Annotated in this window: 102 protein-coding genes and 1 pseudogene (1 of these 103 cut by a window edge); 29 read left to right on the top strand and 74 right to left on the bottom strand. The window is 44.5% G+C overall.

The genetic code is table 11. From position 1 onward, the window contains the following. Window positions 1-779: the 5' portion of an extracellular solute-binding protein gene (locus MHB43_RS15770; RefSeq protein WP_076317898.1), read on the bottom strand. 577 nt of this gene lie to the left of the window's left edge; only the first 779 of its 1,356 coding nucleotides appear in the window; its start codon is at window positions 777-779; the stop codon falls past the left edge of the window. A gap of 274 nt (window positions 780-1,053) precedes the next feature. Between MHB43_RS15770 and MHB43_RS15765 the strand changes: the two genes are divergently transcribed. After that, window positions 1,054-1,821 (top strand): helix-turn-helix domain-containing protein, encoded by a 768-nt coding sequence (locus tag MHB43_RS15765; RefSeq protein WP_047842955.1) that lies wholly within the window; start codon window positions 1,054-1,056, stop codon window positions 1,819-1,821. Between the two features lie 124 nt (window positions 1,822-1,945). On the opposite strand, the gene MHB43_RS15760 is transcribed toward MHB43_RS15765, so the two are convergent. The 5 genes from MHB43_RS15760 to MHB43_RS15740 form a co-directional block, all read right to left on the bottom strand. Continuing rightward, a complete protein-coding gene (locus tag MHB43_RS15760; protein WP_221821087.1) occupies window positions 1,946-3,571 on the bottom strand; it encodes a response regulator in 1,626 nt (541 codons plus the stop codon). Continuing rightward, a complete protein-coding gene (locus MHB43_RS15755; RefSeq protein WP_397376260.1) occupies window positions 3,556-5,322 on the bottom strand; it encodes a sensor histidine kinase in 1,767 nt (588 codons plus the stop codon). Before MHB43_RS15755 ends, MHB43_RS15760 begins: the two co-directional genes overlap by 16 nt. A gap of 48 nt (window positions 5,323-5,370) precedes the next feature. Next, window positions 5,371-7,056 carry an extracellular solute-binding protein gene (locus MHB43_RS15750; protein ID WP_221821085.1) on the bottom strand — a complete coding sequence of 562 codons (1,686 nt, stop codon included), beginning with the start codon at window positions 7,054-7,056 and terminating at the stop codon, window positions 5,371-5,373. Window positions 7,057-7,181: 125 nt separating this feature from the next. Continuing rightward, on the bottom strand, window positions 7,182-8,732 hold the full coding sequence (locus tag MHB43_RS15745) for a glycoside hydrolase 43 family protein (RefSeq protein ID WP_221821083.1): 1,551 nt from the start codon (window positions 8,730-8,732) through the stop codon (window positions 7,182-7,184). Window positions 8,733-8,746: 14 nt separating this feature from the next. Then, window positions 8,747-10,258, bottom strand: a complete 1,512-nt coding sequence (locus MHB43_RS15740) for a glycoside hydrolase family 43 protein (RefSeq protein ID WP_405132315.1) — start codon at window positions 10,256-10,258, stop codon at window positions 8,747-8,749. A gap of 163 nt (window positions 10,259-10,421) precedes the next feature. On the opposite strand from MHB43_RS15740, the gene MHB43_RS15735 reads away from it, so the two are divergent. Continuing rightward, entirely contained in the window at window positions 10,422-11,291 is an 870-nt protein-coding gene (locus MHB43_RS15735) for an AraC family transcriptional regulator (protein ID WP_405132314.1), read from the top strand. Between the two features lie 116 nt (window positions 11,292-11,407). Here MHB43_RS15735 and MHB43_RS15730 read toward each other — a convergent pair whose 3' ends face one another. The 4 genes from MHB43_RS15730 to MHB43_RS15715 form a co-directional block, all read right to left on the bottom strand. Then, window positions 11,408-13,102, bottom strand: a complete 1,695-nt coding sequence (locus MHB43_RS15730; protein WP_405132313.1) for an ABC transporter substrate-binding protein — start codon at window positions 13,100-13,102, stop codon at window positions 11,408-11,410. Between the two features lie 274 nt (window positions 13,103-13,376). After that, entirely contained in the window at window positions 13,377-13,652 is a 276-nt protein-coding gene (locus MHB43_RS15725) for a barstar family protein (RefSeq protein ID WP_405132312.1), read from the bottom strand. A gap of 14 nt (window positions 13,653-13,666) precedes the next feature. After that, window positions 13,667-14,101, bottom strand: a complete 435-nt coding sequence (locus MHB43_RS15720) for a ribonuclease domain-containing protein (protein ID WP_101313754.1) — start codon at window positions 14,099-14,101, stop codon at window positions 13,667-13,669. A gap of 257 nt (window positions 14,102-14,358) precedes the next feature. Beyond that, window positions 14,359-15,120, bottom strand: coding sequence for an alpha/beta hydrolase (locus MHB43_RS15715; RefSeq protein WP_405132311.1), 762 nt, complete (start codon window positions 15,118-15,120; stop codon window positions 14,359-14,361). A 137-nt stretch (window positions 15,121-15,257) separates the two neighbouring features. On the opposite strand from MHB43_RS15715, the gene MHB43_RS15710 reads away from it, so the two are divergent. From MHB43_RS15710 to MHB43_RS15695, 4 genes are all read left to right on the top strand, one after another. Next, complete coding sequence (locus tag MHB43_RS15710) at window positions 15,258-15,869, top strand: TetR/AcrR family transcriptional regulator (protein ID WP_405132310.1); 612 nt, start codon at window positions 15,258-15,260, stop codon at window positions 15,867-15,869. Window positions 15,870-15,994: 125 nt separating this feature from the next. Then, window positions 15,995-16,795: a GNAT family N-acetyltransferase gene (locus MHB43_RS15705; RefSeq protein WP_405132309.1), complete on the top strand. Its 801-nt coding sequence runs from the start codon at window positions 15,995-15,997 to the stop codon at window positions 16,793-16,795. A 34-nt stretch (window positions 16,796-16,829) separates the two neighbouring features. Then, on the top strand, window positions 16,830-17,711 hold the full coding sequence (locus MHB43_RS15700; protein ID WP_405132308.1) for a helix-turn-helix domain-containing protein: 882 nt from the start codon (window positions 16,830-16,832) through the stop codon (window positions 17,709-17,711). 108 nt (window positions 17,712-17,819) lie between these two features. Beyond that, window positions 17,820-19,100, top strand: a complete 1,281-nt coding sequence (locus MHB43_RS15695; RefSeq protein WP_405132307.1) for a glycoside hydrolase family 27 protein — start codon at window positions 17,820-17,822, stop codon at window positions 19,098-19,100. An 86-nt stretch (window positions 19,101-19,186) separates the two neighbouring features. On the opposite strand, the gene MHB43_RS15690 is transcribed toward MHB43_RS15695, so the two are convergent. The 4 genes from MHB43_RS15690 to MHB43_RS15675 all read right to left on the bottom strand — a co-directional run bounded on the left by MHB43_RS15690 (window position 19,187) and on the right by MHB43_RS15675 (window position 24,283). Beyond that, window positions 19,187-19,543 carry a hypothetical protein gene (locus MHB43_RS15690; RefSeq protein ID WP_405132306.1) on the bottom strand — a complete coding sequence of 119 codons (357 nt, stop codon included), beginning with the start codon at window positions 19,541-19,543 and terminating at the stop codon, window positions 19,187-19,189. Between the two features lie 121 nt (window positions 19,544-19,664). Continuing rightward, the gene (locus tag MHB43_RS15685; RefSeq protein WP_405132305.1) at window positions 19,665-20,393 is read right to left on the bottom strand and encodes an amino acid ABC transporter ATP-binding protein; all 729 of its coding nucleotides are present in this window, start codon (window positions 20,391-20,393) and stop codon (window positions 19,665-19,667) included. Next, window positions 20,386-21,834, bottom strand: coding sequence for an amino acid ABC transporter substrate-binding protein/permease (locus MHB43_RS15680; protein ID WP_339185080.1), 1,449 nt, complete (start codon window positions 21,832-21,834; stop codon window positions 20,386-20,388). Before MHB43_RS15680 ends, MHB43_RS15685 begins: the two co-directional genes overlap by 8 nt. 343 nt (window positions 21,835-22,177) lie before the next feature. After that, window positions 22,178-24,283: a serine hydrolase domain-containing protein gene (locus tag MHB43_RS15675; RefSeq protein ID WP_405132304.1), complete on the bottom strand. Its 2,106-nt coding sequence runs from the start codon at window positions 24,281-24,283 to the stop codon at window positions 22,178-22,180. Between the two features lie 285 nt (window positions 24,284-24,568). On the opposite strand from MHB43_RS15675, the gene MHB43_RS15670 reads away from it, so the two are divergent. Together MHB43_RS15670 and MHB43_RS15665 are read left to right on the top strand one after the other, a co-directional pair. Further along, window positions 24,569-25,999, top strand: coding sequence for a PLP-dependent aminotransferase family protein (locus MHB43_RS15670; protein WP_405132303.1), 1,431 nt, complete (start codon window positions 24,569-24,571; stop codon window positions 25,997-25,999). 44 nt (window positions 26,000-26,043) lie between these two features. After that, the gene (locus tag MHB43_RS15665; RefSeq protein ID WP_405132302.1) at window positions 26,044-26,664 is read left to right on the top strand and encodes an NAD(P)-dependent oxidoreductase; all 621 of its coding nucleotides are present in this window, start codon (window positions 26,044-26,046) and stop codon (window positions 26,662-26,664) included. A gap of 138 nt (window positions 26,665-26,802) precedes the next feature. Here the strand turns inward: MHB43_RS15665 and glyA are convergent, their stop codons facing one another. The 10 genes from glyA to MHB43_RS15615 all read right to left on the bottom strand — a co-directional run bounded on the left by glyA (window position 26,803) and on the right by MHB43_RS15615 (window position 36,760). Further along, complete coding sequence (glyA, locus tag MHB43_RS15660; protein ID WP_405132301.1) at window positions 26,803-28,047, bottom strand: serine hydroxymethyltransferase; 1,245 nt, start codon at window positions 28,045-28,047, stop codon at window positions 26,803-26,805. Window positions 28,048-28,072: 25 nt separating this feature from the next. Continuing rightward, window positions 28,073-29,278: a benzoate/H(+) symporter BenE family transporter gene (locus MHB43_RS15655; RefSeq protein ID WP_221821053.1), complete on the bottom strand. Its 1,206-nt coding sequence runs from the start codon at window positions 29,276-29,278 to the stop codon at window positions 28,073-28,075. Between the two features lie 19 nt (window positions 29,279-29,297). Then, window positions 29,298-30,041, bottom strand: coding sequence for a YggS family pyridoxal phosphate-dependent enzyme (locus MHB43_RS15650; protein ID WP_221821051.1), 744 nt, complete (start codon window positions 30,039-30,041; stop codon window positions 29,298-29,300). Between the two features lie 318 nt (window positions 30,042-30,359). After that, a complete protein-coding gene (gene rbsB, locus MHB43_RS15645) occupies window positions 30,360-31,292 on the bottom strand; it encodes a ribose ABC transporter substrate-binding protein RbsB (protein ID WP_405132300.1) in 933 nt (310 codons plus the stop codon). A gap of 14 nt (window positions 31,293-31,306) precedes the next feature. Further along, entirely contained in the window at window positions 31,307-32,269 is a 963-nt protein-coding gene (locus MHB43_RS15640; RefSeq protein ID WP_370511443.1) for an ABC transporter permease subunit, read from the bottom strand. 10 nt (window positions 32,270-32,279) lie between these two features. After that, the gene (locus tag MHB43_RS15635) at window positions 32,280-33,761 is read right to left on the bottom strand and encodes a sugar ABC transporter ATP-binding protein (RefSeq protein WP_221821050.1); all 1,482 of its coding nucleotides are present in this window, start codon (window positions 33,759-33,761) and stop codon (window positions 32,280-32,282) included. A 14-nt stretch (window positions 33,762-33,775) separates the two neighbouring features. Further along, window positions 33,776-34,177, bottom strand: a complete 402-nt coding sequence (gene rbsD / locus MHB43_RS15630) for a D-ribose pyranase (RefSeq protein WP_221821049.1) — start codon at window positions 34,175-34,177, stop codon at window positions 33,776-33,778. Further along, entirely contained in the window at window positions 34,177-35,055 is an 879-nt protein-coding gene (gene rbsK, locus MHB43_RS15625; protein WP_339185067.1) for a ribokinase, read from the bottom strand. Before rbsK ends, rbsD begins: the two co-directional genes overlap by 1 nt. Further along, a complete protein-coding gene (locus MHB43_RS15620) occupies window positions 35,048-36,037 on the bottom strand; it encodes a LacI family DNA-binding transcriptional regulator (RefSeq protein WP_339185066.1) in 990 nt (329 codons plus the stop codon). The genes rbsK and MHB43_RS15620 overlap by 8 nt, the downstream gene beginning before the upstream one ends. Window positions 36,038-36,352: 315 nt before the next feature. Continuing rightward, entirely contained in the window at window positions 36,353-36,760 is a 408-nt protein-coding gene (locus MHB43_RS15615; RefSeq protein WP_405132299.1) for a cupin domain-containing protein, read from the bottom strand. A gap of 198 nt (window positions 36,761-36,958) precedes the next feature. Here MHB43_RS15615 and MHB43_RS15610 point away from each other — a divergent pair, with 198 nt between their 5' ends. Both MHB43_RS15610 and MHB43_RS15605 read left to right on the top strand, forming a co-directional pair. Beyond that, window positions 36,959-37,519: a TetR/AcrR family transcriptional regulator gene (locus MHB43_RS15610; RefSeq protein ID WP_405132435.1), complete on the top strand. Its 561-nt coding sequence runs from the start codon at window positions 36,959-36,961 to the stop codon at window positions 37,517-37,519. 160 nt (window positions 37,520-37,679) lie between these two features. Further along, window positions 37,680-38,648, top strand: coding sequence for a DMT family transporter (locus MHB43_RS15605; protein ID WP_405132298.1), 969 nt, complete (start codon window positions 37,680-37,682; stop codon window positions 38,646-38,648). Between the two features lie 102 nt (window positions 38,649-38,750). Here MHB43_RS15605 and MHB43_RS15600 read toward each other — a convergent pair whose 3' ends face one another. The 7 genes from MHB43_RS15600 to MHB43_RS15570 form a co-directional block, all read right to left on the bottom strand. Next, the gene (locus MHB43_RS15600; RefSeq protein WP_339308437.1) at window positions 38,751-39,893 is read right to left on the bottom strand and encodes a DUF4309 domain-containing protein; all 1,143 of its coding nucleotides are present in this window, start codon (window positions 39,891-39,893) and stop codon (window positions 38,751-38,753) included. A 292-nt stretch (window positions 39,894-40,185) separates the two neighbouring features. After that, window positions 40,186-41,319 (bottom strand): serine hydrolase domain-containing protein, encoded by a 1,134-nt coding sequence (locus MHB43_RS15595; RefSeq protein ID WP_405132297.1) that lies wholly within the window; start codon window positions 41,317-41,319, stop codon window positions 40,186-40,188. 216 nt (window positions 41,320-41,535) lie between these two features. Beyond that, window positions 41,536-41,730, bottom strand: coding sequence for a hypothetical protein (locus MHB43_RS15590; protein WP_405132296.1), 195 nt, complete (start codon window positions 41,728-41,730; stop codon window positions 41,536-41,538). 138 nt (window positions 41,731-41,868) lie between these two features. Continuing rightward, window positions 41,869-42,183, bottom strand: a complete 315-nt coding sequence (locus MHB43_RS15585; RefSeq protein WP_076212062.1) for a multidrug efflux SMR transporter — start codon at window positions 42,181-42,183, stop codon at window positions 41,869-41,871. Between the two features lie 2 nt (window positions 42,184-42,185). After that, window positions 42,186-42,527, bottom strand: a complete 342-nt coding sequence (locus tag MHB43_RS15580; protein WP_339185056.1) for a multidrug efflux SMR transporter — start codon at window positions 42,525-42,527, stop codon at window positions 42,186-42,188. Between the two features lie 249 nt (window positions 42,528-42,776). Continuing rightward, on the bottom strand, window positions 42,777-43,649 hold the full coding sequence (locus MHB43_RS15575; RefSeq protein ID WP_221819361.1) for a YitT family protein: 873 nt from the start codon (window positions 43,647-43,649) through the stop codon (window positions 42,777-42,779). 90 nt (window positions 43,650-43,739) lie between these two features. After that, window positions 43,740-44,096, bottom strand: coding sequence for a MerR family transcriptional regulator (locus tag MHB43_RS15570; protein ID WP_405132295.1), 357 nt, complete (start codon window positions 44,094-44,096; stop codon window positions 43,740-43,742). Window positions 44,097-44,207: 111 nt separating this feature from the next. Here MHB43_RS15570 and MHB43_RS15565 point away from each other — a divergent pair, with 111 nt between their 5' ends. Further along, window positions 44,208-44,981: an SDR family NAD(P)-dependent oxidoreductase gene (locus MHB43_RS15565; RefSeq protein WP_405132294.1), complete on the top strand. Its 774-nt coding sequence runs from the start codon at window positions 44,208-44,210 to the stop codon at window positions 44,979-44,981. Between the two features lie 173 nt (window positions 44,982-45,154). Here the strand turns inward: MHB43_RS15565 and nspC are convergent, their stop codons facing one another. The 4 genes from nspC to MHB43_RS15545 form a co-directional block, all read right to left on the bottom strand. Then, window positions 45,155-46,282 (bottom strand): carboxynorspermidine decarboxylase, encoded by a 1,128-nt coding sequence (gene nspC / locus MHB43_RS15560; protein ID WP_221819364.1) that lies wholly within the window; start codon window positions 46,280-46,282, stop codon window positions 45,155-45,157. A 1-nt stretch (window position 46,283) separates the two neighbouring features. After that, on the bottom strand, window positions 46,284-47,522 hold the full coding sequence (locus MHB43_RS15555) for a saccharopine dehydrogenase family protein (protein ID WP_211083176.1): 1,239 nt from the start codon (window positions 47,520-47,522) through the stop codon (window positions 46,284-46,286). Window positions 47,523-48,414: 892 nt separating this feature from the next. After that, window positions 48,415-49,674, bottom strand: a complete 1,260-nt coding sequence (locus MHB43_RS15550; RefSeq protein WP_221819365.1) for a cytochrome P450 — start codon at window positions 49,672-49,674, stop codon at window positions 48,415-48,417. 224 nt (window positions 49,675-49,898) lie between these two features. Then, window positions 49,899-50,783: a TetR/AcrR family transcriptional regulator gene (locus tag MHB43_RS15545; protein ID WP_221819366.1), complete on the bottom strand. Its 885-nt coding sequence runs from the start codon at window positions 50,781-50,783 to the stop codon at window positions 49,899-49,901. 232 nt (window positions 50,784-51,015) lie between these two features. Between MHB43_RS15545 and MHB43_RS15540 the strand changes: the two genes are divergently transcribed. Both MHB43_RS15540 and MHB43_RS15535 read left to right on the top strand, forming a co-directional pair. Continuing rightward, window positions 51,016-51,663: a TetR/AcrR family transcriptional regulator gene (locus MHB43_RS15540; RefSeq protein ID WP_237175422.1), complete on the top strand. Its 648-nt coding sequence runs from the start codon at window positions 51,016-51,018 to the stop codon at window positions 51,661-51,663. 19 nt (window positions 51,664-51,682) lie between these two features. Beyond that, a complete protein-coding gene (locus tag MHB43_RS15535; protein ID WP_405132293.1) occupies window positions 51,683-54,007 on the top strand; it encodes an MMPL family transporter in 2,325 nt (774 codons plus the stop codon). Window positions 54,008-54,118: 111 nt separating this feature from the next. Here MHB43_RS15535 and MHB43_RS15530 read toward each other — a convergent pair. Both MHB43_RS15530 and MHB43_RS15525 read right to left on the bottom strand, forming a co-directional pair. After that, window positions 54,119-54,798 (bottom strand): annotated as a pseudogene (locus MHB43_RS15530) (gamma-glutamyl-gamma-aminobutyrate hydrolase family protein). A gap of 289 nt (window positions 54,799-55,087) precedes the next feature. Continuing rightward, a complete protein-coding gene (locus MHB43_RS15525; RefSeq protein ID WP_405132292.1) occupies window positions 55,088-56,287 on the bottom strand; it encodes an MFS transporter in 1,200 nt (399 codons plus the stop codon). A 245-nt stretch (window positions 56,288-56,532) separates the two neighbouring features. On the opposite strand from MHB43_RS15525, the gene MHB43_RS15520 reads away from it, so the two are divergent. Beyond that, a complete protein-coding gene (locus tag MHB43_RS15520; RefSeq protein ID WP_339185036.1) occupies window positions 56,533-57,405 on the top strand; it encodes an AraC family transcriptional regulator in 873 nt (290 codons plus the stop codon). 91 nt (window positions 57,406-57,496) lie between these two features. Here the strand turns inward: MHB43_RS15520 and MHB43_RS15515 are convergent, their stop codons facing one another. The 3 genes from MHB43_RS15515 to MHB43_RS15505 form a co-directional block, all read right to left on the bottom strand. Further along, a complete protein-coding gene (locus MHB43_RS15515) occupies window positions 57,497-59,482 on the bottom strand; it encodes a methyl-accepting chemotaxis protein (RefSeq protein WP_339185034.1) in 1,986 nt (661 codons plus the stop codon). A 243-nt stretch (window positions 59,483-59,725) separates the two neighbouring features. Then, on the bottom strand, window positions 59,726-61,252 hold the full coding sequence (locus MHB43_RS15510; protein WP_339185032.1) for a response regulator: 1,527 nt from the start codon (window positions 61,250-61,252) through the stop codon (window positions 59,726-59,728). A gap of 16 nt (window positions 61,253-61,268) precedes the next feature. Then, window positions 61,269-63,032 (bottom strand): histidine kinase, encoded by a 1,764-nt coding sequence (locus tag MHB43_RS15505; RefSeq protein ID WP_339185030.1) that lies wholly within the window; start codon window positions 63,030-63,032, stop codon window positions 61,269-61,271. Between the two features lie 207 nt (window positions 63,033-63,239). On the opposite strand from MHB43_RS15505, the gene MHB43_RS15500 reads away from it, so the two are divergent. The 3 genes from MHB43_RS15500 (at window position 63,240) to MHB43_RS15490 (ending at window position 66,326) form a co-directional block, all read left to right on the top strand. Continuing rightward, on the top strand, window positions 63,240-64,553 hold the full coding sequence (locus MHB43_RS15500) for an ABC transporter substrate-binding protein (RefSeq protein WP_405132291.1): 1,314 nt from the start codon (window positions 63,240-63,242) through the stop codon (window positions 64,551-64,553). Window positions 64,554-64,621: 68 nt separating this feature from the next. After that, entirely contained in the window at window positions 64,622-65,494 is an 873-nt protein-coding gene (locus MHB43_RS15495; protein WP_036616033.1) for a carbohydrate ABC transporter permease, read from the top strand. Between the two features lies 1 nt (window position 65,495). Continuing rightward, a complete protein-coding gene (locus tag MHB43_RS15490) occupies window positions 65,496-66,326 on the top strand; it encodes a carbohydrate ABC transporter permease (protein WP_405132290.1) in 831 nt (276 codons plus the stop codon). 117 nt (window positions 66,327-66,443) lie between these two features. Here MHB43_RS15490 and MHB43_RS15485 read toward each other — a convergent pair whose 3' ends face one another. Then, on the bottom strand, window positions 66,444-67,148 hold the full coding sequence (locus MHB43_RS15485) for an SDR family oxidoreductase (protein ID WP_221819376.1): 705 nt from the start codon (window positions 67,146-67,148) through the stop codon (window positions 66,444-66,446). A 231-nt stretch (window positions 67,149-67,379) separates the two neighbouring features. Continuing rightward, window positions 67,380-69,794, bottom strand: a complete 2,415-nt coding sequence (helD, locus tag MHB43_RS15480) for an RNA polymerase recycling motor HelD (RefSeq protein ID WP_405132289.1) — start codon at window positions 69,792-69,794, stop codon at window positions 67,380-67,382. 365 nt (window positions 69,795-70,159) lie between these two features. On the opposite strand from helD, the gene MHB43_RS15475 reads away from it, so the two are divergent. From MHB43_RS15475 to MHB43_RS15465, 3 genes are all read left to right on the top strand, one after another. Next, complete coding sequence (locus MHB43_RS15475; protein ID WP_017688544.1) at window positions 70,160-70,477, top strand: helix-turn-helix domain-containing protein; 318 nt, start codon at window positions 70,160-70,162, stop codon at window positions 70,475-70,477. A 146-nt stretch (window positions 70,478-70,623) separates the two neighbouring features. Then, window positions 70,624-71,505: an SDR family oxidoreductase gene (locus tag MHB43_RS15470; protein WP_221819378.1), complete on the top strand. Its 882-nt coding sequence runs from the start codon at window positions 70,624-70,626 to the stop codon at window positions 71,503-71,505. Between the two features lie 209 nt (window positions 71,506-71,714). Next, window positions 71,715-72,695, top strand: coding sequence for an aldo/keto reductase (locus MHB43_RS15465; protein ID WP_221819379.1), 981 nt, complete (start codon window positions 71,715-71,717; stop codon window positions 72,693-72,695). A gap of 75 nt (window positions 72,696-72,770) precedes the next feature. On the opposite strand, the gene MHB43_RS15460 is transcribed toward MHB43_RS15465, so the two are convergent. The 3 genes from MHB43_RS15460 to MHB43_RS15450 all read right to left on the bottom strand — a co-directional run bounded on the left by MHB43_RS15460 (window position 72,771) and on the right by MHB43_RS15450 (window position 75,030). Beyond that, window positions 72,771-73,142 carry an iron chaperone gene (locus MHB43_RS15460; RefSeq protein ID WP_017688547.1) on the bottom strand — a complete coding sequence of 124 codons (372 nt, stop codon included), beginning with the start codon at window positions 73,140-73,142 and terminating at the stop codon, window positions 72,771-72,773. Between the two features lie 180 nt (window positions 73,143-73,322). Further along, entirely contained in the window at window positions 73,323-73,796 is a 474-nt protein-coding gene (locus MHB43_RS15455; RefSeq protein WP_339185017.1) for an HIT family protein, read from the bottom strand. Window positions 73,797-73,989: 193 nt separating this feature from the next. Next, a complete protein-coding gene (locus MHB43_RS15450) occupies window positions 73,990-75,030 on the bottom strand; it encodes an NAD(P)-dependent alcohol dehydrogenase (RefSeq protein ID WP_339185015.1) in 1,041 nt (346 codons plus the stop codon). Window positions 75,031-75,222: 192 nt separating this feature from the next. Between MHB43_RS15450 and MHB43_RS15445 the strand changes: the two genes are divergently transcribed. Then, window positions 75,223-75,636 carry a MerR family transcriptional regulator gene (locus tag MHB43_RS15445; protein ID WP_237175438.1) on the top strand — a complete coding sequence of 138 codons (414 nt, stop codon included), beginning with the start codon at window positions 75,223-75,225 and terminating at the stop codon, window positions 75,634-75,636. A gap of 99 nt (window positions 75,637-75,735) precedes the next feature. On the opposite strand, the gene MHB43_RS15440 is transcribed toward MHB43_RS15445, so the two are convergent. Next, window positions 75,736-76,314, bottom strand: a complete 579-nt coding sequence (locus MHB43_RS15440; protein WP_237175439.1) for a TetR/AcrR family transcriptional regulator — start codon at window positions 76,312-76,314, stop codon at window positions 75,736-75,738. 289 nt (window positions 76,315-76,603) lie between these two features. Between MHB43_RS15440 and MHB43_RS15435 the strand changes: the two genes are divergently transcribed. Then, a complete protein-coding gene (locus MHB43_RS15435; RefSeq protein ID WP_405132288.1) occupies window positions 76,604-77,527 on the top strand; it encodes an AraC family transcriptional regulator N-terminal domain-containing protein in 924 nt (307 codons plus the stop codon). A 140-nt stretch (window positions 77,528-77,667) separates the two neighbouring features. Here MHB43_RS15435 and MHB43_RS15430 read toward each other — a convergent pair whose 3' ends face one another. The 5 genes from MHB43_RS15430 to MHB43_RS15410 all read right to left on the bottom strand — a co-directional run bounded on the left by MHB43_RS15430 (window position 77,668) and on the right by MHB43_RS15410 (window position 81,632). Then, window positions 77,668-78,690 (bottom strand): NADH:flavin oxidoreductase/NADH oxidase, encoded by a 1,023-nt coding sequence (locus MHB43_RS15430; RefSeq protein ID WP_405132287.1) that lies wholly within the window; start codon window positions 78,688-78,690, stop codon window positions 77,668-77,670. 121 nt (window positions 78,691-78,811) lie between these two features. Next, window positions 78,812-79,156: a rhodanese-like domain-containing protein gene (locus tag MHB43_RS15425; protein WP_145317423.1), complete on the bottom strand. Its 345-nt coding sequence runs from the start codon at window positions 79,154-79,156 to the stop codon at window positions 78,812-78,814. Window positions 79,157-79,206: 50 nt separating this feature from the next. Continuing rightward, window positions 79,207-79,851: an SDR family oxidoreductase gene (locus MHB43_RS15420; RefSeq protein ID WP_221819388.1), complete on the bottom strand. Its 645-nt coding sequence runs from the start codon at window positions 79,849-79,851 to the stop codon at window positions 79,207-79,209. Window positions 79,852-79,988: 137 nt separating this feature from the next. Further along, window positions 79,989-80,414, bottom strand: a complete 426-nt coding sequence (locus MHB43_RS15415; RefSeq protein ID WP_145317429.1) for a MarR family winged helix-turn-helix transcriptional regulator — start codon at window positions 80,412-80,414, stop codon at window positions 79,989-79,991. Between the two features lie 189 nt (window positions 80,415-80,603). After that, complete coding sequence (locus tag MHB43_RS15410) at window positions 80,604-81,632, bottom strand: ABC transporter substrate-binding protein (RefSeq protein WP_405132286.1); 1,029 nt, start codon at window positions 81,630-81,632, stop codon at window positions 80,604-80,606. Between the two features lie 206 nt (window positions 81,633-81,838). Here MHB43_RS15410 and MHB43_RS15405 point away from each other — a divergent pair, with 206 nt between their 5' ends. After that, complete coding sequence (locus tag MHB43_RS15405; RefSeq protein WP_405132285.1) at window positions 81,839-82,651, top strand: undecaprenyl-diphosphate phosphatase; 813 nt, start codon at window positions 81,839-81,841, stop codon at window positions 82,649-82,651. Window positions 82,652-82,737: 86 nt separating this feature from the next. On the opposite strand, the gene MHB43_RS15400 is transcribed toward MHB43_RS15405, so the two are convergent. From MHB43_RS15400 to MHB43_RS15390, 3 genes are all read right to left on the bottom strand, one after another. Then, complete coding sequence (locus tag MHB43_RS15400; RefSeq protein WP_405132284.1) at window positions 82,738-83,232, bottom strand: MFS transporter; 495 nt, start codon at window positions 83,230-83,232, stop codon at window positions 82,738-82,740. Beyond that, window positions 83,136-83,699 carry an MFS transporter gene (locus MHB43_RS15395; protein WP_405132283.1) on the bottom strand — a complete coding sequence of 188 codons (564 nt, stop codon included), beginning with the start codon at window positions 83,697-83,699 and terminating at the stop codon, window positions 83,136-83,138. The genes MHB43_RS15400 and MHB43_RS15395 overlap by 97 nt, the downstream gene beginning before the upstream one ends. A 360-nt stretch (window positions 83,700-84,059) precedes the next feature. Then, window positions 84,060-84,917, bottom strand: a complete 858-nt coding sequence (locus MHB43_RS15390) for an arginase family protein (protein ID WP_405132282.1) — start codon at window positions 84,915-84,917, stop codon at window positions 84,060-84,062. Between the two features lie 105 nt (window positions 84,918-85,022). Between MHB43_RS15390 and MHB43_RS15385 the strand changes: the two genes are divergently transcribed. After that, the gene (locus MHB43_RS15385) at window positions 85,023-85,388 is read left to right on the top strand and encodes a winged helix-turn-helix transcriptional regulator (RefSeq protein ID WP_405132434.1); all 366 of its coding nucleotides are present in this window, start codon (window positions 85,023-85,025) and stop codon (window positions 85,386-85,388) included. Window positions 85,389-85,531: 143 nt separating this feature from the next. Here the strand turns inward: MHB43_RS15385 and MHB43_RS15380 are convergent, their stop codons facing one another. Continuing rightward, window positions 85,532-86,002: a GNAT family N-acetyltransferase gene (locus MHB43_RS15380; RefSeq protein ID WP_339184994.1), complete on the bottom strand. Its 471-nt coding sequence runs from the start codon at window positions 86,000-86,002 to the stop codon at window positions 85,532-85,534. Window positions 86,003-86,207: 205 nt separating this feature from the next. Here MHB43_RS15380 and MHB43_RS15375 point away from each other — a divergent pair, with 205 nt between their 5' ends. Next, window positions 86,208-86,873, top strand: a complete 666-nt coding sequence (locus tag MHB43_RS15375) for an MBL fold metallo-hydrolase (protein WP_339184992.1) — start codon at window positions 86,208-86,210, stop codon at window positions 86,871-86,873. Window positions 86,874-86,946: 73 nt separating this feature from the next. Here the strand turns inward: MHB43_RS15375 and MHB43_RS15370 are convergent, their stop codons facing one another. Continuing rightward, a complete protein-coding gene (locus MHB43_RS15370; RefSeq protein WP_339184989.1) occupies window positions 86,947-87,570 on the bottom strand; it encodes a hypothetical protein in 624 nt (207 codons plus the stop codon). A gap of 224 nt (window positions 87,571-87,794) precedes the next feature. Between MHB43_RS15370 and metE the strand changes: the two genes are divergently transcribed. Beyond that, entirely contained in the window at window positions 87,795-90,089 is a 2,295-nt protein-coding gene (gene metE, locus MHB43_RS15365; RefSeq protein WP_405132281.1) for a 5-methyltetrahydropteroyltriglutamate--homocysteine S-methyltransferase, read from the top strand. A gap of 176 nt (window positions 90,090-90,265) precedes the next feature. Here metE and MHB43_RS15360 read toward each other — a convergent pair whose 3' ends face one another. From MHB43_RS15360 to MHB43_RS15335, 6 genes are all read right to left on the bottom strand, one after another. Then, entirely contained in the window at window positions 90,266-90,817 is a 552-nt protein-coding gene (locus tag MHB43_RS15360) for a TlpA family protein disulfide reductase (protein WP_405132280.1), read from the bottom strand. A gap of 2 nt (window positions 90,818-90,819) precedes the next feature. After that, window positions 90,820-91,533 carry an ABC transporter ATP-binding protein gene (locus tag MHB43_RS15355; protein ID WP_405132279.1) on the bottom strand — a complete coding sequence of 238 codons (714 nt, stop codon included), beginning with the start codon at window positions 91,531-91,533 and terminating at the stop codon, window positions 90,820-90,822. Then, window positions 91,526-92,347 (bottom strand): ABC transporter permease, encoded by an 822-nt coding sequence (locus MHB43_RS15350; protein WP_405132433.1) that lies wholly within the window; start codon window positions 92,345-92,347, stop codon window positions 91,526-91,528. Before MHB43_RS15350 ends, MHB43_RS15355 begins: the two co-directional genes overlap by 8 nt. 28 nt (window positions 92,348-92,375) lie before the next feature. Continuing rightward, window positions 92,376-92,957: a nitrous oxide reductase accessory protein NosL gene (locus MHB43_RS15345; protein WP_405132278.1), complete on the bottom strand. Its 582-nt coding sequence runs from the start codon at window positions 92,955-92,957 to the stop codon at window positions 92,376-92,378. After that, window positions 92,954-94,342 carry a nitrous oxide reductase family maturation protein NosD gene (locus MHB43_RS15340; protein ID WP_405132277.1) on the bottom strand — a complete coding sequence of 463 codons (1,389 nt, stop codon included), beginning with the start codon at window positions 94,340-94,342 and terminating at the stop codon, window positions 92,954-92,956. Before MHB43_RS15340 ends, MHB43_RS15345 begins: the two co-directional genes overlap by 4 nt. A 328-nt stretch (window positions 94,343-94,670) precedes the next feature. Then, window positions 94,671-95,270: a TetR/AcrR family transcriptional regulator gene (locus MHB43_RS15335; protein WP_221819399.1), complete on the bottom strand. Its 600-nt coding sequence runs from the start codon at window positions 95,268-95,270 to the stop codon at window positions 94,671-94,673. 139 nt (window positions 95,271-95,409) lie between these two features. On the opposite strand from MHB43_RS15335, the gene MHB43_RS15330 reads away from it, so the two are divergent. Both MHB43_RS15330 and MHB43_RS15325 read left to right on the top strand, forming a co-directional pair. Further along, window positions 95,410-96,291: an ABC transporter ATP-binding protein gene (locus MHB43_RS15330; RefSeq protein ID WP_405132276.1), complete on the top strand. Its 882-nt coding sequence runs from the start codon at window positions 95,410-95,412 to the stop codon at window positions 96,289-96,291. Window position 96,292: 1 nt separating this feature from the next. Beyond that, a complete protein-coding gene (locus MHB43_RS15325; protein ID WP_405132275.1) occupies window positions 96,293-97,090 on the top strand; it encodes a hypothetical protein in 798 nt (265 codons plus the stop codon). 121 nt (window positions 97,091-97,211) lie between these two features. Here the strand turns inward: MHB43_RS15325 and bshB2 are convergent, their stop codons facing one another. Both bshB2 and MHB43_RS15315 read right to left on the bottom strand, forming a co-directional pair. After that, window positions 97,212-97,886, bottom strand: a complete 675-nt coding sequence (gene bshB2 / locus MHB43_RS15320) for a bacillithiol biosynthesis deacetylase BshB2 (protein ID WP_405132274.1) — start codon at window positions 97,884-97,886, stop codon at window positions 97,212-97,214. A gap of 23 nt (window positions 97,887-97,909) precedes the next feature. Continuing rightward, complete coding sequence (locus tag MHB43_RS15315; protein WP_405132273.1) at window positions 97,910-98,254, bottom strand: YojF family protein; 345 nt, start codon at window positions 98,252-98,254, stop codon at window positions 97,910-97,912. 267 nt (window positions 98,255-98,521) lie between these two features. Here MHB43_RS15315 and MHB43_RS15310 point away from each other — a divergent pair, with 267 nt between their 5' ends. Then, window positions 98,522-99,295: a DUF817 domain-containing protein gene (locus tag MHB43_RS15310; RefSeq protein ID WP_405132272.1), complete on the top strand. Its 774-nt coding sequence runs from the start codon at window positions 98,522-98,524 to the stop codon at window positions 99,293-99,295. Window positions 99,296-99,427: 132 nt separating this feature from the next. Here the strand turns inward: MHB43_RS15310 and MHB43_RS15305 are convergent, their stop codons facing one another. From MHB43_RS15305 to MHB43_RS15260, 10 genes are all read right to left on the bottom strand, one after another. After that, window positions 99,428-101,965, bottom strand: coding sequence for a glycosyl hydrolase family 95 catalytic domain-containing protein (locus MHB43_RS15305; protein WP_405132271.1), 2,538 nt, complete (start codon window positions 101,963-101,965; stop codon window positions 99,428-99,430). Further along, window positions 101,962-103,107, bottom strand: coding sequence for a glycoside hydrolase family 105 protein (locus tag MHB43_RS15300; RefSeq protein WP_405132270.1), 1,146 nt, complete (start codon window positions 103,105-103,107; stop codon window positions 101,962-101,964). The genes MHB43_RS15305 and MHB43_RS15300 overlap by 4 nt, the downstream gene beginning before the upstream one ends. Before the next feature lie 67 nt (window positions 103,108-103,174). Next, complete coding sequence (locus MHB43_RS15295) at window positions 103,175-105,232, bottom strand: glycoside hydrolase family 65 (protein WP_405132269.1); 2,058 nt, start codon at window positions 105,230-105,232, stop codon at window positions 103,175-103,177. A gap of 44 nt (window positions 105,233-105,276) precedes the next feature. After that, window positions 105,277-107,571 (bottom strand): AraC family transcriptional regulator, encoded by a 2,295-nt coding sequence (locus tag MHB43_RS15290; protein ID WP_405132268.1) that lies wholly within the window; start codon window positions 107,569-107,571, stop codon window positions 105,277-105,279. Between the two features lie 87 nt (window positions 107,572-107,658). Next, the gene (locus MHB43_RS15285; RefSeq protein ID WP_405132267.1) at window positions 107,659-109,890 is read right to left on the bottom strand and encodes a glycoside hydrolase family 105 protein; all 2,232 of its coding nucleotides are present in this window, start codon (window positions 109,888-109,890) and stop codon (window positions 107,659-107,661) included. 1 nt (window position 109,891) lies between these two features. Continuing rightward, window positions 109,892-111,220 carry a Gfo/Idh/MocA family protein gene (locus tag MHB43_RS15280; RefSeq protein ID WP_405132266.1) on the bottom strand — a complete coding sequence of 443 codons (1,329 nt, stop codon included), beginning with the start codon at window positions 111,218-111,220 and terminating at the stop codon, window positions 109,892-109,894. After that, window positions 111,217-112,755 carry an extracellular solute-binding protein gene (locus MHB43_RS15275; protein ID WP_405132265.1) on the bottom strand — a complete coding sequence of 513 codons (1,539 nt, stop codon included), beginning with the start codon at window positions 112,753-112,755 and terminating at the stop codon, window positions 111,217-111,219. The genes MHB43_RS15280 and MHB43_RS15275 overlap by 4 nt, the downstream gene beginning before the upstream one ends. A 23-nt stretch (window positions 112,756-112,778) precedes the next feature. Continuing rightward, the gene (locus MHB43_RS15270; protein ID WP_083679484.1) at window positions 112,779-113,648 is read right to left on the bottom strand and encodes a carbohydrate ABC transporter permease; all 870 of its coding nucleotides are present in this window, start codon (window positions 113,646-113,648) and stop codon (window positions 112,779-112,781) included. A 2-nt stretch (window positions 113,649-113,650) separates the two neighbouring features. After that, window positions 113,651-114,610 carry an ABC transporter permease subunit gene (locus tag MHB43_RS15265; RefSeq protein ID WP_221819409.1) on the bottom strand — a complete coding sequence of 320 codons (960 nt, stop codon included), beginning with the start codon at window positions 114,608-114,610 and terminating at the stop codon, window positions 113,651-113,653. 267 nt (window positions 114,611-114,877) lie between these two features. Continuing rightward, complete coding sequence (locus tag MHB43_RS15260) at window positions 114,878-115,321, bottom strand: hypothetical protein (RefSeq protein WP_405132264.1); 444 nt, start codon at window positions 115,319-115,321, stop codon at window positions 114,878-114,880. Between the last annotated feature and the right edge of the window lie 22 nt (window positions 115,322-115,343).

Below are 115,343 nucleotides of genomic sequence, written 5' to 3'. Positions count from 1 at the left end.
TCCTCTTTGGTCAGAGAAGCCTCGTTGGAATACAGAATTGGTTCCAGCAAGCCCGTTTGAGCGAGTCCCCAAGTGTCTAGCTTGCCATCATTGTTTCGATCCTTGTTCGCTTGCTTGGCAACACTGATGAACGTATCCCAGTTCCATTCATCGGCATCCACATACTCCTGAAGTGGCTTCAAGCCGAGCTCTTGCATGAGTGTGCGATTATAGAAAATTCCGTTGATAAACGAGGACTGGTCCTCGGTAAATCCGTAACCTTTGCCTTCATACTGCATGTATTCTTTGGTTGTTTTCTGATTAAATACCTTGTCGTTTTTAATATAATCATCCACCGGCCATAACAGATCCTGTTTGGTCAATGCCGGAATGGCATAGTTTTTGCCCAGTCTCACCAGATCGCCAAGCGGTTCACCGGCCATCAGGGAAGCAACTACTTTTTCCTGATATTCACCGAAATCGATGGAAACATATTCAATATTAAAGTTGTGTTTTTTCTTCAGCGCTTCGAGATTCTCAAGGCGTTGAATGTTGTCCGGGTTGTTCCCCTGTATTTCCATGTCCCACCAAGCTACAACCTTGATCGTTCTGCCACCCATGTCAAAGTCCATTTCTGGCGTGGAGTTTTCATTCTTTGGCTCGGTTTCCGCGGGTTTTTGTTCCTCCTGTGGTGTTGTCTTTTCCGGCTCGGGTTGAGCGGTAGGTGCAGAACTGCATGCAGCAATCACCAACAAGACCGCAAATACCAGGCTCAGTAGCATGAACTTGTGTTTTCTCATCGTCTTCCCCCCTGATTGTCGTTTGCTATCACAGTGTATCGTTCAAATGAAAGCGCAAACAACCTGCCGAAATACAGATGTTTACCCGGGCTGAATATAGATTTGCGTAATTTTGCACGAGCAAAGTGCATTATAGGTTTTAATTGGTAAAGAAATGCACTGTCTACAAAAATATGCACATTGTATGCGCTTTCTTTTATTACCATAATGAAATTAAGTCAAATTTCAGTTAATCTAGCGCATTACAATTCAGCAGAAGGTGAGGTATTGCTTCATGTATGATATTTTACTTGTGGATTTCAGCCGTCGTTTGTGCGGAGAGTTGCAACAGATGTTGCTACGGAGCAAAGCTCAATATACTATCGCAAATTGTGTGTTCTCATCGGCCGAGGCTTTGACCGCATTGTCAGAACGAGACTTTTCCCTTGTTATGGTACATACAGAGAGGTTTGATACCGCGGGGCTCTGGTTATGCAACGACATTCGAAAAAAAAGTCAGATACCTATCCTCCTGATGGGTGGAAGAGATCACTTCAGGTTCGTACGCAAAGCCCTGACGTATCAGGTAAATGATTATCTCCCGTATCCTGTTAGTCCTTCTTCTTTACTTAACAGTCTGCATGGACTTAGATCCCACCTTGAAACCGACCCGGCACACAAAACGTCGTCGTTCTTCAAAACACCCGTTCAAATGAACGGTAAACCCATGCACTCCAGTCATGTTATTCGTATCGTCAAGGCCTATGTACGGGATCATCTGAGTGATGAAATCACGCTGAAGAAGATCTCTGACATGCTTCATTTTAACTGTGCGTACCTTGGACAGAAGTTCAAGCTGGAAGAGAAGATGTCTTTCAATGATTATATGCTCCAGCAACGTATGGAAAAGGCCCAGCAGTTGTTGTCTTCCACGAATCTGCGCATATATGAGATTGCTATTGAGGTAGGTTATAAGGATATAGATTGGTTCTATAAAAAGTTCAAAGCGTATGCCGGATCGAGTCCCAATGCTTATAGAAGACAAAAAATCCACACGGCCTAAAGGTGGATTGCCCAATCGGTTTGTTTATCAGTTAGATAATAACCACAAAAAAACGCAGGAAGAAGAATACATTCTGCGTTTTTTTGTGGTTATTTGGGTTTGGTCAAATCCAGAGTATTCACCGTTAACGTACCAAAAGGGATTCCCGGTATTCTTGGGGAGTCATTCCCGTTATTTTCTTAAAAAGTCGGGTAAATGAATGGGCAGCCTCGTACCCCACTTGAAGTGCGACCTCACGTACCATAAGATTTGTGTTTTGAAGCAATTCTTTGGCTTTCCGTATTCGGCAGTCGTCAATGAACTCTGACACGTTTATTCCCATTTCCTGCTTAAAGAATCGCGACAGATAGGATGGATTAAAATGATGGAGTTCTGCCAGTCTCACCAGAGAGAGATCTTTCTCCAGGTTCTCCTTGACGTAACTGCATAAGGAATGAATGACAACGTTAGCGCGTTCCTGTTCATTTGATCTTTTGTAGCGGACTAATTCATCGGCAGCACGATATAGAAATTGTACTGCATCCTTCATGCATGTATACTCCCCTAAGTGCAGCAAGCTTCGTTGATCCGGGATCTTCTGTTGAAGACCCCAACGATTGATCGTTGAATGCAATAATAAGGCCAGATTGTAGTATGTCTCCATGGCACGTTCCATCGTAATATCCTGTTGCAGCAGTTCGCCTGCAAGCTCCTCAAATATATCGTAAAATGGCTGAATTCGTCCCGTTTCCAAATATCCTGACATAATCTCGATCCGGTTTGAGATCCGCATGGATTCTTTGGGTACATCAGATGAGAGATCATTACGATGATCCGTGAGTACCATGGATACACCATCCCCAATTTTCATCCACTGGAGTAATCTCAGACGTTCATATTGTTTGGTTAACTCGGACCAATCGCAGCTGCGACTACTTAATGAAAAAGCAATGGATACGCCGAGTGATACCATGCATGCTTCCTGTACCAGTTCCAGTGTACCTTCTAGAAATCGCACAAGTTTATCATTTGTCATCTCTTCCTCCTGCTTCGGCTGAAGCAGCCAGATCGTATCCCCATAATGGTCCGTTACACTTGCGCACACTGTACGCTCATTCATCAGAGAAGAGCCGATAATGCGCACAGATTCTTGAACTTGTGTGAGGTCCGAACCTTTTTCTGGCAGATTATTGAACCGACCCAGTATTAGATAAACAGGCGAGTTGATCTGTAATCTTATATCTCGTTTGGATAATTCGTCCTGCATATGCATAGTAGAATCTATAACCGCTGTACAGTCTTGAAGTAACTTCCGTAAATACTCTTTTTGCTGTATCAGTGCAAGCTGCGAATTAACTTTATGAGAATGTTCCAACAACTCAACCATGCTGTGACTTTGCCGGATCTCTTCCATCACATCTTCTACAACAGACATCACCTTGTCATAACCTTCCGTTTTGAGCAAATAACGCACATTAGCCATCTGAAAAGCTTGATATGCATAATCAAAATCGCTATGTCCTGTCAGAAAAATGACGCGACAATTCGGCCAACTGGCTTGAATCCGCTCTGTCAGTTCCAACCCACTCATACCCGGCATACGGATGTCCGTTAGAACAATGTCAATTCTCGAACGTTGCATCCAGGACAATGCTTCTGTTGCAGAGTAGGCCTTACATACATCAAGCTGTTCGGGTATATGTCTGGCGAACGTTTCATAGAGACTATCCGTAATAATCTCCTCGTCATCTACAATCAAAAGTCGATACATTCGTTTTCCCCCTCTTTCCACTGGATTCGAATTGTGACTTTTAACCCTTGCAGTTCACTTCTGGATAGAAAAAGCCCACTTCCTTCTCCATACGTCAGGACCAGACGTCGATGAATATTTATTAACGCGGTCATTTCGTCTGTACCTCCGTCCTTATGCAAGCGTTGTTGAAGAGTTTGAATGTGTTGCTCTTCCAGCTCATTTCCATTATCCTCTACGGTGATCTCGGCATATGCACCTTCCATATTAAACCCAATAATTAGAAGACCGGAGTCCGTATTCTTTTCAAGGCTGTGTTCGTAGGCATTCTCAATAATAGGTTGAATAATGAGTCTGGGAACTTTAATATGTTCCATCTCAGTAGGTAGTGACCCAAAATCAACTTTGATTCGTCTGGAGAATCGTAATTGTTGAATCTCTGTATAGATTCGTGAATGCTCAACTTCCACTTTCAACTTCACATGATCTGTTTCATTCCGGGTAATGAACCTGAAATACTCACCAAGCATGTTCGTAAATTGCTCTATACGTTCGGTTTCTCCTGTCCTTGCCAGTGAATTCAGAATAAAGAAGCTATTGTACAGAAAATGAGGATTAATCTGCGATTGAAGCTGTTTCAACTCGGCCCGCTGCATCATCAATGTTTTCTTAAAATCTCGATCGATAAGGGATTGAAGATTTTCAATCATTAGATTGAAACGGGTATAGAGGAAGCCGAATTCATCCTTTCGGTTATGCGCAATGGGGACATCAAGCATGCCTCCCTCCATTTTTTTGAATCTTTTCACCAACAACAGCAACGGGATATGAATCAACTTGTAACTTGAATAGAGATATGCCGTGATGGCAACAAATGATGTAATTGCAAACAGCCAAGCCCAATGATAGAACTTGCTAAGTGGCTTGGTAACAATTGCCTCGGGTAGATATGTAGCTACGGATAAGCCCAGGGAGTCCATATGCAACTGACTAACATGGTACATGGTGTCACCCACCTTCATCCGAAAGCCATCAAGTGTACCCTTTACACTGTGCTCACGGTAATTCGCGAGAATAACACTAGCTTGATGTTTATCTGTGATGGCATGCCCCGTTTTGTCCTCAATCAGAAAAGTTGAACTCTCCGGGTACAAATTAAGCCGTGTGAGTTCATTCTGAAAATGGTATGTATCCAGCTCCACCTGAATGACAAAAAGCGGGGGTTCTCCTCTCGTACCTGTCAGCCTGACGGCACTTAAGTTCAAGGCGTCCTCTTTCACCGTGAAACGTGTACCTTTTCCTTGCATGCCTGAACTGAAATATAGATATGAACTTTTATCGAAATCATCGATGCCTTGGATCGCGGATATACTCTTGCCAACAGAAGGGATATGTACATGAACGTTTTTGATATAAGCAGTGCTATTCTTGAATGAAGCGAGTCGTTCAGTCAGGTAATTTAATGTATCACGCCGCTCAACCTGATCCATCATGTCCCAGAGAATCGCCAGACGATTGAGTTTTCGATCCTCAACGATATCAAACTGCTGTAATTCCATCCATTCTATCTCTCTGTTCAATTCCACCACATATTGGTTCAACCGTCTTTCCGTTGACAACGATATCTCCTGGCTTGCATTGTCATAACTCCAATGATACAGATACACGCCAAGAAGAATAAGGGGAAGCACAAATACCAGATAGGTGATTATTAATCGCGCAAATATACTGTTAAACCATGATTTAGCAGGGATCTTGATCAATGCATTCACCTCCAATGCCAAAGGCTGAGTGGGTTCCTTGTATGAATAAAGTGAACATTAGTGCTCCTTTGGCTTGCTGGTGCGAAACCACGCGTTAACCTCCGATGTGATCTGATCTCCCCCCAGCTTGCGCCAGTTCTCAACGAATTGATCAAACTCATCTATCGACCTGCCTAGAATAATGTTCATATAGGCTTCAAGCTGAAGATCCCGAAGAATAATTTGTCGATCAACCATTGTGTCCGTAATTCCACCCGTGAATTGATCATAGAGAAGTTGGCCGTTCTTCTCGTAAGAATCTGCAATGCTAAAAGCACCCGAAGGCCCATAGGTTTGTTTCCAGCCCCAGCCGCTCTCTACATCTTCCAATTCATAGGCCACAATGCGTTTGTGAATGGCGAGAGCTTCATTCTGCAGAGCCGAGAAGTCTCCTGTACTTCTGGCATCCCGAATTTGTTTGTATGCATCTATATTTTTATTACCGGGAAAAGGAGTTACCGGTGAAAGCATCCACACAGCACGGGAGTCGTCATTATAGTATGTTTCATACTGTGCCTGATCCCCCCAGTTGATGTCCAGATGCAGATTCATGAGCTTTACAACAACTTCCGGATTAGAGAATCCCTTTTTTACAGCAAAGTATTGCCCAGTGTTGGAACGTAGCGGTACGAACAGGCTCCGGTCCGACTTGGCAACAATCGGATATGCCTGCCATTCTACATCTATATCTGTATCTGTATCACGGGTGCTCTGAAGCATAAAGGATGTCCACTGTTCGCCGTAAAGCATCCCTATTTTTCCATCTTGAACTAGACGAAACGCCTTGTTTCCACTTTTATAAGCGAAATCCGGATCAAGTTGGCCTTCACGATACAACGTTTGCAGTACTTTCAGAGCCTCCCGAACTTCAGGCTGTATACCTCCATAAGTGAGGTTTCCTTCTGCATCTTTAACCCATATATTAGGGTAGGCACCGTAGCCGGACATGAACCCTGCAGCTCCCATAACTGGATCCCATAGATGGTTCGTTAGCGCAAGTCCGTACGTATCATGCTCTCCGTTCCCGTCGGGGTCCCCCTCTGTAAACGCTTTCGAAACCTGAAGAAGCTCTTCCAGCGTTTCAGGCGGCCGTAGCCCCAGTTGCTCCAACCAGTCGGTTCTAATCCACAGGTACTGCGCTGTCTCAATGGAGGAAGATGATTCGGGAATAGCCATGAGTTTGCCATCAATGGTTGCCGCATCAAATGCGCCTCTTCCCTCCGCCTCCAATATACTCTTTGTAAGTGGGGAAGCATACTCTTGGTACACATGGGTTAAATCTTCGATCATTCCAGCGTTGCTCAGTTGTCTAAGTTGATATGGATTAACTTTCACTACATCTGGAAAACGTCCTGCAGCAAGGGATACACCCAACTTCTGATTGTATACATCCCCATTAGCAGTCCAGTCATAGTGAATTTGAATACCTAGCTCTTTTTCGTACAAACGAGTCCAGCGATTATCCAGTATCGTCTCACCAGGTAACTGACTAATCATGCGCTCAAGGTCATCTCCAGTTTCCCTGACAAAAGAGACCACGATGGGAGGAGAATACCTCTCAAACGTAGCGGGAAGTTGAATCTGCTGCCCATCTTGCTGCGGATGATGTTGTTTGGTATTACCTTCGGTATGACCTGCTGGTATGGATACAGCAAGGAACAGAATGAAGGTCCATCTTGTTATGTCCAGACATCTCTTATACATGACGACATGCCCCCAGTTCGGTTTGAACAACTCTCTTCTCTCTGTCAACTTTAATCCATATCATTGTACAACAACTTGTACTCATTGAATACGAAAAGCCGCCGTTGGGCGGCTTTTACGTATTTTCATTGTTTCTCATCAGGATTAATTACGCGATATTCGAAATTCGAAAAGTCAGCTGTTCCTCCAGCTATTTCAGTTGAATATACAAACAACCCCGTTCGGCAACCCATAAAATGATCCAGTTTATATATCATTTTGTGGACAATCCCTATATCTCTCCATTCAACCCCATCGAAATAGGCAAAAGAGCACTCATCCAGATTGTTCTCAAAATTTCCGAATGCTTTTAGTTTAACTACTGGATCTGATACCGGGATACGTTCATGTTCAGTGGCTGGCTTCTGGTCGATCAGATTGCCAAATATGGTGGAATCCTCACTATCTCTGGCATGCATGACCAAGTAAAACTTGCTATCCTGCTTCGTGAGAGCGATCATACCGTACGAACCGATCAAAAAGCACAACCCGGCATAATCCCCATCATTCAGACGACTGCCGTCAAGCGTAACTATTACTTCGCAAGCGGGCCCCATTGAACGCTGGGTTAGTGTGTTGACCGCAAACGTCAGATTTGGGCTGATCTGTCCCGTTCGAACACGATACACTCCCGGTTTCTCTGTAACGGACCAAAGTTCATGATTAGGTGTATGATTCCATTGCCAAAAATCACGGAGGCGGATGTTTCCATCTTCTTCGGGTTCATAATTGAAACTGTCGCTACCCACTAACGGGTTATAACGGTGCTCTGGTCTCGTGCTTGGGATATTAATCTGCTTCGGCGCTTTGCTTGCAAAGACCGGTATACCTTGATCAAAGTGTAGCGGAACCAAAACAGGAACCCGGCCAACAGCCCCATGATCCTGAAACAGCATTGCATACCAGTCTCCATCCGGCGTATCCACGATACCGCCCTGAGCAACACCTGAATTGAAATAATCCATATCGTCATTAAATACTTCTCCACCAGTGAAGACATCTTCCAGAGAGTCTGCCATATAAAACGCCTGTGTTCTCCGTCCGGAAGCTTTCGTGATATGAATCAGGAACACAATATATTTACCATTGATCTTGTAAAAATGTGCCCCTTCATAACCAAGGTGATGAGGCTGCTCGTCTTTTACAATCAAGCGATGCACTCCACCAGGTTTGGGCCCGGACAGATCAGAGCTTAATTCGGTCAGATAGATCTCGGTATTACCGTATACGAGATAGACTCGTTCATCATCGTCAAAAAATATGGAGCAATCATGATAAAACCCTTCCACGATCTGCTTCTTCCACACTCCCGAGATGGAGGTCGACGTATACAAGTATGTCTTACGGGTATCATTCGCAACAAAGATCACATAGAACATCCCTTGATGATAGCGGAGTGATGCAGCCCACATGCCTTTACTATAAACGTGATGACCATCCATCAGCCGTTGGGCAGGTGTATCGTCCAATGTGTCGTATACATATGTGGCTACTTCCCAATGGATCAGGTCATATGAGCGCAGGATGACACATCCCGGCATCATGTGCATGGTTGTACTGACCATATAATATGTGTCCTCTACACGAATAACGTCAAGATCCGGGTAATCGGCCCAAATAATCGGATTCGGATACATGCTTCATTTACACCTCATTTTTTTCTGTTAAACTTCCATTCTCTCAAAAGGATGATTGAGCTGTCTGTTGAACTTTTAAGCTTAATATACAAGTCTTGCACACCTTTCGCACCCGTAACATTAGTTGTTAGTTCCATCCATTGAAGAGATTCTGTCGCAGGCGGAACAATGATTTCACCAATTAACGGTCCGTCTGCACGTTCAAGTCGAAGTTCCAACGTACCTTCGGTTGCTTGATTCGCAATCGTTGCTGTGAAGGTTGTGAGTCCTTCACTTTCAAAGTCCACCTTCGATATAGCTATCCAGCTGTCATTTTGCAGTTTAGCGGAAATCGTATTCGAATCTGATGCAGACATCTCACCAGAGTCAGGATATTGCTCTGTTGATACTTCGCTACTCCATCCAATCGTCGATCCGCTTACCCGCCCATAGGGATCGAAGCATTTGATTTGATCTACGCCCTGATAATCTGCCTGTACCTTCTTGATCTTACCCGTGGCCTCATCATGCTCGACTCGATTCAGATGTGTTGAACGGTAACCTTCGGGGATATTCATGGCTTGGCATAATGTCTGGGCATGATAGGCAATGTACCACTGATCCGATAGTTGAAATATAGCATGGTGATTGTTGCCGCCAATATCAAAAAAGTGTCCTGGATTCTGGAGTAGCGTACCCTGATATGTCCATGGCCCCATTGGCTGAACACTGGTCATATATGCAATCTCACCAGGTGGTGGGCTGCCCTCTGGCCGATCACCCTCAATAAAATTGGAACAATACGTAAAGTAGTAACTATTATTATATTTATGTATCCCTGAATCTTCAAACATATAAGGCGCCTGAATAACCTTCGCTTTGCCAACAACGCTGATCATATCGTCTCCCAATCGCATAACTCTTGCCGTATCCGGTCTTTCTGCTTTCCCCTGGGGAATACCACCACCAAAATAAATGTAGGCCTGATGATCATCATCTACAATGACAGCCGGATCGAATAGCCAGGTTACTTCCTCCACTCCCGGAGTCTCTCTTGTAATAAGTGCTTTTCCTATAGGGTCTATCCACGGACCTACAGGTGTGGGTGCAGACAGTACACCTATTCCACTGGCATTGTTGGCGAAATAAAGAAAGAAACAGTCCTTGCCATCCAAGATTCGATGAGCAGCTGCCGGGGCCCAGGATTGCGAAGCCCATGTTGCTGCGCCTTGAGGTCCAGCAACTCTGATCTCCCCATGATCGGTCCAGTTGATTAAGTCATCCGAAGAAATGACCGTAATCCGGTTGATTGAACTGTAGCTGTTTTTCTGAGGAAGACCGTCCTTATCATATTCCAGCTTATCACTAGTCATATATAAGTAGACTCGATTGTTAAATACCAAAGCATAGGGATCGGCTCCGAATTTGTGGGCCACCAGAGGGTTACCGTTGGGACGAAGCTTTCCAATCTCCCCTGGAATACGCTCCAGATTGGCAGCTTGATCTTGCTTTTGCTCACCAGCTTGTGGTGTAGAATGATGATTCATCAAAAGAATCCCCCTATAATTGTTTTTAGTTATGCCTTTTTCCGAGAAAGCGTTTGCAATACAAAAGGTATCATGATAGGATGATTACATTTTAAGGTAAGCTGAGTACAATTTCATTGCGTTAACCGCTCTATTTATTGCGTGAAATGACGGGAGGTACTTCATGAGTGGATCCTCTGAGTGTTTTTATGATCCCATCCAGCCTGAGCTCTTATATCTACATAGCGTAACGACGTATAAGCTGGAAACGATCTATCATCGCCATAATGCATACGAGATCTACCTGTTTCTTCGTGGCAACGTTCACTTTTATGTAGATAATCGATGTTACCATGTACAGCCTGGTGATCTGCTTGTGATGTCACCCGAGGAGATGCACCGAGCCTTTATTCTGGATGAATCTGAGTATGAGCGAATTACAATCAATCTCAAAAAAACATATCTGTTTCAGCTTTCCACACCATCAACCAATCTATCGTCATGTTTTGATCATCGCCCCAAAGGAACAGGCAACATCGTACATTTAGACGACTATAACTTGAAGCAGATGCTGCAATGTACGAACGAACTGGAAGGATTGCTTGCTTCCGATGCTTATGGCACCGATATCAAAATAAATGCAGCCGTAGCCCAATTGTTGGTCATGATTAACGTCTGGTTTCATAACAATTCCTTTGTTCCCAATGACATTATGCCTGAACTGGTTCGTGAAACCATGGATTATATTGAAACACATCTAAATCAAGATATTACGCTTCGCAAACTTACCGAAGTGTTCTACATGAACAGTACTTATATCAGCCGCCAGTTCAAAAAGCATACTGGATTGACCATCCGTTCCTACATTTTGGGTCGTCGTATTGAACGGGCCAAATTTCACCTGTCTGAAGGAATGAGTATTACGGATGCATGCTTTCAATCGGGCTTTAGTGACTATGCCAATTTTATTCGCAGTTTCACCAAAATGGTCGGCATCTCCCCTGGTAGATATATCAAACAAAGACGTGATGCAATTGAAGCAATGCCAAGATAATGATGAGCTCATTCAATGTAAACTAAAAAACATCAAACCATCCAACATGGCTCGATGTTTTTTAGTTTTGGATATACTTCGGATCTGCAAACAATTTTATTGTAATTATACGCCAGTTAATTGATCTCTTTACCCGTCCACAATCGAACGCGATCTTTAATCCACTCCGTATACTGCTGTTCCATGGCTACTGCACCTGCATTGTCAAGTTCGGTAATCATATTGTCATATATGCCTTCAAAGGCACTCGGAGAGGAGGTAATCGCTTCGGCGATCCGTTTCTGAATAATATCCTGCGTTTTCTGATACACAACGTTATAATCCCCGCTATCCGAAGGAATCGGCATATTGTATGCAGCGCCCCACTCTTTCACCGGAAACTCCTCTTCGGAAGGGAACAAGTCCTTCCATGTGGTGATGCCATAACCTTTCAAAGCTTCTTTCTCCTCATCGGAATAACTTTGCTGAATCTGTTCAGGATAATTCGTTGTATAGTAGTTATCTGTTGAATCTTTGACACCATCCCCATAGTGAGCACCAAAAATGTAATACAAGCCTACTCCGGTTTCTTTGGTGAATGTGTTATTGTCTTTGTTTTTACGTTCCTGTACATCGGCCGGGATGGTGCGAACACCGTCTTCCACATTATATTGCTCGCCTTCAACGCCCCAGTTTCTCAATACTTGCCCTTCTTCAGAAGACATCCAATCCAAAAATTTGATGGCACGGACAGGATCTTCACAATCTACCGTTATACCAATGCCATAACCATCAAAGCCGATATTCTGGAAGTCTTTCCGCTGAAAACTGTCATCTAGCGTTACCGGATAGAATCCGTAGGTCATATCATCTTTTCCTGCACTTTTCAAAGCATTTTCCGCATCACTGAATCCCCAGCTTGGGTCGAGCAAGGATAACACGCGACCACTGGCGATTTTGGACTTATACTGGTCATCCTTCTGAACAAAACTGTCCTTGTCCAGCAATCCTTCATTGTACATCTTGTTCAACCACCGGAAATATTCCTTCTCCTCGGGACGTTTGTAATGCAGAACAGCTTCGTAGGTATCCGGATTGATGAAATATTCACCATCTCCAGGTCCTCCAGTAGACATGACAGCAGGATCAGTAACCGTGATCATTCGTCGCCATCCATCTGCACTAAGCGTCAGCGGAATTGTGGGTTGGCCATCATCTGTGGTCGGATGTTTCTCGTAATATTCACGTAGCACTTTTTCGAAATCGTTTAAGGTTTTGATCTCAGGATACCCGAGTTCCTTGACTACACGATGTTGAATGGCAGTACCATTCGTCGCATCAAAGCTGACCTGATCAATCGCACCATTCGTTGGAATCCAATAGATTGAAGGGTCGTCATTACTGTATTTCAACCGATTGAAGTGCTCACCGTAGATCTTTTTCAAGTTGGGGGCGTGTTCTTCGATCAGATCCGTCAGATCAATCATTGCCCCGGCATCAACGAGTCTGGTCAAGTTACCTTTGGGGAAAATCAAATCCGGATAATCGCCGCTGGCAGCCATCAGGGAAATGCGGTCGTTTCCGCCTCCGCTTGAAATATCGAATTCTGCATCGATGCTTACACCGGTTTCTTCCGTAATTTTTTTCCCTACAGCATCCTGCATTTTGTTCCAGTTGGGACTTGCATCTGCGCCGAAGAAGGTAAATGTGATTGGGCTGTTGGGGTCACTCGTATTTGATTCGGAATTCTCTGCAGCATTTCCGCAACCGGCGGAAACTAACATAACACTTGTTACGAGACATGCTCCTAGCACTTTTGATACGGCTCTCATTATTTTTTTGCCCCCTAAATGATGTTAGTTGTAATAACCAATCCAGACAATACGATGGTTCGCTTTGAAATAGTATACGCTTACATATTCAACCGTTAGTAAACGACTACAACCCTGCCTACCCTATTCCATGTTTAAAGTATAAGGAAGTCTAATCACCCCAACCTTGATTATTAAGCCATGAAAATAGCATGATATAGACATGTGTCTCAGTAAAAATGTGAAGACCAAAAAAGCGATAGTTGCCCATCGCCTCATAAAGCCAAACTACTTTTCAATAATATAATTCCAACGTAAATCCTTGGATTTCTGCTTCAACTTCCCGCAACAATTCCATGACTTGATCAGCGTACTCTCCAAGAATCTCTTTGCTTTTCTCGAACCCAATCCATTGAAAAGTAATCGGCATGCTTACAGCCCCAGTCAAGACATCCCATAGAGCGTCCAAATTGCCTCCATAGCTCTCGTCTAACTCCAGCTGGTTCTGCAAAATTTGATGAAACTCTTCCTTGCTGTGAAAGTCGTTTCCGTTAATCTGAATGATGCTCATATCATTTCCTCCATTTATTTTAACTGTTCAAATGACTTGTAATGATCTGTCGTCTGGTAGATTAGACCGTCATTGGAGTATAGAATTCGGTCGCTTCCGCGCCGTCCTCCAGAGTAATTTATATCGGCTTCGTACCAGATCCGGCCTTTTTTGTTGGGGAGTAATCCTTCCCGGTTCCTGAACACGTCGCCGCCGATGCTTTTGCCTGGAGCAACTTCTCGCAGGTTACCTTCGCTTGGTTCCCATCCCAGATCTCTGGCCTCTTTCTTGGTAATGTAATTTGGTGGGAGTTCATTGTGTTCCGAGATATAATTGGCAACCTCATCAAATCCCATATCCTCCGAAACTTGAGGTGATCCGAGATCACGCAAAGACTCTGACGTACAACCTGAGAACAATAATGCAGCGAGGATGATCACTAACGTGTAAGCAAATTTTCTGAAAAACATAATCTTTTCTCCTTTTGATGTTCTTGCTCTTGCTGTCTTCCGTTTTGGTGCTATTTCGATGACAATGCTTCTAATGTTAACGATTTGTGGTAATTAAAGCAATTCTGTAAGCCTATTATGGAGTTGAAATTCAATCAATTAAAGCTGTTGCCTTGCTCCATTGAAGCATTATTTTTATTCTACAACAAAAAAAGCCGCTAAAATAGCGACTTTAATCGTACGACGATCATTACCATTCAACACATTCATTTAATAGTTTAATTTAATGTACCCATCCAGTTCTCTAGGGCTACAACAACCTCTTCCAACTGCTTATCTTCCGTAATGGCAGGTTGATTATCTCCTTTTTGCATGCCGTATGAGCCAAATTGGCCGTGATTTCCACCCTCAATACTCACATATGTCGTGTCTTCCGGAAGATTTGCTTTGGAGTTCTCCCAGTCTTCCCAGTTAAGCACTCCGTCATCCGAACCTGTAATCTGTAAGATAGACAAGTCCGTATTCTTCACGCTCCCTCCTTCATCTGCATAAGAAGCCAAGAAAAAGACGCCTTCCAACTTCTCATTGTGCTCCGCAGCATACCGTGATGCAAATGACCCTCCCAACGAATGGCCACCAATTACAAACGCTTCGTCAGGATGTTCCTCGATAAAGGAATCAGCCTTGTTCTGACCGAAAATCGCCAAGTTTATTGGCATGTTCGCGATATATACGCGGTGACCCTGTTCTGCCATTTCTCTGGCAAGTGGAGAATAACTTTCAGGTTCAACCAGACCACCTGGATAAAAAATAATATTCGGTTTGGTTATCTCTGTACCCACGGGTTCAAATCGGTAACCGTCCTTAATCTTGGCGACAATAACCTGAGCATCACTTGTCATCGCCGTTTCAGCTCGCTCAGTCGGACTATACGTAACCGATTTGAGATATACGTAAACGCCGGCCACGATGATAACAATGGACAAGATGGTCCACATAATTATTTTCTTCCATTTGTTAGTACGTTGTGCTGTTTTCAACCTTAAAACCACCTTAGTATGAGGATAATGATATGTCTTTTTTAACTCTCATAATTATACTTACCGGTAAATATAATTACAAGATGATTTTGCTTACTATCGTTATTTGTCATAAAATATTCATGGAGGGAAGTTCAATGACAGAAAAATCACCCAAACGATTGCCTGGAAGACCCAAACATGGCAACGACGATATCTCAATTCAGCAAACCATTATTCAAACTGCTTCACAGTTATTCATGGAGTATGGCTACGAAACAGTCACGCTTCAGCAGATTGGCAAAACATGTAGTGTATCAAAACCAACCATTTATTATCATTTCACCAGCAAACCAGAGCTTTTTAAGGTTGCCTTTACAACGATGTTACACAATGTGAGCCGTTTAACCTCGCATATCCTTGATCAGGCCGAGAATCTGGAGTCGGGGCTTGTGCGATTGGCAGAGGCCAGACTGGGCAATCCACATGCGGAGATTGAAACCATGCTCAGAGAAGCTGAGCCTTTTCTTGAACCAGCTCAAATTCAGGATATACGCAACGCGGAGCATCAGATTCACGAAGTGTTAGCCTCCCATTTCCAACGGGCAATGGATAAAAACAGACTGCGAACGGACGATCCATTTTTCCTGGCAGAGACCTTCTCGACATTGATGTTAATGGGTAATCGGGAAGATAACCTGCATAAATATGGTTCCAACTTTTCGCTAGGCCAGAAGCTAGTAGATATTTTCATTCACGGAGCGCAGTAAAACTGAACTGATTATGTATTAGTGGTTAGTTTACATCTTTAATTGATCAATCGCTTTATGCATTCTGCTCGAGACGAGAAATTCTACCTTATATAAGCATGATAAGCGCAAAGGAAGGTGTAGTTTTGGAAATTCTAACATGGCAAGAGATTCACTTGATACTTCCTCTTCTCATAGAGATCAAGAATAAAGCTGTATTTGTGTATTCCGTACTTGAGCAAAAACAACAAGGAACTGTATACGTAAACAACAAGCACAACATAACTTCAGCCCTGATCACAAGCTGTGGTGGTTTTTACTGTCTACTGGGGACGGCTAGCAATCCAAAATTTAATGATGACGTCATTCGATTTTTAATAAACAAAAAGAATCATATAATAGATTTTTATGCACTGGCACTATTTTCGGAAGATTGGATCGATTTACTTGATAACTATGAATTACCGAACGCAAAGAAAATCAAACGCACATATTTTTCGTTCAATAAGATGAAGTTTACCGAGAGATACCAAGGAGATACTCTCACTTTAGGTAAACACTTTAAACTCGTAGAATTAAATCCATCCATCGCAACGAAGTACATTAAGGATTTTTACTCCTACTATTCAATTGTATGGGACTCTGTACCGCACTTTATTGCTAATGGTATTGCGCATTTTATTACTCGAGATAGTGAAATTGTTAGCGTCTGCTCTTCCCCATATGTAGGTGGTGGTTATGCGGAGATCGATATCATCACACTTGAGGAACATAAGATGCAGGGATTGGCTACAGCTGTCGGCGTTCGGTTCATTGAAGAGTGTATAAACAAAGGATTAGTACCGAACTGGTGCTGTCACGCCGATAACATTGAATCATTACATATGGCAAACAAGCTTTGTTTTGATAAGATCGAGGAGCAACCAATGTATTGGTATAATGCATAAATGTGCAAAATTCAGGGCAACAAGGAGAGCTGACATGAATATCCCTAGAGGAACCTATGGGTTTCGATTCGCGGAAGACAAGGAGCTCCAACTGTGTGTACTGTATGCGGCAGGATGTGATTCAATAACCGATCCTTCTTATCATTGGGACGGACTCGAACGTTCGGACGGGCCTCTCTTGTTATTCCAATATACAATCTCGGGTGAAGGTGTGTTTGAGTCGAATAATCGCATTCATCATGTTACCGCAGGACAAGCTTTTTTGGCCGAAATTCCAGGGCCACATCGCTATTACTACCATTCAGCATCAAAAGAACCTTGGGAGTTTCTGTTCCTGCTGTTCAGGCCCACTCTTATTCTGCCCCATTGGCGAAAATTTCTTCGGGAAGCTGGAGAAGTGCCCTATTTACCCGCTGATTGTACACCCGTTCGACTGTTGCGGATGATCGTGACAGATGCGGCAGCAGGCAGAATCACTGATCCTCTGATCGCATCATCCAGCGTATATCAGTTCATGACAGAGTTGACTCGATTACAGAAAACGACATTGCGCAACAGGGAGAATTGGTCTGAAAACATTCAAATAGCCGTTGAATACATAGAAAACAACTACTCCAAAATGATCAGTATCGATCACCTTGCGGAGCATGTTTCCCTTTCCAAATATCACTTTATACGTCGCTTTTCCTCCAGTACAGGTTTGACCCCAGGTGCTTATCTGACACGTGTACGTACAGAAAAAGCAATGGAACTGCTGCGCGGAACTACGCTTAGCATTGAAGTCATCGCCGAGCAAGTCGGGTATTCCAGCGGAAGTTATTTTATCAAAGCCTTTCGCAGCATAACCGGCGTTACGCCAGGTGAATTTCGTAGTGGCGGAGAAAGCCTTGTGTACCGTAAATTGTTCTTCGACTAACCGCAATATTTTGCTATTCCACACTCAACATTACTGTAGATATTAATAAAATCCTTTATTATGATGAATTGAGCGAGAGCAATAATTAATCCATAAAGGAGCATTCCCATGAATCATACGCTTGCAGCATCAACTCCACCGCTTGGCTGGAACAGCTGGGATTGTTACGGCGCGGCCGTTACAGAAGACGAAATTCGTGGCAACGCCGACTACATGGCAGAACACCTTAAAGACTTTGGCTGGAGCTATATTACGGTCGACATTCAATGGTACGAGCCTTTGGCCAATTCTTCGCAATATCGTCCGTTCGTTCCACTCATCATGGATGAATATTCGCGGCTTATGCCTGCCGAGAATCGGTTTCCCTCCGCTGCAGGTGGACAGGGATTTAAGCCATTAGCCGACTACGTTCATAGTCTTGGGCTGCAATTTGGCATTCACATCATGCGCGGTATTCCACGTCAAGCTGCACATGCCGCTACTCCGATCCTGGGCACAACCGCCACTGCGCGCGATATTGCTCATCCGAATTCCATCTGTCCGTGGAATACAGATATGTATGGTGTTGATAGCTCAAAAGAAGGCGCTCAGGCCTACTACGATTCCCTTTTTGAACTGTATGCACAATGGGGCGTTGACTTGGTGAAGGTCGACGATATTGCTGCTTCCAGGCTCTATGACACCCATCAGCCAGAGATCGCAATGATATCCAAAGCGATTGAGCGCTCCGGTCGGCCCATGGTACTAAGTCTCTCTCCTGGCCCTGCTCCGGTGGAATACTCAGAATTCTTGGCTGATCATGCCAACATGTGGCGTGTCACGGACGATTTCTGGGACCTGTGGCCGCTGTTATTGGATATGTTCGATCGCTGCCGGACGTGGCAGGGCGTTCCCCAAGCAGGCTGCTGGCCAGACTGTGATATGTTGCCTTTGGGTCATATCGGTATCCGTTCTGTAGATGGTGGTGGAGCAGATCGCTGGACTCGGTTCACACCTGACGAGCAGTTGTTGATGATGTCACTGTGGAGTATCTTCCGTTCCCCGCTCATTTTTGGGGGTGAACTGCGAGATAATGATGACTGGACACTATCCCTGTTGACCAATCGTGAGGTTCTGCGAATGCATCGCGAGAGTTACGGAGCCAGAGAAGCCTTACGCAAAGAAGATCTTATTGTGTGGACTGCCCAGCATGCAGATGGTTCTTCTTACGTCGCTGTCTTTAACATCGGTGAGGATGCTCTACCTGTGGATCTGTCCATTGATGAGGTTGGATTGTCCAGCATTACCGAAGGTACTGAATTGTGGAGCCAAGAAGCAGCTGAATTTACAGAGAATTCCTTAGTTACTACTGTACCTGCGCACGGTGTGCGTCTCTATCGGTTTTCCTAAGCTTGCAAAAAAAAAAGAGAGGTCTGTCGTTCATTAGACAGACCTCTCTCTCATTTCAAGTCGTTAAAATGCATTGCATAAGCATTTCAGTATGTATCCATGGCTTGAACGGCCAGATGAAATGCTTTAATTCTTCTTTCCAGAAGAGTCTTTTGCGGGCTACCTTCTTTGGACTTGGCATACATGTTCTCAAGGGATGGAAACAATCCAATCAAGACAAGGCTGGCTTCTGTTATATCTTCCTTGGTGTATTGATGAGGCTTCTGATTCCAGTGTTTTTCCAGAACTGCTAGGCCGATGTATAGAGCTTGGAGACGTCTCTGTAGCAATGTTGTGTTATTCCTTTTCTGAGTCATATTCACTAAGGCATTTTCCGATTTGCGGATGGTTGATTGAAAGGCTTTGATGGATTCCAGTTGATCTTCTTGTGACACATTTTCCATGGAGTACAGACCTCGCTTTCTAGGCTTAGTTTGATCGGGCTTTCTATTAAATCACCTCATAAATATAACAAAAAAAGCCGCTTGAATAGCGACTTTCAATGTGTTCATTCTCGATTCAGTTCTAGAGTACCTTCTCCAAAAAGCTGATCGTCCGTTCATTCTTCGGATTTCCAAATATCTCTTCAGGAGTGCCCTGCTCGACAATATAACCACCGTCCATGAAGATCACACGATCAGCTACTTCACGGGCAAAACCCATCTCATGGGTAACAATGATCATCGTCATACCCTCGCTCGCAAGATCTTTCATTACACCCAGAACTTCGCCTACCATCTCTGGGTCAAGCGCCGAAGTCGGTTCATCAAATAACATCACATCCGGGTTCATAGCAAGCGCACGAGCGATAGCAACCCGTTGTTTTTGCCCCCCCGAGAGTTGACTGGGAAAACTAGCCGCTTTATCAGACAACCCGACACGATCCAGAAGGCTAAGACCTGTTTTTCGAGCCTCTTCTGCGTTTAAAACCCCTAATTCTCTTGGTGCAAACATTATATTTTTCAATACGTTAAAATGAGGGAATAAGTTAAAATGTTGAAATACCATGCCAATATTTTCACGCGCTTTATTAATGTTGGTTTTAGGATCATTGAGATCCTGATTATCTACAATAACTCGACCAGCTGTGATATCTTCCAATTGGTTGATGCAGCGCAAGAATGTACTTTTTCCCGAACCGGAAGGCCCGATGACACAGACGACTTCTCCTTCGTTGACCGCCACATCAATTCCCTTGAGAACCTGATTTGTGCCGAAACTTTTCTTCAAACCTTCAATTTTTATTTTAGCCACGACGAACCTTCACCTCCAGATAATCAGCAATTTTGGTCAATGTGATGATGACAATCAGGTACATAACCGCAACCGTTAACCAAATGTCAAAAGAGGAGAACGTTCTTGCAATAACAATTTTACCCGATTGTGTCAACTCTACGAGACCAATAACGGACAAGATTGACGTATCCTTCAACGTGATAACCATCTGGTTAATGAAGGACGGAATCATAACCCGCACTGCCTGCGGAATAACAATCTTTATCATCGCTTTGCGATAAGGAAGACCCAATGAACGAGCAGCTTCCATCTGACCACGATCAATCGATTGAATCCCGCCTCGGATAATCTCGGTTACGTACGCCCCTGCATTCAGACTAAGTGTCAGAATAGCCGCCAGGAACAATGGCATCGTGAAGCCCATCGCCTGTGGAATCCCGAAATAGATAAAGAATGCCAGGACAATCAGCGGAATACCGCGGAAGATATCCACAAATACGGTGGCAACACCACGAAGGAATTTGTTCTGTCCCACCTTCATAAATCCGAAAATCAGACCGATGATAAACGCAAAGAAAAGGGACACAATCGTGTATAAAAGTGTGTTTCCCAGACCTTTAAAAAGTGCAGGAAGAGATTTCTGAATTAGCTCCCAGCGACCTTGATTAGCAACAGTCGGAGCGTTCTCACCCAGATATGTTTCGGTAATGCGTTTATACTCACCGTTAGCTTTGATATTGGTTAGACCTGTATTAAACATCTCCAGAAGCTCTTGGTTTTTCCCCTTGCTTACTGCAAAACCGTAAGGAGCGCCTTCTTCTTTGTCGGTAACAATTTTCAAACCGTTGTTCTGATTAACCCCATAGGCCAGTACAGGATAATCTTCAAAACAGGCTACGGAATTACCGGTTTTTACATCTTCATACATTTGGTATGACTCATCAAACGGAACGATCGTAAATCCATACTCTGAAGCGATGGACTCTGCAAAACTAAACCCTTCTGTTCCCGTTTTTACAGCGACCTTTTTACCACGAAGGTCTTCATAACTCTTAATTGTGTCATTGTTGGCACTAACACCCATAACGACACCTGATTCAAAATAAGTATCAGAAAAATCAAATTTTGCTTTTCTTTCATCCGTAATACTCATCCCTGCGATCACACCATCGACTTGATTCGCCTCAAGTGCCTGTACAGCCGCGTTAAATCCCAGGGATTTGATTTGATACTTGAAATTTTGATCTTTCGCGATGGCATCCAGCAAATCCATGTCGATACCAACAAAATCACCATTCTCATCTTCATATTCGAATGGAGCAAATGTGACATCAGTTCCGATAACATAGGTTTTACCGGAATCGGATGCTGCGGCGGCGTTCCCCACCCATCCTGATAGACCGCTCACCAGGAGCAGCATCAGTGAAAGTATAAAAAATGAGATCTTCGTTGTTTTCATGTGTCCTCCCCGTCTCGGTGTTGTCCGAATAATCATTATTTTCTTTGGAATCGGTATTACGGTTATGCTTTTTGTCGATCTTCTGCCCATTTGATTGTTATTATTTACTGTATATTAACAATCAATGCTTTGCCTTTCCACTTGCAACATTTTCCTCCATCATTTTTTCCAACCAGTAAAAGCCTTCTTAATACTTACCCTCCAGGTAAGCTTTGCGAAACCCAATATTACATCGTGAATCTGAAAAAAGGTACTTTTACTTTAAAACGTATTATTTAAAATTTAAAACTCAAAAAAAGCCGCGTTATCCGCGACTTTCTGTTGTACAGTTTTTTATCATCTATTAATTTTCTTTGGTTGTCAATACAATCTCGAACTTCGAGCCAGCTTCACCCGCGAACACAATGGTTCCGTTCTCAGGCAATACAATTTCGTTTTGTCCACTGACCACTGTGTGATTCATGCCTACGCCCGCTTGGTCGTATACAGCAAATGCGCTGTTTGAAGACATCTTGACCGTCATTTCCTTACCTGCAGCTGATGCTGGAATCGAATACCATGTGGCATGACCATTCGCTTGAATGGTTGTCTTTGATTGTCTTCCCGTATAGATCGGTTTTATAATTTCTTGAGCAGCATAAACGTTCCCTCCAGCTGTAACGTATTCCACGCCATTTTCCTCATAGAAATTAAACTCCATCGTGTCACGGCCTGCTAATCCAGGAATTTGCAATTGGTTCACAGCTTGGTTAGCTCCAACGATTTTATTCGTGTAGACATAACCCGGTAGCTCATTAAAAGTATGAATGGGAATCATCGGCATCGCTGCGTTGTACAGTGTTGATGTGTATTTTTCATTAACCAACACGTAGGCTTTGCCTTCCCGTTTCTGCCATGCGGCCTTTACTTCTGTAGACAATTCATTGGTTTCAAGCTTTTCTGCTTTATATTCCGAGGAAGCAACTTGTCCAAGTCCAGGAACAGACTGATACGAGCGAGACCACAAATATGTGTTCCCGTTGACTTCCTGAACGAACTTCAGCTTTTCCGTAGCCGCATCATTAACAAATGATCCATCAGCGGTGTACGTATAGGTCTGATCAGAACTGTTAGGAGACGACAGATTAGATAGCGTTAATTGCCCGTCATCTTTTACGTCCAGCTTCATTAACATGTTTGCCCCACCCGCGTACATGCCTGTGTGCTGTGTAAGTTCCTTCGGCATGGTTGTTTTTACCGGTGCATCATGTGACTTCTCCGGTTTACGCTCTGGAATGATATTCTTCTCCTCAAGCGCACCAAGCAACAGCTCAGTTGCCAGCAATTGATCCGTTGAGCTATGACCACCCGAAGAGGTTACTGCAGCAGCCATATTATACTCCGGAAGTACAATCAAGGAGGAATGATAGGTTATTGTATTGCCGCCTTTGCTTACTGCCTGGATGCCGTAATCATTAAAAGGAAACAGGTTCACGCTGTCCCAGCCCAGGCCGTAACCAATAGAAGAATCGCCTTCTTCTGGCCACATGCCTCTCTTGTATTCTTCTTGCTCCATGGCCTCTACGGATTCCTCCGAAAGAACACCTTCAACCTCACCTGTAAAGATTTTCGAGAACTGAACCAGATCTTCAGCGGTGGAATAGATGCCTCCCGAGGCAATCATATTTGTAGTCTCTAACGGGAGTTGTTCCTCATGCGAAGGGGCGTATGTTGCTGCCATCTGGCTAAAGTCTACAATATCTTGCGGTGTTTTGGTATGCGCCATACCAAGAGGTTCGGTTATGTACCGGTGCATGAAAGTTGTGAAGCTCATGCCGCTGACCCGCTCAACCAGAATTTCAGCCAATGTAAAACCGTCATTACTATACACCGAGTATGCGCCAGGATCGGCCTTCAGATGTTGCGTCGCCAATTGTTCCAGTAACGTATCATGCGCATAGGTATCATTATCTCCAAACAGTATTGCACTGTTACTTGACGTTCCGAGAAGTCCGGATGAATGATTCAGTAGCATACGTGGTGTAATCTGTTGGTAACGCTTGTCTTTCATTTTAAAATCTGAAATATACTTCACGACAGGCTCGTCAAGATCGATCTTGCCTTGGTCCACTAGCTTCATTACGGCGGTTGTGAGCATCATCTTGCTGGTTGAACCTATGCCATACATGGTGTCTGAAGAAAGGGGAATATTGTTTTTCAGATCATTTTTGCCTGCCTGACCGGAGATCACAATCTCGCCCTCATCCATCAGTGCGTACTGCACACTTGTCGTAGCGTATGATTCAGTGAGTACCTTGGCCTTTGCGCTTACTGCCTTTTTAGTTAGATCATACGTAGGGTTACTACCGTTACTGGTAGTGGGTGTGGCCATCGCCGACATTGGGGACATCATTGCAAACACCAAGGTTATGGCGGCGATAGAAGTTCGTTTCTTTCGTGTCAATCTCATCTTCTCCTGTCTAGTCTATGGATTAGGAATCTCTGTGTTAGTACTCCCGTAGTGTAACCGAAGAAGATGAACTGTCTGTGGCTTGAATATGAATCGAGTATGAACCAAGCAGGATCAACCCAAATAGGTTGGACACACAGTAAAACTCGCTTTAGTCCAGCTTTGTTTTGTTTGCAAATTAAACTTTTGCTATAATGGTATATCAATCAATGGAGTGCCAATAACATGACTAAGTACATAAATAAATGCAATCCATAATTCAGCATGAGTAATGGAGTTGAAGCAATGCTAAAAGTTAATCGGAATGACCATCGCCCGATCTGGCAGCAACTTTTGGATCAAGCGATTCATAATATCACAACCGGGAAATGGCAACCAGGCGAATTGCTACTCCCCTCACGCGAACTTGCTCAATTAATTGGTGTTTCACGGTCAACCATACAGATTGTGTACGAGGAATTATTCAGTCGAGGGTATACGGTAACTTCCCGTCGGGCCGGGACAAGGGTTAGTGATTGGACATATGCACCTCGTTCATCAGAAGGCGTCACGATGCAAGGGCCTATTCCGCCCGAACTGCCTGCACTGAACGAATCGATTGGTCATCTGCATAGTTGGTTTGGCAATAGGGACAATCGCAAAATAGAAATTGATTTTAATCCCCACGAGCCTTATTTAGATGAAAGTTTTACAAAAGCCTGGAGGCAATCCTTTTTGCAAGCTTCCACTGAACCCAATCTGGATCTTTGGGCTTATGGCGATGCCAGAGGGTTACTGGCGGTAAGAGAACAGATTCAGCGTTATTTGTCACTTGAACGAGGCATTCATATCGATGTTGATCAAATCTTGTTAACCTCAGGTGCACAACATAGCATTGATTTAATTGCCCAGGCACTTTTAAGTGAGGGAGACAGAGTTTCCGTAGAAGATCCCGGCTTCCCTGCTGCTTGGATGGCGATGAAATACCGCCGGATGCAAGTCGATCCCGTTCCAGTCGATGAGTATGGATTATGTGTAGATCATATTCACCCACAGACGAAACTCGTATTTGTCACACCTTCTCATCAATGCGCAGTTGGCGTTATTATGTCGGAGCCTCGCAGGCAACAATTGATGCACTTGGCAGCTCATCATCGATATTGGATTGTTGAGGATGATTACGATAGCGAATTTAGGTACCGTGGAGATCCGCTTCCAACTATATTCAGTCAGCAACCTCAGAATACGCTTTATATGATGAGTTTTTCCAAAATGGTTGCACCTGGTATTCGTCTGTCGGCTATCATCGGCCCCAAAATAGCCATCGATCGCCTTACCCAAGTTCATGAATTAACCTATCGTCATCTGCCGATTATGGAACAATTAACGCTAACTCATTTTATTGAGCGTGGTCATTTTATGCGCCATATGAGAAGAGTTCGGAACATATATCGACGCAGACACGAAGTCATGACCAAAGCCATTGTTGCTTCTGGGCTAGGCTCACGATTTACATTAAGTGGTGTGGAAACGGGATTACATATGCTTCTAGAATCTGAAACGTCATTTGACGAAGAAGCGCTGACAAATGCTGCCCTTGATCAAGGTGTGCGTGTGTATCCGCTTAGTAGATATTGCTTGGAGAGTCATCGAAAAGGATGGATATTAGGTTTTGCAAAAGTGGATGAGGCGCAGATTGAGGAAGGCATACATCGGCTTGCAAAGATTGTATTATGATGGAGAACTACTCTCCAATCGGATTCGAAAGGATGTTTTTTGTAATGAAAATTTTAGTGTTAGGAGCTACCGGACGGGTTGGAAGTCATTTCGTCTCTAATGCCCTACGTTCCAATCATCATGTGACTGCACTGGTTAGAAGCCCGGAAAAGGTACAAATCAACGATGACAATTTCATTCTGCATCAAGGAAACGCTATAGTCAAAGAGGATATTCATCACGCCATACAGGGTGTAGATCTCGTTGTTAGTTCCTTAAGTACCGATGGAACGACTACATTATCGCAATCCATGGGACATATTGTTGAGGCTATGGCTCAGGAGCGTATCAAAAGAATCATTACCATTGGTACAGCAGGAATATTGGAAAGTCGAACGGATCCTGGCTTGCTTCGTTTTCAATCCCCTGAGTCCAAACGTAAGTCCACGCGAGCAGCTGAAGAGCATCTGGAAATGTACAACATTCTCAAAGCTTCAGAGTTAGAATGGACTATCGTGTGTCCTACCTACTTATTTGATGGAGAATCTCTCGGTAAGTACCGGGTTGAGCGCGACTATTTGCCTGACGGTGGAACCTCTATATCTGTAATCGATACTGCGGAGTTTACTTATCAGCAATTAATGTCTGATGAGTATGTACAGTCTCGTGTAGGTATAGCCTACTAGCGTGTGTCTTAAATCTCATTTACGGTATATCTCTTCTGTTCAAAAAAGTGAGTTTCAATATAATCATGGAAAATCAAAGAGCCTGCAATTGTTAGCCATCAGGAACAATTGCAGGCTCTATTTGTGTCTGCTGTTGAGCTATTTAAGCCCTTCATATAAAGGGAATTGCGAAGTAATTTCGCGGACACTACCTAATATTTGATTTTTTACATCCGAGTTCTTTGGATTTTTAAAAGCAAGCCCTATCAGCTGAGCGATTTCTTTCATTTCCTTGGCTCCCAGTCCTCTGGACGTCATAGCCGGCGTTCCAAAACGAATACCGCTCGTGATCAACGGGCTTGCTGTATCGTGAGGGATTGCATTTTTATTCGCGGTAATCCCTACTTCATCAAGTAAGATTTCGGCTTCTTTGCCTGTAAGGCCCATAGTTCGTAAGTCAACCAACACGATGTGATTATCTGTCCCACCCGATACAAGGGTGAGTCCTTCATTCATTAAAGTTTCTGCCAATACGTTGGCGTTACTCAGCACGCTCTCAATATATGTTGTGAAATCGGATTGCAATGCCTCACCTAATGCCACCGCCTTTCCTGCAATGACATGCATGAATGGACCGCCCTGAGTTCCTGGGAATACAGCTTTGTCTATCGCCTGTGCCCACGGCTCACGGCACAAGATAGCTCCTCCTCGTGGTCCTCGCAGAGTCTTGTGCGTGGTGGTTGAAACAAAATGGGCATGTGGTACCGGGTTAGGATGCAAACCTGACGCAACAATTCCTGCTATATGCGCCATATCTACAAAGAAAAGAGCTCCCACTTCGGCAGCAATCTGGGCAAATAATTCAAACTCAATGGTCCGCGGGTATGCACTTCCACCTGCAACAATCATGCGTGGACGATGCTTATAAGCAAGTTTACGTACTTCGTCAAAGTCAATGCGGCCCGTCTGTGCATCGACACCATATGAAACAAAATTGTAAAACCTACCTGAAAAATTAACAAGGCTTCCGTGTGTTAGATGACCTCCTTGGGATAAATTCATGCCAAGTATTGTGTCGCCAATCTTAACCGAGGCAAAATAAACAGCCATGTTGGCCTGAGAACCGGAGTGAGGCTGCACATTCGCATGTTCAGCTCCAAAAAGGGCTTTAAGGCGGCGATTTGCTATCTCCTCGACCGTATCAACATGCTCACACCCGCCGTAATATCTTCTGCCCGGATACCCCTCTGCATATTTATTGGTCAACACTGAACCGGTTGCTTCCATCACAGCTTGACTAACAAAATTCTCTGATGCAATCAGTTCTATCGTATCCCGCTGCCGTGCAAGCTCTTGCTGAACAGCCTTTCCTATTACTTTATCTTGCTTCTCCAAATGTTTCATGAACATCTTCCTCTCAATATTACGGTTATTTATTCGTTCCAATTTGTTTTTTGGGAAATTTACTATTCATCAGTAGATGTGCCATCATTCCTGCAAACAGTCCCCAAAATGCACCACCCACACCAAGCAAAGTCACATTCGCCGCTGTCGCCAAAAACGTAATCAATGCAGTTTCACGTCCCTTAGGGTCCGTTAATGCATTGGCAAGACTGCCACCGATGGTTCCAAGTAAGGCCAATCCCGCTAATGTTGCAATAAAGGTAGCAGGAAGAATCAAAAACAGAGCAGCCAATGTTACGCCAAAAATGCCGACAAAAATATAAAAAACACCACAAGCAATACCTGCAATATAACGTTTGGTTGAATCCTCATGTGCATCCTTTCCTGTACAAATCGCTGCTGTAATAGCTGCCACATTAAAAGCATGTGATCCGAATGGGGCTGCAAGAAGCGAACCCAAACCTGTTACAGCCAAAATAGGATTGGCACTTGTCTTGAATCCATCATTACGCAGAACAAGCATTCCGGGCATATACTGCCCTGTCAAGGTAATAATGAACAGCGGTAGCGCAACGCCAAGTAAAGCATTTAACGAAAATGCCGGAACAACAAATACAGGCGATGCGACAGCCAATTGGATCGTACTGAAGTCTGTTTTCCCCATACATATCAAATAAATCAAACCGATTGCCAATATGCCAACAATGGCGTAACGAGAAGTAAACCTTCTTAGCACGATATAGCCTGCAAACAGTACAATCACAAGCAAAGGATCTACCTTCGCCCCTCCAAAGGCCGAAATACCAAACTGTAGTAAAATACCAGCTAACAATCCGGAAGCGATGCCTGGGGGAATAAGTCGAACGAAACGTTCAAACATGCCTGACAAACCTAAAATAATAAATCCGACTGCTGAAATCATGTAAGCGCCAATTGCTTCTGGATAAGGGGTTACCGCTAATGCTGAAACGAGAAACGCCACACCCGGTGTAGACCAGGCTGTAATAATCGGTTCCTTATATCGATAACTGAGCCAAATTCCTGTTACTCCTACTCCAATCGAGATGGACCAAATCCAGGAAGCAGTCATTTCCGGGCTTAAACCAGCCACTTTTGCAGCTTGAAAAACAAGGATAAACGTACCCCCGTAATTAACAATTACGGATATTAAAGCGGCGATCACCGGCGATATCAAATCACGGCCACGTAACGAAGGGGATGCTGTCTTCATATTTAACACTACCTCTCACTTAATCATCGATGCGTGTGTTTTCATTCCAGTAATACTCGTCCGGTAAGTAGCGTTGACCAAATACACTTGTTCCTACACGTATCATTGTAGCTCCTTCTTCAATGGCGACTTGGAAGTCTCCAGACATACCCATCGATAAAATATCCATTTCTACGCGTGGAATAATTTTCTCTTTAATCTGCGTACGGATCTGATTTAACAATCGAAAACAATGTCGTGTTTCTTCGTTTGTCGCATTCAGTTTTCCAATCGTCATTAAACCTTTCACATTCAATGTCTCGAATTGAGACAACTGTTCTACAAGCTCAACGGCTGTTTCTGGAGAGGCACCAAATTTACTTTCTTCGTAGGACGTATTAATTTGCACAAGAATATCTAAGGTCTTATTCTCTTTGAGAAGCTGGTTATGTAACGCTTGACCCAGTTTCAGACGATCTACGGAATGGATGAGAGTAACATATTTAACAACGTCCTTTACTTTATTTGTTTGCAGATGTCCGATAAAATGCCATTCCACCTGCTTGCTTTGTTCCATGAGTGGGAATTTGTCTCGGAGTTCTTGAGCTTTGTTTTCTCCAAACAGGACCTCACCTGCTTGAATAGCTATTTGTAATTTCTCAAGCGGTACCGTTTTGGTCGCGAGCAACAACTTGATGTCCTCGATGTTGCGACCTGAAGCCTGGCAGGCCAATGCCATCTGCTGTCTTACAGTTTGAAGATTTTCTTCTACTATATGTTTCATGTCAGCCACCTTCTTTCTATTCCAAACGGGAATGAATAATTGAGATTAGCTCCTCCTTATGTATTGTGAAGACTGTGTGGAACGTCATGCTAGTATAGCAACGCATGGATTGGATATACATATCCAAAAATGCTCTTTTTGAGCAGTCCAAAACGACAAAGTGGACATTATTCAATTGGGGCACCTCTGTAATATGCTTTTCAATAATCTGATTGATGTGATGCCCACACGCTTCTTCCAAAATGAAAAAAGCCGCTAAATTAGCGGCTTGGTTTAGTTCTATGTTCATGTCCAAGAAGATACATGTTTTATGATGATTTACTCGTTCACATTTTCCTTGGTTACCAGCTTCAATTCAGCAGGAATCGATGACTCCACCTGCTTGCCACTTAATACATCCAGAGCTGCTTGCAGCGCCAGTTGGCCAATCAGTATAGGCTGCTGAGCGACTGTTGCCGTCAATTTCCCATCCTGAATGGATTTGATTGCATCATCATTGCCGTCGAATCCGATGACCGGAATGTCTTTACCTGAGCTTTGAATCGCTTCAATTACACCAAGTGCCATCTCATCATTATGGGCAAATACTGCCTGCACGTCAGGATTACCCTGAAGCAGATTCTCCATGACATTTAATCCTTTGGACCGATCGAAATCAGCAGATTGTTTGGAAACCACATCGAGTTGCTTGTCAGCCACTTCGTGGAAACCTTTACCCCGTTCTCTTGTTGCGGAAGCGCCAGGTACACCCTCAAGTTCAATGACTTTTGCTCCCTCACCAAGTTGTTCAACAAAGTATTCAGCTGCCATGCGTCCACCTTTAACGTTATCCGATGCCACTAGTGCCGCCACTTCGCCTTTATCGGCGGAGCGATCCAGCGTAATTACAGGAATGCCCACACTATTAGCGGATTGAACCGCTGTGGAGATCGCTGCAGAGTCCGCAGGGTTAATTAGCAGTGCACTAACGCCTTGCTGAATGAGATCATCCACATCATTGGTTTGTTTGGCCGAATCGTTCTGCGCATCCACCACGATGACCTGTATTCCCTGTTTTTTGGCTTCAGCCATGACCCCGTCCTTTAGTGATACAAAGAATGGATTGTTCAGTGTAGATATCGACAAACCTATTTTCTTCTGTCCGTTACTTTTGTTAGGGTTTGGTTTAGCCCATTCTGGTGGCTCCAGAGAGCAACCGGCCAGAACGATGATCATCAGCATACTTATGAGTGTTACAGTCCACTTTTTCATATTCGCTTCTCTCCTTATGCTGTTTTCTTGCGGTCCAGCAGGACGGCAATGGCAATAACGATACCTTTTACAACCATTTGATAAAATGAGTTTACTTCAAGCAAGTTCAATCCGTTATTCAACACGCCGATAATCAGAACACCGATCAGTGTACCAACGATACGTCCACGTCCTCCAGCCAGACTTGTACCACCCAATACAACTGCTGCGATTGCATCCAGCTCGTAGGATGTTCCTGCCGTTGGTTGCGCTGAATTCAAACGCGATGTCAGAATTGCACCTGCCAGAGCAGCGAGCATACCTGTCAGGGAGTAGATCATAATTTTCACGCGATTAACTTTGATACCCGAGATAATGGAAGCTTTCTCATTACCACCGATGGCGTACGTTTTGCGGCCAAAAGCCGTTTTATGCAAAACAATCCACAGAATCATGAAGGTAATCAGCATCGTGATTGCAGGTACTGGAATGCCCAGCAGGTAACCGCGGCCGAACAATTGGAACAACAAGTTATCCCCGAGTCCTGTAATTGGATTACCATTGGTGTACACCAACGTCAGTCCTCTGAATATCGTCATGGTAGCAAGTGTAGCGATAAACGGAGCCATTTTACCTTTGGTAATCATCAGTCCGTTCACCATACCCATGACACCACCGAGTGCTACACCAATAATGATGGACAAGATCGGATCCAGGCCGGACAACATCATGTTTGCTACAAAAGCACTGGATAAAGCCAGAATTGAGCCGACCGACAGATCAATTCCACCCGTCAGGATAACAAACGTCATACCGAAGGCAATCAGCGCATTAATCGAGACTTGACGCAATAAATTCAAGATATTAAGTGGTTCCAAGAAACTTGGATTCAACACCGAAACGATGAGAATAAGAATGATTAAGCCAAGTAGCGGTCCCAATTTTTGTATCACGTTTGAGAAACGGAATCCGCTTTTAGCCGTTTTGTTTTCCTGCATTGTTGTCATATCACTGTCCCCCTGTGGCCAATGTCATAATGTGTTCTTGTGTTGCTACTTCCCTTGCAACCTCGCCACTGATGTGTCCCTCATGCACAACCGCGATTCGGTCGCTCATGCCGAGCACTTCAGGCAACTCCGACGATACCATGATGATTGCAACGCCGCGGTCTGTCAGTTCATTCATCAATTCATAGATTTCGCGCTTCGCCCCGACATCCACTCCGCGGGTAGGTTCATCCAGGATAAGCACGCTTGGTCCGATACCAACCCATTTCGCGATAACCACCTTCTGCTGGTTACCCCCGGATAGATTCCTTGCCGCCGTCTCGGAGGATTGCGTTTTGATCTGTAGACGTTTGATCAGTGTATCTACGAATTCTTGTTCTTTTGAAGTTGAGATGAAACCTTTGCTTGAGAAACTGAACAGATTTGGCAACGCCATATTCTCGCGAATAGAGAAGTCTAATACCAACCCTTCATCCTTGCGGTCTTCTGTAATAAACCCGATTCCATGTTTCACTGCATCTGCCGGTTTACGAATGTTCGCTTTTTTGCCGCGGATGAAGATTTCACCGCTATCCAACGTATCCAAACCAAAGATGGTTCTCATGATCTCTGTTCGTCCAGAACCCATGAGTCCTGAGAAACCGAGTATTTCCCCCGCTCTCACCGTGAAGTTAATATTCTCGAATAGACCTTTGCTGCTTGCGTTCCTTACTTCGAGGACAACTTCACCATAAGAAGGATTCCGGACAGGATAACGCTCGGTAAGTTCACGACCTACCATTTTCCGCACCACTTCATCAAAGCTTGTCTGCGGAATAGCTTGCGTGTCCACCGTTCTTCCATCACGCATGATGGTAATCCGGTCACAGATCGTGAATATCTCCTCCATTCGGTGAGAAATATACACGATGGATACGCCTTCCTTCTTCAGCGAGCTTATTACACCAAACAGCTTCTGGATCTCGCGCTCCGTAAGTGCTGCTGTTGGCTCGTCCATAATGATGACCTTGGCATCTGTCATTAGCGCTTTGGCAATCTCAATCATCTGTTGCTGCCCGACAGAGCACTCTCCCGCAGGACGTTCCAGTGGTATGTCTACGGAAAGCTTGGTAAACTGTTCTTTGGCAAGCGCTTTCATTTGTCTTGTATTGAGCAATCCGAACGATGATGTCATCTCCTTACCAATAAAGAGATTATCCAGCACCGTCATTTCAGGCCACACATTCAGCTCCTGATGTATGAATGTGATACCCAGTTTCTCGGCTTCTTTTGGACTTCCAAAATAGTTTTCTTCTCCGTCGATCATGATGGTCCCTTGGTCTCTCTGATGGAGACCAATCAGAATATTCATCAGTGTGGATTTCCCGGCTCCATTCTCCCCCATCAGGGCATGAACTTCACCATCCTTTAGTTCAAAATCCACTCCGCTCAGCACCTGATTCGTTCCAAACGCTTTATGAATGTCTTGCATCTGAATGTGCATTACGCAACCTCCTTTTAACCGAAATGGACTCCCGATTGTAAAATGCAATTGGCATAGGGTGTGGCTTCACCTGTACGAATGACTGCTTTCACCTGCCGTGTTAATGCTTTGAATTGCTCGTGGCTGACCGAAGCATCGATTGCTTCTACCCCAAATTTCTCTGTGATGAATTGCATGGCTACAGGATTGCCTTCGCGAATCTCTTCAGCCACAATGACTTTCTCAATGATCATATCTTCAGTGATCGCTTCCACCACTTCGCGAAAACTTGGTGTTCCCAGTTTGAGGGCCAGGTCAATTTTGAGTACCCCGTCCGGTACCGGCAGACCTGCATCCGCAATCGCAATCATGTCCGTATGGCCCAGATCAGACAGAATCTTGGAAATGTGACTATTCAACATGCCATTTCTTTTCATTACAAGCTCTCCTCTACTTCATCACGGGTTGGCATGCCGCCCTGCGCTCCGAACTTGGTGACGGACAACGATGCAGCCCGATTGGCGAAGCGTATACTCTCTTGCAACGCTCTTCCTTCAGCTAAAGCAACTGCAAATGCGGCGTTGAACGTATCCCCTGCCCCAGTAGTATCGACAGCCTCAACTTTATAAGTTGGGACTAAAATTTCCTCAGTACCATCAAAGTAACGTACACCTTTACTGCCCTCCGTGATGAACAACTTGTTTGGATACTGACGTAATGCCTGTGCCGGACTCATGCCCTGAAACAAAATCTCGGCTTCATGCTCGTTCGGCGTGATATATGCGGCATTGTCGATCACTTCTTGCGGTAATGTTCTCGCCGGTGCTGGATTAAGCAGCAGCGGTGTTCCGAATTCTGCACACAATGTACTCACATGCACAACCGTTTCCTCCGGAATTTCCTGCTGGATTAGTACGATATCTGCATCGCGGATCACTTTAGCTGCTTCATCGACATATGCAGGAGTGACTTCCCGGTTCGCCGCTTCAACCACTACGATACTATTATCACCTTCTGCCAGAATGATATGAGCCGTTCCACTTTCTAAATGTGTAACCGGTTTCACATTTTGCGTATTTACAGCATTTGCTCTAAAGTTCTCTAAAATATCTTTGCCAAAAGCATCGTCGCCTACCCGGCCGATCATCGCAACCTCGGCACCCAGTCGTGCAGCAGCAACAGCCTGATTGGCTCCCTTACCGCCAGGGACCGTTTTGAAGCTGTCGCCAAGAACGGTTTCACCCGCCCCCGGCCGTCTTGACGAAGTAACAACCAGATCCATTGAACTGCTTCCTATTACACATATTTTAGCCATCTGATTTCACCTTTCTCGTAGTGCCCCGTTCGATGAAACTTACGGGTAACTGTATGTTTTTGTTCTCTATTGCAGCTTGTTCCACAAGCTGGATAAGTAATCCCGCCGCTTCTCTTCCCATCTCGTATGCTGGCTGATGGATGGTGGACAATGCCGGCGATAACAGCCTGCTCATCGGAATGTCATCGAAACCAATCACTTGTACGTCATCAGGAACCTTTCTTCCGATTCGTGATGCCTCATGCAGTACGGCCATGGCTGCGATGTCGTTGCTGGCAATGACCCCGTCTGTGTCCGCATACTTTCTGAATAATTCTTCAGCCCATACACCTGCCTCGTTAATTGAAAATGAGGTCGTCTGGATTACCTGGTAGTCTAACCCAGCATCACGGATGATTTCAATCGCCCCTTCAAAACGGTCTTGAGCGGGTCTGATCTGTGACGGTCCCTGCATAACTGTGATCCGGCGACTGCCGCGTTTGATGATCTCCCTTGCAGCTAGTCTTCCACCTTCCCTGCCATCCGCATACACGGATGGACGATCCAATGATGTTCTATCCAGAAACACAACGGGAATCTTCAGTTTTTCATATATTGAAGAATGAGGATAGTTCGTTGAAGAGATCACACCGACCACGTTGTTCTGGATAAACGTCTGGATGTAATCCTGCTCCTTCCGTTCATCCTCATCACTATTTCCGAATATCAGTCTGTAATCCTGTTCCTGCATCCGGTCCTCTACGCCGCGGGCCAATTGCGGAAAGTAAGGGTTGGCGATATCCGGCAACAACAGGCCAATCAGTTTGGACTTGCGCTTATATAATGAGCGGGCCACTTCATTCGGCGAAAAGTTAAGCGCCTTCACAGCATCTTCCACTTTCTTGCGTGTGTCCGCATGAACATAACCTCTATCGTTAATGACCCTGGATACGGTGGCAACAGATACGCCAGCCAGTTGAGCTACATCTTTAATTGTTGTCATAAGTTGCTCTCCTCTATGTGTAACCGGTTACAGACATTAAATTATCATATTCTTTTCTGTTTGACAAGCGTTTTCAATCTGGAAATTTCTCCAAGTATATATGAATGTGCAGTGGAATCCATCTATATCATGGTTTTCACCTGTAAGGGAGGTCGATACTTCATAGACGTAAAGAAGCCACCACTCGATTAAAACTCAGAGCGATGGCACCAAGATCAACATAAAGAATCAGCAATCTCGCTGAATTTAATTAGCCTTTAATTTAACAAAATTAGGGAGTAGCATTTCCTAATAAATCAATTCATAGTTTTTATTTTATAACTCCCCATAAACTTCATCTGTAACAGGTTCCAACCATTCCGGTGTACCTGCAGTGATTGCAATGTGTTCAAACCAACTATCTTTAGCGGCCCCATGCCAGTGTTTCACACCATCATGAGTCACAATAACATCGCCGGCTTTTAGTAATTGAGCAGGTTTTCCTTCTTCCTGATACCAACCTTCCCCACCAGTCACTAACAACAGCTGAAATCCACCGCGATGGATATGCCAGTTATTTCTGCATCCCGGTTCAAACGTTACATTCCCAACACCCACATTCACTTTGGGATCAACAACCAAGGATTGGAGATAACTTTGCCCTATGAAATATTGCGAAAATGCTTCGTTTTTTTCTCCTACCGGGAATATCACTCCATCTTTAACTTCCTCATGTTTAGCCATTTTATTTCCTCCAGTGTGATCTTATTGATTAATGCGTCCTGCCCCTATGTTCCTAAATGTGATTACACACATACGTGCGATATCGCACATTTGTGTATAATATAAAATAATTGCACAGCCTCTGCAAGGATCAAATGAACCCGATCTGTGCCTTATGGCGCACGGAGACAACATTTGTGCAATTACTCTCTGGAAAGAATGGTGATTACTATCGTTTCTATCACAGATCGAAGAATACTTAAGACTCAGGAAGCGATCAAATCCGCTTTTATCAAACTCATGAACGAGAAACCTTTTGATACCATTACAATGCAAGATATATCTGATCATGCAAATGTCGGCCGCAGAACGATATACCATCACTATTTGGACAAATTTGACTTGCTGGATAAATTAATCGAAGAGCATATCGATGAACTAAGAAGATTGTGCAAGGAAGCATCCGATCTGGATTTTATAGAAAGCAATGTGCTGTGGTTCGAATATTTTGAAGTTCACTATTCATTTTTCTCGGCTATGTTACTGAGCAAAGGAGCTCCTTTTTTCCGCAATCGCTTCCTGGCTCTCGTCATTGAAGAACTGGAAGATGAGGTGAATGTAATTGAGGGGAAAAATAAAGGACTAACAAAAGAAGTTATTCTCACGTTCTTTGGTACAGCAATCGTTGGTATCGTGGAATCCTATTTCACGAATGGATTATCCCGGCAACCTCACATTGTCGCAGAACAAGTTGGGATTTTATTAGAAAGGAATCTATAACATAGACTCCTCATGAACCGTTCCTTCTTTATAATCTTACCAATTGAAGAGCGGTTCATTAATTATCATTACAAACATTGGCGATATGTGATATGGTCAGGGAGGATATTAATAGATTCATACATACATATGTGCATGAAATGTGAGGAGAAGATCGAAAGTGATAGAGAGAAATACCGTTGAGAAACCGAGTAAATTTAGTGAGCCCATTTTTGTCATGCTCGTGGCAAGCCTGTGTTGCTTGTTATGGGGAAGTGCGTACCCATCCATCAAACTTGGATATATCGCATTTAACATTCTGCCTGAAGATATTGCTTCCAAGTATGTATTTGCAGGATATCGATTTACACTGGCGGGCTTGCTGCTCTTGCTCCTGTCTCGTATCGTTAGAAAACAGAAGCTCCAATTAACCAGGCCTCAGTGGACAGGTCTCATCATGTTAGGTATATTGCAAACCGGTTTGCAATATATGTTTTTCTACGTTGGCGTAGCCAATACGACGGGTGTCAAAGGCTCCATTATGAACGCAACGACGACCTTTTTCAGTGTTGTTTTGGCCCATTTCATCTATAAAAACGACAAATTAAGCAAAAACAAAATCGTTGGCTGCTTGCTCGGATTTGTTGGCGTAATCATCGTAAACTTCCATACGGATCTGCTAGCTTTTTCCTTTTCATTCACAGGTGAAGGGTTCGTGATTATAGCAGCACTTGTTTTTTCCGTTACAGCCCTCTATGCAAAACGTCTCACCGCTACGATCGATGTTCTGATCATAACAGGGGTCAGCCTGTTCGTTGGGGGACTGGTACTTACGCTGTTAGGTCTATCACTCGGCGGTCGGGTTACTCATTTCACCTTGGAATCCACCAGTAACTTGATCTACTTGGCCTTACTGTCATCCGTCGCATTTTGTCTATGGAATATGCTTCTCAAGTACAACAAGGTCGGAAGAGTGTCTGTTTATAACTTTCTAATTCCTGTGTTTGGAGCTTTATTATCAGCATTATTCCTGGGGGAAACGATTCTGGAACTGAAGAATCTGGCTGCATTGTTGTTTGTATCGGTCGGCATTTATTTGGTCAATCGTGTACGTTCTGTGCAAAGCTCTAATAACACTCCAATAAAATAGACTACCCGTCCACATCCATGGATAACAAAAAAAGCCGCTAATTAGCGGCTTTTTTTTGTAAGTTCATATACGATATTCTTTTGTTTCTTACTGTGTTATACCTTAATATATACTCGTAAAGTCAATCAAGTCCTCTTCTTCCTCATAGTTAAATACAATGGCGTGATTACCTAATTGGTATACCATCTCATAACCACCAACGACTTCATTGTAGTATTCTGAGGAAGGTTTCCCCATCCATATTTTCACATTCCATGGTGAAAGATTTTGCTTTTCATTGTACAAATCAAAAACGGCAATACGTGATTTGTTGGTAAGCTCGTGCATGTATGAATCAAATCCGACGCCGAATTTAGAATAATAATAGAACGCTCCCCATTCCTCGTTTGAACGAGAGGTTGGTTTCCCAAGTTTTTTCTGCGCATTTTGAAGCGTCATGCCAATCTTAACGTCCGTTCGACCTGGCAACACGCCCTTTAAAGCGGCTTCCTTCAGGCTTTTCAGGTAAGCGCGATCACCAACACCCGAGTTCGGCCAAGCTTTTGAACGGAGGTTACGCGTATCTTCCAACCGCAATTCCAATTTGTTCACATTCAGCTTAAACGTATCAACTCCATAGACAAATTGAAGGTTGTTGTAATTTTTGAACTGTACTCGGGCACCTGAAAGAGTACGGATTCCATCATCTCTGCTTGCAGAGTAGGAATCGTCGATTTTTTTCCCCTTATTATCGACATATGTTACACGGCGTAATTCCCCGGAACGAACAATATACGTTTTCACCTCATTAAAATTAGAAGTTCCCCAATCGGTGATCATCAGCATGTCTGGTGTACTGGCCTCTTTGCTCTTCACAACGAAGTTCCAGGTTTGGGGCAAAATAATCGTATTCAGATCCAGTTTTGCTGCCTGAACAGTTCCGTATGCTGCACCTTTTTTTAGCAAGGCTGCACGATACGTGCCTGAATAACTCTTGTCGCCTTTTTTATTGTTGGTCCAACCATTTTCTTCGGTCAGCGTGGTCTTCTGTTCATCATAAGCGAAAATATAAACGGTATAAGCCGTTTGCTTGGCATCACGAAGCGTAAATGAAAGCCGACTCATACTTTGGAGCTCTTTGGCTGAGATTTGCTCTCCTTTGGCAGCAGCATTGAGTGGTAGCATAAGCAATGCGCTCAGAACATAGCCGATTAAAGTCAGTAGGGCCAGAGAAGCCCATTTTGCGTTGTGTTTAGGGTGTATCATGATTGAATCTCCTTTGAGTAAAAAAATAAAAATCTAACAGTTCTTTTCTAATTTTAAGTCGTGTACAATCTCAACAATCAAACAGGTACTTGCTAGCGTGTAACCTTGATCAAACTATGTAATGAATATAGGTTCATGTTCAATAAGCATATCCTCCTACTAGTACTATTTTCCTAAGAATGATAACATACCGTTTCTAATAAAGAAATAACAATCTAATGAATAGATTTCGACTCATGTAACATAAAAAAGCCGCTATTTAGCGGCTCTTAAACTTCGAATACGATATCATTTACAGACAGGAGTAAACCACATTACGTAAGCGTCGTTGAACGTATGGTTCCTGACTATTCAGCAGGTGCTGTGCATACATAACTGTAAGCTCTGAATCCGGATCCATAATAGCCATACAACCAGCAGCGCCGCTCCATCCAAATTCGCCAATTGGACTCAGTGAGCCGCTTCCTGCTTTGGAGATATGTGTGCGAACACCCAGTCCATAGCCGTATCCATACATATGATCCCACGAATAATCAGCACGAGTCATCTCGTTCAGGTGATCCGTTCGCATCAGTTCTACTGAAGCTTGTGACAGAATGCGCACACCTTCGGGACTCGTACCATACCCAGTAAGCGCGTTCAGAAAACGTGCATAATCGCTAACGGTTGATAACAACCCTGCACCGCCGCTTTCCAGCTCCGTACCCACACGGAATCCATTACCATCCATACGTACAGCCTTTTCAAGCTCATCATTGTAAGCATACTGCGGAATCAGGCGCTTCTGCTGCTCATCGTTCAGATTGAATGCTGTATCGTTCATGCCAAGAGGTCCAGTAATTTCGTCCCGAAGATACGTACCAAATCGCTTGCCACTTACTACTTCCACCAAGGCTCCCAGCACATCATGACACATGCTGTAATTCCAGTGTGTCCCTGGTTCAAACAACAACGGTTCCTTGGCAAGCGCTCTCGCGAAATCACGTGTTGGCAATGTTCCATCGGTGCTTTTTACAGCTTCTTGAATGCTTGGACAACCAACGTCATACGAGAACCCGGCAGTCATGGTGAACAAATCACGTACTGTAATGGCTCTTGTCGCCTTTTCCAGTCGGATCTCCCCGTTCGGCATCGTTTTCTTTACCGTCATCTCAGCATACTCTGGCAGATAATCAGACAAGGGATCACTTAACAGCATCGCCCCTTTCTCCACCAGTTGCAGCCCTGCCACGCAGGTCATAATTTTGGTCATGGAATATAGATTGAAGATCGCTCCATCACCGATAGGTGTTTTCTCTTCCAGATTGGCGTATCCATTACGATAATGGAAAACGGTATCATTTCGATGCATCACCAGCACCTCTGCCCACGGTACACGCCAGGATGTAATGCGGTCGATAAATGAAGCAAGCGGTTTAAAATCCATTTTTTCCCGTCCTTCTATGTAAGATCGTTTATCATTTTGCGATGTGGTCCATATTCAATCCCACAATCGACATATTAATAATATACGACCTTTTCCAACGATTGACCACCACCTATATACTCTTCTATGTGCAATTACAATACATATTCTTTGTTTATCACACTGCTGCGCACGAATAAGCCGATCCAGGAAAGGATCGGCTTATGTTGTAACGTTTTAGGCTTCGCCGCGTTTGTTCTCAACCGATTTCATACGGTTTTGATCATCTGATACCCGGTCAACTCTGAACTCTTGACCAGCTTCAACCTCACCATGACCTGAAATATTCCGCGAAAAATTAGTGAACTGTCTTTTTTGTTCATCCAGTTCATGTTTTTGCTTCAAAAGCTCTTGCGGGTCCTGTTTTGTCACTATGCTAACCTCCCATACATACTTGAAGTCATGCAATTTAATTCGTACTACAGAAGTTTTCCATAAGAGAGCTGTACTTATGCATGAATATAGATGAGATGGATATGGTTCCGTTGTTAGTACAGCTAATTTATCCAGTTAAGAGACTAGTTTCAATCCCACAATACTGACGATGATCCCACTAACGATAGCCAATTTCTTAGCATTTTTGGGCTCTTTGAATACATACATTCCTAATAGTACACTGCCCGATGCCCCAATACCTGTCCAGATTCCATAACCAATGCTGATTGGTATCTCTCTCAAAGACAGGGAAAGAAAAATAAAACTTAATCCCAAAAACAGAGCGAACGTAAATGTATGTTTCAATTTGGTAAATCCATCTGAAAGTTTCAGAAATATTACACCGCCAACTTCAAATAAACCAGCCAAGATCAAGAAAAACCAACTCATATCTATACACCTGCCTTTTGTTTAGGTTCACTCGATACAAATTTCAGACCGATGATGCAACTGATTAATATCATGACCAGCACGATTTTAATTGCACTTACGGAGTCCCCCAAAAAAATCATTCCCACAATTGCGGTTCCAAATGAACCAAGACCGGTAAACACCGCATAAGCGGTTGATACAGGAAGTATTTTAGTGGATTTTGCAAAGAAGTAGAAGCTGCCAATCATTAAAATAACCGTGGGGATTACGATCTCGATTTTCGAAAAACCATCGGAGAATGACAAACCTAATGCCCAACCTATCTCTAAGATTCCTCCAAGAATAAGAAATAACCACGCCATAAAACATTCTCCTCTTCTGCATTCATGTTGTTGTTTTGTGATCAACACTTAATTTAAAATAATGATAGTTATTTGTATCATTTGATATAATAATAAACCATCTTTATTTCATTTGCAAATTTAAATATTCGTATTAAATTAACAAGGAAATCCGCCTTTTAAAACTCCAAGTTAAGCTGTGAACAAACAAAAAAGCCAACCAGAAGTTCCTGGTTGACTAACACGTTTAAGTTCATTTTGTTTTTCGTATCAATGAATATCTTTCTTTTTGAAATTGCCGCCTCTTACTTCAGCTACATCGTATACAACTACAAAGGCAGTTGGGTCAATTTCGTGAATGATATCTTTAATTTTACTCTCTTCCATCCGGTTAATAACACAAGTAATTTCCTTGAATTGCTCATTCGAGTAGCCACCGTAAGCCTCGGTATACGTTGCTCCACGGCCTAAGCGATCCCGAATGGTTTCAACCATAATCTCAGGTTGATTCGTAATAATTTTAAACGTTTTGGAGCCGCTCAAGCCCTCTTCAACAATATGTATTACTTTAGAAGCAATGAAATACGCAAGTCCTGACAAGATCGCGCCTTGCAGGCCAAACACGGTAGAAACGACAATAAAGACAAACATGTTGAGGAACAGAATGAGATCACTGGTTCCAAAAGGTACTTTTCGCGAAAGAAGTACTGCCAGCATATCTATGCCATCCAATGCCCCGCCATTACGTAATGCAAGTCCCATACCAAAACCAATGATAATCCCGCCGACAACGGTAACGAGCAAGGTATCACCTTCAATGATGGTTGGTACATGGTGCATCAGACTGGTGCTGATAGCGAGTGAAGCAATACCGATGATCGAATATAACGCAAAGCTTTTTCCGATTTGCTTGTACCCGAGCCACACAAATGGAATGTTAATAATCCCGATGAGCATCCCCAGTGGTAATCCGAACAACTGTGATCCTACGATACTCAGACCTGTGACACCACCATCTGAGACATTATTCGGGATCAATATGGCTTCGAGACCATATGCCGTTATAAATCCCCCAATGATAATCAATAATACTTTGGAGAGGATCTTTAACTTGTTTGACTTTTGTTTTCTGATTTGATGCATTGCATTTCCCCCTTGATGAACAACCGATAAAAAATAGTCTATAATAAAAATCACTGTTTTGGCAATAGAACGTCATTGATGTGTGTTACATCATTGTCCGATGAAAGTTCGATACGACGAAATTTTATGCTCAAGCATCTCATTTGCTGTGTTAAGTATGTGCATCTGTTTTTGAATCGACTCTTTATGCTCCTCCAGCAGCTTCAAACGATCCGCCGCCGTATGCTCCCCTTCCTGAAACAAGGACGCATACTTCTTAATGGTAGCAATGGGCATCTGAGTCTCTTTTAATTTAATTACAAATTGCAGCCATTTCAGGTGTGACTCGTTATATCGCCTGTCTCCACTCGCATCTCGGAGAGGGGTTACAATCTGTTCCTTCTCATAATAACGTAACGTATGTGCACTGATATGGAGTAATTCTGCCACTTCACCAATGGTATGCATGGTTAACCTCCCCTCCATTTTCCCGCTTGACTTAGAGTAAGCTCTAATCAGTATAATCAACTCGTGGTCATATCACAATAAAAAATGAAATCAGATCCAGGAGGAATTCCCATGAAATACACAGTGATTACCGGTGCAAGTTCGGGCATTGGATATGAAGCGGCTTTAGCTTTTGCAGCCCGTGGCAAAAATATGATCCTGGCAGCACGCAGAACCGATGAATTGGACAAATTAAAAGCAAAAGTAGCTGAAATCAATCCTGATCTGGATGTTGTCATTCGTACAGTGGATCTGTCCATTGCCGCTAATGTACATGAATTCTATGAAAGTCTTCAGCCTTATGCCATTGAGACGTGGATTAACAACGCAGGATTCGGGAATTTCGCATCCGTTGGCGAACAACATCTACCCAAGATTGAACAGATGCTTCATCTTAATATAGAAGCTCTTACGATTCTTTCTTCCCTGTATGTACGTGATTATGCAGATGTTGATGGCACACAGATCATTAATATCTCCTCTGGTGGTGGATATACGATTGTAGCCGATGCAGTAACCTACTGTGCGACCAAGTTCTATGTAAGTGCCTTTACGGAAGGACTTGCGCAAGAGTTGAAAGGCAAGAACGCAGCAATGCAAGCCAAAGTTCTCGCCCCGGCTGCAACGGAGACGGAATTTGCGAAACATTCCTTTAATGTAGATGAGTTTGAATATGAAGGCAGAGTTACCAAATTCCATACGGCGGAACAAATGGCTGGATTTTTGCTGGAGTTGTATGACAGTGAGAGTGTAGTCGGCATTGTGGATGGGTTGACGTATGACTTTGAACTAAGAGAACCGATCTTTCCGTATGCTGCGAGAGCAGCCTCAAAACCACAAAATTAACCCGAAAACTGAAGTCGAAGCTAAGTCGGCTCATTACCGGTAAACATTCACCTAACCTCACTGATAAACATCATTAAATCTAATCGTTAAACTTCAGTTAACGTTAAAAAGGGAACCTGTCTCCAGGTTCCCTATTTTCAATTCTATATTAATGCTTACTATATAATGAAGTATTATGCCAGCCTCATTTTGAAATCCTGATATCCGAATTCGCGAACAACTTCGCAATCGCCGTCTTTTCTTTTAACAGCAATCGCTGGAAGCGGCATGCCGTTGAACGTATTGGTTTTCACCATGGAGTAAATCGCCATGTCCTCGAATACCAGACGGTCGCCTTCTTGTAGAGGCTGATCGAATGAATAATCCCCAATTACGTCACCAGACAGACATGTTTGTCCACCAAGACGATACAGATGGGCTTTCTCGCCTACTTCTCCCGAACCGATCAGCGGCGGACGATATGGCATTTCCAGCACATCCGGCATATGGCACGTAGCTGAAGTATCCAGAATAGCGATGTCCATACCGTTTTTATGGAAGTCCAGCACAGAGGTCACCAGATAACCTGCGTTCAGCGCAACAGCTTCTCCAGGCTCCAGATATACTTCCAGGCCATAGTCGTTCTGCATACGCTTGATGCATGCTTCCAGTCTTGGAATATCATAATCTTCACGTGTGATATGGTGTCCACCACCGAAGTTGATCCATTCCATTTGCGGCAACCATTGTCCAAACTTCTCGACAACTGCGTTCAACGTAGTCTCCAGATCGTCGGAATTTTGCTGACACAGCGTGTGGAAGTGTAATCCGGAGACACCTTCCAACATGTTTGCATCGAAATCCTCAAGTTTCGCGCCAAAACGTGAACCCGGAGAACACGGATCGTAGATCTCGTGTCCTTCTTGGGTAGAGCATTCTGGATTGACGCGCAAGCCGACCTTACGGCCAGCCTGAAGCGCCTTATCCTTGAATTTTGCAAGCTGTGAAAAAGAATTGAAAATAATATGGTCGCAGATGGAGAGAATCTCGTCGATCTCTTCTGCACGGTATGCTGGAGCAAAGACATGATTCTCTTTGCCCATTTCCTCATGGCCCAAACGCGCTTCATACAAACCACTCGCCGTTGCACCGCTCAGGTATTCTCCAATCAGCGGATACATCGCAGTCATGGAGAATGCTTTTTGAGCAAGTACGATTTTGGCACCTGTACGCTGCATAACACCGTTCAGGATTTTCAGGTTTCTCTCGATTAGCGCCTCGTCAACAACAAAACATGGTGTCGGTAATTGCTCGAACCGCATTTTAACGAACAAGCTCCGATTCTTTAACTTCTTCTGGCAGCTCATCAACGAGTACCGGGTTGAAGTCTTCTACCCATGGGAGGCCCCATTTGTTCAACTCTTCCATGAATGGATCTGGGTTGAACTCTTCTACATTGTATACGCCTGGTTTGTTCCATTTGCCTGTCATGACCATTGCTGCACCAATCATAGCTGGAACGCCTGTTGTGTAAGAGATCGCTTGGGAACCCACTTCTTTGTAACACTCTTGGTGATCACAGATATTGTATACATAATATGTTTTGTCTTGACCGTCTTTTTTACCTTTGAAGATACAACCAATGTTTGTTTTACCTACAGTACGTGGTCCAAGGGATGCCGGATCAGGCAGTACTGCTTTCAGGAATTGCAGTGGAATAATTTGTTTACCTTCATATTCAATAGGCTCGATTGAAGTCATGCCTACATTTTCAAGAGCTTTCAAGTGAGTCAGGTAGCTTTGACCAAATGTCATGAAGAAACGGATACGTTTCAGACCTGGCATATTTTTTGCCAAAGATTCCAGTTCCTCATGGTACAACAGGTACATGTCTTTCTCGCCAACTTCTTTGAAGTCGTAGACACGTTTGATTTCCATTGGCTTCGTCTCGATCCATTCACCATTCTCCCAATATTTTCCGTTCGCAGATACTTCGCGAATGTTGATCTCAGGGTTGAAGTTGGTTGCAAACGGATAGCCATGGTCGCCGCCATTGCAGTCCAGAATATCGATGTATTCAATTTCGTCAAAGTAGTGCTTCAGGGCATAAGCGGAGAATACGCCAGTTACGCCTGGGTCAAATCCACTACCGAGCAATGCAGTGATGCCTGCTTGTTCAAAACGCTCTTTGTAATCCCATTGCCAGCTGTATTCAAACTTCGCTGTATCATGTGGCTCATAGTTAGCGGTGTCCATGTAATTTGTTTTAGTTGCAAGACAAGCATCCATAATAGTCAGATCTTGATACGGCAAAGCAAGGTTCATAACGATATCCGGTTTAACTTCGTTGATCAAAGCGATCAGTTCGTCAACATTGTCAGCATCAACTTGTGCTGTAGTAATTTTTGTTTTTCCGCCGTCCAGCTTGGCTTTGAGTTCATCACATTTGGATTTTGTACGACTCGCGATGCAGATTTCCTCAAAAACTTCGCTGTTTTGAACGCATTTGTGTACTGCCACGGAAGCAACGCCGCCGGCGCCGATGATTAGTGCTTTTCCCATTTTACATTCTCCTATCCCAATATGTATTTTTTTAAATTGGTTTAATACGATGACAACAAGACAACAAAAAAAGCAAGGTGAAAAATGCCCGCAATCGCGCATCATCACACTTGCTTATCGATATACATCATAAAAAAGACGTGAAGTCTCCATGACCAAAAAAGTTCACAAGAACTCCTTTGGCGGAAAGCTCCTTCATGTATATCAATATTGGATCAGAGTCTATATAGCAAATAATTCGCCTTTACCACTCTTATTGACCGTTTCACAAGTTGATGTGCAATTGCACTGGTTGTAAAGTAACCAACTTATAAAATTTGAGCTTTGAACTCAATCAATAAAGCAACGTAAGTTGCCAATCGGCGTTTGACCCGGCTGTCCGTATGGCCTTAACTTCCTGGTGAAGTGGTCAAAATTATCTGCTGGAAAGCTCTAATTCATATTGATAAATAAACTTCCCAAAATCACAGGTCTTACACTATCAGACGTTGAAAAAAAAATCAAGCAATAATTAAAAATTTTATTTTTTTGTCCGAACGAGGACCAAGATTAAAAATGATATCCTTCGAATACTTTCACGCCTTCTGCGCCCAGTAATTCCCCCACTATTTCAGGCTTTTGAGGACTTTTCTCAATTACTTCTTCATACGTGATCATAATGTTGCTGCCAGCAATTCCCGCTAATTGATCATGTGCCGCTTATGCATTAAAAATTCATCTTTATTCATAATGTGTACCTCAACAACAAAATTTATGTACTCAATTTTATGTTTTGCATTAAGCATGTTCACGCCATTGGAATGCTTCTTGTTCATCCCATTCTATCATCATTATAAATAAAGAGTATGACGACAATTCGTCATACTCAAGTGAGTCACATTTATATAAACGATTAGAATTTTACGGGCAACGATGCCAATCCCTGTGAAGACAAAGCGGAGTGCCATTGAATCTCTTCCTGAGGAACACGGAGCTGAAGATCGGGTAGCCGACGTAAAAGCGTAGTAAACGCTACGTCCCCTTCCACCCGAGCAAGTGGAGCGCCAAGACACATATGGATGCCGTGTCCAAAGGCCAAATGCCGTTTTATTTTGCGTTCAATATCCAATTCTTCCGGATCGGTGAACTGCTGCTCGTCCCTATTCGCTGATTTCAGAAGGGGAATCACAACATCTCCCTTTTGAATCAATTGTCCATCCAACTCCGTGTCCTGTGTTGCATAACGAGGACCTGAAGAAGTCGCGGGGCCGTTATATCGTAGCAACTCCTCCACTGCAGAAGGAACCAGATTCAGATCTTGTTTCAGTTGTTCCAGTTGTTCAGGATGTGTCAGAAGAAGATAAGAACCGGTTGCAATTAGATTGGAAGTTGTCTCATGTCCAGCAAATATTAATAACGTAATCATGGATATTAATTCATCTTCATTCAGTCGATCTCCCTCCTCCTCAATCGCAATCAATTGACTGATGAGGTCATCTGAAGGTTCTATTCGTTTGTTCGCCACAAGCTGTGAGGTGTACTCTGCGAATGATCGCAAGTGCTGCGCTACTGCAGGGTCTTGTTTACCAAAACCAAGACCTTTTGCAATGGCTTCAGACCATACATGGATCTGAGGTCGGTCTTCCTGAGGTATACCCAACATCTCGGAAATAACGTTGATTGGGAAAGGATAGGCATAGTCTTTGACAAGATCCATCTCTCCTTTTCCTTCGAATTGGTCAATCAACTCATCGGCAATTTCCTGGACGCGTGGACGCAGGCTTTCCATATATCTTGGAGTGAACGCTTTGGAAACCAGGCTACGGAGTCTACGATGATCCGGTTCATCAACAAAGAGCATCGACTTTCCGGTAAAAAAAGTCTGGGGTTCCGATGAACCAAGCTCGTCTGAGAGATTCTTTCGAATATCATTGCCACGATCAATAGCGTTCATATCTACCGTAAATCGAGAGTGATCTTTCAGCACTTCCATGGCAACGTCCATCCGAGTTACAATCCAGGTTTGCCCTGCTCCACCCATTGGATTAGGAATAGGGACAACGGAACCTTTGGCACGCATCTGTGCAAACATGGCAAATGGATCTTTACTATTTTCTTCGCTAAACAAATTAAATTCTACTTTTTCTGAGGTCTGGTTATTCGAATTATTCATATAAATCTTCCTTTCGAAGTGAAGTGCTTCAAATCTATGGAAATATATGTTCATTCCGATTATATACTACTCGTATATTTAATTTCAAATATCATAGTTTAAACAGTACAAAACAACTGTTATAACAACAATTTATTAATATACTAATAGTATATTAATAATAACTACAAACAAAAAAAAACAAAAAAGAGGTCGGCTATGAGCCAACCCCCATATTAATTACGTTACTTCACCAGTTCCAAGTACCACCAACAGGCTTCGGTCAGTCTATTGGCTTCAGATTGAAACGCACTGGATTTGTACTCTTTGTGAAACGCTTGAAGCACCACTTCGATAACAGGAATATTTAGATCCTCTTGATCCTGTAATAGCGCTAAAAGCCCCTTCGAAAGTTGCTTCAATGATGCAGATTCCCTGGATTTTTGAACACGGTTGTTGAACTCATCCAATTCGATCAATACATTATCAATGTCCAGACCCATATCATGGTTACGCTGATCGGCATTCAGGAAATAGAGAGACTGAAAGTCGAAAATATGTTCATTTCTCTGGTGCATTGTTCTCAGGATCACTTCAATGTACGTTAGTACTTTTGGAACCACTTCGCTCCATACCGGTTTTTGCGTATTTAGACTTCTTGATGTGTTGGCAATCTGATGTAATATGCCGTAGCACAATATTGCCCCTTCGTTGGCATATAGGCTAATGTCGTTCCCGTATACCTGAATCAAGCGTGTGGACAGCCATTTTAGGTGAAATGTAGCCAGTTTGGCTGAGTTGATCTCCCCGGAATAAAAACCCGTCCAATATAATTCCCATACTCGCTCTTTATTAGGCACAGACATAGGAATCGCAATCTGATCTACGAGCAAATCATAATCCGATGTATAGTGGTTTTGTTCAAGTTCTTTACGAATGAAAACATCCTCTTGCATACGCTGATCAATAATCGAATATAAACAGTCTTCTTTGGAACTGAAAAATTTGTAGAATGTGCCTTTGGATACACCTGATTGATCCAGGATCATCTGGATTGTTGTATTTGCATAGTTATGCTCTAAAAATAGTGCAAGTGCTGTTTCCAATAAACTTTGTTTACGACTACTCATGTCCCGTCATCGCCCCAAGTTTTTCTCTGATTTTAACATTCATTCCTCAGGAGTTGAAGTATTGATTCGCAGTATAGATGCGTTATAAAATTGCACAATGAGTAAATTTGCACAATGGGCAACTAATTGTTATGATAAATCTCACAAAGTGCATATTCAGTAAGTGTGCTCTTCTTAAAAAGTATTAAACCATATTCATTGATATTGGAGGTGAACGCATAAGCGGAGAATAATGATTAAACGAAACTTGCGACATTTGAAAAAAGAAGCGACTGAAAAAGCACTTGCTGGTGCTGCATTTGAACTGACTCTTGAACACGGACTCGATGGTTTTACGGTCGAAGATATCGTGCATCAGGTGGGTTGTTCACGTAGAACATTTGCAAACTATTTCACATGTAAAGAAGAAGCCGTAGCAAGAGGCGCCATATCCGTTCAGAATACAACCGAACTCGAAGAGTTACTTACCCAAATGCCCGACAATGCCTCTTTGCTTGACGTACTGTATAACCTGATCAAGATGCAGCTTACAACAGAACTCTTAGGAAGGCTTCATCAACTAGTATCACTATCTCAGACCTATCCCGTGTTAGAACCACATTATCTTGGAGCCATGCACCGGATGCAGACGCAGGCACAAGATACCTTATTAGACTTATCTAACGGGAAATATGACGAGATCTATACTTATCTTCTGATTAACGCACTATATGGATCGATACTGCCATTAATTGATGGAAGACTCAATGTGTTGCTGCCCGGACAAGTCATTACTGAAGATACCAAGCCCGGTGCTTTAACCTTCGATCAATTTTTGGAAATTACGTTTAATCATTTGCGGGCAGGATTCGAACATGCCAACCATCCACATTCATCATAGAGGAGTGTAAAATAGAGAAATGTCTACATTATTATACAGAGTGGGGAAAACCGCTTTTAGCAAACCTGCAACATTCATCATTGGCTGGGTTTTAATTCTGGGAATTGTCATTTCCATGATCAGCATCAATGGTATTCACATCAGTTCTGAAATGAAGATTGAAGGCACCGAGTCACAGAAGGTTCTGGATCAATTGGCAAAAGAACTGCCAGCCGCTTCCGGCGGCCAAGGAAGTGTTGTGTTCAAGGCACCGGACAACGAGCGTTTGGATACGCCTGAAAATATGGCTGCCATGATGAAAGGTGTTACTGAAGTTTACGGATTAGACAAAGTCATTAATCCTGCGGACTATGCAGCTGAAGCAGGCAATTCGGGTGCTGCCGCTGAGATGGCTCAGAATGCACAGTCTACCGATATGGCGCAATCTGCAATAACCACTCCTCCACCTTATGGACCTTTGATGGTGGATGGTGTTCCAGTGCCAGGCATGTTGATCTCTTCGGATGGAAACATTGCATTGTTCCAGTTCCAATTTACAGTTGAGCAATCTGCCATAACCCAAGATGTGTTTGATTCCGTTATTCAATCTGTTATGACGGTAGAGCAAGGAACCAACATTACGGTCTTGCCCGGCGAAACGCTCAAAACGGTATCCATTGGGGTCGGCTCGGCAGAGATTGTCGGATTGGTCATTGCTGTCATTGTATTGCTGATCACCCTTGGCTCCGTTGTTGCCGCAGGTCTGCCTCTGATCACTGCACTGCTCGGAGTTGCCATTGGGGTTGGTGGTGCGTTCTCCATCTCCAAATTCATCGAAATGCCTAGTGTCACTTCCGTCCTGGCTCTCATGGTTGGATTGGCAGTTGGAATCGATTACGCTCTCTTCATTGTTAATCGTCAACGTCGAATGATCATTGATCAAGGCTTGAGCGCAAAAGAAGCAACGGCCAGAGCCATTGGTACATCGGGCAGCGCAGTATTTTTTGCCGGATTAACCGTCATTATTGCACTGTGCGGTATGCTTGTCATCGGTCTCACATTCTTGTCTACGATGGCTTTGGTCGCAGCTGCCACCGTACTCATCAACGTATTCGTTGCTTTAACCCTGTTGCCGGCTTTACTCGGATTGGTAGGAGAACGCATCTGTTCCGCCAAAGCTCGTGAGAAAAGCGCGAAACATCCTAAAGCCACTAACCACGGAGTCGCGGACAGATGGGTGAAACTCGTTATCAAGAATCGTTGGGCTTCCATTATTGCCATCATCGTCATTCTTGGTTTTGCCGCGACGCCGATCACCAAAATGGAAATGGGTATCCCCGGAGCTTCCTCAGCGAATCTGGATACAACTGCAAGACAAAGTTATGATGCCATCTCCGAAGGCTTCGGAGAAGGATTCAATGGACCCCTTATTCTGGTCGCAGAGCCTAATCAGTCTTCCGCAAAAGTTACACCGGAACTCTTGGGCGGTCTGGTGATGGAACTCCAAGGTCAGAATAACGTTGCACAAGTCACACCGCTTGGTATGACAGAAGATTTGGCTATTTTCAGTCTCATTCCAAAAACAGGTCCTAACGATAATTTCACTAAAACACTGGTCACTGATCTGCGCGCGGCTGATTCCAGCATCGCACAGACCTATGATGTGAAACTTGGAGTTACGGGACTTACAGCTGTTAACATTGATATGTCAGCCAAACTGGCGCAGGTATTCCCTATTTATGTAGGCATCATCATCCTGCTCTCGCTGATTATCCTGTTGCTCGTATTCCGTTCAATCATCGTTCCTATCAAAGCAACGATTGGCTTCCTGCTTAGTATCCTCGCTACATTCGGGATCACGACTGCTGTATTCCAATGGGGCTGGCTGCATTCGCTCTTTGGTTTCGATACCGGCGGTCCGCTGCTTAGCTTTATGCCGATCATCGTGACAGGTATTCTGTATGGCCTTGCGATGGACTATCAGGTCTTCCTGGTCAGCTCCATGCGGGAATCCTATGTTCATGGTCATCGCGGAACTGAATCCGTTGTTCATGGGTACAATCAGGTAAGTCGCGTGGTTGTTGCCGCAGCAGTGATTATGGTCTCTGTATTTGCAGGATTTATCTTCACGGATGATGTCATGATCAAACAGATTGGTTTCACCTTGGCGGTAGGCATTCTGATTGATGCTTTCATCATCCGTATGGGCTTGGTCCCTGCCATCATGGCTATTTTCGGAGACAAAGCTTGGGCACTTCCAAAATGGCTGGATCGCATTCTGCCAAACCTGGATGTTGAAGGCGAGAAGCTGATTGCTTCCCTGAATGCTGAAGAGCATGCCAACACGAAGTCTGGATTAAAATAATCATTCCACAACAATCGTAATGGTAATACCATGATTACTATTACGACTACATTCACCAATACAAAGACCTCCTCTGTTTTTATAAATAGGAGGTCTTTTTTCTTTTTCATATTATGCGGTTATGTCTTCAATATGGGTACTATAGCGTGGGGATTTAGCAGCATTAACAAACGCCGCAAATAACTTCTGACTGTAGTCATCTACTTTGTAGCTGTACTCTGGATGCCACTGCACAGCCAAAACAAACGAGCGGTTCGGCATTACCGCGGATTCAACGAGTCCATCTTCAGCGACTGCCACAGCAGTTAACTTATCCGATAACATCTTGATTCCCTGAGGTGATAACTGTTCACTTTTATCGTATCTGTTTGCAAAATATCGTATAGGATATTATTTTCCTCAATATGTACATCATGTACAAGATTCGTATACGGCGGACTTTGCTTGTGATTAACGATCTTGTTCCCATGAAGTTGAAGGCTAGTCGGAATGTCTTGATATAACGTTCCACCCAACATAACGTTAAATAGTTGTAGTCCACGGCATATGCCAAAAGCAGGCTTATCAATCTCAATTACTTTTTGTAATAATATCGACTCCATCATATCGCGTTCAATACATAACTCTCCACAGGTAACCTCTGCAAGCTCATGATACAGCTCAGGATTGAGATCATGTCCCCCGGTGAACAGGAAACCATCGAACTGATTAGCCAGCGTTGCTATGATCTCGGTATCCGTTGTCAAAGGCAGCATAATTGGAATCCCACCTGCTCCTTCTATGGCGTTCATATATTCAGGAAGCATCCAGTAACTTTTTTTGTCCGTATCATACAAAGGCAGTACACCGATCATGGGCTTTTTCATGGCTTTACCTCCAAGCTTTTCATTCATTTTATCAGATCTCTTCATATATAAATTCACTGAATTATTGCATTATCCTACCTCTATTATCTGCAAACCCGTTTCATCCGGAATGCTGGAAAACTAAAAAAAACAAACAAAGCCGCATAACAGCGACTTTGTTTGTAGTTCCAATCCCATATATTCATTCATTCGTTTAGTTTAAACAGCATCTCATCTAAGCTGCTTTTACAGTGGTTACTTCGTCTGAATTCACTTGAATGGAACGCTGGCATATCAGGGTAATGACATAAGCCAGCAAGGCAAGCATCACAGCAACTGGAGGAACCCACTGGACACCACCCATATTAACAGCAATTCCTCCAACGCCGGAGCCTAACGCTATACCCACATTGGCCGCCACAGGCAGGAGTGTAGATGCAAATGCTTTGGACCCCGGTGAGATCGATCCTGACACATCAAACAAATATAACTGGGATGCCGCGCTCATGGAGGATGACAGACATCCAATCAGGAACAGAAACGCCAAGCCGAGCCACAGATTGGAAACGGCAAAACTCATGCCCAGGAAGAGGATCGCCTGGATGACGAAAAGCCGCTTTAGCTTGGGCAGGAAGTCACCCTTGGCTATTTTGGCACCAATCCAGTTACTCAGGATGCTGCAGGCCCCATAGATCAGGAGTACGGCACTAATCCATTTCACTGGCACACCCATAGTCTCACTGAGGAGTGGCGTAATGTACGTAAAAACGACGAAAATACAGCTGTTTCCCAGTACCGGGATTAGACAGGCCAGCAATATCCTTGGCTTCACAAATAGAGACATCTGATCACTGAACGAACCTGCAATCGTTGTTGTTTGGCGTGGCAGAATACGGAACATGAACAACAACGGCACAACACCTATGCATGCCGTAACAACAAACGTCATGGACCAGCTCAGATGTTGTCCGATAAATGTACCAAGCGGAACACCTAGCACATTTGCGATTGAAAATCCGCCCAAAATCCAAGCGATAGCTTCCCCTCTTCGCTCCCGGTTCACTGCGTCGCTTACAATCGAGATCGAAAGCGATATCGTAAGTCCACAAGCAACGGCTGACACGATGCGAATGGCCATCAACGAAGAGAACGTTGTTGAGAACACGGTCAATAGATTTAATGCCAACACGATTGCAAATCCAATCAATATGGAACTTCTTCTGGATATTTTGGCCAAGAAGGCTACGGCAAATGGTGTACCCACTGCGTATGCAATCGCAAAACCGGAGACAAGCATCCCCGCGGCAGCAAGAGATACTTTCATGTAACTTTCAATTTCCTTCAACACACCCACGATGACATACTCGGTTGTTCCCAGTACAAAACTAACGAGCGTAAGCGTTAAAATAAGTAGGTTCTCTCTATTTCTAGTCATAAATCAATACTCACTAATCCTTTCTATTGTTGCAAGCGCTTCAATTCTTTTGACGATCCGTAATCATGTATTTTCTGCTTTCCCATCCCTTCACTTTCGATATATAGTTACATTTTGGATAGTGAAATTGTACTGTCAGATACGCCATGGCGACAATCAAGGTTGTTGTGGTTTTATTGCAAAACATTATATATGTTGTCATTTCAACACAGACTTTCATTACTAATTCTGAAGGGAAGACATAGATGAATACACACCATGAATTCGGCCAACTGCATCCAAATCGAGATTGCACCATTATTTATGTAGGAAAACTGGCCGACAATCCGCATTGGAGCTTTCCGACGCATAAACATGACGATCTGCATGAGATTATCTACGTAACTGAAGGCAAAGGATTGTTCACCATTGACGGCACCAAACACTGGGCTCAAAAAGGGGACATGCTCATTTATAACAAGGGTACTCTTCACGAGGAGAAGTCCAATCCTGAATTCCCGTTATCCACCTTTTATTGCGGCTTTCGTTTTACAGAAGGCACCCAGACCCTTGAGGATTGGGTCATTCCTCCCTCTAACAATCCGATCATTCGAGCAAACCGATATTCCGATGAGCTCCATTCGTTAATGCAGACTCTCTTCAATGAATTTTCAATCCGGGAACCTGGATACGAGTTGATCTCTGGGCATGTCCTGAAAGCAATACTTCTGATCATCGATCGGCAGTCCCGTCAACAGCTTCCTAGTGGGGAGATCGTTGGGAGTAATACCCTTGCTGAGAGCATTAAAGACTATTTGGATACCAACTATCGGCAAAATATTAAACTCAAAGAATTGGCAGATCAATTTCATATCGATTTTTATTACTTAATTCATATGTACAAAAATCACTATGGTACTTCTCCTTATCATTACCTGATCCAACGAAGAATGGGTGAAGCCACTCGCTTATTAGTCTCAACCAACAAAAAAATATGGGAAATTGCCAAACTGGTTGGGTACGATAACCCCAATTACTTTACGATTCTATTTACCAAAATCGTTGGTGAATCACCACGAAGTTTCCGGAAAAAGAATCAAAAGGATATGTTCGGGGATGAGGTGTCACATTCTTACTAATTTCACCAATCTCTCTAAGCCCAAAAAGGCGCTCCAATTTGGGGAGCGCCTTGGCTATTTACGTTTCCTTATACACTTACATACATCTACTCTAGAGTTTAAACCGGCGAACCAGTTCTTGCATATTCTCAGCTGTTTTGGATAGCTGTGCAGATGATGCCGATATCTCCTGCATCGCCGCCATTTGCTGTTGGGCTGCTGCTGAAGTTGTCTGAGCACTATCAGCCGACACTTTAGAGATGTGACTCATCGCTGCAACTGTAGCCGAGACTTCTTCCGTACTGGCAGACAACTGTTCTGAGACAGCGGAAATATCCTGAATTTGATCCACTATATGCGTTGTATATTGTTCGATGTTCGATATGGTTGCTGAAGCTTCTTGGCTGATCCGCATTCCTTCACCGACTTGATTACGAACTTTATCATTCATAAGAGATGTGGATTTCGCAATCAGATCTAGCATTTTGCCAATAGTAGCGCCAATCTCGTCCGCACTTTGTTTGGATTGCATCGATAATGTGCGAACCTCACCAGCAACGACCGCAAAACCTTTTCCGTGTTCTCCTGCTCTTGATGCTTCAATAGAAGCATTCAGTGATAGTAGGTTGGTTTGCCGAGAGATATCCGCAATCGCTTCATTCATTCGATTGGCTTCAGCGGATAGACTGGACAGCTCATTAATCAATGCCGAGGTTTCTTCAACAGCTCCGAGAATATGTTCCATTTGTTCTCCGACCTGGTTTATCGTTTTCCCACCATTAGCAACAGCGCGCTCCGTCTCTTCAGCCGAATCCACAATCGCACTCGCAGATTCTGCAATTGTACTGATGCCTCTCGCCATCTCTTCTACGGCATTCGCGGTTTGTTCCGAATTCTCCGCCCCAACAATAGCTGATTCAGCAGTCTGGTGCATGGTTTCAGCTACATGTTGAACCGACTGGGTGGTTTGTTCTGTACTTTCCTGAATCATTTGGGAAGAGTGGCTTAACAACGATGACGTCTGATGAAGTTCAGCAACCACCGATTGAAGGGAGATGGTCATTTGGTCAAAATCATTTGCCAATATACCAAATTCGTTTTCGGTTTTCAGATTCACCCGTTCAGACAGATTCCCTTCGCTTACGCTACGGGTGGCCTTTCGCAGTTTTTGCATAGGTACGATAAAAGATCTCAGAATGAAGAAAATAATTACACCGGCAATCAATACAGATATAACAATGACAGTTAGACTCGATACCATAATGGGTTTCGCTGCGGCGATAAAATCTTCATGGCCCATCAAAGCAATGACATTCCAACCCGTCAAAGCGTTAATACCGTTATACACTTCCAGATCATACGCCAGATCCGTTCTAACAAATTGGGAAAATGCCATCGGTTCATCGGAACTTGAAGCCGTATTAGGATGGACTGGAATTCCCTCAATAAGTGCTCCGCCGAGCTCTCCTCCTCCACCTTTTGCAATCGCACCGGACCAAGCCGCAATCGTTCGATTGGAGTCAACCACAATCAGACTCCCATTCCCTCCGACATCCACAAGCGATATTTCATTTGCTAATCGCTCCAGATCAAGTTTAATACTTGCTACACCATGTTCATCTGAAAGAGCTTTTGAAATCTCTACGTAAATCTTCCCGGATGCCGGATCATTCATAATACTCGAAAAATAGAGTGATCCATTGTTACTTATACCATTGGTGTACCATTCTGTGCTGCGTGGATCATATGTTGCATCCTCAATTGCTGGAGAAGATATAACACTGCCTTGGTCGTTGCCTACGGTTATGGCAAGAATATCAGGATATGTATCAGCTAACTGGTCGATTCCTAATTGTACTGCTTCGTTGTTCGCCTGACTGGGATTGGAACCATACATGCTGTCTATGTAACTCAATAATGCTGCTTTTTCCCCCACCAGATTGTTAATATGTTGTCCTGTCATCGTTAATATGGTATTGATGGGTTCTGTCATTTTTTGTTGTACTTGATCTTTGGCACTATGATACGAGAAATATCCGATAAGTGCAGTGGGGATAATAAGTACCGCAAGGAAAGCTGCAATGAGTCGAGTACTCATTAATCGTAAAACGGCTCCTCCTTTCTTATAAAATGACCTTTTTTCACTTTCCTTTTTCAAGTTCAATCTTCCTCTCTTTATTCATTTTTGGTAGAACTAATCGGCCAGTAAACGCAAAAAAACCCATATATATGCACACCCAAAGAAACTTTGAGCATGTATATACATAGGTATTGCCTGAATGAATTCAGTAACAAGCCGTATTTGTTTAGTATTATAACATAAATAAAAAGGGTTTGTTAACTATGATTGGGTCTTTATACCAGACATCTGTTGTTTATAATCCGTAGGACTTAGCCCCGTATACTCTTTGAACACCTTCGAGAAATAGTGCTGGTCGCTAAATGACAACAAATCGGATACTTCCTTAAACTTCATGTCGGGTTGACTTTCCATCAGTCTGCAGGCCTCCTGAATGCGAAGCCGGGTGTAATACTGAACAAACGTAATTTGCGTTGCATTTTTGATCACTCTGCTGACATACGACGGGCTAACGTGAAACTTCATGGCAATGTCGTTGATAGATAATTGAGAGTATTTATTTAGTTTTACGTAATCGTCGATCTGTTCGAACAGAATCGCCTTGCTTTTTCGAACGTGGGATTGCAGCATATCGAAGCACTGTTCCGTCCATTCCGTCAGTTCTCGGCAAAAATCGGCATAGGACTGTGCTTGGGCGAATTGTCTTGACCGAAGCTCCAGACCCAATCTCATGCCCGCCCCTTGTTCCTCGTACAGATGAGCAAACGTGTCTACGATCAATCCGATAAACCGCTCCACCTCGGTCATATGTACATTTTCCTCTGCCCATCGATTCAGCAATTCGGATAACTTAAGAGCAAACCGTTCTTTCTGCCGAGCCTGAATCATCTGTACAAAAGCAGATTCCTGCACCAGATCCAGACAACCTGTCTCGGATCTGGCCATCGACACCGGACTCCCGGTATCCAACACCATTCCTTGTTTCAACCGTTGCTGCTCCGACAAAATGGTCGACACGCGGTGATAGAGCTCAGGCAGATTACCAGACTCAGTGAATAGAAGTTGTCCTCCAATGATCGCATCGATGTCATGCGCAACCAAATGCCGTCGCAACGACTCAAGACATTCATGTACGGAAGAGTACACCTCAAGTGCACTCTTGTTGATAAAAGCAACAAATTGATATGGGGTTTGACTAGTGTATACACGACAAGGATGGAATGCAAAAAAATCCTGCACTATACCCTCAAGTTTCACCTGCACCCATCGTTCATGCCCTGCGGTAAAAGGCTGTTTGCTCATAATGATCATCATCTGGCTGAATAAAGGCGGAAACGCCTCCCCCTGTTTCGGCGTAGTCTCACATTGGGGATGAATGATTTCCTGCAAATCCAGCAGTTCCTTGGACATCTGTTGATCAAGTTGGTCAATTACCCGACCCATGACTTCTTCAAGCGCCTCTCGCTCGACAGGTTTTAACAAATAGTCAAACACTTGCAGGTTCAATGCTTTTCTTGTGTATTCAAAATCGCTATAACCGCTAATCAAGATGACCTTCAGATCCGGGTTGGCAATTTTGGCTTGCTCAATCAGGGACAGCCCATCCATTTTCGGCATTCGTATATCGGTCAACAGCAGATCAATCGGTGACTGCTTGATCGCTGCCAAGGCTTCTTCTCCATTCGTTGCCGTAGCCGCTACACGAATCGGGAAGCTCAGCGTCTCCAAGAGCATTTTAATATTACGTAATATCGGTTTGCTATCCTCAACGATCATAACGTTATACATCGCCTGTCCCTCCTCGCTAGTAAAAATCTCTCGTCAGTGAGCCGATGATTTGAATCGTTGCTCCATGTTGCTCTTCCGCATGATTGTTAAATATATTAATAAAGAGCCGGTTGTTATACATTAGTTTGAGTCGATTGACACTGTTGATAATTCCCATGTTACCAAGGGCTGTCCCACCATCGGCAGTCTGGTTCATTCCAGAACCCGATGCCTGAATATTGGTTAAAATCTCCTGGATCTTATCCGGTGGAAAGCCTTCTCCGTTATCTTTGATCTCCAAAGCCCATAATCCGTTATATTGCTTCACGGTAATCTGGATACGCCAAGGCGGCGTGGTGTTGGCAAAGGCATGTTCAATGCAGTTTTCCACAAACGGCTGAATGACCAACCGCGGCAACCGGATATCGTTCGCCAGCTCGTCAGCACAGATGTCCCACTCCAGATCCTCTTCGTACTTTTGTTGTACAAGGGACAGATAATGTCTCGTATGTTGAAGCTCCTCAGCCAAAGTCACATGCGCGTATGGTGAAGAGACAATATAACGCAGACTGTCCGAAAGATGTTTGCACATATCCGATACAACTTTGGTCTTCCCCTCTTGGGCGGCAATACTGATCAGGTATAAGACATTATGAATAAAATGAGGTGCAATCTGGGCTTGCAGCGCCGAATTACGTGCCTTTACTTCTTCATGAAGCGCCGATTTTTCCCGGTCAATGGATTGCTGCAGCCTCTCCATCAGATCCTGAAAAGCTTCGTTCAGCAATAAAAGATCGTTATTCTTCGGCGTTTCATCCACTTTCAGATTCATATTGCTGTAGTTCATGCGCCAGATCTGACCGCGTAGCTTGCGGATAGGCAGTAGCAGGTTACGTGTCGACAAGAAGATATACACAAATGAAACCAGCATCAGTGCCGTAATTAGCAGAATGGACATCGTCTGAACCGAATGGATCGAGCCTAGAACAGATTTTTTGGGCGTTATGATATACGTGATCCAACCTGTACTGGGTGAAGTGGAATGTGTGATATAATTGTCGTTTTTGTCCACATCCAGTCCCTCGTCTGATGCAGGCTTTGTCCAATTGGTAAATGTCATACCCTCTTCCGAGCCCGTCATCTGCTCGCCTTGTTCATTCAGAATATAGACATCGCCAGCGGTAATGCCCTCCGTTAGGTTCTGTATATAGGCCTGTTCCATCTGGATGCTAAGATAACCGTACACCTTGCCGTTCTGATCATTGATCGTGCGCACAAAGGAGATCGTATCGTCTTGACGCAGCAGCACAAAACCACTTTCTGTCCAATCTCGTCCGATCTGACTACTCTCCATCATGGTATTCAGTATTGCGGGAGGGTTGCCTGAACCCAGATATGTTGTCAGGAGAATCCCGTGATTGTCGTAGATGGACATGTCTTTGATATTCATACTCGGCCCGATGGCCTGAAACATGATATCTTTGATGATCCGAATCTGTTTCAGCCTTTCATAATTACTATGCGCTGAGGAGCTCTTGTCCATGGCTGCAAATATATTTTTGCTGGATAATATTCGCTGTGACATCTGGTTCTGTTGTTCTACGTAGAGATCAACTTGCTCTCTTACCTTCGTAGCTGTAACGAGCGTATCCTGCTCTGTTTTCTGTTTGAGCGGGCGGACAACGATCACATTGACATACACGATAAAACAGCCCAGCACGAACAAAAGTAGAGCCAGAAATGTCAAAAACACCTTTGTTTGCAAACTGAATTGAGTTGCCTTATGTATGAGCTTTGCCATTCTCAGAGTTACCCTCCTGTTCTGACATGATGTGAAATCCCTTAGATTTATGTCCTACTGTATCACGGTACTCCATGAAATGATAGCGATTTCAAGTTCAGGATTTTACACATCAACGTTCAAGCACAGACATGTACCGGGGCGATAAAAGAATCTATAATCGGATTTGTAAACGGATTCATCAAACGTTTTAGAGGGGGATTTGCATTGAAAACAATAAAAAGAAAAAAGGCTGTATCCATTATTCTGGCTAGTCTATTATCGATCTCGTTAACCGCTTGTGGATCAGGAGGTACCGATTCTGGCACAGCTGCTGGTGGGGATAGCAAGAGTGGCAAAGTCACATTGGAGCTGGCCATCTCTAAAAGTTCTCAGGACTCTGCTTTCATCCAGCAGGACATTCTCGATGCATTCGAAAAACAAACGAATATCCGCGTGAATTTGCAGCTGATTCCAGCGGAACAAACAACGACGGTATTGCAAACCAAACTGGCTGTAGATGAAACACCTGACATTATTCAATATAATCTGGCGAGCGCAGTCACGGACCTGAACCTTGAACGTAACTTCGAGATTCTCGATAACGAACCTTGGGCGAGCAGAATCGTGAACAAAGACGTCCTCTCATCTGGTGGTCACCTCTACAGTTTCCATGTTAGCCAAGATACGGGAATGCAAGGGGTCGTGTATAACAAACAAATCTTTGAAGAACTCGGGTTGTCGATTCCAATCAACTACGAAGAATTTCTGGCGCTCTGTGAAAAAATCAAAGCAAGTGGCATTACTCCCGTATTCATGCCTTACAAAGATGCCTGGGCTGCCAACATCTGGCCTGCTGCAGCTTTTGCCGATTTTGTAGCCAAAAATGAACCGACTTTTTTTGATGAGTTGAACAGCAATAAGAAAAAATGGTCTGATATCCCGGAATTCAAAACATTCCTGGAACAACAATATGAAATTTACACCAAAGGTTACACCAACACGGATGTGCTTAGCGACAGCTATGACATGGCCGTAGGTAAATTCCTGAACAAGGAAGTAGCCATGATGTTTATGGGCGATTGGTTAATTGAAGGCGTTGCTGAGCAAGATCCAAATATGGAACTGGGCGTGTTCCCGATTCCATCGTCAGACAATGCCAGTCTGGGTGCAAGTCCACTGGGTGGGCAATTGTTCATTCCGAAGAAATCCAAACATCTGGATGAAGCCAAACAGTTCCTGGATTACATCGCTTCCAAGGATGTCGCACAACAGATCGTGGACTCCAAAGGATACGTATCCAATTTCAGTGACGTTACTACACCGGAACTGCCTGCTTATAAACAGGATATTGTAGACAATTATATTACGCCGAAGAAAACCGTGCTGACAACGGATGCATTCATGCTGGTTGATCGCAGTGAACTGTACCGATTGTTGCAGGATCAATTCGCAGGCGGATTGTCACCGGAAGAAGTACTGAAATCCTGGGATGAGAAGTTCAGTCAGCTAATGCAGGATAAAGGTGTAGAAGGTTTCTAAAGAGTGAAATATAAGGTAGCATAACAGGATCGATCGTTATGCTGCCTGGTTATAACGGAGTGTGAGACATGAAAAGGACTAAAAATCTGTACTCGTATTACATGATATTTCCCGCACTGATTATCTACTCCATCTTTTTTGTTGTGCCTGCTCTCGCCGCTTTCTATTATTCATTCACGGATTGGCGGCTGGATCGGCTGGAGCTGAAGTTCATCGGGTGGGATAATTTCAAGAAAATTTTCTCAGACAAAACGCTTATTCTGGCGCTGAAAAACACGGCAATATTTGCAATCGTCACCGTCGTTGGCAAAAATGTCATCGGCCTATTGCTGGCCGTAGGACTTAACATGCGTTTAAGAACGAAGAACCTGCTGCGCGCCATCTTCTACTCCCCTTCCATACTCAGCATTCTTGTGATCAGCATTCTGTTCACTCCCATGTTGCGTACCGAAGGTACAATCAACAATTTGTTGGAATCTGTAGGATTACATTCGTTAAGCCAAGCTTGGCTTACCAACCCATCGATTGTGATCTGGACGATTGCCATCGTCTCGATCTGGCAGAGTGCCGGGTTCCAGATGGCCATCTATCTGGCGGGCCTGCAGTCCATTTCTCAAGAGTATTACGAGGCAGCCAAGATTGATGGCGCAAGTTCGTGGAGAAGTTTTTTCAAAATCACACTACCACTCTTGCTGCCCGCGATTAACATTAACCTGATGCTGACATTGATCGGTGGACTCAAAGTATTCTCCGAAGTATATGTCATGACCGGTGGTGGCCCGGGTAACGCTTCCCAGGTCGTAGGTACGATCATTCTGCGATCTTTCGGCGAAGGCAACTGGGGACTTGGTACCGCGGTCAACACACTTCTCTTCGTGGTCGTTACGATTATTGCTATACCGCTATTGATCTTCATGCGGCGTAAGGAGGTTACGGAATAACATGGGCTATACACGCAAACTCGCCATCCGCAACTATATCGTGGAAGGTTTCCTGATTCTGGCCTCTCTTATCGTTCTGTTGCCACTTGTCATTCTGATCTTTGGTTCATTCAAAACCAGCGCAGAGGTGCTCAGCTTCTCTCTAAGTTTGCCTGAAACATGGCAGTTCTCGAACTATGTTCGTGTCTTCCAGGAAGGCGGACTGTCGCGAGCGTTCCTCAACAGCATTTTGATTACTGGCGTATCTTCCATCATTAATATCGTTGCTTCTTCGGCAGCGGCATTCATTCTGGCACGTCGGGAAACCAAACTATCCGGCACGATCTACATGTATTTCTTCATGGGACTGATTGCACCAATGTCGATTATTACAACCATACGGGTTGTACAGGGATTGGGATTCTACGGCAGCATCACAAGTGTTATCCTGATCTACGCCGCGTTAAATACAGCCTTCAGTGTATTCTTGTATAGTGGGTTCATCAAAACCATTCCACGAGCGCTGGACGAAGTGGCATTTCTGGAAGGAGCAAGTGTGTTCGGGGTGTTCTTCCGCATCGTCACACCGCTCATCCTGCCCGTTAACGCAACGGTAGCCATCATGGTGTTCATGTCCGTCTGGAATGACATCACGATTCCTGTGTACTTCCTGACAGACAGTTCCACATGGACGATGCCACTGTCGATCTACAATTTCTACGGCAAATATAGCCGGGACTGGAACCTGATCTTCGCCAATCTCGTGCTTACTTCCCTGCCTGTATTCATCCTTTATCTATTTGGGCAAAAATATATCGTCAGCGGCCTTACTGCCGGTGCAGTTAAAGGTTAAACCTTATATTCTCACGGTTCTCAAGGAATAGAATTGGAGTATTCATGACGTACTCAACCCCCAACAGATCTGGTGGGGGTTGTTTTATTTATAGCAAGAAAATGTATCTACACCTCTCTATTTTTGAAACAATTGCGGGTAAAGGGCAGCAACACCACCAGCAAGACCCTGTTGTACATTCCGACTAGTATCATCAGCAATAATTTCGTAGAGATCCGCTTCGATGGAATCTATTGCAATTTTGGCAATATCCGTTGGGCTCGTTTTCGGTGCGTCAATACCTGCTGTCATATCCGTATCCATGAACGCGACGTGTAATCCGGCAACGCTAACGTTCTTAGGGGCTAATTCGAGACGTAATGCATTCGTAATTCCCCACTGAGCGGATTTTGCAGCTGAATATGCACCTGAGTTACCAAGGCTGAGCCAAGATAGAGCAGACAGGATATTCAGTATCGAACCTCCCCCATTCTTCTCTATTACCGGTGCAAACGCACGAATCATTGAAAGCGTACCGAATACATGTGTATTGAATTCCAAGTGAATATCGTTCAGCTCACCTGTGAGCAGAGAAGCACCCGTAGCGGAACCGGCATTATTAATTAGAAGGGTTACATCACTAGCTACCTCAGCTGCAGCCATGACAGATTGAGGATCCGTAATATCGAGTTGCAGTGGAATAGCCCCCGGCAGATCAATGGATTCAGGGTTTCGCGCGCCAGCATACACTTTGGCTCCTCTCGCCAGCAGTTCAAGAGCAAGTTCCTTGCCCAAGCCTCGATTAGCCCCACTTACAATAGCAACTTGTTTGGAAATATTCATTTATTATTACTCCCTCTCATTGAGAATTTATATGTTTTCGAGCTGTTATGGGAATGATCATTCTCATAACTCCCAATATCAATCTATCACATCGGGAACGATCAGTAAAGAATGACTTTTATGATTCATATCTTTATAAGTCTTTATAAAAAGAAGATGCCCGATAACCTTTGAAAAAAGGTTCCGAGCATCTTTCTTTGGTCCTTCATTTAAAATGGATTTACTTATGGATTACGATCTTACGTCATATAGATTCGCAGGTAACGCCTGCACAAATGGTGACCAGTCACTCACTGTATATAGATGAAGTCGGTGCATGGCCCGTGTGCATGCCGTATACAGAAGCTTACGATCATATTCCTGGCTGTAAGCAACGGGTGAAGCATCATAGACCAGGACAGCATCGAACTCAACGCCTTTGGCGAGGTACACAGGAATAACCATGATTCCTTTTTCGAAAATCTGTGTGTCCTTTGTTATGAGCTGTAACCCTACGCCGCCTTGGCTTTGTAACCTTTCATAGGCGTCACGGCTTTCAGCCGCGGTCTTTGTAATCACAGCGATGGAATCGAACCCCTCCGCCTTAAGAGCGGCGATGTCTGCGAGAATCTGCGCACCACGCAGCTTATCATCCTCCAATCTTGTTAAAAGAGGCTTCTGATCTCCCCTTTCAAACGGTCGGATCTCTTCTCCCCCTGGTAGCATGCATTTCGTGAATTCAACAATCTCTCTGGTTGAACGATAACTGCGTACCAGACGTATCAATGTAGTTTCGCCTTCTCCGTAAAGGTGAACCAGTGGCGAGTTGGATGCTGCCAAATCCGTAGCCTGCATAAAAATCGCCTGCCCGAAATCCCCCAGCACCGTCATGCGGGCACGAGGAAATAGTTTCTTCAGATATTCGTATTGAAACGCCGAATAATCCTGACCTTCATCGACAAAGACATAACGAATCTCTGTGTTCGTCCGTACGCCTTCGATCATCTCTTTTACATATAAATACGGAGTAGCATCCTCATGGAACAGCTTGTTCTGAAGGATCATGGCCTTGGTCTGTTTACAAATCTCAGGCCAGTGCTGTGGGGGGATTGCCCCATTCGTTTGTTCCCGATAAGCGGCTTCATCTACAAATAGTTGTTCGTATATCCCTCTCACATCCACGAACTGGAATTTCCGCACGCTCTTTCTTAACGGTTTAAACATGTCTTTCACCAGTTTCTGACGAAGCAACTCCTCTTCCCGCACTCCAAAGTTAAAGGCACCCTCATCTTGCTCTGCGCTGTTATTACCGTTATCTCGTGCTGCATATTTTTCCGCCACATCAAACACAGGTTTTTCTTTGTGCAGCATGCGGAAAGCTTCCACATACTCATCTGTGTCCAGATAATTCAACTCCTCCTGAACCCAGTCTGCTTCCCGTTCCAGATGTTCCAGCGAAACGAGTTCTCTCAGCAACCATTCCTGCAAAAGAAGTATACGGTTGGACAAGGTAAGATTTTGATCCAAACTGTAAAATTGAGTCTTAATTCGGTCCGCAGTGATGAATTCACGTCCCCGAAATTGAATGCCGTTGAACCGCATGCCCTCCCGCCCCAGCCACTTACCGTAGTTTTGGAGCACTTGCAGGAATGTCTCGGAAGCTTTGTACTTAATCGCCTCCAGGCGAGCTTCATAACCCGGATCTTCTTGGGCTGTCAGCACATATTCAATCTGATCAAAGGCATCCTCTGGTCGTATGGAGGAATCCAGCCAATAATTCAGATATTCCTGAAAAGTAGTCTGCTGCATGTTCTCTTCGCCAAGTTCCGGAAGCACGGTGGAAATATAACTGGTAAACATCGGATTCGGCGAGAAAAGCACAATCTGATCTGCTTTGACGGTCTGGCGGTGTTTATATAGTAGGTAGGCGACTCGCTGTAACGCTGCCGACGTCTTGCCGCTGCCAGCTGCCCCCTGCACGATAAGCATTCGGCTGCGGTCATCACGAATAATGGCATTTTGTTCCTTCTGGATTGTTGCTACAATGCTCTTCATTTGTGAGTCTGCACCCTTGGCGAGCACTTGCTGCAACAATTCGTCACCAATCGTCTCAGTTGAATCAAACATGCTATGAAGTTGCCCATGTTGGATCTGGAATTGTCGTTTGAGCTCCATCTTGCCCTCGATTCGTCCTGAAGGTGTGTCATAACTTGCTGGACCGGGAGAGTGATCATAGTACAGACTCGCAATTGGCGTACGCCAGTCATAGATTAGAAAGTTCAATCCATCTTCATCCATGAAGGATGATACACCGATGTAGATCTGTTCAGTCCATGTCATGCCTTTTTCCTTATAGTCGAAACGGCCAAAATACGGCGTTGGAAGCAGTCTCTTTGTATTTTTCCATTGTTGTGTTAACAGCTTGTGTCCACGCTCCCTCTCGGCCAACACTCTGGACTGCTGATTAATGGTATAAAATGCATCTTCAAAATCCGTGTACGAACCCGTATTAATTGTCACTTCTTCCCAGAACCGTTTACGAATTTCGGCAGCCTGTTCATGCAGTCCGGCAACCTTCGGTTCTAACTCGTCGAGTCGTGCCTGAAGTTTGTTCCTCACCTGTACTAATCTTTCCTCTTCCAACTTCCATTCGTTTGTTTTATCCATGAATGAGTTCACTCCATTTTCCATTTATTAGGACCAAAAAAAGAGCATTGACAAATCGGAATGTCGGATGTAAAATTAAATTAGGAGAAATAATGATTCACCCTTTATATTCAATAGAAATGTCAATTGCGCTATAGATTATATCATGGCTTTTTTTCACGTTCAATGCTTTTTTTCTGTTCTGTCTGAATTGAAAAATAATTCATATTAACTAGATGTCTCTTGAGCTACACTGGGGGCATCTTTTTTGTGTCCTGGGCATGGTTCATACCCTGAATGCGGTAAGCTATACACCCCTTTATAAATTCGATAAAATGAACGAAACATGAAGCATAAGTTGATGCATTTGGGAGGGATACATAAACATGAATATAGAACCTGTGGAGGACCGTTGTCCTGTTGAGTTTGCAGTCAATATGATTGGTGGGAAATGGAAGCTATTAATTATAAATCGGCTCATCCGCCATTCAACAATTCGATTCAATGAATTGCAGAAAATGCTTGACCCCATTACGCATCGCACGTTAACCAGGCAATTACGAGAACTTGAAGAAGCTGGTTTGATAAACCGTGTTACCCACCCTGTAGTTCCGCCTAAAGTCGAATATTCTCTTACAGAAAAAGGACAAAGCCTGACTTCGATCTTGTTCCAGCTAGGTGATTGGGGATCGAAACATATGTAAAACGCCTTCTCATAGTATCCCAAGGGATACTTTATATCATTAATGTGCGTACTTACGCTCCTATTCTAAATCCGTTATGCTGAGGTCAATGCTGAGTGTTAACTCATCCATTCCAATGACATATTGAAAGGAAGTTATTGACCACTATGACACAGAATGATCGATTTTTAGTATATGGAGCATCGGGCTCTCAAGGCGGCGCTGTCGCTCAAATACTCGTTCAACACGGTTGTGAGGTTCGCACGATTACTCGAAATGAGGCAACAGCCAAAACACTAAAGGAACAAAACATTGAAGCTTTCATCGGGGATCTATCAGATGTGGAACAGCTCCATGCGGCGCATCAAGGTATAAGTAAAGTATTCCTGAACCTCCCGGTGGAGTTCAATCCGGATAAGATCAGACAATATACCAAAAATGCAATTGATGCTGCTATACAGGCAAACGTTAAATTGATTGTAGTTAACACGGGCACCTATGTTCCTGACCCTATCACCCATTCCAAAGGAATTGAATTGAAACGTGAAGTTATCCATGAATTGCAGCAAAGTGGTCTTCCATATATCATTGTGGAACCCATTGTATATTTGGAAAACTTCCTGATTCCCGGAATACTGAACAATGGTGTTTTGGCCTACCCGGTACCAGCAGACAAGCCGATCTCCTGGATTAGCTTAAACGATGCAGCTCAATTCCACTTTTATGCCTTGACTCATTCGGAATTGGCAGGAAGTATTATCCCAGCACCCGGATTAGAAGCCCTGACAGGTGCACAATTAGCGGAACAATTCAGTGCTGTATTAGGTGAAAAGATCAGCTTCATGTCTCTACCTTTTGATCATTTTGAAGCAGCGATTCAGCCTTTGTTGGGAAGTGAGACAGCAGCAGGTCTTAAAGGATTGTACCAATGGATTGATGGGCATACAGATCTTCTTCCACGATATGAAGAGTTGGAGGATAACATCAAAGCAAATCTTAAATTAACCAAAATTAGTGATTGGATTCATCAAACAATCATTAAACAATAGTTTTCCTTGGAAATCCCCTCTCGCTGCTATTCATGAACAAGCCCTTTGAATCTCCAACGAGAGAAACGAATTCAGATATTCTGATAGGATTAGGCAAAACTTTGATAGTAATGTGGTACAGGTTGTTCCATTTGTTATGACATAATAATGTGTAAATAGGTCACCTTACAGGTGGCAATAATAAACATTAGAAAGGATTTGAACATAACATGGAATATACGAAACTTGGTAACACAGGCTTGGACGTATCTCGATTTTGCCTCGGATGTATGGGATTTGGGGACGCCAGTAAATGGGTTCATGAATGGGTACTGAATGAAGAAAATTCTCGCCCGGTGATCAAAAAAGCGTTGGATCTAGGCATTAATTTCTTCGATACAGCGAATATATACTCTTTGGGTACAAGTGAGGAATATCTTGGTCGGGCGTTAAAGGATTACGCAAATCGGGATGAAGTTGTCATTGCTACCAAAGTACACGGACAAATGCATCAAGGACCCAACGGTTCTGGCCTTTCCAGAAAAGCCATCCTGAGTGAGATCGATAAAAGCCTGAAACGATTGGAAACGGATTATGTAGATCTTTATATCATTCATCGTTGGGACTACAATACGCCTATTGAAGAAACCATGGAAGCCTTACATGATGTGGTGAAGTCCGGTAAAGTGAGATATATTGGGGCCTCAGCCATGTTCGCTTGGCAGTTCCAAAAAGCATTACATGTAGCAGAGAAACATGGTTGGACCAAGTTTGTCTCCATGCAAAACCACTTGAACCTCATCTACCGTGAAGAGGAACGAGAAATGTTGCCTTTATGCAAGGAAGAGAAGATTGGTGTAACTCCCTACAGTCCTCTTGCTTCAGGCAGATTAACTCGTGACTGGTCCGTATCGACACTCCGATCCGAGACAGACAAAATTCAGAAATCCAAGTACAATGCGACAAGTGATGCGGATCGGCTTGTTGTTGAACGAGTTGCATCCATTGCAGAAAAATACGGTGTCCCTCGCACACACATTGCACTTTCGTGGTTGCTGCAAAAAGACACTGTAGCGGCTCCAATTATCGGTGCCACCAAAATATCGCATCTGGAAGATGCGGTAGGTGCTCTTTCTGTTAAGTTGACCTCAGAAGACGTCTCATTCCTTGAAGAGCCCTATGTACCTCACCCTGTAGTAGGTGCTCAATAATCCCTTTTGCTTAAAATATAGAAGACCTCCTCTTTCCGTATCTGGAAGTTGGGGGTCTTCTTTTTATATCGCGATTTATTTGCGCCAGAATGTTGAACATTCTGCCTTGTCCTTTATATTGAACTCAATCATTCTCTCAAGTAACGAAAAATCAATCTCCTGTTTCCACTTCATTCGCACCAACTCTTTGGTGTGATCATACCCCGCCTGAGTGATCTCTTCCGAAAAACGATTAATTCCTGCCTTCTCGGGAGCAACAGCCAAATGTTGCTTGGATACACTAAATCCAATGATGAAGGTCTCATGGTCGGTAAACATCGGTTGGTTCCAGGCTATTTTTTGTTTTAAATTCGGGAATTTTTCAGTGACCCAGTTCAAAACTTCTTCCGTTCGTGCCTGGTGTTCCGGGTTATCGATGCGTGCTATAAATTCTGCAAAGGTCTCCATTGGTTTCCCCCAAATCATGAAATATACTATTTAATTTGACCCATTCATACTCATTCTATCATGAATATCAAATTCAATACCCCTTATCGGTTGTTTTAATGCAAAAAAATTTGTAACAACAAAGTTCTCTTTAATAGGTCGATGTCTATAGTCATAGAGTAGTCCTTACCCGCAAAGACTTTAGATGTTTTCCTTTATCCAAGAACGCAACTGATCAGCATAGAGAGCGCGTTCATCTGGATCGGACGGAGAACCATTTGACAGATACAGTTGATCATTCACGTATCTAGGGTAAACATGGAGATGATAATGCCATACGTCTTGATTGCCAGCAGGTTCATTATGTTGTCGTGTCGAAATCCCATCACATCCATATGTACTTTTCATTGCAAATGCTATAAGCTGAGCCGCGCGGTGAATTTCAACAGCGTAATCCGCAGGGAGTTCAAAAATATTCTCGAAATGTTCATTCGGAACAATAAGAACATGTCCTTTATTGTTTGGCCACCATTTGCCCGCTATAAATGCGGTTACCTTTTCATTCTGATAGATGATATCCCTTTGTTTTGTTCCCTGATCAGGTCGCTCGATACCCCAAATACGACAAAATGGACATTCATACCCTTCAGGCTGATGTGAAAATGATACCGTCATCTTTCTCCTTACACTCCTTTCATATTTTTCTAACTAGTTACTAGTTATTAGACGCCGTTACCTTCTGTTCGTTGCGATGAGTTGGCGGGTTATAGAACAATCAGCAATTAACAAACTGAAAAGCAAAAAGCAGCTGACCTTGGCGGCAGCTGCTTTCTTCTATCTTTAACTATCACTATTGCAAAGTTCACACTTACATGGTGCTGATATCAATAACAAAGCGATATTTCACGTCGGAAGCCAGTACACGTTTATATGCTTCGTCAATCTGATCGGCGGAGATGACCTCAATGTTAGGTGCAATATCATGTTCTGCACAGAAATCAAGCATTTCCTGCGTCTCACGGATACCACCAATCATGGAACCTGCGAATGAACGGCGATGACCGATAAGAGAGAATACGTTTACGGCTAGTGGCTCAGCAGGAGCACCCACGTTCACGAGTGTACCATCCAGTGTGAGCAGTGAGAAATAAGCGTTTATGTCAATATTCGCACTTACCGTGTTAATCATCAGATCAAATGTGCCTGCAAGTTTCTCGAATGTTTCCGGTTCGCTTGTGGCAAAGTAGTGATCTGCACCAAATTGCAGTCCATCTTCTTTTTTGCTCAAGGATTGGGAGAGAACCGTTACTTCGGCACCCATCGCATGTGCAATTTTGACAGCCATATGACCAAGACCACCCATACCTACAACGGCAACTTTCTTACCTGGGCCAGCTCCCCAGTGATGCAGTGGTGAATATGTCGTAATACCGGCACAGAGCAAAGGTGCAGCAGCATCAAGTCCAATGTTATCAGGGATGCGAACAATGAAATCCTCTACGACAACAATGTGAGTTGAATATCCACCTTGCGTAGGCTCACCGTATTTGTCTACCCCAGCATAAGTGGGGATATTTCCTTTGAGACAGTATTGCTCTTCACCTTTGCGGCAGTTATCACATTCACCACAAGAGTCAACCATACATCCGACCCCTACTCGGTCACCGACCTTGTATTTGGAAACTCCGGTTCCTACATCGGTCACAATTCCGGCAATTTCGTGTCCAGGAACGAGTGGATAATTCACAGGTCCCCATTCACCGTGGGCAGTATGGATGTCAGAATGGCAGATACCAGCATATTTAATCTCGATTAATACATCATTGGTATCCAGATCACGTCGTTTAATTTCAGCACTTCTGAATTGTTGGTCTGGTCCGTCAACGGCTCTGGCTTTAGCTATAATCAATGGGATAACCTCCTAGTAATTTAAAGTTCAAAATAATCTTACCCCCTCTAGTTAACTCTAGGTCAAATGTTTATCTTATTTTTTTATCTCGAACTTACTTTGACATCCAGTAATCCAACATGTTAGAATTCACTCGGATCAATCCTAGAGTTAACTCGAAGTCTACCCCTAATAGAAAGGAATTCATTCTAAATGACCTATACAATCGGTGAAGTTGCCAAAAAATTAGACCTTACGGTATATACATTGCGTTATTACGACAAGGAAGGACTCATGCCTTTTGTGGAACGAACCACAAGCGGAACACGCTTGTTCAAAGACTCCGACATTGACTTTCTAAAGATCATCCAATGTCTGAAGCTGACCGGCATGCCTATTAAAGACATTAAGGACTTTATTGAATGGTGCTCTGAAGGGGACTCCTCGCTGAAGCAAAGATATGACATGTTTACGGAGAGAAAAGCTATAGTGGAAGCACAAATGGAGGAACTAAGAAGAACCATGGAAGTCATCGAACACAAACGCTCCTACTACGAAACAGCTTTGGAGGCTGGAACCGAAGAGATTCACAAAATTAAACCGATGGAAAATGCCATCATCAATTGATGGTTCATGCTTTCTATTTTCTAAAATTAGCGCACAAAAAAAGTAGCTTGAAGTCCTCTAACGGATTTCAAGCTACTTTTTTGGGTATGTCTCTACTCATCATTTTTCCAAAAGTTTCATCGTTACATTGATAATACGGTTTAGTTTTTCTTTTTCCGTCGAGGTTCTTGCCATGGCTCTGATGCCGACAGAAATATTGTGCAGGTACTCTGCCATTTCTTTCGCATCATGATCAGAAGAGAATTCTCCCTCCCGCTGCCCCCATTGAATAATCTGCTCGAACATTCGCTCAGCTTCGTTAAACGATTCAAGAGATCGGTTGTCCACTTCATGATCACGTGTGCCTAGCTCCACAGCCGAGTTCACGATCAAACAACCCGATGGTGTCTCTTCTGCTTCACTGATCATAACATCGAAAATTTTATGCAGTGCTTCCACTGCCGTCTTGGATGCCTTGATTTCTGCAAGTAATGTGGTGCTGACCTTACCTCTGTAACGATCCATTGCCTGCAAAAACAGCGAATGTTTGTCGTCAAATGTATCATATATACTTCTGCGATGAATTCCCATATGCTCAACCAGGTCACTCATCGATGTCTTCTCGTAACCTTGTTCCCAGAAGATCTTCATTGCTTTATCCAATACTTCGTTCACTTCAAACTCTTTACTTCTAGCCATTCGACTTCCCTCCCAAAATCAATCTAACACATCGGGAACGATCAGTAAATAAAAGATGCAGATACCCTTTTCATTCTCCTCTGATCATGTATTAGCTGAACCGTAAGTGTATATCTTCTTTACTTGTTGTATATCATGACCTGTGTACTTGTGAATATGCAACCAGCAATCAGAATGTCTTATCCATTCACATCAAATGTTTGCCTATTCCTATCCGTTTCTTACCGCCTTCGGTCAATATACGATAGAATGTGATTATTATGTTGTGAGGAAAAAAGGAGAACTTTGCATGTCTGATCAAATACACGAACAACAAAACGAATTAGCCACACTCATTGACCGTTTTTCTGACAAGGACGGGGTGCATCCTACGGCCATTCCCTCATTATTTCTAATCCGCGAATCGGTCGTTACTGAACCTATATTTAGAGTGAATGAACCATCCTTTTGCATTATCGTTCAGGGTGAGAAAGAGGTCCTGCTGGGACAGGATCGTTTCCGGTATGGTCCAGGAAGTTATATCGTGGCAACCGTTGACTTGCCGGTTAGTGGACAAGTGATTCAAGCCTCGTCTGAGGCTCCCTATCTGGCCCTGAAACTTGAATTCACTTCCAGTGAGATTCTGGAGGTATTGAACCATTCCGATTTTCCAGCAAGACCGCGGAAAACAACGAGGCGTGCGATGTTTGTCAGCCAAGCTGAGCCTTCTCTGCTGGATGCGGTTGTCAGGTTAGCCCGTTTGTTGGAAGATCATTCGGAAGATATCCCACTACTCGCTCCTTTGTTCAAAAAGGAAATTCTCTATAAAGTGCTGAAAGGTCCTCATGGGATTGCTCTGGAACAAGCTACCATGGAGGGCAGCCATACCTATCGCATCAGAGACGTTATTGAATATATTATGAATCATTCTGATCAGAATTTTCGGGTTGAGGAATTGGCGGATTTGGCGAATATGAGCACTGCCTCACTCCACAGACATTTTAAAGAAGTGACTGCCATGAGCCCGATTCAGTTTCAAAAACAACTTAGACTACAAGAAGCTCGCCGCTTGTTATTATCCAAGTCAACCGATGCAGCAGATGTAGCATTCCAGGTAGGTTATGAGAGCCCTTCCCAATTCAGTCGTGAATACTCTCGTATGTTCGGATTCCCACCCAGAGAAGACATTAAACGCCTGCGAGGTAAAACCGATGAGACGACTACCATCTCTTGACTGGTTACTGGCTAATATCGTTCCTTTACCTTGTCTAGTTTAATCCCAAAAAGGACTCCTTCTGTTTTGTCAGTCGGAGTCCTTCCCTATGCAAGGATTAATGCAGATTATTAAATCGTTAACATGAAGTCTTTAATACATTAAAAACCATTCGTATATTGTTTTGGAACGTCCGTTGTCTTGCGCAAAGCAGAAGCTGCTTCCAAGGCCCAGTAAGGATTTCTTAACAGCCCTCTGCCAACTGCAACGAGATCAGCTTCTTCATTGCCGATAACTGCATTCGCCAATTTCGGGTCGTCCAGTCTTCCAACAGCAATCACGGGTACATCAAGAGCTTCTTTGATTGCTTTAGCGAGAGGTACTTGATAAGCTGCGTGAGTTCCTGGTCTGCCCGATGCACCAATAGGTCCCTCGCCACCAGATGAGATGTCAAAGACGTCAACGCCTGCCTCTTTATAAGCTTTGGCAAACTCGGAACTTTCGTTAATGCCATAGCCACCTTCGACATATTCTTTGGCTGAAATACGCATCATCAGGGGCATGTCTTTTGGCATCTCTGCCTTTGCAGCCTGAATGATCTCCCGTCCAAATAACGTTAAATCTTGACCATATTCGTCTTCTCGCTTGTTTGTTAGTGGAGAATGGAACTGATGAATCAGATATCCATGTGCGCCATGAAGCTCAATCGCATCAAAACCAGCTTTCACAGCACGGGCTACTGCACTACGGAATTTCTCAACCATTCCTTTTACTTCATCCGTTGTGAGCGCTCTCGGCTGCTTGGAATTCTCATCAAAGGCGATCGCGGACGGAGCAACTGGAACCTCGGCATCTTCTGCTTTGCGGCCCGCATGAGCGATCTGGATAGCAACCTTGGCACCATTACTGTGACACGCATCTACGATTCGTTTCAGAGCCGGGATCTGTTCATCTGACCATAACCCAAGATCATAATCTGAGATCCGGCCATCCGGCTCCACATCTGTCATTTCAATGATAATGAGACCTGTTCCTCCCACGGCACGACTAACGTAGTGCATATAATGCCAATCTGTTGCAATACCATCTTTTTGCTCAACTGAATATTGACACATTGGTGCCATTACGACACGGTTTTTAAGCTCCAGGCTTTTAAAAGAATATGGACTAAACAAATCTGTCATCAAAATAAAACTCCCCTTTTCATGAATCATGTATAATAAAAATGCATGCGCAAGCATCAAAAAAGTGCCTTCGCTAAATAATTCCTTATGATTAAGAACTCGCATGTATCTTTTAGTTCATTTACTTCATCACATAAAGACATTCAAACCCATGCTTTCGCAAAATACGTATAGCCTTTTTGGATTGAAGCATACCAGGTGACATTATAATTACGTTATCTTCTCGAAGAAGGTATTTTTCCCAGGTGAAAGCAAGGCGCCCCAATGAGATATTAATCGTATCCGGAGTAGGATTAGCCATATAATCCGTCGCATCTCGAATATCGATCACTTTATATTGCCGAAAATCACGCTCTTGTCTGAGAAATACTTGATAATCTATATATTCAAGATTGCGCAGTGGCCAAAATTGACGTACAACAATGAAGATACCTAAAATGAAGGTCAAAAGCATCAACATAATCATTGTATAGCCCTCTCTTAACTCATCTGATATCGTCGAAAATTTGTTTTGGATCAGAGCCCACTCAATGCCTCAGATATTGTATCCTCACCAGCGATTAGATCAAATGAACACCTGTAGGTATTCTTCTCACTCAAACTGGCCAAAATCACATGAGCTACATCTTCACGAGTGATGTTACCGGATGTAATATTCTCAGCAGCAGAAACTTTACCTGTTCCCGGCTCATTCATTAGAATCCCTGGACGTATAATGGTATAAGTTAACCCACTGCTCTCTAACAATTTATCAGCATAGTGTTTCGCTACATAATATGGAAGGATGTTATCATGCCAGTTCTCACGATTATTGGCTTGGATCGCACTCACCATGATAAATCGATCAATACCCGCTTTTTGAGCCGCTTCAATGGTTTTCCCGGCACCATCCAGATCAATCAGGAGTGTTTTATCATATCCCGTTGTACCGCCAGAACCAGCTGCAAATACGATCGCATCACAACCCGTTGCAGCAGCTACAAGTGAGTCAACCGTACCTTCCAAGTCGGCAAGCACCGTTTCCACACCCTGTGCTGCAAATGAATCTGCCTGCTCTTGTTTTCGTACCATAGCAAGAACAGTGTGCTCTTCACTATTCTTCAAAAGATGAATAAGCTGTTGACCAATCTGTCCATTTGATCCTACGACGAACACCTTCATGTTCAATGCCTCCTTAATACATGAACCACCGCTCTATATTAAATTCATGCGCATGCATTTAATTTAAAGGATATATTAATGAGTGTCAAGTCTTCTTATAGGGTAAATGACTACATTACCCTATATTCACCCTGGCCTTAGAACAATTCTTTAGTGAGGTTCTCTAATCGAGTCTCAAATCCATCCTGTTCCAATTCAGTTTGCAAGACCTGATTAAACGTTTGAAGTGCTTTCTTGTATTTATTCTCTCCAAGCTCCGTAATACGAGTGTAAATGCCACGCCGGTCATCTTCACATGCATGTCTTTCCAGCGCCCCACAGTCTTTCGCTTCCATCCTAACGACGAGCCTGGAAGTAGCACTTTGGCTCAACCCCACCAGTTCTTGAAGTTGTTGTAGGCGTAACTCCTTACCCTCCGCATTATATATGAAATTTAACACATAAAATTCCTTCAAAGATAAGTCATATTGTTGAAGCAGAGCTTGTTCCAGCTTCTCGTTCAGATGGGTATGAAGGTTAGAGAAAGCCAACCAAACATTCAAACGTTCACTTTTTTGCTGCAATCTAGATCACCCCACTTGATATTTAATGTTTATCAGCAGTTATCCTATTGTATCAAGCTTAATTACATTGGTCAAAATCAAACCAAGATCGACTCTTATATAAAATTCTATGCTCATAAGAAGAGCATTCCCTCGTCTTGTAGCAACGTTTCGGAAATGCTCCAGTATTACCATGTATATGGTTCTATCTTATTTTGCCGAAAGCAAGCTGTCCGTAATAAACTGCAGCTGTCCTTCCAGGGTTACCGGATCATTGTACGTGTCTGAGGTAGGGTCAAGCTGAAACACCTGGTTTCCCTTCACCGCAGGCAAGTTCTTCCATAATGTATTATCATATACGATCTTGGGATCAGTCGTATCTCCCGACCACGGGCTGGTGAAGATGATATCACCTGCATACTCCGGCAACAGTTCCATGGAAATTGAAGCCCATCCGGTCCCGCTATCAATTGCTTCAGCTTGAGCCTTGGCTGGTGCCTTGAGACCAAACTCCCCGTAAATAATTTCACCGCCTCGACCATAGTTATGACCAAATACAAATAATCCTTTGGCGTACGGATTCAGTATGGAAACGGTGCGATCGCCTACAGTTTCCTGAACCTTGGGCTTCAATTCGTTGATCTTCGCTTCCCAGTTAGCATTCCAGGCTATTGCGGCGTCTTCTCTATTGGTGAGCTTACCCATTTCAAGCATTAGATCCTTGAAATCACGCTTTCCAAATGTAATCTGTACGACAGGTGCAATCTGCTCCAGCTTGTCGATGCCTTCTGTTCCAGTGTACACAATAAATAAGTCAGGTTTTAAACTGATTAGTTTCTCTGGTGTAGGCTCTTCACCCAGATCACTGGTACCCGCTGCTGCAAGTTGATCCTTGATATATTTGTTGTTCATCGCTCCTGATAAAGCGCCGACTACCGGTGCATCAAGGGCTACAAAGTAGCCTGTCGAAAATGAGGTCAAATCAATAATGCGCTTAGGATTCTTCGGTACCTGTACTTCGCCTGCATCCGATTGATATGTAACGAGCTCCTCTTCAGTAGTGGCACTGGTTTCAGCGGAAGAAGCTGCATTCGAGTCCGTCTTGGTTTCTGTATCCGCAGCTGCATTGGTGCTGTCCGCGGTTGTACTATTGGTCTTGGCAGATTGTCCACATGCACTCAGTACTAGTAGCAAGATGAGTGACATCATGAACCATATTGGTGTTCTCTGTTTCAGCAAAATAAACCCACCTCTTCATTGATATTGATAATCGTTATCAACGATAACATGCTCTGAATGTTTTTACAAGACAAGTTTATTTCACTCACTCTATGAATTCTAACTTGCAAGTCACCACGTTAAACAGCTATCATCAATAGAGTAAATAATAATACAAATAAAGGAACACATTGGAAAGCCAATGAAACGTATTCAAGGAGGAAAACATGGAAGAGATTATATTGTGGTTAAAGTATTTGTTTTTAGGTATAGTTCAAGGTGCGACGGAGCCAATCCCCGTCTCCTCAAGCGGTCATCTGATCATCGCTCAGAAACTCATGGGCATCAAGCAGAATGGATTGTCATTTGAGATTTTAACGAACACGGCATCACTCATCGCTATTATTTTTATATACCGGGAAGATATCAAAAAATTGATTATTGGTGCACTAGGTTACCTGCGTACTCGTAAAGAAGAATATCGAGCAGACCTCATGTTTTGCTTATACATAATTATTGGTACGATCCCTGCTGCTGTCGTTGCAGTCCTGTTCAAGGACCGGATTGAAGAAATTTTCTCGTCCGTATATACGGTTTCCATCGCACTATTGATCACCGGAGTTGCCTTATGGCTGATTCGTAATCTCCGTGGTCGCAAGCAAGACGGTGATCTGTCTACGAAAGATGCATTGTTGGTAGGTCTGGCTCAGGCGGTCGCTCTTATTCCGGGCATTAGCCGCTCAGGTGCAACTGTAATTGCGTCCATCGCTGTTGGCATGAAACAGGAAACAGCTTTGAAGTTCTCCTTCATGTTGTACATTCCCATAAGTATTGGCGGACTCATTATGGGGGTATCCGACATCGCCAATGATCCGAATCGATCACAGCTGGCTATCCCTTATCTGATCGCATTCATCACGACGCTTTTCGTCACGTATTTCTCCATGAGATGGTTTATGGGCATTATGGCCAAAGGCAACCTGAAATACTTTTCGTATTACTGTTTTGCCGCAGGTACTTTGTTGCTGATTTTCTTATAAAAAAAGTCCACACACCAAAAGGAACAACCAGCGATGGTTGTTCCTTTGTTGTATAGTGGCAGAGCCATAATGACCTATAGCAAGAGCTAAACGGTCAGGCGCGTAGCCTTGTTGCTTCTGTTAACCAGCTCTGTAGCCACGAACATGACACTGAACAGAATCAGCAGGATTAGAGGTACCATTGACATTCCCCATTGGCTGGCTATAAGCCCCATACCCAACGGGATGAGTGTTGAACCTGTATAGGCACTGGCCATTTCAAGTCCAATTACACTTGGAGATGCCTTCTCACCGAAGCGTTCCGGTGTCGCATGAACAATGCTCGGATAGATCGGTGCTCCGCCCAATCCCACGATGAACAAAGCCCCTGCGGCAATCCAATAAGGAATCGGCATAACCAGGATAACCAGTCCGACGCATCCAACGATTCCACCATACCTGATGAGATTTTTACTGGATACATGAGTCGAAAGAAAACCTGAGATTACGCGTCCCAAGATAATGCCAATGAAAAATAGGGAGGATAGTGCTGCGGAAGTACCTGGAGAAACTCCTTTGCTAACAATGAAGAAAGAAGCCATCCACAGACCGGCAGCAGTTTCGGACCATTGTAACAGAGCATCGCAAGCATCGACATTTTCACGCCGGGGATACGTATGGCCTCACGGTTGCTTACACGTTTCTTCTCATCACCTGAACCCTCTACTCTTCCCTTCTCAAAAATCCTCCATAGAGACAAAGTTGATAATAAGACCACCACGATCCCAAGCAAAATCAACCCCACAGTAACGTATCCTGCACGCCAGTTGTTTGCTTGATTCAGCCAATATGCCATAACGAGTGGGCCTGTCACTGCGCCAATTCCCCAGAAACAATGCAACCAGTTCATATGCTTGGCTTTGAAATGCAATGCTACATAATTACTTAGTGCCGCATCCACCGAACCTGCACCCAGACCGAGAGGGATCGCCAGAATCAGTAAAAACACAAAATTCTCAGAGAATGAGAATCCCAACAGCGCGATCGTTGTTGAGAGTATACTGAACAATGTGACTTTACCGTTCCAAACCGGTGTAACAATCGGCTGGCAGACAGACTTGACACTACTGTACTAAATGAAATGATTAGCGATATATAACCAGCCATTTCTGTTGTCGCATGTATATCGTGTTTCATAACGGACCAGGCACTGCCAAGTAAAGCATCAGGTAATCCCAGCCCTATAAATGCGAGATAAATAATGATTAACAATAACGTGACCATCTGGGTGTACTCTCCTCAGTTTGTTTGAATTCTGATTTGCATTGAACCACCCATATAATAATATTGATATTTGTATTGATGATCTTCCTCAATATTGACTTAATATATCAGTATCCTGATATATTCTGGCGACTTATAACCTATATCACTGGTTCAAAATAGGAATTTCTCCAAGCAAATGCTTCAAGTTAATGGCATCCCACGGCATATGCTCAGTTATTCCTAATCCAACTACATCTGTTTCTTCAGACAGTTCTTTGATCAGATGAAGCAAGTGAGGTATTTGCATGGTTCCCGCTGGTGAAAACTCATAAGGTTCTCCTGGTTTGGCGAATAACAATGAACGGAACATGTGGGGATCAAGCACATCCAGATCAAGGTGAATTGCCAGGTGTTTGAACCCAGTCTCTTTAATCCACTTCTTAATCGAATCCATGCCATGGGTTAATTCTTCAGTTCCAGCCGTTCGGATACCCAATCTTTGAATCACTTCGGTTTCCTGTTCCGTGGGGGTTGTCAACCCGGCCATGAAGACATGTTCAGGTTTCAAAGGGACTCTCACATGTTTGGCAAACTCCGGATCTCCTTCCCCAAGAAGGTTCCCGAGCGGTAAAGTATGACCGTTGTCATAGCCCTCGTATCTAACCAAATCACCGTGAGCATCAATCCATATCAAACCAAGTTCTCCGCCATATCGTTCATTTAAATAAGCAAACGGGGCTTGTTCGACCAAACAGTCACCACCAAACATGACAATGCGATCAGGCTGGTGAGCTTGAATGATATGCTGGGCAGCCAGCAATTGCTGAAGTAGCTGTGTTCTGCCTTTTATCCCGTTCTCGCTTACCAGAGGTGTTCCATCATAAGCCTCAACAGGAACATGAATGAGAGGTTGATTATTGTCAGGTGCGAGCCAAGCAAGCAGTTCCGCTCCAAAAGAGTAGTTCGGATTATCTCCACCTTGCCATTGTGGCATAAGCAGACGTATTGTTTTTTGAGTCATCGTAAATCTCCTTTACATCAAGGTAAGGTTAGTATAAACTGAGCCCAAACAAATAAATAGTACGGTCTTTTATGATAGGTACTACCCGAAAGGATAGTGTAAATGATGAGTATGGCTGAGTACCACGGTAAAGTTAAAAACATTCAAGATACCCCTTTTGGATACACGTTGTCTGTCATTGGTGGCAAATGGAAAATGGTGATTATGTATCTTCTGGCTGATAACCAGCCTGTTCGTTTTAATGAACTAAAAAAACAGATTGGCGCCATCACGTATAAAACGCTGAGTTCACAGCTCAAAGAATTGGAAGCAGATGGTATGGTCGAACGAAAAGAGTATCCCCAAGTCCCTCCTAAAGTCGAGTATCGTCTGACGGCCAAAGCTGAAACGTTATTGCCCGTTTTGGAAGGCCTATGTGAATGGGGTGTCCAACATCAAGAACCTTCGATCAATAATAGCGCAACGGATTGAACGCTTTTGTCTATATACTCAGATGAGATAATTTGACTAAATGGAGTATGTTAAAACGCAAAAAGTCGCCAATCGGCGACTTTTTTACTTTTATCTTGTGTTCCTCTGTCCGTTCAGCACAATAAAAGCTGTGATTCGTAGAATTATACTTTTTCGTGTACCAGATCTTTCTGATATGCCAACACTCTGTCCCAATTTCCGCTGAAAACAGGAATTCGATAATACCCTACACGCTCATACAGCGCTGCAGCTTCTGGTTGCAAGGGACCTGTTTGCAGTTTCAGATTGGTATAACCAAGTTCGTTCGCAAGACGCTCTGCCTCGGCCAATATAGCTTGGGCAATCCCCTTACGGCGGTAACCACTGCGTGTATACATGCGTTTAACTTCTACAGATGTTTCATCAAGGGGTCTAAGTGCTCCGCAACCAACCGGATACCCGTCGATCCTGGCAACGATAAAAGCCGCACGTGGCACCTCAACGTCTGACAGTTGAAATCTTGCAGTTCCATCACCGCCATATAACAACCCGAGTTCTTCACTCAGTTCCTTGATCAGTAACAGCGAATCTTCGCTTCGAATATCTTCAGCTGCTGCATGCACGATATGTGTCATCCCACATACCCCCTTTATCTTATTGGACTTATTGGTTTAAATGATATATCTAAATTATCATTCCCAACAGCAAGCGTCAATTCCCTCATTCATTGAATATTTCTATAAGCATCTGAACGTATCTTTTTGCCGTCTTTATTCGTTTACATAAGAAATATAACGAGCAACGATGTATATGAATTCCAACTCTCGGAGGTCTGATATTATGGAAATTTCAAAGGGAATAGCAATGCTTCAGCTTGATTTTGAGGGGAATATAATTCACCCTGTTCTGATATGGGATGAAGAAATGGCTGTGTTAATAGATACCGGTTTCCCTGGACAATATGACGATTTATGTATCGAACTCGAAAAGGTAGGTGTGCCGATCAGCCAACTTAAAGCAGTGATTTTCACACATCAGGATGTGGACCATATCGGGTGTCTTCCCGAGATTTTGAAAGAGTGTGGCTCACAAGTCAAGATATATGCACATGAGCTGGATAAGCCATATATTGAGGGACAGCTCCCTCTTCTCAAAGATGGTCACCTTGAGCATTCTCCAAAGGGCAAAGTAGATGAAACGGTGTCTGATGGTCAGGAACTGCCGTTTTGCGGTGGAATTCGCGTTATTCATACACCTGGTCATACGCCAGGTCATATCAGTCTATACTTGATGGACAGCAAGACGCTCATCGCCGGGGATTCAATGTTCAGTGTAGACGGCAGGCTTGGAGGCATTCATGAACCAACTACGCTGGATACAGAGACAGCTCGATTCTCTTTGAAAAAGTATATCGAACTCGACATTACATCTGTGATTTGTTATCACGGTGGACGAAGTCATGGGAATGTAAATGAACAGATCTCAGAACTTACTCAGGGGTTATAGTTATTAAAATTGCTGATCCGCGAATGGTTACCGTCTAAACCCAATAACCATTCTTAGTCTTAGCATAGTCTTCCTATTGCTTGGCATATTGCAAAATGGCTGTAGCCGCACGAATTCGCAGCTCTTCTTCTTCACTGTGTAACGCTTCTCTCAGCACCTGGAGAGCTGTTTGAATTGTGGCTTCATCTACCCCTGTTGAGAGAGAGTTGGTTGCTTCGGCTGTTATACTGACTGCAAGACCTCGATCCAGATGTGCTTGTGATATGGGATACTCAAACTTCGCAAGGATGGCTGAATCATTTTGCAGTGCCTGCACTTTGCCATTCAGCTCAGCGAGAGGAATACGACCCAACCATGTAACTCCCCGACGGTGACAGATCAAGTCGTTTTCTGTGCCAGCGGAATCGTCGTAATAATAATCCCCGATATCCCCAACATACGTCCATTCATCATCGCTAATTATTACATAATCTCCATCCTGCATGAGGTTAACAAACATATGTAGTGTCGCGAGTGTGCTCGCCAATTCTGCTTCATCCAAGCTATAGTATTGAACCAACTGTTCCTTCCATAGCTCCGGGGGCGTTTGCTCCAGATCCCCTGTACCTGACCAAGCAATACCAATATAATTGTCTTCCAAAAATGATGTTACTCTGTTGACTCCGTGCACGGTGGACTGGATGTGATACAGATTCATGCGTACCGCCTTCCTTTCACTCATTCGTATGAACATAGTTAACCATTGTAACATTAGTGGTGTCTATTTCAAACGTAATGATCTCTTCAAGTTCTATACTTCATACTAAATATTCTTTTTGGTATAGCCCTAGGCTATAACTAGGTATAATTTAATGGAATTACATTATAACTCCGGATCTGTGATAAATTTTGTGTAACATAAAAGCAGAGGGGTTTTAAACAATGACAAAAAGTAGTGTATTGGGATATCCGCGTATTGGTGCTGATCGGGAATGGAAGAAAGCGTTGGAAGCGTTCTGGGCAGGCAAGCTGGAGGAAAATGAATTCCACGCACGTTTGCAGGAGATCCGTATCGATCATTTGCGCAAGCAACAAGCGAAAGGCATCGACATCATTCCGGTTAATGACTTTAGCTATTATGATCATATCCTGGATACGGCCGTGATGTTTGGCATTATTCCTAAACGTTTTGCTTATGATGGTGGCTCTGTTCCGTTGTCCGTATATTATGGCATCGCTCGGGGAACAAAAGATGCCGCAGCAAGTGAAATGACAAAATGGTTTAACACTAACTATCACTACATAGTACCTGAGCTGGACGGGGCTTCCCCAACTCTGACGGAGAACAAACCACTTCTCGCTTATCGTGAAGCAAAAGAAAAACTCGGCATTGAAGGCAAACCGGTTATTGTTGGACCGTTAACCTTCCTGAAGCTCTCCAAAGGTTATGATAAATCCGAGACAGACGCTTGGCTGGACCGCTTGCTGCCACTTTACACTCAATTGCTTCAAGAACTTGCAAGCGAAGGCGTTCAATGGGTGCAGGTCGACGAACCTATCCTGGTAACCAAATTAAGCGATGAAGACGTACAGCGTCTGAATAAAATATATAAAACATTTGCCGCAGCCATTCCAGGCCTGAATATTATGCTGCAAACGTACTTTGAATCTGTCGAAAACTACAACGACATTGTTGCACTGCCAGTTCAAGGTGTAGGACTTGATTTTGTACACGGACTCTCTGGTAACACACAATCTATTCGGACATCCGGTTTCCCGGCAGACAAAGTGCTCGGAGCAGGTATTATTGATGGACGTGGGATCTGGAAAGCTTCCCTTCAAGCAAAACTGAACTTGCTGAATGAATTGACTGAGTTCGTGACGCCTGAACGTATCATCGTGCAATCATCTTGCAGCCTGCTGCATGTGCCAGTTACGACAGACCGTGAGGCAAAACTTACATCTGAACTGAAGAATGCTCTTGCATTTGCAGATGAAAAGCTGGATGAGATTGTTCTTTTGACTACAGCCTTATCTTCACCAAGTGCAGAGATTACCGCCAAAATAGACGAAGCAGAGCTTCCTCTTCTGGCGCTTCAGCAATCCGAAGATCGGAACCGGACCGCTGTACAGAAAGCCGTTGCTTCCATCAGTGTTCAACAGCCAGAGCGCTCCCGTCCTTTTGCAGAGCGTCATGAAGCTCAACAGGCCAAATGGCAATTGCCACTCTTCCCGACAACAACGATTGGTAGTTTCCCACAATCTGCTGAAGTCAGAAAAGCACGTCAGTTGTGGCGTAAAGGCGAATTGAACAACGAGCAGTATGCTGCCTTCATCCGGGAGCAGATTGATATCTGGATTAAGATTCAGGAAGAGATCGGAATTGACGTACTGGTGCATGGTGAGTTTGAGCGTACCGACATGGTTGAATTCTTTGGCGAGAAACTGGCCGGTTTTGCCTTTACACAGTTTGGCTGGGTACAATCATATGGTTCACGTTGCGTGAAGCCACCTATTATCTTCGGCGATGTTGCATTTACGGGTGAAATGACGGTGGAAGAAACGAAATATGCCCAATCGCAGACTGAGCGTCCTGTCAAAGGCATGCTGACTGGCCCGATTACCATCATGAACTGGTCATTCGTACGCGAAGACATTGCTCGTGAGCAGATTGCCTATCAATTGGCGTATGCGTTGAGACAGGAAGTCGAAGCACTTGAACAGGCAGGCATTGGTATGATCCAGGTTGACGAGCCGGCTGTTCGTGAAGGACTTCCGCTGAAAGAAAATGAACAAGCCGATTACCTGGCTTGGGCTGTCAAAGCGTTCCGTATCTCTACGTGCACAGTGCATGAAACGACTCAAATTCATACGCATATGTGCTATTGCGAATTCCATGACATGATTGATTCCATTGAAGCTATGGATGCAGATGTTATCTCCATTGAGACATCCCGTAGTCACGGTGAACTGATTCATAGTTTTGAAGAAAATACGTATGAGCTCGGTATCGGTCTTGGCGTATATGACATCCATAGTCCACGTGTTCCGAGCGTAGATGAAATGAGCAGCATGATTGAACGTGCCCTGCGTGTTCTTGATCCGAAGTTGTTCTGGATTAACCCGGACTGCGGATTAAAAACCCGTGGACAGGAAGAAACGGTAGCTTCCCTGCGTAACATGGTTGACGCAACCAGAATCGCTCGTAACAATCACGCTTCAGCTGCTGTATTGTAATCGGCTGCGAAGCAGCATAACTTCAAAAGTAAAGCCGGACACCCCTTCGTTAAACGGGTGTCCGGCTTTTTATGCTTTTATTATTATAGTTACTTTTAACGTACATTCATTTCACTTGTAACATGGCGACCTTTAGCGTTCCTGCCCCTTTTCTCACCACCATCCAACGCTTACGACTAGATACTCTCTTCCAGCCATTGCTGCAACGGTATATCTTCGGTCAGTTCACCGAGCAGTATGTGACGGAACTCCCCTTCCCTATCAATGACCATTGTTGCCGGCAAACCCGTTATACGATACATGCCTGATATGTTGCCCGTCACATCAATGATCACCGGAAAATCAAACGCCTGCTTATCCATAAACTCACGGATCGTGCCCTTCGATTCCCCCACATTAACAAACAGGGTTTCCACGTCATTCTGATAGTCCTGAGCAATCTGGTGAACGAGCGGCATCTCCCTTACACAAGGTGTGCACCATGAAGCCCAAAAGTTAATCATCACGGCTTTGCCCTGATAATCGGACAGGCTGACTTGTTCCCCTGCTGAATTAACCGCTGTGAACTCAGGGGCTTTTGCACCTGCTTCAATAGCGTTACCTCGCTGAGATTCGGGTGTCGATACATTTTCGAAAATGGCCCATGTACCTGCTAACAGTGCGATCACACCAATCAAAATTGTAAGTGTACTTCTACTTTTAAAACTCTTCTTCTGCAATAAACTCACCTTCACTTTAAACCAAGACTTTGATGAAATGCTGCATGGAGCGAACCGAATTGATCACAAAAGTCGTGAGTAGAGCCCTCTCCAACATTACGTCCATGGTTCATGAATATCACCTGATCCGCAATATCGTCTGCAATCTCCAACTGATGGGTCGAGAACACGACCATGTGACCATCCTGTTTGATTCTTTTGAGCAGCTGAGTTAATTCCTGCATCCAGAATGGGTCCAATCCATTTGTTGGCTCATCCATAATGAGCAGTGGAGGTTTCGACAGCACAGCTTGAGCGAATAACACACGCTGGCGCATGCCTTTGGAGAAGGTCGTAACCCGTTTGTTCTTTTGATCCGCCAAACCTACCATGGTCAGTACTTCCTGTACTCTCTCCTTGGGAACTTTCCTTAGAGAAGCCCAGAACAGAAGTACTTCCTCTGCGGTCAGTCCTTGATTAAATTGATAATCGTCCGGCATATATCCAATTTGCTGTGAATAACGCTTGCGCTCCTTCAACCATCGTACATTGTTCACCACAACCTCACCGGAGGTAGGCCGAAGAATTCCGGCGATCATACGCAGCACTGTGCTCTTCCCTGCGCCATTCCCTCCACAGAGGGCAAGTACCTGGCCTGAAGTTATGCGAAAGGAGATATCCTGAACAATGGGTTGCTTTTTAATGGATTTACACAAATCCATCACTTCGAGTCCCACTTTATCCATGAGAACGCCCCCTCTCCCAGATCGCATATACCGCTAGGATAGAGAAGGTTATCCAGAATAGGCATATCCCGATGAAGATCCAACTGCCACTTGGTTGCTGCACCCACTCCACCCATCGATAATATTCTGGTCCCAGAATGGAGCCGCCCCCAAGTTTGATCACGACATACAAGCGCACCAGCTCGGCCGGATTGATGAGCGTGAACATAACCAGCAGCGGTTTCACCCACAGATAAGGCATCAGTCCCAGCACAGAGAGCAATAAGGTCGGCCACCCAATGACTGCGAAAAACCATACGGTCACGGAGATCGTCAACGCCTGCCACCGATTACGCGACAACGAACCGATAAAGAGAGCCAGTGTCAGGAATAACAACACCAGTCCACAGGAAAATGCCAGAAAGAGAAGATATGTCATGACATCCATTGGATTCCCGATTACTCCGCTAATGACCCCCATCAGGCCGTATCCAAACGCAACAATGGTGATTAAAACAATCGAGAGCCCGAGATACTTGCCCACAATAAAAGACATCGTGCCGATGGGATACGTGGATAACAGTTGCCAGCTACCGTCTTCCTTTTCGGATGTTAGTGAGAAGGAACCGAGGAATAGCGTCATTAATGGCAAAAGGTAGAGAATGAGATTCAACATCGACCCTGTTGTGCCTGAATATCCTTCAACCAGATTCTGCGAATTCAGAAGTAACAAGCTTAAGCTAAAGGTGCAAAAAAGGATCAGAAACGAATACGCCCAAGGATTGCGAAATCCCATTTTCACTTCTCGTCTTGCAATCTGTATCATATCTGACATCATTGATCACCATTTTCTATTGTCATACTTAGTGGCCTGACTCTTCTTTCATCTCACCTTCCTGATGCATCTCATTACCATCTCCTTCTTCACCATGTCCGTGCTCATCATGCCCATGTTCACCCATCATGTCCATATTCTCCGTGTTCTGTTTCCAGTCATGGGAGGCAAGATCCTCAGCGGTCATAATGGTTCCAACACCTTGCTCTGCAATGAAAGCTTCAGCCGAGGGCTTGTCCTTAAAGTTAAGAATGCCATAGGCCATAGGTGTACGCAATGAAGCATCGTATACATACGTGGCTTTGCTGTATTCAATCCATTCCTTGTCATTGTAATCACGTACATAGTCCATGCCGATGTTATCTGTGCCATTTTCTGTTTTCCACTGGTTCATGCAGCCGATATCATCGAACTTGTAATTTTGGCCGTCTTTCGTAGTGAGCTGTGTTGCATATGCATCGTCCTTCACCTGCATTTTACAGATCGCACAGATATCCACGTCCTCATTGATCGGCAATGCCGCGTATTTTGTTCCGCAAGCGGTTAACACTACCATGCCAAACATAAGTACCATGACCAATGTCCATCTTCTATTCAAGCCTTTGTTCATTTTCGTAATACCCCCATATAGATGATTATAAAAGTTGCCATACCCAACAGAACTAACCCGAACATCCACACCATCTTGGAACCTGTAGCACTTTCCACTGACATGTTCAGATCAGATTTCGTATCCATGCTCATTCGTGGCGAATTGTCGGTAGTCCATTGTTCTCTGCCTTCTGTAAACAAGTCACTCAGAAAGACCATACCCGGTGATTGGAAAAAGAGCTGATACGCAGAATTCCGACTGACCAGTTGCTCATAAAAAGGATTGATAGCATAGGAAATTTCACTGATTCCATCCTGGTTCAGATCAAGCCCCTGAAAGGAGTCCCAGTAATTCTCCATCAGGACATTATTCGGACTATCCAGCGCGGAAGCCTCAATGACATTGGATACCAATCGGTTACGTGTTAACTCATTAGCTTCTGCCAGAACAAGCTGTATGCCAACAAAATTCCGAAGCACCGCATTGCCACGGATCTCATTGCCTGAGGATTCTGCAATATTCATGCCGACACGATTACCCTCCACTACATTGTTGTGAACAGAAGATTGATGTACGTCATACAACAGAATCCCTTGGGAGTGAACATTGGTACTTTGTTTGCGAAAGGAATTCCCCGATATGACCGTATTCTTGACACCCATAATCATGGCACCTGTCATGTTCTCCTCTCCGGTATTGTCCATGACAGAAGAGCCGTCAATGTACATACAGTGGATGCCATACCTTGTATGTAACAGCCTGTTATTTTGCACGGTAGACTTTCGACTGTTCTCCAGATAGATTCCATCCCTCATGCCGGTGATCTCATTGGCCTCAATGTAGCTATCATGGGAGTTGTACAGATCAATGCCATTGCCCTTCTGGCCACTGGAAGCAGAATCAGCCCCCATCCAAGTAATGTTGTTCCGTTGAATCGTTGCATGACTCGAATTCCGGATAATCATCCCATACCCCTGGGTCTGAATATGCATATCCGTAATTTCATTGTTTTTCCCTTCAACCTGAATCGCTGCAGTCTGTTCATTCGTATCATGTTCAATTGTAAAACCGCTCAATTTCACCCCATCCGAGCGAATCATTATCGTAGAGGTGGCTTCCGCATTAACAACTATGACCGTAGGATCACCCTGAATGGTGATGTTTTTGTCAATCGTCACCGGTCCAGAATAACGACCTGATGCAAGTTTAATGACTTCTCCAGGTGTAGAACGGTCAATCATAGGCTGAAGGGGAATGAGCTCACGATGTTCGGAGGAGGCCATGATTGCACCGTGCGGAAGAGATAGTAGGAGCATCATCATTCCGATTAGAAAAATTACACTCGTAACCCGACTCTTCTTACAACTGTCGAATGCACCCAATCCTGCCCGAGGATTACCCATGAATCTTCACGCGCAATTCTGGCTTCTTGTTACAGTTACTTATTGCTGTGGCAATGCATTCAACGAGTCTTGCGTTAATCCCATGTATACGTTGGTTGTACACACCATCCCTCCATTCCACTTAAAATCCAACATTTCATGTCTCTCATTCATTAAAGCAACGTAATAAATGAAGCGTTATCACAATCCTGATCACAGTGTACTTAAAATGATATTTATTCCATATAGCTCAATTAGGCTATAGACACTACATTTTTGTGTCGATATTGTGATGTAAATCAAAAAAAGCCGCCATATAGGCGACTTCCTAAACGAAGGTGTATTGTGATCAATAGTCTTCTTCTTCCCTCTTACCCAGAATTCCGTAAAGAAACAGCTTGCCCAAGTCTTTTCGCACATTTACGTTAAGTTTTTCTGCAAAAGACGGTTCGCTCAACATGGTCATGATCCCATTCATAAAAATCATGATGGCTTCTGCCGATACGCCTCCTTTTATTTTTCCCTCGGCTTTGCCTTGTTCGATCAGCTTCATAAGCTCAGGGATGACAACATTTCTGGCATAATCCTCAACATGCTCTTTGAATGCTGGATCTTCGAACATAAAATTCTTAATGCCCTCACTATTCAACGTCTCTTGATTGTTTACGGATACCTCATACATTTTACTCATCTTATCTTCAAAAGGAATATCGGAGTTCATTACAAGACTGAATTCCTTTCCCGACTCCTCTATTTGATGGTAAAAGATCTCCTTGGCCAATTCTTCTTTGCTTCCAAAAAAGTTATATATGGATGCAGGAGAAACACCAGCATGTTGCGCGATCTCCCTTACACCGATTTCTTTAAAATTTCGAGTCATGATCATATCGATTAGTGATTGCAGGATTTGCTTTTTTTTCTGTTCTCTGCGTTTTTCGAAGCCATTCATGAAATCTACCGTCCTATCCTCCGCGAATTATGTAACAAGATATCTCTATGTTATATTTTTATTGACATCTATTCAAGCTAGCAATATTATGTAACTAGAAAGAATATTGTTACATAATTATCCGTGGAGGTTGAGGTCAATGATCAAGGTCCACTCTTTAACCAAGATCTATTCAAACGGTAAGGGAATTAGGGATGTGAGTTTTGACGTTGAAGAAGGAGAGGTCTTTGGATTTCTTGGGCCCAATGGAGCCGGAAAAACAACTACTCTACGTCATCTGATGGGATTTGTGAATCCCTCCAGCGGGATGTCTAGCATCAACGGCTTAGACTGCAGAAAGGAAGCAGCACAAATACAGAAGAATTTGGGTTATGTGCCTGGTGAGATCGCATTTTACGATAACATGACAGGCATGCATTTTCTGGAATTTATTGATGATTTAAGAGGTCGTAAGGACAAATTGCTCCGCGATCAATTAATCAACCGATTCGAGTTGGATTCAGGTCAGAAGATCCGCAAAATGTCCAAGGGGATGAAACAAAAAGTAGGGTTGATCGCCGCTTTTATGCACGACCCTGCGGTGCTTATCCTTGATGAACCTACAAGCGGGTTGGATCCGCTGATGCAGAGAAGATTTGTCGAATTGATTATTGAGGAAAAAAAACGGGGCAAAACGATACTCATGTCTTCCCATCTCTTTGATGAAGTCGATCACACTTGTGAACGTGTGGGCATCATACGAGAAGGGTCAATCGTAACCGTGGAGAACATAAACTCGCTAAAAACGACACTGCCGAAGAGCGTTGTAGTCGCTCTGGCGAATGCGGAGGATATGAAGGTCCTTCAAAATAACGACCTCCTTTATACTGAATTGGGTCCCTTACGTGTGGAGATTAAGATTACGGATGGATATGACCAAGTGCTCAGGGTACTCTCCCAATGTAAGGTTATTGATATGGAGTGCCCTCCCCAAACGCTTGAGCAAATTTTCATGGACTTTTATGGGAAGGAGCAAATTTAATATGTCTTGGGCATTATTTAAAGCAAACATGCGGGCCAATCGGTTCATTTGGTTTCTTATTGTAGCCATATATTCTTTTTACTCCATTATGCTGATAGGTATGTTCGATCCTGATAGTGTCGATGCACTAAAAGAAATGTTGAGCATGCTTCCTCCTGAGCTCATCAATGCTATGGGAATGAACGTTGGAACCACTTTGCTCACCTTTCTTTCCGGAACACTTTACAGTCTTCTTCTCTATTTGTTCCCCATGATTGTTTCCATCATTACGAACCACCGAATAATGGCCGCTCATGTTGATAAAGGAAGTATGTCCTATCTGCTTTCAACGTCCAACTCAAGAAAACGCATTGCTGTTACCCAAGCGGTTTACAGTCTGATTTCAATAACAGCGATCTTTTGCTGGATTACGGTACTAACTCTTGTTGTATCATCTATCATGTTTCCGGGGCTTATGGATATTAACAATTTCATTTGGCTTAATCTTTACGCCCTTCTGATGTATTACGCCATCAATGGCATCTGTTTTTTCGCATCTTGTTTGGCAAATGAAAGCAAGTATAGCCTTGGATTCGGGGCCGGTGTTCCTGTAGCGTTTGTACTACTGCAAATGCTGGGCGATTCAGGAGAAACGTTGAGCTGGATTGGCAATATGTCATTGTATTCCTTGTTCGATCCGGTGCGATTGTTCGCAGGTGACAGCTATGCGTATGTGGGAATGGCTGTGTTCGCAGGACTTGCAGCACTTCTGTATGCTGCAGGAATTATTATTTTTGATAGAAAAGATTTGCCTATTTAATCCGGGTATAGTTTGATCTACTCCCGCAAAGGGCCATAATGATGGATTAACGTAAACGGGACGAAGCAGGATAAACCTCTGCTTCGTCCCGTTTGAACGTGTGCGACTTCCGGTGAATCATTTATTCAAATGGATAGGTCCAAAATGTTTCTCTGCCAAAACGTTTCTTGATTTCTTCATTATTCAGCTCACGATTTCCTACAAGCTCTGCTGCTTGGAATTGTGAACGGTGGGCACGAATCGACGCCATTTTCCGATCCAAAAATTCGGATACGTCAACAAATACATCCGGTTTGCCAATGTACTGTTCCTGATTATTAGCGAACGCAACGCAGTGAACCATCGGACGTTCATCCACAGGAAGTTTAGCGATTGTACGTATAACAGCGGCTCCCGTTGCATCATGATCGGGATGAACACTGTACCCTGGATAGAACGTAATGACCAGCGTGGGGTTCAACTCTTTAAGTAGCGACGTAATGGTATCTTCCAGTAACTGTGGGTCTTCGAACTCCAGCATTTTATCGTGGAAACCCAGCATTCTCAGGTCCTGAATACCAATCGCTTCAGAAGCTTCGATGAGTTCCTGTTTACGGATACCAGGCAACGTCACTCGGTTGGCAAATGGAGGAATCCCCATATTGCGCCCCATCTCGCCAAGTGTTAGACAAGCATAGGTTACATGGGCACCGCCATCTATGTATTTGGCTAACGTTCCCGATACAGAGAAAGCTTCATCATCTGGATGTGGATATACCACCAAGATGCGCTCATGCTCATTGTGTGTAGTATTCATGGTTATTCAATCCTCCGCTTTCATCAGAACATTTCTCGGCTTAATTGTAACGCCACAACTAGTTTACCTTTGCTGTCGTGACCGGCGAGAATCAGTCTTTCTTGTTCCTGCTCATCAATATGTGTAAGTCCTTCGGCGTAAAGCCATCCCTGCGTTGTTTTCAGACCAACACGGTATGGACCTGTACCTGAAATGGACCCCTGCGTATATCGTATGGCCGCATTGGTAATGAATGCGGATGCTGGATGCTTTGTACTGTCCATGTGTTGTGCGTAAGCACCTGACGTAAGTTCTAGATGTACGTATAAGTCCTGATCAGCAAGATTATTGATCCGGAGCTGAATGTCTTGAGGTTTAATCGGTTGCATAGCGGCCTCCTTGTCTAATGTAATTGTACGAATTTCATTTTAACATAACCACAAGAGAATATACATGGAGTGACCCTGTCGACCTCTCATAGAGCCCTCTCATGATGATTCCAGTTTGAAAACAAGAACAGATTTGCGTGGTTTTTTCTCTTTTTATTCATGGACCATATCTATATTATGAAGTGTAGGCAAAAACGACCGTGATGAAGAACCTTAAATCTTAAATGAATCTTGCTCCAACATGTTTGGAAAGGAGTTTAACTCGACTTGAAATCTCTAATACAACTACTTCATTTTGGCTATCATCAGGCCATGAGCTGCATATTTCCCGTAGCGATCTTTGGAACACTGGCCCTGTCCAGCGTAATTCCTATTCCTTTCCTTCATCGGTATGATGCCATTCTGCTCGTATTGCTTGCTGTGCAGTACCTGATGTATCGAAGCGGCTTGGAAACCAAGGATGAAATCAAGGTCATCTGTGTATTTCACATTATTGGCCTCGTGTTGGAAATCTATAAAGTATGGATGGGATCATGGTCATACCCTGAGCCAGCTTACACCAAAATCCTGGGTGTCCCTCTTTATAGTGGATTCATGTATGCAAGTGTAGCCAGTTTTATGTGTCAGGTGTGGCGAAGACTGCGAATGGACATGACCGGATGGCCTGGTTTTGCACCTTCGATGCTGCTCGGAGCAGCCATCTATATTAACTTTTTCACTCATCATTTTATGCCCGATTTTCGCTGGTGGCTGACGGCGCTTGTATTCATTGTCTTCTGGAAAACCTGGATTATTTACCGGGTACGAGCAACGACCTATCGAATGCCCTTATCGCTTGCTTTTATCATTGTTGGTTTCTTCATTTGGACTGCTGAGAATATCGCTACATTCTTTAATGCCTGGAAATACCCTGATCAGCATGATGCCTGGCAACTGGTTAGCTTTAGCAAAATTAGTTCGTGGTTCCTCCTGGTCATCATCAGTGTCATCATCGTTGCGCAGCTCAAATATGTGAAAGCCAATCGAACCGCAGATGATTGAAAATACAGTTAACTATTTATTCTCTAACCGTAAAACAGCAGCAATCTTAGACTCGTACCTAAAGTCTTCGAAAGCCGCTGTTTTTTGCTGTGTTAATGCATTTCTCACCTAAATGGTAATTCTGTATACGTCTTAAGTATCAAATACTGTTGTCTGCTTCAGCACCAGTTTCCCTCCAGCTTCAATTTCAAGCTCATAGATGCCATTCTCATCCAGTTCACATAGACAGGCACTTCTGCTGAGCATCTCGCTTCCTTTCACCCAATCAGGAATATGAAGCTTCGTATGGATCCGCCGGTCCGCGACAAGTTCTGCCCGGAAGAAGCCCGTGCTCCGATTCCATGTACAGGACATTCTACCTCCTGGTATGCACCAGTCATGAATGGAACCTCGTACCCACCGTTCTGGCAATGCCGGCAGCAGCTTGATGCGATGTTCTGACACATAGAGCAGCATTTCCTGTACTGCATTAACCCAGCCCATATTGGCATCCAGCTGAATCGGAGCTGCGGGCATGGACATACATATTCCCATATTGCGCCAGTCGTTATGCAAGGTATACCCATTACTCAGTACACAGGAGCGCGCAAGAATATCGAGACTTTCCAGCGCCCGCTCACCATTGCCAAGTCGAGCATATATGGACGACATATGTGCAAGAGACCAGCCACTCTGAGCACCAAGCCTTCGCTGATCAACTGCTGTCTCGAACGCTTGGAACAGTTCTTCCTGTTCTTCACGGGTGACCTCCTGTCCTGGAAAAACAGGATACAGGTGTGAAAGATGACGATGATCACGTCGATCTTCAAACGCAGGATGTAGCCATTCTTTCACAGCTCCCTCCGCTTCAAGTAGATAATCTGGCATATGCTCCAGCATGTCTTCCCAGCACGGAATCTTAGTCGTATGCACTCCAGTTAGTCGACTGGCTGCAATGACATGCTGTAGCAGTTCTTTAATAATGGCAATGTCCATGGTGGCGTTAATGGCTGTAGGCATAGGGTGGGCCAGTGGCTGTCCATGCTTAGGCATAAAATTCTCAGGTGTATTCTCTGGCGAAACAGACGGGTATATCTTATATTTGCCGTCTTCACCCAGCACCAGAAAATCTTCATAGAACTGAAGAGCCTCCTTCATGAAGGGCAGGGCTTCCTCGAGCAGAAACTGCTTATCTCCAGTGAACTGATAATGTGCATAATAATGTCTGGCAATCCATCCTACTGCTCCCGTCCAATTCATAATTACCGGAACAATCTGGTTAGGCACCCCGATACCCGGTGTGGTTCCAGCGGGAATGTAAATTCCTCGGCAGCCATATAACTTACGAGCATTGTCCCGAAAGTCATCCATTAATCCGTTGTAATAGCGGAACAACGAACGATTCAGAATGGATAAACCACCTACGTCAGTGTGCCAATACATCATTTGCACATTCTCATTCGCCATATTGTGGCCCCAGATCAAGCGATAATCTCCACCCCACAAGCCGTATAATCCAAATGGCAATCCGCTATGTTCAGAGGTTCCGCTGATAAACAGATATCGACCATAGGCCCACATTTTGCGCACGAACCCTGTAGGTGCTTCACCTTCATAAGCTTCCAGAAGCAAGTCTTCATTACAGCGCCCGTCATCCGTTTCATCATCCAGATCTAGCTCAGCGGACCGAAACAACGGTTGATGCAGTGAGATATGCCGATCCAACAACGTTTTGTAATCGCTCTCAAGCGATGCGAGTTCCTGCTTCAACCGTGTCCATTCCTGCGCTCGTCTGCCCGTAGCAAACATTTTAACAAGCACAAGCACTTTTCCAGAGGTATGGAAATGAAGTTGCCTGCTAAGCGTATCTTCGTTAGTTTCGCTTTCCTTTTGTTGATCATGACTCGCACCAGGGATTTCGTTCAATTGGATCAGTCGCAGCACCGCTCCGTAGTCCTGTCCATCGTCATTTTGCCCGCCATAGCACAGGTAGTCTCCACTATGATCCCTATCAATTCTTATCGTTATAGACGACTTTAGTACGTTGAACTCATCGTCTTCTCTCACCCGGTCGCCCTGCGGGAATTGCAGGCCTATCGTCCCCGACAACAATGAATGCTCAGCCGAATCTGTTCCCTGCGCACTTGCTCCATCTTTCACTCTATGAGTCTGGATCTCATAGACAATACAATCGTCTGCACGCGAGACGAACAGACTTCTTGTATAGTTGTGACTTCCGTCCTGCCAGCACACCTGAACTTCCCCTGTGTCCATATCCAGTTCCCGCCGATATTTGCGAAAAGCGTTATTACACGTCATGCCCACCGTCATTGTAGCCAGTGGATATCGGGAGGACAGCCTGGACGCGTAACCTTCTGCTTGCAGTGTACGGGTCAGATGCCAGCTTGCCTCCAAATATCGTTCCTCATCCATTAACTTACGGGTTTCTGATAAGGTATGACTGACATCGGGCAGTTCATCTTTGCGCCCCCAATGCCATAATTCACTGTGCTGCAAGAGCACAGTTTCCGCCTGAATTCCGCCTTGCACTGAAGCACCAAGTTTACCATTTCCGGAAGGTAGCGCTTCTCGCCACATCCCTTGCCACCAAGAAGAGGGATATTTCATCAACAACTTGTTCCTGTCCGGCCGTATGCTTGTAGTGTCTGTCTGGTCCTTGTGTTGGTTCACGCTTCTTCCGCCCCAAGTCTCTCCATCTCAATACTGGCTAGCAAGAACGGGGCTACGCCCATCTGCACATCGCTAACGACCTGTTCACTGATGTAATATTCATAAGAACCGTCCCGATACTTCTTCCCACCGAGTCCGGCACCGTGACAGATGTGGTGCAAGTGCACCCCTTTTTCATCTTCAGTGACTAACCGCTTCAATATTCCTGCATAAGCATGATCAACGACTTCACGGTCCAGTTCAGCCAGATAATGTAACCGGAGGCCTTTTGCGAGTGCATAGGTCAGCATACAGGAAGCAGAGGCTTCCAGATAATTGCCCGCTCTTCCGTTCTGATCCATCACTTGGTACCAGAGTCCACTATCATGATCCTGAACATGAGCAATCGCGTATGCCATTCGTTCAAATATGCCCATAATCTGTCCGCGCTGTGGGTGATCCACGGGAAAGTGCTCCAGTGCATCCACAACCGCCATTGCATACCATCCCATGGCCCGGCCCCAAACATGAACGGATCGACCAGTATCTTGAGCGCACCAGCGTTGTTCCCTGCTCTCATCCCAGGCATGGTGGAGTAGGCCATTACGCGGATTACGGGTCTTTCGCTCGATCAACAAAATCTGTCGTGCCACTTCATCGAAGCTCTCGGGATGATCGAAGGTGCTCGCATATTCCGCCAGAAAGGGTGAAGACATATAAATGCCATCCAGCCACATCTGAAACGGATATATTTTCTTATGCCAGAATCCACCTTCACTTGTCCGTGGCTGTCCTTTAAGCTGGTCAACCAGGTGCTGAATTGCCTTAGCATATTTGTCATTGCCGGAATTCTTCCACTGGCTGAACAGATTTTTGCCTTCATTGATCATGTCCAGGTTGTAATCATTCAACCGGTAGGTCCGAATGGTACCGTCATTCTCGATGAGGTCATCCATGTGACGCTGGACAAGTTCCGCATAGCGGGATTCTTGATTCCATTCGGCGGCGCGTTCCAGTGCCATCAGCGTCATCCCGCCAACGTAGCCCCATTTGCCTGCAATCTTGGGATGATTGCCATTCTGGCATTCGGAAAGCAAGGTATCTGCTATTTTGACAGACATTCTGCGTTCCTGTGTCACTGACTTTGTCGAAGTTCCAACCATATCGAAATCCTCCTTCTGATGGATTATGCCATCTGTACCGTTCATTCGGGGTTTAACGTTCTGATGATTACATCAAAGGATGAAGACCTTCCCACTTCACAGTCCAGCTTCCATCCCGTGGAAATCCCGGATTCGCTTGTTCTCTTGCCCCTGTCCAGCCGGCGGCCATCATGGCTACAGCGGTTAGGAGACCACCGTTCCCGGGAAGATATGCCCACAACCCTGCTCTTTGATAGTTGTGTCCATTAGGCAAATACGTGTTCTTCGTGGCATCCATCATCAGGAAATCCACTGCAAGCTCTGGTTCATTCAATCTGGCTGCTGTCATCGCGCACATCGGAAAATCCCAACCCCATGCGGATTCCCAGTCCCAGCATTCCTTGACCTTGAGCAACGTATTTCTCATGATCTCCGGATCGATTAATGAACCTGGCAATAGTCCAAGTGCTCCAACCATCGAGGGATGATCATGGTTTTTAACGGTGTAAGTATCCGGACAATTCTCGTGCGCGAGATAAACTCCGTTCTCATGTCGAGGTTTAGCCATGTGCGAAGCCACTCTTCGCCAGTCTGGATTGGCTGGATGATTCAAACGCTCTGCCCACAGGATGGCTATCTCCAAACCGAATTTCCAGTACTCCAGTTCATAGGGCGGATTCAAACTATCGTTCATGGCGTGATTCTCCTGCGCAGGGATAAGCGGCGGACCTAACACATACGCTTGCCTTTTCCCATCCCAATGGGCATAGGACACCATAAAGTCAGCCGCTTCAAATACGATATCCTTATACCTTGTTAACATAGCAGGATCAGGCTGGGACAGATAACACATCTCAGCTAATGCCATGGGATGTGGTTGCTGCCAGATCAATCCCGGAGCTACCGGAGACGGAGTCTGATGCCCGTTATAACCCACCATTTTGGGCCATCGCGCGCCGACATAACCTTGAGAACGTGCCAGTTCTCGGGCTTCTGGCAGGATGGTCAGGTACCAGTCCATACTCTTGCACAACAGATCGGTCCGATTCCAGAGCGGAAAATGCGCTGCATGCCACCAATGCATCTCCAGATGCATTTTGCCGAACCAGCTGTTGTACATATATCCGGTCTCCTGCGGCGGCAGGGAGCCACCGCTGTGCACCGCGCTCAGGAACTGGGATAGGACCACTCTGCGCTCCAGTTCGGCGGCACGCGGATCCGAACTGCCTTCAAAATCAATCACTCCGCCATCGTTCCAGAACTGATTCCAGTGGACCGAGCTTGATCGCAACACTGTATCTGCTGGCAAGGTTTCCGGCTTATGTGCAGCAAAAGATACACTGCACGACCAGATGTCCGAGTCTGGTACGGCCTTGGGAGAAAGTGTGAATTCGTGAGTTCCCGTCTGTTCCAGTTGGCCTGCGTCCCAGATCCATTCCAATGCATACTCATCTTCATCCAGCACACGTTTCAATGATGCGGAAGTTGAAGTGACCGATGTCAGCACAGTAGAATGTCTGTCATGTTGCTTCCAGTCGGGGAATACTGATTTTGACCAGCTCCGGTGTGTCATATCGGGCGATGGAAATACAACAAACAGTTGCAGACGCTGCTTACGGATTAATTCGGATTGTACACGAATAGCGATACAATCGAGCCGTGGGTCACAGGCTGTCTCTACACGCACTTCTTCCCCCTGCACGGTAAATTCACTGTGCAGAATTCCGGTCCATAGATTCAATTCCTGACGTACCGGGACGACATGGGTGACGTCCGTCTCCTGACCATCTTCTCCTAGCAAACGAAATGAAATGCGTCCAAGCTGAAGTCGATGCGGGTTCTGCCTAAGCCAGTGATAGGCTTCTTCCTTGTCTTCCGGCTTCATGGGGTATGGCACTTTGCGGCCATATGTCTCAAATGCCTGATAGACAATATCCTCATCTCCGAATACATGATGACCGCCCGTATAATGCCAACCCCAGTTAGATTGTGTACCAAGAGGTATTTCATACAGATCTGGATACGTCTGAAGTCCCGTAAAATCAGCACTGAATGCAAACTCTCCATTACCTACTGATAAAGGTGATCTGGGTTCAAGCTCCGTTAATACCGGATGATTCCTGGTGACGACTGATTGTCGATCCATCAATGGCTCTGCCTCCTTATCATTCTATGGGTTTCAACTATGGATCAAGATTCCCGTACTACACCCCTGCGGCTTCGCATTATTTCTCTGTACTTTCCCGGTGTAATGTCTTTGTATTTTCGATACACACGAATAAAGCTGTTCTCATGCTGATAACCCACCATCGTCGCGATCTCGGAAATTCTATAATCCGTATCCAGCAACAGTTCACAGGCACGTTCCATCCGAAGCTTAGTGAAATATCCGTGGATGGTATCACCTATTTCCTGCTTGAACAACTGGCTTGCCAAACTGCTTCCGATCCCGGCATGCTCGGCAATCTCCTGAATGCTTACCGGGTCTTCCAGGTGCTTGTTCATAAACGTAATCATCTGTTGGCACAGTATAAAATCCTTGCTAAGCATAAGGCTACCGAACCAATCAGCCAAACCTTCGATCTGGCTTCGCAGCACTTCACAGACAGCCTCCAGATGCATGGTCCGCATATCCACCATTTCAAGTCCGCAACCTTCTGTCTCACGCTTCTGGCGAATATGTTCAAGTGTAGCTGCAACAGCTTCAAGAAAGGCCAGCGCTGATGAAGGATGCCATTGCTCGTGCGTCATTCGACCGACTATCTTGTCAAAAGTCCTCAGGGCTTCTTCACCCCTGCCTGCTTCGACGGTCTCCCTCAGTTGTGTCATGAATTCATGTTCTTCCAATGTGTTCTCGGTCGGTTGCAGACCCGAGATCTCTTCAAACGAAATAACTCGTTCATACCCCCGATAGAATCTGTAATCCAGCGCACTCTCCGCCTCATGCATGGCTCGCTGAAGTCGCATGAATCCGTCGTGCCCCCCGCTTACGCCGCTCGACACCTGAAACTTGAGCAAGCGAGGAATCATGCCAATCGTCTCTCGTATTGCTGTCGTTATGCTCTTGCTACCGCCAGAATGAAGCGGTTGCAGCATCACGAGCATCCGGTCTCTGCCCAGATCGGCTGATAACACCCGCCATTGTCCAGACAACAGTTCAGCTATGATATTACCAATGGCAAATTTCAGCAGGGAGTGATCTGACTTCGTAAAGCGCTCACACCAGGCCTTATAATTGTCAATCGACAACATGGCAATAGAGAGTGGCTCATCGCTCCAATCCTTGAAATAACGGCACCATTTCTCGCTAATTTCCCGACTTCCTGTCATATGTCCGTTATAGATATCCGTCAGAAATTTGGATGAAGCTTCCGGAAGGGTCTGCCTGAGATTGATGGCCTGCTGAGCATGATCCGTTAGCAGTTGCCCCGTTATTTTCTCCAGATCAATCTGCTCCGGATGGATTCTCTCCTGGTCGTACCCGCTGAGCAGTTGTCTCATGCGTCTTACCGGTCTAAAAGCAGCTGCATTGTAAACTGTGATCGTAACCGCTCCTGCTACAAGAGCCAACAAAGATACGATAAAAACAATATTGCGGATCTTCTGTGCATTAGCCAGGAGACTGTCTTGTGATATCACGGACAGATAACGCCATCCCGTATACGGTGAAATGGTCTGTGAAGCCAGTAAAAGCTTACCTTCATGTTTAAACTCACCAAGCTTTTCACCATCCAATTGGGTGAGTACATGACTGACCGCTTCCTCTCCGACGGCATAATTGCCGAGATCATATAAAGGCTGGTTGTTGGTGTCGAGGATGAACCGATGGCTGTCAAGGTCGGAGACGGATGAGAGCAGCATGTGCTCGAACATCTCCTCTGTCTTGAAATTAACTGCGATAATCCCTTTCAACTCGCCAGTGATCATTATTTTTCGGTAAAGTGTAATTTGCGGCATGGACGCACCAGAAGATGTGGAAATCTCACGTTGCTTGACCAGCATGGGACGCTCTTCAAGTTCATCGGCAACGCTAACCCAATCCGAATCCGGGAAATTAACCTTGCTGGAGCTGTAGCCTTGTGGGAAGGCAACAATGCTCTCCCGATTCATATCAAAAATGTAAGCGCTCTTAATAAAGGACGTACTACTGATTAAGGTTTCCAGAAATTGTACCAGTTCCGTAATATTGCGGTATGATCCCTGTACTTCATTGGTAAGAAATCGGTATACATTACTGTTCAGTGCAATTTTCACCGCAATCTGATCACTTTCCCGGATCACTTCATCAATATCATTCATGCTGATACGCAGCATCTGGTGTTGCGGCTCACTTAATTCCTGCTGTAACACCGATTTGGAAGAATAATACGTCGTCATCCCCACCGCAATAATAATCATGAAGACAACAACAGTCAGAATCAGCAGCAGCCGGGTCTGGGTATTGGTGACATTGAATTTTAGCCACTTCAAGAAGGAAAGGGTCACAATTATCCCACCTCATATGCAATATACCGATATTATACCGTTCCCATATGCCCAATACGACCCGGTCCAACAGCCTATTTTCTCCCTCTAAAAAGATGATTTCTCCAATTTCTCCGGTGTTCCGACCCTTTCCGTAGCGAAAACCGGCGTGTTTGTCTGCCATTCTTGCATGACAATAGTTTCAAGCCCCGCAAGAAGTACAATGCCGATCCCATGGGTATCATTCAGATTCCAACCCAGTTCATGCTTGTAATAGTGATTCGTGAAGGAGTAGCTGGAGCCACGACATACACCGTATACATTGCCTCTTTTATCAATTGTGCGCTCCGAAAGCCCCTTCCACCCTTGATACGCCGCTTGTGCATAGGGTTTCGGATCCAAAAGCCAGCCCTTTCGCACCCCTCGGGCATACGCATAGATGAACATGGAGGTACAGGATGTTTCCTCATACGACTCCGGGTCCGTTAATACCTGATGCCACAGTCCGTTTCTGCCCTGCAATGCCAAGTACCCTTCACACAATTCCCTGTAGAACTGAATGAGAACTGTATAGGATGGATGCTCTTGAGGAAGGGCCGACAGCAGCTCCGATATGGAGAACAGCACCCAGCCGTTGCCCCGGCCCCACGGGGTCCGTGTTGGCTCACCTCGCTCCACATCGAATACATGAGACATAATTTGACGCTCTGGAATGTACAGATACTTTTTATACAAAAGAACCTGTCTTGCCGCTTCATCCAGCAGCTTATCGTCACCCGACCATTCGGCGTATCTACACAGGAACGGGATGCTCATATACAGATCATCACACCACATCGTGTTATCCATTGATCTGGAGACACCAATCTTGCGGTATAAAGTGCCATCTTCCAGACGGGTCTGTTGATGCAAAATATAGTCAGCGATATGAGCTGCCGTCTCTGTAACGCCGTCCAACTTGCGTTCCCGATCGGCAAGCAGCATGGTGGCGCCGAAAGATCCACAGTCATCCAGGCTGTCGATATGGGAGAGCTGATTATTCAGCCCAGCTGCACCATAACGTTCTCTGTCCCATAAGGAGTAGCTGAAACGTGAAGAGGCAAATTCAATGTGATTCAGCACGTAATCTCGAATATCCGATCGTTGACCTGCTTTGCCGAGCTGAAGCAATCCGTATAATGTGACGCCTAGGGGATAGTTCCATCGGCCGAACCATTCATTTTCCAGAAATGGACGTACCTCTCCGTCTGGCAGCTCTGTTCGCCAGTATACGTCTTCACCTGTTCTGCTACGAGCAGTCCGCTTCATCTTCTGGCAGGAAGCCAGATCAATCTCCTGTTTCGCTTGAAAAGGACCCAGGTACAGCCACTTGCCTCTGTGCCCTTTCACATCCAGTGCGGGTGTCAACATCTCATCTGTAGTTGCATCCATACGGAATCCCCAATCCCGGTCTCCACATACACAGTTCGCTGTCAGATCTTGCACGGCAGCAGACAATGGCAGTTCGAAGCGAAAGAGTCCGGCCTGCTCTTGATGGAATACCACCTTGCCCTCCACCGAGAATTCAATCGGGCTGTAGGCCTCACCAGAGATTAGTACAGTCTCCTTGCCACATTTCGTACCACCTATCTTCGTCCATGCATACGCAGACATGCCGCTGGTCAGTCCATACATCCGTGCCAACTGTCCATAAGGCGATGCCTTCTCGGGGTCTTCCTCCCGAGGCAACCAGTTAACGCCAGTGGCCTTCTCTCGCATGGGGCCAGAAGGAATTTCCGACAACGGAAAATCCAACGGCTCACTGTAGAGCCAGCCTTCTTCCCCATCTCGTTCGAGCGATGGCACAATGAAGTGAAGTGGTTTGTTCTTCCGGGAGCCAGTGCCGAACTGCCCACCTATCCCATTTTCGCCTGATTTGAATTCAAGAACGAAATGATTCCAGCCTCTGACCAGACCACATTTCAGTTTCAGAACAGGTATAGCTGGATGTTCCTCTTCAGGTGCAGAACCATAGATCAGCACGCCATTATGATATAGCCTAACAGGTCCGAAGCAGGTGATATGAAAAATAAATTCCTGATCACTGTCACTCCACAGTTTGGCCCATGCATAGACCTGTTGTCCTCTCTCCATGTCGGGGAATAGATCCTCCAATGGAAAATCATAGCGGTGATCATCGGACTTGCGCACAAGTCCTGGCCTACTCACTCTGTAGACCGGGGGATGCGGAGGATTGGCTCCAATATATCTTCCCGCAATGCTCATCAGGGCGTGCATAACGTCTTCACCACTGTGATAAGCCATGCTCTCCTCCGGTTCAAAATAAACGTGGCTACTCATGTCACTTCTCCCTCCCTTTGGGCGTGGGCACTCTGCTGTTCCAACCACCCAGCACTTTGTCTATGGAAATAGGCCGATGCTCTTCCACAGATCGCCACACTGCTTCTCCAGCGGCAACGGAATAAGCGCCGTCTTCAGCGCCAGACAGAATTCGGTAAGGGCGTCTCTTATCTTCGCCGAGGAAAATATCCTCCAGCAGCAGTGGATCTCCTCCTCCATGTCCGCCTTCACGATGAACAACATGGATCGTTTCTTTTGAACCAAAGAGCGGAAAGTAATCGATCGTCTGGACGGGTGTGGGAAAAGGCGTCCGCGCCGGCATGTGATACTCCAATGTTTCTAGCCTGCCCTTCGTGCCATTCACGGCCAACCGGTACCCTTCGTATGGAAGGGAGAAATTAACTGAATAACTCATCAGCGCGCCGCCGCTATATTTCACGGTTGCGGCATACGTGTCTTCAATCTCAATGGTGGAATCGAAGATACACTGGTCGGGACGGTATGAAGTGTACGGAAACTCCTGCTGGCTTACCGTACCGAGTTGGTTCAGATGGTCATCCGGTACCCGGATCTGACGACTGCGAGACGTCCAGCGGGAATAATAGGCGCAATCTTCTGAGACATGGCATGTACGGCAATGTCTTCCGTCCTCCTGTGCCGGATTCCATTCGCCTTCAGCCCCGTAATAGTTCAGTGCTCCATAGGCAAAAACTTCAACTGGCTTTTGATTGATCCACCACTGGACCAGATCAAAATGGTGAGTACTTTTATGGACCGACAGACCGCCCGAGAATGCCCGTTCACGGTTCCACCGTTTAAAATAACTGGAGCCGTGATGGGTATCGATATACCAGTTAAGATCGATGGAAGTGACGCGACCGAGTTTCCCCTCCTGAATCAATTCCTTGATGCGCATGTGGATCGGCATGTACCGATAATTGAACGTTACGATGACGCTGCCCTTACTCCTTGCTTCTGCTTCAAGAATGCGTCTGGCATCAGCGCCTGTAGTCGTCATCGGCTTTTCGGTGATAACATCGAGATCCCGCTCCAACGCGGCAACAATATAGTGGGCATGAGTATCGTCCCTGCCAGCCACGATGATACAGTCAGGCCGAGTCTCATCGACCATGACCCCGAAATCCGAAGCGCCATATACCGCTACTTCTGTATGCTGAGGGAAACGGGTACGATAGACTTCAAACCGTGCAGGATCGGTATCCAGCAGAGCGACAACCTCTGAATTATGAGAGAACAGCTCATGAATTGGTTTTGCAAATTGTCCCAATGCTCTGCCGCTGACCCCGCATAGGGCATATCTTTTTTTCATTTTCTCACCTTCTCATACCATTCCTGTACACGCTGGGTGACCACTTCGCCCCCGGAAGCATTCCATTTCTTCACATATTCATCATAAGCCTCGATTGGCAGCTCGCCGATGACAATCTTGGTCAATACCTCTTGAAACAACTTGTGAGACTGGATATCAGGAAAACCTTCATACACAGAGGCTGGCAGACCGTCACCTGCAATTTGCCGTGCATCGGCAGTACTGACTTCGAACATGTCTTTGACCATTTGCTGCTGATCTTCCGGATATGTCTCTTCAATTCGCTTATTCATGTCTTCTGCTGTAGTGAGATTCTTCATACCCAAGGCAAGCGGTTTGTTGTCAGCAGGTGGGAGAATGACTTTGCGTCCATCCTTGACTTCATGCTGCTCACCTTCAAGACCAAAGCGACCAAACTCATCATTTTCAGGATTATAGAAGAAGTCCAGCAGCTTCAGCGCATTTGGCGCATTATCCTGTTTGGTGGCTGGGATCATCCATTCCGGTTCACCCATGCTCTTCTGGGTGACAAAAGCTTCGAACCCTTCGGCTTTGGGCAACGGCATTGCTGCAATGTAGGCATCTGGAGCCTGGGTCAGCATCGCATTGTACCGATCTCGCACATTTGCAGGCAAATGGTACCAGCTGCCTACGAGGTTATTATTGATTTTGGCCTGCCACACTTCCCCTTTGTTCAGGAAGGTTTCATTGTCCAGCAATTTTTCTACATATAACATGCGAATGAACTTGATTGCTTCCCGCATATTGTCGGTAGTTCCTGCGTACTGGATCTTTCCATCGTATTCATCCCATTCGGGATAACCTTCCCACATCGCTACCCCGTACATCGCAAACAAATGGTCCATCCATCTGCCGAATTCCCTGCCGCTTGTTGGCAGTTCATCCGGTTTGCCGTTGCCATTCGGGTCCTTGTCACGGAAAGCTGTGAGCAGCTCGACATAATCATCAGTGGTCTTTGGCATCTCCATGCCCACCTTATCCACCCAATCCTGACGAATTAACGGTGCACGTTCAGGCACAAGGAATACCTTGGGTACATAATAGATTTTGCCATCAGGGGAAGCAGAGCGAACGATATCCCAAGCTTCCTGAGGAATACTCTCCCACACATGCGGTGCATATTCAGGCAGCAGTTCATCCAGTGGTAACGCGCCTCCCTGCTGAATCAGTGTCTGCTCAATGCCTCCAATCGGACGCAGGATATCTGGCAGTTCATCCGAGGCAATCATCAGGTTTAAGTATTCGGATGGCTCCGAACCGGGTGGCGTTGTAATGAGTTCATACTGGACCCCCGTCTGTTCAGCGATGTATTTCACATGTGGATTATCCGCAGTTGGCAAGCTGCCAACGCCCATATGGCTTTTGAATACTTTGACTTTTGCAGCTCCACCACTGCCTTCGCCGTTACCAACGTCATTTCCGGAATTTGTAGTCGCTGAGCCACAACCAGCGACCAACAGCATGGCTATACTGAGCATTAGCGGCATCATCTTGCGGGTCAGTTGTTTTCTCATGAAATCATCCCCCTGAACATGGTTTATTCTTTCAGTGATCCGAGCAATGAACCTTTCACAAAATACTTCTGTAAATAAGGATACACCAAAATAATGGGAACGCTTGCAAAAAGTATCGTCGCTGCCTTTAACGTGGTTGTATTGAAGTTGTAATCCCCAAGAAACATATTTACCTGGGCCAGTTCCTCCGGGCTGGTTAAATACGCTCGCAGCTTCATCTGCAAAGGCCAGAGCCCTGGATCACGTAGAAACAGTACCGCCCGCTGGAACGTGTTCCAGTATCCCACCGCATAGAACAGACTGACCGTAGCCAGAACCGGCTTGGATAGAGGCAAATAAATCTGAAACAGAATCCGGAAGTCATGGCAACCGTCGATTCGGGCGGTGTCATCAAGTTCTTTGGGCAAGCTCATGAAAAAGGTACGCAGAATGACCATATTAAATGTGCCAATTACACCAGGAATGATCAAGGACCAGATGGAATTCATCATGCCCAGTTCCCTTACCGTCAGGAAGAACGGGATCATCGGGGCATTGAAAATCATCGTAATTACGATGCCCAGCATGACTTGTTTGCGAATCATGAATTCTCTGCGCGATAACGGAAAAGCGGTCAACACTGAAAATAACATACTAAGCGCAGTACCTACTACCGTAATGAATACGGTTACACCAAACGATTGCCATAAGCCCGAGCTTTGTAGAATGTGTTTCCATGACGCGAAAGTAAAGCCGACGGGCCACAAAAATACTTCTTTGGAGTCTGCCGCAACAGGCGAACTCAGGGAAACTGCAAGCAGATGTAGCAAAGGAAGGAGCATCGTAAAGGCCGCAAGCGTCAGGAAAATGTAGTTGGCGGTTTGGAACAGCTTTTCTCCAATCGTCTGCTTGATCATTACCACAACCCCTCTCCTGATTTTCTCGCAAGCCGATTGAAGACCCAGAGCAGAATGAAGCCAATCACCGACTGAAATAGACCAATCGCTGTTGTTACGCTATATTGCCCTTGCAGGACACCAGAGCGGTATACATACGTTTCAATGATATCCCCTACCGAGTAGGTCATCGGTGTCAGCAGGTTGTAGATCTGATCAAAGCCAAGTTCCAGGAAATTGCCGATATTCAGCAGGAACAGGGTTAAGATCGTCGGGAACAACGCAGGCAATGTAATGTAGATCGTCTGTTTCCAGCGATTTGCTCCGTCCATCACTGCCGCTTCATATTGCGTGGGGTCAATGCCACTTACCGCAGCGAGGTATATAATCGTTCCCCAACCTACCTCTTTCCAGATAGAGGACAGCACAACAATAGGTCGGAAATATTGCTCCTGCTGCATATACAGGATCGGCTCGAACCCGAACCATCCACGGACAGCGTTTACAAAACCACCTGAGGCTAGCACCTCAAACACGATCCCCCCGACAACGACCCAGGAGAGAAAATGAGGCAGATAAAACAGACTCTGCAAAAAGCGTTTGGCAAGCATTTTTCTCACTTCGTTGAACAATAGCGCTAGCAGGATGGGAGCAGGAAATCCGATCACCAGTTTGTATAAGGCAATCAGAGCTGTATTCCGAAGCACATGATAGAAATCCTGATACGTAAAAATAAACTTGAAGTTATCCAGGCCAACCCATGGGCTGCTCCATATGCCTTTCATAATCTGAAAGTTCTGAAATGCAATCACGCTTCCGCCAAGTGGAATGTACTTGAAAATAATATAGAACAAAATGCCGGGCAGGATCATGACATACAACATCCAGTGTTTTCGAATGTTACGCAGATAACTTGGTTTGACGGGTTTGTTGACTGTAACCCTGGGTTGCAACGTTGATGTTTCCGACAGCTCAGCCATACGATCGCGGGCCCCCTTTGACAGAATGATGGTGAATGACGAGCAGGCTCCTCTGTTCACATGTTAAGGGAGAGCGGGGTCAGCAACAATCGTTCAATCAGCCATAGCATGAGCCAATCGCTTGCGTGACGCGGGTTTGCAGGATCGGTTCATTCACTGGCGGAATGGTTGGTACTACTTTGGCAACAAAAAAAGCCGCCATAGGCGACCTCTGAAGCGATTATGGTGTTGTTTACTTTTCACATTATGTCCTTAATAGTCCATATCTCATTTCCCCAGAGTGAACGATCCGCTATCATTGGCATCTTTAATTTGTTCATGGGTAATGAGTTTCCCTTCTTCGTTAAATCCCTTAATTATATATGGGATAGCCGCTGACGGAGGAAGGAAAACATACCAGATTAGATGTCCATGACTCACCTCAACCAGTTTCGCTTCGGTAGGGATTACTGTTCCATTTTCCTGTGTCTCTACGGATATACGTTTGATGGATGAATCTTGAATACTACCAAATAACATGGGAAAAGGAGTGGAGACTTGCTCCAGTTTCGGTATGCTCATATAATGCAGTGCAAACTTGGATTCAACTGATTCATTAATGGAATATCCTCCACCCCATACCCATTTCCATCCGAATATGTTCTTGCGGGTATACTCCATCTGCAGATTACTGTTGTTTTCCCGACCCTTTTTGTGCGTAAACAAAATCATGCCCCCGTCCACAGCCTCCTGA

This window comes from Paenibacillus sp. FSL H8-0317, from assembly GCF_045040685.1.
Taxonomy (GTDB): domain Bacteria; phylum Bacillota; class Bacilli; order Paenibacillales; family Paenibacillaceae; genus Paenibacillus.
Note: the sequence above shows the minus strand (reverse complement) of the source record. Positions and strands in the feature narration are given on the sequence as shown.

Excerpts from the sequence above, each read along its gene's own strand:
- MHB43_RS15750 (WP_221821085.1), bottom strand. The coding sequence starts at position 7,056 with ATGTATAAGAGATGTCTGGACATAACAAGATGGACCTTCATTCTGTTC.
- MHB43_RS15720 (WP_101313754.1), bottom strand. The coding sequence starts at position 14,101 with ATGTTTTTCAGAAAATTTGCTTACACGTTAGTGATCATCCTCGCTGCA.
- MHB43_RS15765 (WP_047842955.1), top strand. The coding sequence starts at position 1,054 with ATGTATGATATTTTACTTGTGGATTTCAGCCGTCGTTTGTGCGGAGAG.
- MHB43_RS15550 (WP_221819365.1), bottom strand. The coding sequence starts at position 49,674 with ATGAATAATTCGAATAACCAGACCTCAGAAAAAGTAGAATTTAATTTG.
- MHB43_RS15580 (WP_339185056.1), bottom strand. The coding sequence starts at position 42,527 with ATGGCGTGGTTATTTCTTATTCTTGGAGGAATCTTAGAGATAGGTTGG.
- MHB43_RS15325 (WP_405132275.1), top strand. The coding sequence starts at position 96,293 with ATGTCTTGGGCATTATTTAAAGCAAACATGCGGGCCAATCGGTTCATT.
- MHB43_RS15275 (WP_405132265.1), bottom strand. The coding sequence starts at position 112,755 with ATGAGAAAACAACTGACCCGCAAGATGATGCCGCTAATGCTCAGTATA.
- MHB43_RS15575 (WP_221819361.1), bottom strand. The coding sequence starts at position 43,649 with ATGCATCAAATCAGAAAACAAAAGTCAAACAAGTTAAAGATCCTCTCC.
- MHB43_RS15330 (WP_405132276.1), top strand. The coding sequence starts at position 95,410 with ATGATCAAGGTCCACTCTTTAACCAAGATCTATTCAAACGGTAAGGGA.
- MHB43_RS15650 (WP_221821051.1), bottom strand. The coding sequence starts at position 30,041 with ATGAAACATATAGTAGAAGAAAATCTTCAAACTGTAAGACAGCAGATG.
- MHB43_RS15670 (WP_405132303.1), top strand. The coding sequence starts at position 24,569 with ATGCTAAAAGTTAATCGGAATGACCATCGCCCGATCTGGCAGCAACTT.
- rbsB (WP_405132300.1), bottom strand. The coding sequence starts at position 31,292 with ATGAAAAAGTGGACTGTAACACTCATAAGTATGCTGATGATCATCGTT.
- glyA (WP_405132301.1), bottom strand. The coding sequence starts at position 28,047 with ATGAAACATTTGGAGAAGCAAGATAAAGTAATAGGAAAGGCTGTTCAG.
- MHB43_RS15280 (WP_405132266.1), bottom strand. The coding sequence starts at position 111,220 with ATGAAAAAAAGATATGCCCTATGCGGGGTCAGCGGCAGAGCATTGGGA.
- MHB43_RS15345 (WP_405132278.1), bottom strand. The coding sequence starts at position 92,957 with ATGAACAAAGGCTTGAATAGAAGATGGACATTGGTCATGGTACTTATG.
- MHB43_RS15730 (WP_405132313.1), bottom strand. The coding sequence starts at position 13,102 with ATGAGAGCCGTATCAAAAGTGCTAGGAGCATGTCTCGTAACAAGTGTT.
- MHB43_RS15495 (WP_036616033.1), top strand. The coding sequence starts at position 64,622 with ATGAAAAGGACTAAAAATCTGTACTCGTATTACATGATATTTCCCGCA.
- MHB43_RS15555 (WP_211083176.1), bottom strand. The coding sequence starts at position 47,522 with ATGGGAAAAGCACTAATCATCGGCGCCGGCGGCGTTGCTTCCGTGGCA.
- MHB43_RS15725 (WP_405132312.1), bottom strand. The coding sequence starts at position 13,652 with ATGAGCATCATTCAGATTAACGGAAACGACTTTCACAGCAAGGAAGAG.
- MHB43_RS15440 (WP_237175439.1), bottom strand. The coding sequence starts at position 76,314 with ATGGCTAGAAGTAAAGAGTTTGAAGTGAACGAAGTATTGGATAAAGCA.
- MHB43_RS15510 (WP_339185032.1), bottom strand. The coding sequence starts at position 61,252 with ATGTATAACGTTATGATCGTTGAGGATAGCAAACCGATATTACGTAAT.
- MHB43_RS15695 (WP_405132307.1), top strand. The coding sequence starts at position 17,820 with ATGAATCATACGCTTGCAGCATCAACTCCACCGCTTGGCTGGAACAGC.
- MHB43_RS15740 (WP_405132315.1), bottom strand. The coding sequence starts at position 10,258 with ATGAATCATCATTCTACACCACAAGCTGGTGAGCAAAAGCAAGATCAA.
- MHB43_RS15710 (WP_405132310.1), top strand. The coding sequence starts at position 15,258 with ATGACAGAAAAATCACCCAAACGATTGCCTGGAAGACCCAAACATGGC.
- helD (WP_405132289.1), bottom strand. The coding sequence starts at position 69,794 with ATGGATAAAACAAACGAATGGAAGTTGGAAGAGGAAAGATTAGTACAG.
- MHB43_RS15545 (WP_221819366.1), bottom strand. The coding sequence starts at position 50,783 with ATGAGTAGTCGTAAACAAAGTTTATTGGAAACAGCACTTGCACTATTT.
- bshB2 (WP_405132274.1), bottom strand. The coding sequence starts at position 97,886 with ATGAATACTACACACAATGAGCATGAGCGCATCTTGGTGGTATATCCA.
- MHB43_RS15600 (WP_339308437.1), bottom strand. The coding sequence starts at position 39,893 with ATGATACACCCTAAACACAACGCAAAATGGGCTTCTCTGGCCCTACTG.
- MHB43_RS15425 (WP_145317423.1), bottom strand. The coding sequence starts at position 79,156 with ATGATTATGTTGATGCTTTTGACCTTCATTTTAGGTATCTTCATTGTT.
- MHB43_RS15615 (WP_405132299.1), bottom strand. The coding sequence starts at position 36,760 with ATGGCTAAACATGAGGAAGTTAAAGATGGAGTGATATTCCCGGTAGGA.
- MHB43_RS15505 (WP_339185030.1), bottom strand. The coding sequence starts at position 63,032 with ATGGCAAAGCTCATACATAAGGCAACTCAATTCAGTTTGCAAACAAAG.
- MHB43_RS15370 (WP_339184989.1), bottom strand. The coding sequence starts at position 87,570 with ATGAATCTGTATCACATCCAGTCCACCGTGCACGGAGTCAACAGAGTA.
- MHB43_RS15400 (WP_405132284.1), bottom strand. The coding sequence starts at position 83,232 with ATGGCTTCTTTCTTCATTGTTAGCAAAGGAGTTTCTCCAGGTACTTCC.
- MHB43_RS15390 (WP_405132282.1), bottom strand. The coding sequence starts at position 84,917 with ATGACTCAAAAAACAATACGTCTGCTTATGCCACAATGGCAAGGTGGA.
- MHB43_RS15465 (WP_221819379.1), top strand. The coding sequence starts at position 71,715 with ATGGAATATACGAAACTTGGTAACACAGGCTTGGACGTATCTCGATTT.
- MHB43_RS15405 (WP_405132285.1), top strand. The coding sequence starts at position 81,839 with ATGGAAGAGATTATATTGTGGTTAAAGTATTTGTTTTTAGGTATAGTT.
- MHB43_RS15610 (WP_405132435.1), top strand. The coding sequence starts at position 36,959 with ATGGTGATTACTATCGTTTCTATCACAGATCGAAGAATACTTAAGACT.
- MHB43_RS15485 (WP_221819376.1), bottom strand. The coding sequence starts at position 67,148 with ATGAATATTTCCAAACAAGTTGCTATTGTAAGTGGGGCTAATCGAGGC.
- MHB43_RS15635 (WP_221821050.1), bottom strand. The coding sequence starts at position 33,761 with ATGCACATTCAGATGCAAGACATTCATAAAGCGTTTGGAACGAATCAG.
- MHB43_RS15515 (WP_339185034.1), bottom strand. The coding sequence starts at position 59,482 with ATGAGTACTCGACTCATTGCAGCTTTCCTTGCGGTACTTATTATCCCC.
- MHB43_RS15675 (WP_405132304.1), bottom strand. The coding sequence starts at position 24,283 with ATGAGATTGACACGAAAGAAACGAACTTCTATCGCCGCCATAACCTTG.
- MHB43_RS15525 (WP_405132292.1), bottom strand. The coding sequence starts at position 56,287 with ATGACTAGAAATAGAGAGAACCTACTTATTTTAACGCTTACGCTCGTT.
- MHB43_RS15265 (WP_221819409.1), bottom strand. The coding sequence starts at position 114,610 with ATGGCTGAGCTGTCGGAAACATCAACGTTGCAACCCAGGGTTACAGTC.
- MHB43_RS15540 (WP_237175422.1), top strand. The coding sequence starts at position 51,016 with ATGATTAAACGAAACTTGCGACATTTGAAAAAAGAAGCGACTGAAAAA.
- MHB43_RS15745 (WP_221821083.1), bottom strand. The coding sequence starts at position 8,732 with ATGTATCCGAATCCGATTATTTGGGCCGATTACCCGGATCTTGACGTT.
- MHB43_RS15295 (WP_405132269.1), bottom strand. The coding sequence starts at position 105,232 with ATGGATCGACAATCAGTCGTCACCAGGAATCATCCGGTATTAACGGAG.
- MHB43_RS15460 (WP_017688547.1), bottom strand. The coding sequence starts at position 73,142 with ATGGAGACCTTTGCAGAATTTATAGCACGCATCGATAACCCGGAACAC.
- MHB43_RS15340 (WP_405132277.1), bottom strand. The coding sequence starts at position 94,342 with ATGGGTAATCCTCGGGCAGGATTGGGTGCATTCGACAGTTGTAAGAAG.
- MHB43_RS15420 (WP_221819388.1), bottom strand. The coding sequence starts at position 79,851 with ATGAAGGTGTTCGTCGTAGGATCAAATGGACAGATTGGTCAACAGCTT.
- MHB43_RS15300 (WP_405132270.1), bottom strand. The coding sequence starts at position 103,107 with ATGGTTGGAACTTCGACAAAGTCAGTGACACAGGAACGCAGAATGTCT.
- MHB43_RS15455 (WP_339185017.1), bottom strand. The coding sequence starts at position 73,796 with ATGACGGTATCATTTTCACATCAGCCTGAAGGGTATGAATGTCCATTT.
- MHB43_RS15335 (WP_221819399.1), bottom strand. The coding sequence starts at position 95,270 with ATGAATGGCTTCGAAAAACGCAGAGAACAGAAAAAAAAGCAAATCCTG.
- MHB43_RS15595 (WP_405132297.1), bottom strand. The coding sequence starts at position 41,319 with ATGGATTTTAAACCGCTTGCTTCATTTATCGACCGCATTACATCCTGG.
- MHB43_RS15375 (WP_339184992.1), top strand. The coding sequence starts at position 86,208 with ATGGAAATTTCAAAGGGAATAGCAATGCTTCAGCTTGATTTTGAGGGG.
- MHB43_RS15350 (WP_405132433.1), bottom strand. The coding sequence starts at position 92,347 with ATGTCAGATATGATACAGATTGCAAGACGAGAAGTGAAAATGGGATTT.
- rbsK (WP_339185067.1), bottom strand. The coding sequence starts at position 35,055 with ATGGCTAAAATATGTGTAATAGGAAGCAGTTCAATGGATCTGGTTGTT.
- MHB43_RS15475 (WP_017688544.1), top strand. The coding sequence starts at position 70,160 with ATGAATATAGAACCTGTGGAGGACCGTTGTCCTGTTGAGTTTGCAGTC.
- MHB43_RS15490 (WP_405132290.1), top strand. The coding sequence starts at position 65,496 with ATGGGCTATACACGCAAACTCGCCATCCGCAACTATATCGTGGAAGGT.
- MHB43_RS15690 (WP_405132306.1), bottom strand. The coding sequence starts at position 19,543 with ATGGAAAATGTGTCACAAGAAGATCAACTGGAATCCATCAAAGCCTTT.
- MHB43_RS15285 (WP_405132267.1), bottom strand. The coding sequence starts at position 109,890 with ATGAGTAGCCACGTTTATTTTGAACCGGAGGAGAGCATGGCTTATCAC.
- MHB43_RS15570 (WP_405132295.1), bottom strand. The coding sequence starts at position 44,096 with ATGCATACCATTGGTGAAGTGGCAGAATTACTCCATATCAGTGCACAT.
- MHB43_RS15760 (WP_221821087.1), bottom strand. The coding sequence starts at position 3,571 with ATGTATCGACTTTTGATTGTAGATGACGAGGAGATTATTACGGATAGT.
- MHB43_RS15315 (WP_405132273.1), bottom strand. The coding sequence starts at position 98,254 with ATGCAACCGATTAAACCTCAAGACATTCAGCTCCGGATCAATAATCTT.
- MHB43_RS15380 (WP_339184994.1), bottom strand. The coding sequence starts at position 86,002 with ATGACACATATCGTGCATGCAGCAGCTGAAGATATTCGAAGCGAAGAT.
- MHB43_RS15535 (WP_405132293.1), top strand. The coding sequence starts at position 51,683 with ATGTCTACATTATTATACAGAGTGGGGAAAACCGCTTTTAGCAAACCT.
- metE (WP_405132281.1), top strand. The coding sequence starts at position 87,795 with ATGACAAAAAGTAGTGTATTGGGATATCCGCGTATTGGTGCTGATCGG.
- MHB43_RS15435 (WP_405132288.1), top strand. The coding sequence starts at position 76,604 with ATGTCTGATCAAATACACGAACAACAAAACGAATTAGCCACACTCATT.
- nspC (WP_221819364.1), bottom strand. The coding sequence starts at position 46,282 with ATGCGGTTCGAGCAATTACCGACACCATGTTTTGTTGTTGACGAGGCG.
- MHB43_RS15665 (WP_405132302.1), top strand. The coding sequence starts at position 26,044 with ATGAAAATTTTAGTGTTAGGAGCTACCGGACGGGTTGGAAGTCATTTC.
- MHB43_RS15655 (WP_221821053.1), bottom strand. The coding sequence starts at position 29,278 with ATGAAGACAGCATCCCCTTCGTTACGTGGCCGTGATTTGATATCGCCG.
- MHB43_RS15445 (WP_237175438.1), top strand. The coding sequence starts at position 75,223 with ATGACCTATACAATCGGTGAAGTTGCCAAAAAATTAGACCTTACGGTA.
- MHB43_RS15680 (WP_339185080.1), bottom strand. The coding sequence starts at position 21,834 with ATGAAAACAACGAAGATCTCATTTTTTATACTTTCACTGATGCTGCTC.
- MHB43_RS15355 (WP_405132279.1), bottom strand. The coding sequence starts at position 91,533 with ATGGATAAAGTGGGACTCGAAGTGATGGATTTGTGTAAATCCATTAAA.
- MHB43_RS15640 (WP_370511443.1), bottom strand. The coding sequence starts at position 32,269 with ATGCAGGAAAACAAAACGGCTAAAAGCGGATTCCGTTTCTCAAACGTG.
- MHB43_RS15260 (WP_405132264.1), bottom strand. The coding sequence starts at position 115,321 with ATGATTTTGTTTACGCACAAAAAGGGTCGGGAAAACAACAGTAATCTG.
- MHB43_RS15585 (WP_076212062.1), bottom strand. The coding sequence starts at position 42,183 with ATGAGTTGGTTTTTCTTGATCTTGGCTGGTTTATTTGAAGTTGGCGGT.
- MHB43_RS15700 (WP_405132308.1), top strand. The coding sequence starts at position 16,830 with ATGAATATCCCTAGAGGAACCTATGGGTTTCGATTCGCGGAAGACAAG.
- MHB43_RS15430 (WP_405132287.1), bottom strand. The coding sequence starts at position 78,690 with ATGACAGATTTGTTTAGTCCATATTCTTTTAAAAGCCTGGAGCTTAAA.
- rbsD (WP_221821049.1), bottom strand. The coding sequence starts at position 34,177 with ATGAAAAGAAATGGCATGTTGAATAGTCACATTTCCAAGATTCTGTCT.
- MHB43_RS15520 (WP_339185036.1), top strand. The coding sequence starts at position 56,533 with ATGAATACACACCATGAATTCGGCCAACTGCATCCAAATCGAGATTGC.
- MHB43_RS15385 (WP_405132434.1), top strand. The coding sequence starts at position 85,023 with ATGAGTATGGCTGAGTACCACGGTAAAGTTAAAAACATTCAAGATACC.
- MHB43_RS15620 (WP_339185066.1), bottom strand. The coding sequence starts at position 36,037 with ATGACAACAATTAAAGATGTAGCTCAACTGGCTGGCGTATCTGTTGCC.
- MHB43_RS15565 (WP_405132294.1), top strand. The coding sequence starts at position 44,208 with ATGAAATACACAGTGATTACCGGTGCAAGTTCGGGCATTGGATATGAA.
- MHB43_RS15735 (WP_405132314.1), top strand. The coding sequence starts at position 10,422 with ATGAGTGGATCCTCTGAGTGTTTTTATGATCCCATCCAGCCTGAGCTC.
- MHB43_RS15470 (WP_221819378.1), top strand. The coding sequence starts at position 70,624 with ATGACACAGAATGATCGATTTTTAGTATATGGAGCATCGGGCTCTCAA.